The following is a 113090-nucleotide window of genomic DNA, read 5'->3' on the forward strand; positions in this document are numbered from 1 at the left end:
TGAACAAAACACCGCGTCGATCGAGGGCGCACTGGCCCGTCTGGCCGCCGTGATCGAAAGCCGCAAGGTCGCCAATGGTGGCGACCCTGAAAAAAGCTATGTCGCGCGCCTGCTGCACAAGGGGCCTGACGCCTTTCTGAAGAAGATCGGCGAAGAGGCCACCGAGGTCGTCATGGCCGCCAAGGATGTCGATCATGGTGCGGACAAGGGCAAGATCCTCTATGAAGTGGCGGATCTGTGGTTTCATTCCATGATTGCGCTGTCGCACTACGGGCTGACACCCGCAGAGGTGGTGGCCGAGCTGGAGCGCCGCGAGGGCACCAGCGGTCTGGAGGAAAAAGCCCTGCGCAAGGCCCAGGAACGCGCTGCTCAGGAAGGGGCGGCCAAGCAATAAGGAGGAAGCACATGAATGACGATCGCGACATCATCGATGTAGGCAGCAGCAGCTCTACCGAGGTCGAGGGCCTGAAGGCCTGGGGCTGGGTCAGCTATCTGCTGCACCTGGTCGTGGCCGTGGCCGCCGTGCTCCCGGGCGCGCAGGTCAGTGTGCTGCTGTTGCTGATTGCAGTTGTCATCGATCTGGTCAAGCGTGATGATGCGCGTGGCACCTGGCAGGAGAGTCATTTTTCCTGGCGGCTGCGCAGCGTGCTCTGGGCCATTGTGCTCTATGCGGTGACTTTCCCGTTCTTCCTGCTGGGCCTCTTGATCTTCAACCCTGCCTGGGTGCTGATCTCCATCTGGTTCCTCTACCGCATCGTCAGCGGCATGATCGCCATGAACAAGAATCGCGCGATCCAGCCCTGAACCGCACTTGCCAGACACCCAAGCCCCCGCTTTACGGCCGGGGCTTTTTTGTTTTTGCAAGCGGTTGTGCTGCGCTGCAACAGATTCGGGGTGGCAGGCTGACACGGGGCCCGGGCCTGTGCAATGCTCGCGGTGCTGGATAAGCTCCAGGACTTAAGCGGATTCGAATCGGGCATGGTGTTTTGTCCATGGATATGCCCGCTGTGCCTTCTTGCTTGCGTAAGTCCCAAGCCCCTTGCTTGGTTCCTCAACCCTCACAGGATCGTGCCATGGCTGCAGAGACTTCCCATACCCTCAACCTGGCCCTGCAAGGCGGGGGATCGCATGGTGCGCTGACCTGGGGCGTGCTGGATGCATTGCTGGACGATGACGGACTGATCTTCGAAGGCATCAGCGGCACCAGTGCCGGTGCCATGAACGCCGTGGCGCTGGCCCATGGTTTCGCGCAGGCGGCCGCGCAGGAAAAGAAAGTGGACGATGCCCGTTACCTGGGACGGCAACTGGCGCGCCAGTCTCTGCGCGAGCTGTGGGAGGGCGTGGGCACCATGGGCAGCGTGGGCAAGATGTTCTGGGCCGCACCGTTGCCGGGCAGCAAGCAGTTCATGGGCGTGCTCAACCAGTTTCTGTCGCCCTATCAGACCAATCCGCTCAATATCAACCCGCTGCGACAACTGCTCACCCGGGTGGTGGACTTCGAGATGCTGGCGCATCCCGAGCACCCCAGCGTGGTGCCCAAGCTCTTCATCTGCGCCACCAATGTGCGCACGGGCGGCGGCAAGATCTTCAAGGGCGAGCAGGTGACGGCAGACGCCATCATGGCCTCGGCCTGCCTGCCGCAACTGTTCAAGGCAGTGGAGATTGACGGGGAGTGCTACTGGGACGGCGGGTTCTCGGGCAATCCGGCCCTGTATCCGCTGATCTACGAGACCCGGAGCAGGGACATCCTGCTGGTGCAGATCAATCCCAAGGAGTCCGATGTCTCGCCCGACACGGCCCGCGAGATCATGGATCGCATGAACGAAATCACCTTCAACGCCAGCTTGCTGGCCGAGTTGAGGGCCATCGAGTTTGTGGTCAAGCTGCTGGAGCAAAAGCGCCTGGACCCCGAGCGCTACAAGCATGTGCTGATGCACCGCATCGATGGCGGCTCGGTGCTCAAGCCCTTTGGCGCCTCAAGCAAGGTGCGCGCAGACATGGGCATGGTGCGCAAGCTGTTCGAGCTGGGACGCGAGCGCGGCCAGCAATGGCTGCAGCTCAACCGCGAGCACCTTGGCGTCAAGCAGACGCTGCGATTCAACGAGAATAGGGGATAGCCCCGCAGGGGGCGACGCCATTGCCTGCTTCCTGGCCTCCTAGGCCATGGATAGCGCAGGGCGTCCAGAATACTGAACCGTAGAGATACCTGAGACCATGCACGACCACCACGACCCCCATTGCATTTTCTGCCGCATCGCCAAGGGCGAGATTCCTTCGCGAAAGGTCTATGAAGACGAGGAGCTGTTCGCCTTCCATGACATTCACCCGGGGGCGCCCGTGCACTTTCTGGTGATTCCCAAGAAGCACATCCCCTCCATGGCCCAGGTCGGCGCCGAGGATGCGCCCCTGCTGGGTCGCATGATGGCGCTGGCTCCCAAGCTGGCGATGGAGCAGGGCTGCAACCCTTATCCCGATGGCGGATTCCGTATCGTGGTCAACACCGGCAGCGAAGGCGGGCAGGAAGTGCACCATCTGCACCTGCACGTCATGGGCGGCCCGCGCCCCTGGCTCAAGGGCTGATCAGGCGGCGCACCGGGCCTGCACGCGGCGATAGAGCTGTGCGCTGCAGGCTTTTTGGGTGATTGATTCGTATCTGTCACAAGCCCCGTCTAAAATGGTTTGCAATTTCTAGGAGATTCTCATGGGCTCGTTTTCTATCTGGCACTGGGCGATCGTGCTGCTCATCGTGGTTCTGGTGTTCGGCACCAAGAAGCTCAAGAACATCGGCTCCGACCTGGGCGGCGCCGTCAAGGGCTTCAAGGACGGCATGAAGGACGGCGCGACTGACGCCGATGCCAATGCTGCGACCGGCCAAGTGGCCAACCAGCAGGCTGCCGAAAAGGCCACCATCGACGTGGAAGCCAAGCAAAAGAGCTGATCGCGGCAGGACTGACATTTAGATGTTTGATATTGGCCTGTCCAAAATGGCGCTGATCGGTGCCGTGGCCCTGGTGGTCATCGGTCCCGAGAAACTGCCGCGCGTGGCCCGCATGGTGGGCACCTTGCTTGGCAGGGCACAGCGCTATGTGTCCGACGTCAAGGCCGAGGTCAACCGCTCCATGGAGCTCGATGAGCTGCGCAAGATGAAGGACACGGTCGAGACCGCCGCGCGGGACGTGGAGTCCAGCATGCGCAATCAGGCCTCCGATCTTGAAAAGGACTGGAGCGATGCGACCAAGGACCTGCGCGACGACTCGAACATGACTTCGGCTTCGTCCTTCGGCTCCTATGACGCAGAAGGCGGCTACACCGGTCTGGATACGCACAGCAGCGTGGTGCCAAGCTATCGCCATCCGCGCAAGAACTGGCGCGTCAAGCGCGGTGCCGTGCCCCAGTGGTACAAGGCCCGCGCCGGGGTACGCAGCAAGGTCCAGTCGGGTGCGGCACGCGTGGCGCGCTTTCGCCCCAAGAAGTTCCATTGAACATGCAGCTCAGCAGCCTGCCGGCCGCAAGGTCGGCCATGGCCGGCCCCAGGGGCCAGGCCCTGCTGCCCGCATGTCGCTCTTTGCCCGTGATCCGCGGGCGTTGTTGTTTCTCAAGCGTGTGGAGCCGATCGGGCTCCGACGCGGTTTTGCACCATGTCCGAACCCTCTAAAGAAGACGAACTCGCCGGCACGGAGCAGCCGTTTGTCCAGCACCTGATGGAGCTGCGTGATCGCCTGCTCTACAGCCTGTATGGCGTTTTGATCGGCGTCGGGCTGTTGATGTTCTGGCCGGGCCCCGATGGCCTGATCGACTTCATCGCCCTGCCCATCAAGGAGCATATGCCGCCCGGCGCCAAGCTGATTGCGGTGGGCGTTTTCTCGCCCTTCTTCGTGCCGCTCAAGGTGTTGATGATGGTGGCCGTGCTGCTGGCGCTGCCCTGGATCATGTACCAGATCTGGGCCTTTGTGGCACCGGGCCTGTACAGCCACGAGAAGAAGTTCGCCCTGCCGCTGATCCTGTTCGGCAGCCTGCTGGCCTATGCCGGCATTGCCTTCGTACAGTTCTTTGTGCTGGGCAATATGTTCAAGTTCATCCAGCACTTCACGCCTGCCAGCGTGGCGGCCACGCCCGACATCGCCTCGTATGTGGAAGCGATTCTGTCGCTTTACATCGCTTTTGCGGCGGCTTTCCAGGTGCCCATCGTGGTGATGCTGCTGGTGCGCTTTGGTCTGGTGGAGATCGAAAAGCTCAAGGCCTTCCGCGGCTATTTCGTGGTGCTGGCCTTTGTGATTGCTGCCGTCATCACGCCGCCCGATGTGATCTCTCAGCTGGCCCTGGCCTTGCCCATGTGCCTGCTCTACGAGATCGGCATTCTGGGCGCCGGCTGGTTCAGCAGGGTATCGCGTGCGCCCGATGCCGAGGAAGGCACGGGCTCGGAAGTGGAGAAATCCTCGGACGGCCACTGATCTTCGCCCCGACCTCCTGCAAAGCCCTTGAAGCAATTCAAGGGCTTTTGTTTTGATGACTGTCTGCAATTTTTTCCATCAGTGCTTGAGTCATATCTCTTGATGAATCGTGTTGAAGAGGTTGTGGCTGGCCCGGCCGGAGCATGAAAAAAGCCAGCGGCTAGCGCTGGCTTTTCGGTTTGTTGGCGCTGCAATCAGCGGCGTGGGCGACCCTGTTGCTGCAGGGTGCTGGCTGCTGGGCGGGCTCCCGGAGTGATGTCCAGCACCACTTCGCTGTCGCCGCGGCGCACATCGAACTTGGCGGCTTCGCCGGGCTTGAGCGAGGCCACGGCCGTCAGCAGTTCGGAGACATTGCGGGTCGCGGTCTCGCCCACCTTGACGATTACGTCGCCGGGACGCATGCCGGCCTGGGCGGCGGGGCCGGCCTGCAGCACGCCGGTGATGATGACGCCGGCATCGGCCTTGACGCCAAAGGTTTCGGCCAACTCGGGCGAGAGCTCGTTGGGCTCCACGCCGATCCAGCCGCGCGTGACCTTGCCGTCCTTGACGATGCCGTCCAGCACCATCTTGGCTGTGGAGACGGGAATCGCGAAACCGATGCCCATGCTGCCGCCTGAGCGCGAGTAGATGGCCGTGTTGATACCCAGCAGATTGCCGTTGGCATCCACCAGCGCACCGCCGGAGTTGCCGGGGTTGATGGCAGCGTCGGTCTGGATGAAGTTCTCGAAGGTGTTGATGCCCAGCTGGCTGCGGCCCAGAGCGCTGATGATGCCGCTGGTCACTGTCTGGCCCACGCCGAAGGGATTGCCGATGGCCAGCACGCGGTCGCCCACAGCGACCTGATCGGAATTGCCCAGCACGATGACGGGCAGCTTGTCGAGCTCGATCTTGAGAATGGCCAGATCGGTCTCGGGGTCTGTTCCTATGATCTTGGCCTTGGCCTGACGGCTATCGGTCAGCGTGACCTCGATATCGTCGGCGCCTTCCACCACATGGTTGTTGGTGAGGATGTAGCCATCTTGACTGATGATGACGCCGCTACCCAAACCAGATTGCTCCTGCGGACCCTGATCGCCAAAGAAGAACTGGAACCAGGGGTCGTTGGCGCGCGGGTGGCGAACTGCCTTGCTGGTGTTGATGCTGACCACGGCGGGCGAGGCTTTGCGCGCGGCAGGCGCAAAGCTGCCGGGAGCGACTTCACCCGCTGGAGTGGATGGCGCCTGCAGCAGCGAAACACCGGCACTGCTACGGATATTTCCGCGCTGAAGCCAAGTGGGCTGTAGGGTAGCCACTACAAAATAGATAGCCACCAGCACGGTGACGACCTGCGAAAACAGCAACCAGGTGCGTTTCATGTAATGCGTATAGGTAGTGAGGGGAACAAGCCCACATTGTGAAGCATGGCTGCGCCAGGCGTCGAAGCGAACATTTGCTTGCAAGCAAATGCATAACGCAAAGCTTTGCAGAATGCAGGGCCCATGGCTATAGGACTGCAAGCACCTAAAGTTTTATGTGTCCAGGATATATGAGTGAAAACCCTAGAATGTTTTTTCGACTGCGCTTACGCCGCCGTTACTGAAGTGACTGCCCACAAGGTGCTCATATTTGGTCTGGTGTGGCTTTGCATCTGAAGCCCGCCGCAATCGGTCTGCCACTGCACGTTGACCCGTGATCAGCGGCCTTATCCGCGCTGTCCTGTTGTTCGATCTAGGAAACACCATGACTACGCTTGACCACGCTGCATCGGCTGACGCGCCGGCTGCAGCGACGAATCGTCTCCTGAACCGGGAGGACTACAAGACCCTGGGCTTATCGGCCCTGGGCGGAACGCTGGAGTTTTACGACTTCGTGGTGTTCGTCTTTTTTGCCAATGTGATTGGCAGCCTGTTCTTTCCAGCCTCGCTGCCGGAGTGGATGCGCCAGCTGCAGACGCTGGGCATTTTCGCGGCTGGCTATCTGGCGCGCCCCATCGGCGGCATTTTGATTGCCCACTTCGGCGACATCCTGGGCCGCAAGAAGATGTTCACGCTGTCGGTGTTCCTGATGGCCGTGCCCACGCTGGTCATCGGCCTGCTGCCGACCTATGAAACCATAGGCTTGGCCGCTCCCATCCTGCTGCTGCTGATGCGCGTGATGCAAGGGGCTGCCATCGGCGGTGAAATGCCCGGTGCCTGGGTGTTCGTGGCCGAGCATGCTCCCCAGAAGCGTTACGGCTTTGCGATCGGCGCACTGACCTCCGGCATTACCGGCGGCATTTTCCTGGGCTCCATCATCGGGGTCTGGCTCAACAGCACCTACAGCCAGGGCGAGATCCACGACTGGGCCTGGCGCATCCCCTTCATCCTGGGCGGTGTCTTCGGTCTGGTGTCGGTGTATCTGCGCAAGTTCCTGCACGAGACCCCCATCTTCCAGGAACTGCAGGCCCGCAAGGCCGCTGACCGCGAACTGCCGATAAAGACCATCTTGCGCGACCACCGGGAAGCCTGTGTCGTCGTGGCGCTGATGACCTGGGTGCTGTCCACGGCGATCGTGGTGGTGATTCTGTTCACACCAGCCTATCTGCAAAAGGTGTTCCACATCGAGCCTGCCATGGCCCTGAAGGCCAATGCCGTGGCGACCGTGACGCTGACCATAGGCTGCGTGTTCTGGGGCTGGCTGTCCGACAAGATCGGCACCAAGCTGACCATGCTCATCGGCTGGGGCGGCATGACGGCCACGGCCTATCTGTTCTACCTGAACCTGCCTGGCAACGAGGCATCGCTGATCTGCAACTATGCGACCGTGGGCTTCTTCGTGGGCTCCATCTCGCTGCTGCCCGTGGTGGGTGTGCGGGCCTTCCCGCCCGAGGTGCGCTTCACCGGCCTGTCCTTCTCCTACAACATGGCCTATGCCGTGTTCGGCGGCCTGACCCCAATGCTGGTGTCCGTGTGGCAGCAGGTGGATGTGATGGCTCCCGCCCACTATGTGGCGGCCATGGGCGTGCTGGGCATGGCCATGGGCTTCTGGCCTCTGGCCTGCAAGGGCTGGCAAGCCAAGAAGGCTTGAAGTCACTTGTTCTGATAAAAAGGAAAAGGGCAGCTCTGGGCTGCCCTTTTTACGTCTGTCAAAGCCTTGCTGGCCGGGTTTGCGTGCGGGCTTGGGCACAATCGAGTCATGAGCATTGAGCGAAACACCCTGTTATCCGTTTTCAACGGGCTGCTGCAGCCCGAACGCTTCAAGGACTACGGACCCAACGGCTTGCAGGTCGAAGGCAAGAGCGAGATTCGTCGCATCGTCAGCGGTGTGACGGCCAGTCGCGCCCTGATCGAGGCGGCGATCGAGGCCGAGGCCGATGCCATCTTCGTGCACCACGGTCTGTTCTGGCGCGGCATGGATGGTCGCATCACGGGCTGGCTCAAGGAGCGCATCCGTCTGCTGCTGGCGCATGACATCAATCTGTTTGCCTATCACCTGCCGCTGGATGCCCATGCCGAACTGGGCAATAACGCGCAACTGGGGGCCAGGCTCGGCGTGCGGGGCCAGGCGGCCTTTGGCGAGCAGAACCTGGGCTGGCTGGCCGATGTGGACTTTGCCGATGCCGCCGCTCTGGCAGGGCATGTGCAAAGCGTGCTGGGGCGAAAGGTGACGCTGGCCGGTGTGCAGGAGCACAAGCCGATCCGCAGGCTGGCCTGGTGCACCGGAGGGGCGCAGGGCTTTTTCGAGTCCGCGATTGCCGCCGGCGCCGATGCCTATATCACCGGCGAGATCTCCGAGCCCCAGATGCATCTGGCGCAAGAGATGGGCGTGAGCTTTATTGCTGCCGGCCATCATGCGACCGAGCGCTATGGTGCTCCGGCCGTGGCTGCCCATGTAGCCCGGGAGTGCGGGCTGGAGCACCGCTTCATCGATATCGACAACCCGGCCTGATCCGCTCCTGGACCTTCGTCTTTCACTTTTGATGGCTGCAAGCACTTTGGAACAGGAGGCTTGTGGCAACTCTGATGCCTATGTCCCTCATTGCTTCAACCCAAACCATCGCCATCACCCAGGGCGACTGCGCAGGCATAGGGCCTGAAATCATCGCCAAGGCTTTTCGGGCTGCGCCGCAGGCCATGCGCGGCTGCTTTGTAGTGGGCGAGTTGCAGACTCTGCGCCGGGCCACGGCGCTGGCCGCCAGGGCCGTCGACGGCGATCAGGCCATTGCCCAGCCCGTGGTGGTGATCGATGAGCCGGGCGAAGCCTGGTCTGTTCCGGAAGGTGCCGTCGCGCTGCTGAACTTGCCGGGGTTGGCGGGGCCTCAGCCCTATGGCCAGATTTGCGCGGCTGCCGGGCAGGCCGCGGCGCAATGCGTGGTCTGGGCTGCGCAAGCGGCTTTGCGTGGCGAGATTGCCGCTATGGTTACGGCGCCCTTGCATAAAGAGGCACTGCATCTGGCGGGCGTGACTTTCCCCGGGCACACGGAACTTCTGCAGGCCGAGGCGGCTGCCCATGCGGGCGTTTCGCTGGAGCAGATGCCGGTGCGCATGATGCTGGCCAATGACGAGTTGCGTACCGTGCTGGTCAGCATCCATGTGTCGCTGCGCGAGGCCATCGAGGCCGTGACCGGGCCGCAGATTCTGCAGACCTTGCGCATCACGCATCAGGCGCTGGGCAAGAGCCTGGGACGTACGCCTCGCATTGCCGTGGCAGGGCTCAATCCGCATGCGGGCGAGGGCGGCATCTTCGGATGTGAAGAAATCGAAATCATTGCTCCGGCGATCGCGGCAGCACAGGCCGAAGGCATGGATGTGCAGGGGCCGTTTGCGCCGGACACAGTCTTCATGCGGGCTCGAAATACGCCAGCCCACCCGGGTGAATTCGATGTGGTGTTGGCGATGTACCACGACCAAGGGTTGATCCCAGTCAAATATTTGGGTGTGGAAAAAGGCGTCAACGTGACCTTGGGCTTGCCGCTGGTACGCACCAGTCCCGACCATGGCACGGCCTTTGATATCGCCGGTCAGGGAGTGGCCGATGAGGCCAGCCTGCTTGAAGCCGTGCATATGGCCCGCAGCCTGGCGAGTTGATGGGGCTTCAACTGCTGGTTCACCAGTCGTCAATGCTTCAGGCATCCAAGCACTTGCCGGATGGATTCATGCAGTGTGCTGGGTCGCGCTGAATGCTCGATGCCATGAAAAAAGCCTGCTGGAGGTCAGCAGGCTTTTCATCACTGGGCTGAACGCTCTCAGGCCTTGCGATTGAGGCTGTCGCGGATCTCGCGCAGCAGCTGAATGTCTTCGGGCGTAGCGGGTGCTTGCTCCGGTGCAGGCGGAGCCTCGCGCTTGAGGCGGTTTATCTGTTTGACCATCATGAAAATGATGAAGGCCAGAATCACGAAGTTCACCGCAACCGTGATGAAGCTGCCATAGGCAAATACGGGAATGCCGGCTTTTTTCAGCGCATCCAGAGTGCGTGGAACTCCTTCGGGCATGGTGCCCAGAACGACGAACAGGTTGGAAAAGTCCAGCTTGCCGAAGAGCAGGCCCACCAGAGGCATGATGAGGTCGTTGACCACGGAATCAACGATTTTCCCGAACGCGCCGCCGATGATCACGCCCACGGCAAGATCCATGACGTTTCCCTTGATTGCGAACTCGCGGAATTCTTGCATCATGCCCATAAGCAGTTCCAGTCACTAAGAGTTTGAGATAGCGCAGTATTGCGTGACTTTGGCGGTTGTCAACGTCGGACTGGGGCTGGAATAACCATAACCCCACCGCTAGAATTTGCAGTTGACCCCAAATCAAGCGATGTACTTCGAGGAAATCCATGAGTGACTCTCCAGTCGACTCCAGCAAGCGCACGTGGATCATCACGTCAGCATGTGCTGGTGCCGTGGGCGGTGTGGCAACGGCCGTCCCTTTTGTGAGCTCCTTCCAGCCTTCTGAAAAAGCCAAAGCAGCAGGTGCTGCGGTAGAGGTGGATATCTCCAATCTCAAGGATGGTGAGAAGCTCACCGTCGAGTGGCGTGGCAAGCCGGTGTGGATCATCAAGCGCACACCCGAGCAGCTCAAGGACCTGCCAGGCCTCGATGGCGAACTGGCAGACCCGACCTCGGCGCGTCATCCCGAAGAGTTCACGCCGCCCTATGCGCAAAATGAAGCGCGCTCCATCAAGCCTGAAATCCTGGTGGTCGTGGGCATCTGCACCCACCTGGGCTGCTCTCCCACCGACAAGTTCGTCGCCGGGCCCCAGCCTTCGCTGCCTGCAGACTGGAAGGGCGGTTTCCTCTGCCCCTGCCATGGCTCCACCTTTGACATGGCCGGCCGGGTGTTCAAGAACAAGCCAGCGCCGGACAACCTGCAAGTGCCGCCACATATGTATCTGTCCGACACCAAGCTGCTGATTGGTGAAGACACCAAGGCAGCCTGAGGGAGACAAGAACAATGGCTCACGAATTCAAGCAAATCGACCCTAACTCCACAACCGGAGCGAAGGCCATGAACTGGCTGGAGAACCGGTTTCCGACGGCATTCGATGCGTACCGCGTCCATATGTCGGAGTACTACGCTCCCAAGAACTTCAACTTCTGGTACATCTTCGGCTCGCTGGCGCTGCTGGTGCTGGTGATCCAGATCGTCACCGGCATCTTCCTGGTGATGCACTACAAGCCCGATGCCGAAAAGGCGTTTGCTTCCGTGGAATACATCATGCGTGATGTGCCCTGGGGCTGGCTGATCCGCTACATGCACTCCACAGGCGCCTCGGCGTTCTTTGTGGTGGTCTATCTGCATATGTTTCGCGGTCTTCTGTACGGTTCTTACCGCAAACCGCGCGAACTGGTCTGGATCTTCGGTTGCGCCATCTTCCTGGTGCTGATGGCTGAAGCCTTTATGGGCTATCTGCTGCCCTGGGGTCAGATGTCGTACTGGGGCGCCCAGGTGATCGTGAACCTGTTCTCCGCCATCCCCTTTGTCGGTCCCGATCTGGCTCTGCTGATCCGTGGCGACTATGTGGTGGGCGATGCGACTCTGAACCGCTTCTTCAGCTTCCACGTGATCGCCGTGCCTCTGGTGCTGCTGGGTCTGGTCGTTGCGCATTTGCTGGCGCTGCACGACGTGGGCTCCAACAATCCCGACGGTATCGAGATCAAGGGCCCGAACGCGCCCAAGGATGAAAAGGGCCGCCCTCTGGATGGGGTGCCCTTCCACCCTTACTACACGGTGCATGACATCTTTGGCGTGACGGTGTTCCTGTTCCTGTTCTCGGCCGTGGTGTTCTTTGCGCCCGAGTTCGGCGGCTACTTCCTGGAGTACAACAACTTCATCCCCGCCGACCCGCTCAAGACGCCCAATCACATTGCCCCTGTCTGGTACTTCACGCCCTTCTATTCGATGCTGCGTGCCATCACCAGCGAGATGATGTATGTGCTGATCGCCTGCGTGGTGCTGGGTGCAGGCTACGGCATTCTCAAGTCGCGCCTGCCTGGTTTTGCCAAGGGCGCCGTCGCCATCGTGGCCCTGGGTGCCATCGCCATGATGCTGTCCATCGACGCCAAGTTCTGGGGCGTGGTTGTCATGGGTGGTGCGGTCATCATCCTGTTTGCCTTGCCCTGGCTCGATTGCAGCCCGGTCAAGTCGATCCGCTATCGTCCCAGCTGGCACAAATATGTGTATGCAGTGTTTGTGGTGAACTTCGTCGTCCTGGCTTATCTGGGGGTGCAGCCTCCGTCGCCGGTGGGCGAGAAGGTGTCGCAGGTCGGCACGCTGTTCTACTTCGGCTTCTTCCTGCTCATGCCCTGGTGGAGCCGCTTGGGTGAAACCAAGCCCGTGCCCGAGCGTGTCACCTTCAAGCCTCACTGAAGCAGGAGAGAACAAGAATGAAGAAACTGATTCTGACCCTGGTTGCAGCCCTGGGTATTGCCGGCGCTGCGCAAGCTTCTGAAGGCGGCATCCACTGGGACAAGGCGCCAGTCAACACCAGCGACACGGCATCCCTGCAAAATGGTGCCAAGATCTTTGTCAACTACTGCCTGAGCTGCCACTCCGCTGCCTTCATGCGTTTCAATCGCTTGAAGGACATCGGTCTGACCGATCAGGACATCAAGGACAATCTGTTGTTCACCACCGACAAGGTAGGTGAGACCATGAAGGCAGCCATCAATCCCAAGGAAGCCAAGGAGTGGTTCGGTGCCAACCCGCCCGACCTGACCGTGATCGCGCGCTCGCGTGCCGGCTCGGGCGGCTCGGGCGCTGATTACCTGTATACCTTCTTGCGTACTTTCTATAGGGATGACACCAAGGCCACGGGCTGGAATAATCTTGCCTTTCCCAGCGTAGGCATGCCGCATGCGCTGTGGGAGCTGCAGGGTGAGCGTCGCGCCATCTTCGAAGAGCATGACGACCATGGAACTAAGACCCAGGTCTTCAAGGGTTGGGAGCAGGTGTCTCCTGGCAAGATGAGCGCAGTGCAGTACGATCAGGCAGTTGGCGATCTGGTGAATTACCTGCAATGGATGGGGGAGCCGGCTCAGAACACCCGAACCCGTATCGGGGTGGGCGTGTTGATTTTCCTGGCCTTCTTCATCTTTATCGCTTGGCGCCTGAATGCCGCGTTCTGGAAAGACGTGAAATAGGCTTTGCCGCCGTGCAGAAGTTGTCTGCAGCCAAACCGTGTTAGTGCAGAGTGGGGTGCCGTGGGCAACCCACTCTTTTTGATTTTTAGGAGTCTCCACCATGATGGTGCTTTATTCGGGAACGACTTGCCCCTTCTCACACCGCTGCCGCTTTGTGCTGTTTGAAAAAGGCATGGATTTCGAGATCCGCGATGTGGACTTGTTCAGCAAGCCCGAAGAAATCGCCGTGATGAACCCCTATGGTCAAGTGCCAATCCTGGTCGAGCGCGACCTGATCCTGTACGAGTCCAACATCATCAACGAGTACATCGACGAGCGCTTTCCCCATCCCCAGCTGATGCCTGGCGACCCTGTGGACCGTGCCCGTGTGCGCCTGTTCCTGCTGAACTTCGAAAAGGAACTGTTCGTGCACGTGAGCGCTCTGGAAGAGCGCAACGTCAAGGGCAATGAAAAGGCTCTGGAGAAGGCTCGTGCCCATATCCGTGACCGTCTGACCCAGATGGCGCCCATCTTCCTGAAGAACAAGTACATCATGGGCGAGAACTTCTCCATGCTGGATGTGGCCATTGCTCCCCTGCTGTGGCGCCTGGACTATTACGGCATCGAGCTGTCCAAGAATGCTGCCCCTCTGCTCAAGTATGCCGAGCGCATTTTCTCGCGCCCCGCTTACATTGAAGCACTGACTCCCTCTGAAAAGGTCATGCGCAAGTAATTGCACATGAGCGCAGAGCGGGCATGTTGAAGGGCTCTCCTTCATCTGCCCGCTTTTTTGTCTTTGCAATCTTCTGGATTTGATTCGTCAGGAAATGAGATGACAGCCCCTGAAACGACTTCAACCCGTCCGTATCTGCTGCGGGCATTATTTGAATGGTGTACCGACAATGGTTTGACGCCGCATATTGCCGTGCGCGTGGACCGCAGCACCCAGGTGCCCATGGAGTTTGTGCGTGATGGTCAAATCGTGCTCAACATCAGCTATGACGCGACCAGCGGCCTGCTGATCGGCAATGAGTATGTTGAATTCAAGGCACGCTTTGGCGGCCAGCCACGGGAAATCATGGTGCCTGTGGCGAACGTCATGGCCATCTATGCCCGCGAGACCGGCCAGGGCATGGCCTTCCCGCCCGAGGAGGACGAAGTCCCCGAGGACGACGATGCGCCATCGATGGAGGATGCCGAGCCCGACATGGAGTCGGATGAGGAGTCCTCGGCCGAGCGTGTGGTGCAACTGGTTCCCGTCAAGGCGGAAGCAGAAGCTTCCGGCGAAGATGATGCTCCTCGTACGCCGCCACCCGCAGGTGGTCGTCCGGCGCTCAAGCGTGTGAAGTAGTCCGGCCAGTGTTTTTGCCGGCAGATCGGGAAATTTCAGGATTCTTCTTTTGGGGCTGAATTTCTACGTTAGAATTCAGTCTTCGCCGGTTTAGCTCAGTTGGTAGAGCACCCGCCTTGTAAGCGGTAGGTCGTCAGTTCGAATCCGACAACCGGCACCAAACAAATAGGTCTCTTCGGAGGCCTTTTTTGTTTTTCTGCCTCTAAAAAGGTCCTGTCAGGCCTGAACCTTGATGCGGATGCTGTTGACAGCCCAGCCTTTGGTGCGCAGATGAGCCGCCATGGCCGGCAGCAATTGGCGCACTTTGGCCGCAGCAGCGTTGTTTTTCACAATCAGGCACCAGCCGTCTTCATCAATGGGGCCGGCCTGCAAGCTGGCGCGCAGCATGGGCGGAACCAGGGGTAAAACGGCTTTGAGCCGGTTGCTGGAGTCCTGAGTCAGTGCTGCCAGGCGCGCCAATGTGGGAGAAGACTCCATGGCATTGATGGCAGTTACGGCGTGATGGCGGCGAACAATGGTCATGCGAGCGGCAAACAGTTGGGCAAGGGCAAGCCCGAGCTTAGCTCAGCCGAGAATGAATGCCGCAGTGCCGGCTATTTGCGCGCGCGGTGCAATCCCATACGTGCTCTGGAGTGGCGAAAAGCCAAGGCAGGCTTGCGCGGTTAGAATCATTTTTTGGTCCTGTCCCTGTTTGGGGTGCGTCAGGAGGTTTTTTCACCCATTTCGGGTGTGGCTCTTGACTGCCGCAGGGACGGCCCCATCTGAAGACCAACAATCAAGGGATTCTGGACACATTGCTTTGCGCAACAGGCAAAAAAGCAATGTGCCTTCGCACGCATGGCCACCAATTTCCTCACCAAACTGTTCGGCAGCCGCAATGACCGGTTGCTCAAGCAATACCGTAAAACAGTCGCTCGCATCAATGCGATGGAGCCTGAGTACGAAAAGCTCAGCGATGAGGCATTGCGCGCCAAGACGCAGGAGTTCAAGGACCGCGTTGCCAAGGGCGAGGCGCTGGACGAGTTGTTGCCCGAAGCCTTTGCCGTAGTGCGTGAAGGCTCCAAGCGCGTCATGAAGATGCGTCACTTCGACGTGCAGATGCTGGGCGCCATGGCGCTGCATTACGGCAAGATTGCCGAAATGCGCACCGGAGAAGGCAAGACGCTGACCGCGACGCTGCCCGTGTACCTCAATGCCCTGTCGGGCGAGGGCGTGCATGTCGTGACCGTCAACGATTACCTGGCCAATCGTGATGCCACGACCATGGCTCGCCTCTACAACTTCCTCGGCCTGTCGGTGGGCATCAACCTGCCCAATCTGTCGCGTGAACAGAAGCAGCAGGCCTACAACTCCGACATCACCTACGGCACGAACAACGAATACGGCTTCGACTACCTGCGTGACAACATGGTGTATGAGCCCGGCGACCGCGTGCAGCGCGTGCTGAACTACGCCATCGTCGACGAGGTGGACTCCATCCTGATCGACGAGGCGCGTACTCCGTTGATCATCTCCGGTCCGGCCGAAGATCACACGGCCATGTACGTGGCCATGAATCAGATCGTGCCGAATCTGGTGCGTCAGGAGGGTGAAGCCGATCCCCGCACGGGTGAAGGCGTGACCAAGCCCGGCGATTTCACGGTCGATGAGAAATCCCATCAGGTCTACCTGACCGATCAGGGCTATGAAGCGGCCGAGCGCCTGCTGGCCCATGCCGGCCTGATCGCCGAAGGCTCGTCCCTGTACGACCCCTCCAACATCTCTCTGGTGCATCATCTGTACGCCGCGCTGCGTGCCAACCAGTTGTATTTCCGCGACCAGCACTATGTGGTGCAGAACGACGAAATCGTGATCGTGGACGAGTTCACCGGCCGTCTGATGGCCGGCCGCCGCTGGAGCGATGGCCTGCACCAGGCCGTGGAAGCCAAGGAAGGTGTGGCCATCCAGGCCGAGAACCAGACCATGGCCTCGATCACCTTCCAGAACTACTTCCGTCTCTACAAGAAGCTGTCGGGCATGACCGGTACGGCCGACACCGAAGCCTACGAATTCCAGGAAATCTATGGCCTGGAAACCGTGGTGGTGCCGCCCAACAAGCCCAGCAAGCGCCAGGACCAGCTCGATCGCGTCTACAAGACCACCAAGGAAAAGTACGACGCGGCGATCAAGGACATCCGCGAGTGCTACGAGCGCGGCCAGCCTGTGCTGGTCGGCACGACCTCGATCGAGAACTCCGAAATCATCGACCAGCTGCTGACCCGCGAGAAGCTGCCCCATCAGGTGCTCAACGCCAAGCAGCATGAACGCGAGGCCGACATCATTGCCCAGGCGGGCAGCGAAGGCATGATCACCATCGCCACCAATATGGCCGGCCGTGGTACCGACATCGTGCTGGGCGGCAATATCGACAAGCAGCTCAAGGCCATCGAGAGCAACGAGGCACTCAGCGAGACCGAGCGCAACCAGCAGATCGAGCAGCTGCGTGCCGACTGGCAAGTGGCCCACGACAAGATCGTGGCACTGGGTGGTCTGCGCATCATCGCCACCGAGCGTCATGAATCGCGCCGTATCGACAACCAGCTGCGCGGCCGCTCGGGCCGCCAGGGCGACCCCGGCTCTTCGCGTTTCTATCTGAGCCTGGATGACCAGTTGATGCGCATCTTCGCGGGCGACCGTGTCAAGGCCATCATGGACCGCCTGAAGATGCCCGAAGGCGAAGCCATCGAGGCCGGCATCGTGACCCGCTCCATCGAGTCGGCGCAGCGCAAGGTCGAAGCACGCAACTTCGACATGCGCAAGCAACTGCTCGAATATGACGACGTTGCCAACGACCAGCGCAAGGTGATCTACCAGCAGCGCAACGACATTCTGGATTCCACAGACCTGAATGGCATGCTGGCCGCCATGCGCGAGGACGTGATCACCGACCTGGTGCGTCAGTACGTGCCGGCCGAGTCCATGGAGGAGCAGTGGGATGTGCCCGGCCTGGAGAAGGCGCTGGCCAGTGAATGGCAGATCGATCTTTCCTTGCAGCAGGACGTGGCGGGTTCCGAATCCATCACCGACGAAGACATTCTGGAGAAGGTCGTCAAGGCAGCCCACGATCTGTTCGACGCCAAGGTGTCCTTGATCGGCCAGGAGAACTTCACGCAATTCCAGCGCGCCGTGCTGCTGCAGAGCTTCGACACCAACTGGCGCGATCACCTGGCCGCGCTGGACTATCTGCGCCAGGGCATTCACCTGCGCGGCTATGCCCAGAAGCAGCCCAAGCAGGAATACAAGCGCGAGGCTTTCGAGCTGTTCCGCCAACTGATCGATCAGGTCAAGACCGAAGTCACCCGCGTGCTGATGACGGTCCAGGTCCGCTCGCGCGAAGAGATGGACGAAGCCGCCGTCGCCATGAACGAGCGCGGCGCGCAGAGCCTGGAGCACATGAGCTATGCCTCGCCCTCGGAAACCGAAGGCATGAGCATCGAGGACGACGTGATGCTGGCCGAGCCTCTTGCCATGCCCGAGGGCGTGCACGTGGGCCGCAACGACCCTTGCCCCTGCGGCAGCGGCAAGAAGTTCAAGCTTTGCCACGGCAAGCTGTCCTGACCCCCTGAGGCGCTTGGCGCCTTCCCCCTGAAGGGGACTCATTGCGGTGGCGCCCCTTGCTGGCCGTCTCTGGCTTGGAGCATGCGTTATCGAACAACACGGGCTGCGGCCCGTGTTTGCATTGGGGCGCAGCTTTTTGCGCAACAAAATCCGGCAAGTCCGTTCAGGCCTCTGTTTGTTCCGATAATGGGGAACGTTTTAACTTTCGACCCCTAGGCTGCTGCACGGGGCGCGCTCTTGGCCGGAGACATCGAGCAAGAGCCGCCTCGCGGCGAAGATGTCGTCCCCCTCAGGGGGAAGCCGCGCAGCGGCTCAGGGGGAGGCTTTTCTCAGGAACATACAGAAATGTCCGTGAATCTTTCCGCTCCCATCGCCGCTGATCTGCTGGCGATCAATGGCGTTCGCATTGGTGTTACCGAAGCCGGCGTGCGCAAGGCCAATCGCAAGGACCTGACGGTGTTCCTGCTCGACGAAGGCGCCTCGGTGGCCGGCGTGTTCACCCAGAACCGTTTCTGCGCCGCTCCCGTGCAGATCTGCCGCGAGCATCTGGCGGCCGGCACCGGCATCCGCGCCATGGTCATCAACACCGGCAATGCCAATGCCGGCACCGGCGCCGCTGGTCTGGCCAATGCCCGCGCCACCTGCGCGGCTCTGGCCAAGGAGCTGGACCTGGGCGCGGGCCAGATCCTGCCTTTCTCCACCGGCGTGATCATGGAAGAGCTGCCCGTTGACCGCATCGTGGCGGGCATGCCCAAGGCCATTGCTGCCGCCAAGGCTGATAACTGGGCCACGGCTGCCGAAGGCATCATGACCACCGACACCTTGCCCAAGGCCTTCAGCCGCAGCGTCAGCATTGGCGGCAAGACGGTTTCCATCACCGGCATCAGCAAGGGCGCGGGCATGATCCGCCCCAATATGGCGACCATGCTGGGCTTTCTGGCTACCGATGCGGCGATCGCGCCCGAGCTGCTGCAGCCCCTGGTCAAGGAACTGGCCGATGGCTCCTTCAACCGCGTGACCATTGATGGCGACACTTCCACCAATGACTCGTTCGTGCTGATCGCCACCCACAAGGCTGGCAACGCCCAGATCAAGGAGCTCTCCAGCACCGAAGGCGAGCAGCTCAAGGCAGCATTGCTGGAAGTGGCGCAAAAACTCGCGCAGGCCATTGTTCGCGATGGCGAGGGTGCCACCAAGTTCATCAGCGTCAAAGTCGAGGGTGGCAAGAATGAGGAGGAGTGCCGCCTGGTCGCTTACTCCATTGCCCACTCTCCCCTGGTCAAGACGGCCTTTTTTGCTTCTGACCCCAACCTGGGCCGCATCCTGGCCGCTGTAGGCTATGCCGGCATTGCCGATCTGGATCAGACCAAAATCGATCTGTACCTGGACGATGTGCATGTGGTGGTCGATGGCGGTCGCAATCCTTCCTACAAGGAAGAAGACGGTCAGCGCGTGATGAAGCAGCAGGAGATCCTGGTGCGCGTGCTGCTGGGTCGTGGCGATGCCGCGCAGACGGTGTGGACCTGCGATCTGAGTCACGAATATGTGACGATCAATGCGGATTACCGGTCGTAAATGATCACCCCCTGAGGCGCGTTGCCTAGGCGGTTCCGCCTGGGCAACGCGCCTTCCCCCTCTCTCGATGCGTTGCATCGGGAGGGGGACGATACCTTCGCTGCGAGGCGGCTCTTGCTCGGTATCTCTGGCTTGGGCCGCGCCAGCCTCATGCCTCGCGGGTGACTGCGTGTGCTTCAATTTCAGGAGCTTCTTGCGCTTGTCTATATTGAGCTTTGATTGCTTTTTATTCTGAAATCAAGATTAAGCAAGCGCAAGAAGCTATAAAAACATGGAGATCTGGTCGTGCAAGATGTGATGAACCCTTTGGAGCGCTTGGTCGAGCGGGCCGAGCAATTGATGCAGCGCATCGAGTCCGTGCTGCCCCAGCCCCTGCAGGCGCCCGCCGACTGGAATGCGGCGATTGCCTGGCGCTACCGCAAGCGCGCGAACGGCTGCGGCGTGCTGGAGCCGGTGCGCCATGTGGGCGCCATGCAGTTGTCCGATCTGCAGAACATCGATGTGCAAAAGGAAAAGATTGCGCGCAATACCGAGCAGTTCGTCAGCGGTCGCACGGCGAACAACGTGTTGCTGACGGGGGCGCGCGGCACGGGCAAGTCCTCGCTGATCCGCGCCTGTCTGCACAGCTTTGCGCCCCAGGGCCTGCGTCTGATCGAGGTGGACAAGGCCGATCTGACCGATCTGCCCGACATCGTCGACGTGGTCGCCGGCCGCAGCGAGAAGTTCATCATCTATTGCGACGATCTGAGCTTTGAAGAGGGCGAGCCAGGCTACAAGGCCATGAAGTCCATGCTGGATGGCTCGGTTTCCGCGGCCACGCCGAATGTGCTGGTTTATGCCACCAGCAATCGCCGCCATCTGCTGCCCGAGTACATGACGGACAACCTGGCACAGCAAAAAAGCGAGAACGGCGAGATCCATCCCGGCGAGGTGGTGGAGGAGAAAATATCGCTGTCCGAGCGCTTCGGCCTCTGGGTGAGCTTCTACCCCTTCAGCCAGGACGAGTATTTGCGCGTGGTAGCGCAGTGGCTGTCTGCGCTGGGCATGGACCAGGCCACCATCGAGGCGGCCAGGCCCGAAGCCCTGGTCTGGGCGCTGGAGCGCGGCTCGCGCAGCGGCCGTGTGGCCCACCAGTTCGCGCGCGATTACGCGGGCCGCAACGAGCGCCCTGTGACGGTCAAGAAGCGCATTGAAGATGTGGACGGTCTGGCTGAAGAAGCAGACCTGGAATGAAGAAAGAGTGTTGTGGAAGTGACTGCTGAAACACAGGCGCAGCGCAAGCACACGGAAGTGGCCGTGGGCGTGCTGTTGCGCGAATCCGATGGGGCGCTGCTGATTTCAAGCCGCCCTGCAGGCAAGCCGTATGCAGGCTACTGGGAGTTTCCTGGCGGCAAGCTGGAGGCAGGCGAGAGCGTGGAGCAGGCTTTGCGCCGCGAGCTGATCGAAGAGCTGGGCGTGACCATTGGCCAGGCCCATGCCTGGAAGGTGACCGAGCATGACTACCCGCATGCGCTGGTGCGTCTGCATTGGTGCAAGGTGACGGAATGGACGGGCGAGTTCGAGATGCGCGAGGGCCAGCAAATGGCCTGGCAGCAGTTGCCGCTCGATGTGCACCCCGTCCTGCCCGGTGCCTATCCCGTGCTGCAATGGCTGAGCGAGGAGCGCGGCCTGGTCTTTGATCAAAGCCATTACGAGGCGCAGCAGCCTCTGGTCTGAAGCGGTATGCTCTGAAATAAAGAGCGCCTTGCTCTGGTTGAATCTCGATTTTCTTGGTCAATCAAGCTGAAATCAAGACATTCCATGCGCAAGGCGCTCTTGTTTTTTGCTGCCTTGCTTAGTTTTCCGTGCGTGGATCACCAAACGGCGCATCTTCGGGAGGTGTCTGAGCCGGGACGCGGAACTCTTCATTGCCCCAGGCGCCCAGGTCGATATTGCGGCAACGCTCGCTGCAGAAGGGGCGGAATTTGTTGCTGGGCAAAAAAACGCTGGGGCCGCCGCAGGTCGGGCATTTCACCATGGTGGGGGATTGCTTGTCAGTGCTCATGGCGTAGATGTATCACAGCTGGAAAACACGGGTGGCCGACCCTGAAAGCCATTGAGCCGCAATGTGCGGCTCAATCGGGACGAGAAGACTGCCGGGGACTTATGCGCAGAGCGTGAGCTCGAAAGTGGCGTCGTCATTGCTGGGCTGGGGCTTGCTGCCATGGGCCAGCTTGAGCAGGCGCACCGACACCAGCAGGCGGTTGCCGCTGATTTCCGGCACCAGATTCAGATGCGGCTCTATGCGCAGGCGCAGCAGCTGGAAGCTGCGGCCGGCCGGCATGGCCTGCTGGAACACGCCTTGCTCGGCCACCACACGCTGGGGAATGCCGGTTTCGCGCAGCAGCTGCAGGATCAGCTCAAGCGCCTGACCCAGCGGGGTCAGCTCGCCGGCCCAGTCTTCGAGGTCGCGCTGGCGGTAGCGCGGATCGAGATTCTGCCAGGCGTGATAGGCCGGCAGGTCAAAGCTGCAGGTGCCGCCGGGTATGCCCACACGGCTGCGTATGGACATCAGCCATTCGTTTTCGGTCAGCGCCTGGCCGGTCTTGCCGGTCTGTGCATTGATGGTGGCAAAGCAGCTCTCCACCTGGCGCGCCACCTGGTGCAGCAGGTGCTGGGAAATATCGGGGTTGTCGCGCAACACGTCCAGCAGGTGCTTCTGGCGCTCCAGGTCCTTGATGACGTCGGCCCGCAGATCGCTGCGCGAGGCCACGTCCATGATCTCGAAGATGGTGATCAGGGCGAAATGATGATCGACCGAATGCGCGCGGGTCAGCAGCTCGCGCAGACGGCGATACAACTGCTCAAGACGCAGATAAGTTCTCAGACGCTCGTTAAAAGGATATTCGTACAGGATCACGTTTGCTGGGCTCCTCGGGGTGCACAGGAATCAGCGGTCAACGTGCACATGCGGCGATCACACGCACAGGCCAAGCCATGGTCTGCATCATAGCCCGAACCATGCAGCGATTTGATCGGTATATGCGTGGAGAGTTTCGATTGTGACCCCGTCATCGTTATAGATGACCCAGTCGGCCGTGGCCAGGCGCTGGGCACGCGTGGCCTGGGCGTCGATGATGGCCTGCACGGCCTCGCGTGTGAGAGCGCTGCGCGCCATGACGCGCTCTGTCTGCGTGCTTTCGCGGCAGTCCACGACCAGCACGCCATCCAGGCGTGTTCGCCAGTGGCCGGACTCGACCAGCAGCGGAATGTCGTGCACGATGAGTTTGCTGCCCGCAGCCACGGCTGCTTCATGCTGCTGCCGGGTCTGCTCGGCGATCAGGGGGTGGAGAATGGCTTCCAGGCGCTGGCGCGCGGACGGATCGGCGAAGACCAGCTCGCGCATGCGGGCGCGGTTGAGGGCGCCCTGTGCGTCGATCAGATCGGCACCAAAAGCCTGAGCGATGAGGGGCAGGGCCATGCCGCCGCTTGCCGTCAGGCTGCGCGAGATATGGTCGGCATCGATCAGCGTTGCGCCGCATGCCTGCAGCCTGGCAGCAACCGTGCTTTTGCCGCTGCCGATGCCGCCCGTCAGCCCCAGTCTGAATGGTGAGCGCTCAGGTGCGACTTTCATGGCTTACAGGCCTGCAAAGCTGAGCACCGCCTGCGGGCCCCAGATCAGGCTGACGAAACCGCCGCCGGCAAGAAAAGGGCCGAAGGGCACATAGCCGCCTTCTCGCAGCTTGCTGTTGATCTTGAGTGCAATGCCGATGACGGCGCCCACGACCGATGCCATGAGAATGATGGGTACCAGTGCCTGCCAGCCAAACCAGGCACCGAGTGCGGCAAACAGCTTGAAGTCGCCGTAGCCCATGCCTTCCTTGCCCGTTGCCAGCTTGAAGGCCCAGAAGATCAGCCATAGCGACATATAGCCTGCGACGGCGCCCCACAGCGATTGTTGCAGAGGCACGCTGGTCCACTGCAGTGCGGAGGCGATCAGGCCGGCCCAGAGCAGGGGCAGAGTGATGGAGTCCGGCAGGAATGTGGTGTCCCAGTCTATCAGTGCAAGCGCCAGCAGCGCCGCGCTGAAGCCGCACCAGGCAAAGCCGGTGGCGGTCAGGCCGTCGCGGCCCAGGCAGAAGGCAAACAGCGCGGCGCAGACCAACTCAACCAGAGGGTAGCGCAGGCTGATGGGCTTTTTGCACTCGGCGCAGCGTCCGCGCAGAAACAGGTAGCTCAGCACGGGAATGTTCTCGTACCAGGCGACCTGATGGCCGCAATGCGGGCAGCGCGAACGAGGCTGGCTCAGCGTGATGGCAGGCTTGGCCGGCGGCAGCTCGATTCTGGCGCCCTTGTCCTTTTGTTCCTCGGCCCATTGCGCACCTTCGGCATGCCATTCCTGCTCCATCATCAGAGGCAGGCGGTGGATCACCACATTCAGAAAGCTGCCGATCAGCAAGCCCAGCACGCCGCCGACAGCGGCATTCAACACCAGTTCGGAAATCATCAGACCACTTGACCCAGCTTGAAGATAGGCAGATACATGGACACCACGATGCCGCCGATCAAGGTGCCCAGGAAGACGATGATGATGGGCTCCATCAGGCTGGAGAGGCCCGCCACCATTTCGTCGACTTCGCTTTCATAGAAATCGGCTGCCTTGCCCAGCATATGGTCGATGGCGCCCGATTCCTCGCCGATGGCACACATCTGCAGCACCATGGAAGGGAAGATATTGGCATTGGCCATGGCAACCGTGAGGCTGGTGCCCGTGGAGACTTCCGACTGAATCCTGTCGGTGGCATTTCTGTAGAGGTAGTTGCCCGAGGCGCCTCCCACGGAGTCCAGCGCCTCGACCAGCGGCACGCCGGCGGCAAACATGGTGGACAGCGTACGCGTCCAGCGGGCCACGCAGGACTTCTCGATCAGCACGCCGAAGATGGGCAGCTTGAGTATGGTGCGGTCCATGAACTGCTGCACGCGCTCGTTGCGCTTCCAGGCCTGCATGAAGAAATAGATGCCGCCGCCCAGCACGCCGAAGATCAGCCACCAGTACTGAACAAAGTAATCGCTGATGCCCATCACCAGCAGCGTGGGCGCGGGCAGGTCGGCGCCAAAGGAGGTGAAGACCTCCTTGAAGGCAGGGATCACGAAGATCATGATCACGGTCACCACGACGAAGGCCACGATCATGACCGATGTGGGGTACATCAGCGCCGACTTGATCTTGGACTTGATGGCTTCCGTCTTTTCCATATAGGTGGCAAGACGGTCCAGCAACGATTCCAGAATACCTGCGGCCTCGCCGGCCTCCACCAGATTGCAGTAGAGGCTGTTGAAATAGAGCGGAAACTTGCGAAAGGCCGCACTCAGCGAGGTACCGGTTTCCACATCGGAGCGGATGTCGTTGAGCAGCTTGGTGACGTTAGGGTTGGTGTTGCCCCGACCCACAATGTCGAAAGACTGCAGCAGCGGCACGCCGGCCTTCATCATGGTGGCCAGCTGGCGAGTGAACAGCGCAATGTCCTTGGGCTTGATCTTCTTGCCGCCGCGGGTCCTGCGCTTCTTGATCTTGGACGGAGTCACGCCCTGGCGGCGCAGCATGGCCTGGATCTGGTTTTCTCCGCCGGCACGAGTTTCGCCGCGAACGATCTTGCCGTTGCGGTCCTTGCCTTCCCACTCGAAGAGAAATTCCTTGATTCCCTTGGACGCTGCGCTTGCCATGGCGTTCCCTCACTGATACTGGTTTTATTCGTTGGTGACCGCCAGCACTTCTTCGAGTGAGGTCAGACCCAGCTTGACTTTATGCAGGCCCGAGCCGCGCAGAGAGCGTACTCCCTCGGCCTTGGCCTGTGCGGCAATCTCCAGGGCGCTGCCGTCACGCAGGATGATGCGCTGAATTTCTTCGCTGATGGGCATCACCTGATAAATACCGACACGTCCCTTGTAGCCGTTGTTGCAGGCAGGGCAGCCGACAGGCTTGTAGCTGACCCAGCTGCCGTCGAGTTCGGCTTCGTCGTAGCCGGCATCGATCAGGGCGTCGTGCGGTATGTCGGCGGGTTCCTTGCACTGCGCGCACAGGCGTCGCGCCAGACGCTGGGCGGTGATCAGGATCACGCTGGAGGCAATATTGAAAGGGGCGATGCCCATATTGCGCATGCGCGTCAGCGTGGTCGGAGCGTCATTGGTGTGCAGCGTGGACAGCACCAGGTGCCCGGTCTGGGCGGCCTTGATCGAGATGTCGGCGGTTTCCAGGTCACGGATTTCACCGACCATGATGATGTCCGGGTCCTGGCGCAGAAAGGACTTGAGCGCAGCGGCAAAGGTCAGGCCGGCCTTCTCGTTCACATTCACCTGGTTGACGCCGGGCATGTTGATTTCGGAAGGGTCTTCGGCGGTGGCAATGTTCACGCCCGGCTGGTTGAGCAGGTTCAGGCAGGTGTAGAGCGACACGGTCTTGCCCGAGCCCGTGGGGCCGGTAACCAGAATCATGCCGTAGGGGCGGTTGATGGCCTTGAGCAGGCGCTCTTTTTCCTCGGGTTCGTAGCCGAGGGCATCGATGCCCATCTTGGCCGAGCTCGGGTCCAGAATACGGATCACGATCTTTTCGCCAAACAGCGTGGGCAAGGTGCTGACACGAAAGTCGATGACGCGATCAGGGCCGACCTTGAGCTTCATGCGGCCGTCTTGCGGAACGCGTTTCTCCGAGATGTCCAGGCGCGAGATCACCTTGATGCGCGAAGCCAGCTTGTCCTTGATCGCAATCGGTGGAGAGGCAATCTCGCGCAGCTCGCCGTCGATACGAAAGCGCACGCGGTAATTGTGTTCGTAGGGCTCGAAGTGCAAGTCGGACGCGCGCATATTGAAGGCGTCCAGCAGCATCTTGTGCAGAAACTTGACGACCGGCGCATCTTCGACCTCGGCGCCGACGGCATTGTCTTTTTCCTCGGGGGCATCCTCGATCTTGACGTCGTCAAAGTCAAAGTCCCCAGAACTGGAATAGGTGTCCAGAGATTCGCTGACGCTCTTGCCGGTCTGCTCGACGAGCTTTTGCAGCTTGTCGGCCTCGACAACCACCCAGTCCACCAGCAACTGAGTCGTGAATTTGATCTGTTCGGCAGCTTCCTGCTGAGTAGGGTCTGCCGTGGCGATGGTGAGCCGATTGCCGCGCTTGCTGAGTGCCAGCACGCGATAGGCGTTGCTGATTTTCGGGTCCAGCAGCTCGCGCGGAAGTTGCTGGACGTCGATGGCGTTGAGGTCCAGCAGCGGAGTGCTGAACATCATGGAAATGGTTTCGGCAATTTCCAGCGCGCTGATTTCACCAGACTGGCTGAGCTCGGTGATGAACGGGGTCTTGCCTGTGGCGGCTTTCTTGGCTGCGTTCTCGGCGGCTTGCTGCGAAACCTTTCCTGCGGAAATCAGGGCCCTGCCCAAACCTGGGATGGCAATGGGCGCAGGAGTGTTCTTTTGCAGAGTGTCGGCAGCAGCCATGTATCCAAGTCTGGGAGGGGAGTAGAGGATCTATCCTACCATTCTTGTTGTGGCAAACGGCAGGTCGCCAGGCGCGCATGCATGCGTCAATGCCGCGTCATTGAACATGGCGCAAGAAACTGCGACAAAAATGAGATTGGTCGGGGTGAGAGGATTCGAACCTCCGGCCTCTACGTCCCGAACGTAGCGCTCTACCAGGCTAAGCTACACCCCGCAGGCTTTGTTTGTCGAGCACCGTGGTGCACCTGGCGATTCAGGTGCGGCGCTCCAAAAGCTGAGAGGCCAATTGTAGCAAACTTGCGGTGTATGCATTGCTTGGCAGCGAGGCCAGTGCATCAATGGCGCGCTGGGCTTCCGCGTGCGCGGCGGCTCGGGCGACGTCAAGGGCACCGGTGCTGCGCACGATTTCCACCACGGCATCCAGTTGATCCGTAGAGCCTTGTTCGATGGCGTTGCGCACGATGGCGGCCTGCTCGGCGCTGCCGCGCTGCATGGCGGCGATCAGGGGCAGGGTGCATTTGCCTTCGCGCAGGTCATCGCCAAGGTTCTTGCCCATTTCCTGCGTGTTGCCGGTGTAGTCCAGCACATCGTCAATGATCTGGAACGCCGTTCCAAGTGCCTGGCCATAGGCGGCACAGGCCTGCTCCACTTCAGGCGTGGCACCCGCCAGCACGGCTGCCAGCTGGGCGCTGGCCTCGAAGAGCTGGGCGGTCTTGGAGCGGATGACGTGCAGATAGCCGGCTTCATTCAGCGAAGCATCATGGGTATTGATGAGCTGCTGGACTTCGCCTTCTGCGATCACGTTGGTGGCGTCGGACAGGATTTGCAGCACGCGCATGCTGCCCACTTCCACCATCATCTGGAAGGAGCGGGTGTGCAGAAAGTCTCCGACCAGAACACTGGCAGGGTTGCCAAAGGTCTCGTTGGCCGTGGCCCTGCCACGACGCAGCGTGGATTCGTCCACCACATCGTCGTGCAGCAAGGTCGCGGTGTGAATCAGCTCCACCACGGCGGCCAGAATGTATTTGTTCTTGCCCTGATGCCCCAGGGCACCGGCGATCAGCAGCAGCAGCGCCGGGCGCAGGCGCTTGCCGCCCGCTGCAATGATGTATTGGGAGATCTGTGCGATCAGGGGGACGCTGGTTGTCAGTCGCTGAGCAATGACGATATCCACTTCGCGCATGTCATCTGCGATCAAGGCAAGCGGATTGGATGTGGAAATTTCTGTAGTCAAGGTGATGAACCGCCAAGTGGACTCACGATTATAGGAAGATGCAACAGGGTTTTGCGTGGTGTCCTCAGAGCCCGTTCAAGTGAACAGAGGCTTTGCGGGCAGTCTGTGGCATTGCGGTCGCTTGCAAGGAGCAAGCCTTGCCACGCACCTGCGTGGCATCCCATTCCGCGCGGCCTCCGGAGATCCTGAATCGGTTCCTAGGGGTATGACAGCAGAAAAAATGCATGCGTGCTAGAATTGCCGGCTCCGTGGAAATCATTTCATGGAACTCTCAGACTTTAGAGGTTTTCAATGTACGCAGTCATAAAAACCGGCGGCAAGCAGTATCGCGTTGCAGCTGGCGAAAAGATCAAGGTAGAACAGATTGCTGCGGACGTAGGCCAGGAAATCGTGATCGACCAAGTTTTGGCCGTCGGCAACGGCGCTGAAATCAAGGTTGGTGCCCCCCTGGTGTCCGGTGCATCTGTAAAGGCAACTGTGGTTGCTCACGGCAAGCACGACAAGGTGCACATCTTCAAGATGCGCCGTCGTAAGCACTATCAAAAGCGCCAAGGCCATCGTCAGCAGTTCACCGAACTGCAAATCGTGGCAATCGCTGCTTAATTTTAGGAGCTAAGTCATGGCACAGAAAAAAGGCGGCGGCTCTACGCGTAACGGACGTGATTCCAAGCCAAAAATGCTGGGCGTGAAGGCCTTTGGTGGCGAGCTGGTGACAGCTGGTTCCATCATCGTGCGTCAGCGCGGCACCAAGTTCCACCCCGGTGAGAACGTTGGCGTGGGCAAGGATCACACCCTGTTTGCACTGGTTGACGGCCACGTGTCGTTCGGTGTGAAGGGCGCTCTGTCCAAGCAAACAGTCAACATCACGGCTGCATAAGTCGTCTTTGACTCAAACAAAGCCCCGACTTGTCGGGGCTTTGTTGTTTGAAAAGGCTCCAGGCAGCAGATTTCTGGCAGATGGGGCATGGTAATAGACCACTCAGGTGTGGCCCGGAGCTTCTGGTGCACACTGATTTTGTAGACTGGATGCCTCATGAAGTTCGTTGACGAAGCTTTTATCGACATTGCGGCCGGTGACGGCGGCAATGGTTGCGTGTCTTTCCGGCACGAGAAATACAAAGAATTTGGCGGCCCCGACGGTGGCGACGGCGGCCGTGGCGGTCATGTGTATGCCGTGGCCGATGTGAACCTGAACACACTGGTAGATTACCGCTATTCGCGTCGCCACGAGGCCAAGCGCGGCCAGCACGGCATGGGTTCCGACATGTTCGGCGCCGCCGGCGACGACATCACGCTGAACATGCCCGTGGGCACCATCATCAGCGATGCGGATACCGGCGAAGTGCTGTTCGAGCTGCTGGAGCCCGGCCAGGTCATCACCATCGCCAAGGGCGGTGACGGCGGTTTCGGCAATCTGCGTTTCAAGAGCGCCATCAATCGTGCGCCGCGCCAGAAGACTCCCGGCTATCCTGGCGAGCGCCGCAACCTCAAGCTGGAGCTCAAGGTGCTGGCCGATGTGGGCCTGCTGGGCATGCCCAATGCGGGCAAGTCCACCTTCATCACGGCCGTCTCCAACGCCCGTCCCAAGATCGCCGACTATCCCTTCACCACCTTGCATCCCAATCTGGGCGTGGTGCGCGTGGCCGCCGAGCAGAGCTTTGTGGTGGCCGACATCCCCGGTCTGATCGAAGGAGCTTCCGAAGGTGCGGGCCTGGGTCACCAGTTCCTGCGCCATCTGCAGCGCACGCGTCTGTTGCTGCATATCGTGGACATTGCACCGTTCGACGAGGGCGTGGACCCGGTCGAGCAGGCCAAGGCCATCGTGGCCGAGCTCAAGAAGTACGACGCCGAGCTCTACGACAAGCCGCGCTGGCTGGTGCTTAACAAGCTGGACATGGTTCCCGAGGAAGAGCGTGCTGCCAAGGTCAAGGACTTCGTCAAGCGCTTCAAGTGGAAGGGCCCGGTCTTCGAGATCTCGGCGCTGACCCGTGAAGGCTGCGAGCCGCTGATCCGCAAGATCTTCGAGCATGTGCACAACCAGCAACTCGCGGAGCAGGCACCCAAGGAGATTGATCCTCGCTTTGCGGGAGGTGAGGATTCTGGTCTGGATATGACCGATCCGCGTTTCGCCTCTTACGATCCGGAATAAGCTAGAGGGTATAACCCAGCAGCGCACTTGGTGCGCTGTTTTGCTTTGAATTTAATAGCTTGTTGCGCTTTACCCATAAGCGCCAGAGGCTTAAAACACTGTAAATTCTCATGTCTTCCAATGTGCTGCGTGATGCCCGTCGCATCGTCGTCAAAGTCGGCTCCAGCCTGGTTACGAATGAAGGTCGTGGTCTGGATGAGGCCGCCATTGAAGAGTGGAGCCGCCAGTTGGCGGCATTGGTGAATGGTGAAGACGGCGTCAAACGCGAAGTCATCATGGTCTCCAGTGGCGCCATTGCCGAAGGCATGAAGCGCCTGGGCTGGGCCACGCGTCCGACCGAGGTGCATGAGCTGCAGGCCGCAGCCGCCGTCGGCCAGATGGGCCTGGCCCAGATGTACGAGACCAAGCTGCGCGGCGAAGGCGTGCCCAGCGCCCAGGTGCTGCTGACCCATGCGGATCTGGCCGATCGCGAGCGCTATCTGAACGCCCGCACCACGCTGCTGACGCTGCTGCAACTGGGCGTGGTGCCCGTCATCAACGAGAACGACACGGTGGTGATCGACGAGATCCGTTTCGGCGACAACGACACCCTGGGCGCGCTGGTGGCCAACTTGGTCGAGGCCGATGCACTGGTCATCCTGACCGACCAGCGCGGTCTCTACAGCGCCGATCCACGCAAGAACCCCGATGCCAGGTTCATCGACGTGGCCGAAGCCGGCAACCCCGAACTTGAAGCCATGGCCGGTGGTGCGGGCCTGTCCATCGGTACGGGTGGCATGATCACCAAGATTCTGGCGGCCAAGCGTGCGGCGGGCTCCGGTGCCTCCACCGTGATCGCCTGGGGACGTGAGAAAGACGTGTTGCTGCGTCTGACGCGTGGCGAGTCCATAGGCACGCTGCTGGTTGCCAACACGCACAAGATGCAGGCGCGCAAGCAGTGGATTGCCGACCATCTGCAGCTGCGCGGTTCGGTGACCGTGGATGCGGGTGCCGTCTCCAAGCTGCGCGATGAAGGCAAGAGCCTGCTGCCCATAGGCATGATCACCGTGGAGGGCGATTTCTCGCGCGGCGAAGTGATTGCCGTGCGTGATGAGAGCGGTGTCGAGATCGCCCGTGGTCTGGCCAGCTATGCCAGCGCCGAGGCGCGGCTGCTGTGCCGCAAGAGTTCCTCGGAGATTGAATCGCTGTTGGGCTACTCGGCAGGTCCCGAAATAATGCACCGCGACAATATGGTGGTGGCAGGACACTGAGCCTCGGCTGTCAACAAAAAAAGCCGTAATGCTGCAAGGCATTACGGCTTTGTTCATTGCAGAGGCTTGTGATCGGGCGGATTGTCTATGCCGGTCTGCGGGTCCGGGTCAAAACTGGCACCAGGCGGCAGCTCTATGCCGGGGTTGATGCGAAAGCTCCCTGTACGGGCAGGGTACATGACCTGATGGTGCTGCCCAGGATGGGGAGTGCCGCCAGTGGTCTGGCCTGCCTCCTGATCGCGTGGCCGCATGCCGCTGCGCAGATAGCGGTTGCGCTGCTGCTCGCCGCGCGGCAGAAAGCGCGCCAGCTCGGTCAGCGCCATTTCATAGACGCCGCGTTTGAATTCGACCACTACATCCAGAGGAACCCAGTAGTCATTCCAGCGCCAGGCATCGAACTCAGGGTGGTCGGTGGCACGCAGGTTCAAATCCCAGTCATGCCCGACCAGTTGAAGCAAAAACCATATCTGCTTCTGGCCTTTGTAATGCCCGCGCGCGTCGCGGCGGATGTACCTGTCTGGCACCTCGTAGCGCAACCAGTCCCTGGTGCGGGCAACCACGCGAACGTGATTGGGCTTCAGCCCCACTTCCTCATGCAGCTCGCGGAACATGGCTTGCTCGGGTGTCTCACCCCGATCAATGCCACCTTGCGGAAACTGCCAGCTGTGGGTGCGAATGCGTTTTCCCCAGAACACCTGGTTTCTTTGGTTGAGCAGGATGATGCCGACGTTCGGGCGAAATCCGTCCCGGTCAAGCATAATCAAACCCCAAATTTTTGAATTGTGTTCATTATGCATGGCCCCTTGTGATCGACAAGCGGGCCATGCCTATTTCCACTGAATTGCCAGTTCCATGAAAGCCTCCCAATTTCTCATCTCCACCCTGAAAGAAGCTCCGGCCGACGCCGAAGTGGTCAGCCACAAGCTCATGATGCGGGCTGGCATGATCAAAAAGCTGGGTGCTGGCATTTACAACTACATGCCCATGGGCCTGCGCGTGATCCGCAAGGTCGAGGCCATCGTGCGCGAGGAAATGAACCGCGCCGGCGCCATTGAAACCACCATGCCCGTGGTCCAGCCTGCCGAGCTGTGGCAGGAAACCGGCCGTTTCGAGAAGATGGGCCCCGAGCTGCTGCGCATTCAGGATCGCCATGGCCGTGATTTCGTGATCCAGCCCACGTCCGAAGAGGTGGTCACCGATATCGCGCGCCAGGAGTTCAAGAGCTACAAGCAGCTGCCCAAGAACCTCTACCAGATCCAGACCAAGTTCCGCGACGAGCGCCGTCCCCGCTTCGGCCTGATGCGCGGTCGCGAGTTCATCATGAAGGACGCCTATTCCTTCGACAAGGATCGCGATGCGGCCCAGATCAGCTACCAGACCATGCGCGAAGCCTATAAGCGCATCTTCGACCGCTTCGGCCTGCAGTACCGCGCCGTGCGTGCCGATTCGGGCGCCATTGGCGGCGATCTGAGCGAAGAGTTCCAGGTCATCGCTTCCACGGGCGAGGACGCCATCGTCTACTGCCCGAACAGCGACTACGCGGCCAATATCGAGAAGGCCGAGAGCCTGGCGCCCACCCAGGCCCGTCCTGCCGCCACCCAGGCCATGCAAAAAGTCGCCACGCCCGGCAACAGCACCTGCGAAGCCGTGGCCGAGCAGCTGGGTCTGCCTCTGGCGCAGACCGTGAAGTCGCTGGTGCTGGCCACGGACGAGTTCGATGACAAGGGTCTGATCGTCAAGTCGCAAGTGTGGCTGCTGCTGCTGCGCGGCGATCACGAGATGAACGAGATCAAGGTCGGCAAGGTCGAGGGCCTGGCGGGCTTCCGTTTCGCGACCGTAGGCGAGATCGAGGAGCACTTCGGTGCCAAGCCCGGCTATCTGGGCCCCATCGGCCTCAAGAAGCCCGTGAACATCGTGGTGGACCGCGATGTGGCCGTGATGGCCGACTGGGTCTGCGGTGCCAACGAGGAAGACTTCCACATCACCGGCGTGAACTTCGGCCGAGACCTGCCCGAGCCCGCCGTGGTGGCGGATCTGCGCAATGTGGTGGCTGGCGACCGCTCGCCCGACGGCGCGGGCGAGCTGGCGATCGAGCGCGGCATCGAGATCGGCCATGTGTTCTACCTGGGCACCAAGTACTCCAAGGCCATGGAAGCCACTTTCCTGGGCGACAACGGCAAGCCACAGCACTTCGAGATGGGTTGCTACGGCATTGGCGTGACCCGCCTGCCCGCCGCTGCCGTGGAGCAGAACCACGACGAGCGCGGCATGATCTGGCCCGATGCGATTGCACCGTTCACCGTGGTGATCTGCCCCATCGGCATGGGTCGCAGCGAGGCCGTGAAGACCGAGGCCGAGAAGCTCTACGGCGAGCTGCTGGCATTGGGCGTGGACGTGATCCTCGACGACCGCGATGAGCGCCCCGGTGCCATGCTGGCGGACTGGGAGCTGATCGGCGTGCCCCACCGCGTGGTGCTGGGCGACCGCGGCCTGAAGGAAGGCGTGGTCGAGTACCAGCAGCGCCGTGACACAGAAGCCACAAAGCTGGCGACGAATGAGGTGCTGGGACACCTCAAGAGCCGCCTGGGCCTGTAAGCTGCTGTTTCCATGCCCGAAACCCTGCTGAGTCGACGCCATTGCCTGAGGACTGCCGCTGCGCTGGCCGCTCCGGCGGCCGGGTGGCTGTGGCCGAAGGCGGCCTGGGCCGGCGGGCAGCTCGAAGAGCCGCTGGCCGACTCCGTGCGTACGGCGCTCAGCGCGGCCGTGGCGGGCTCGGGCGCGCCGCCCGAGCTGGAGTTCGCCTCCACAGCGGCGCGCATGAGCTATCTGCGCTGGCTGGTCGCCAGCAGCGACAAGCTGGCCAAGCGCAAGCCCGATCCGCAGGCACGGCGCGAATTCCTGCAGACCGTCTGGTACGAGTCCAAGCGTGCCGGTCTCGATGTGTCCATGGTCATGGGCCTGATACAGGTGGAGAGCGGTTATCGCAAATACGCCATCTCCAGCGTGGGCGCGCGTGGCTATATGCAGATCATGCCGTTCTGGATGCGGCTGATCGGTGACGGCGATATCGGCAAGCTGTTCCACATGCAGACCAATCTGCGCTTCGGCTGCGTGATCCTGCGCCACTACATGGACCGCGAAAAAGGCGATGCCTATATGGCACTGGGCCGCTACAACGGAAGCCGGGGCCAGCCCCAGTATCCGAATGCCGTGTTCGGCGCCCAGCGGCGCTGGCTGGTGGAAGAGCCGCAGTCGGTCTGATGCCGTGGCGATATACAGAAAAAAAGAGAGCGCCTGGCGCTCTCTTTTCATTGGTTTCAGCAAAAAAAGAACCTGAAGTCCTTTTCGGATATGCGAAATAAGCTCCTGATTCAGGAGTGGCTGCTTTTGCCAGCCTGGGACTGGGCTGCGCTGCCCTGTACCTTGGCCGCAGCGGCCGCCGAAGGTGCGGCAGATTCGGCCGCGGGCTCGGGCAGATGGGTCACCATGACCTGGTCGATGCGATAGCTGTCCACGTCCAGCACCTCGAACTTGAAGCCGCCCCAGGTGACGGTATCGGTGCGGCGCGGCACGCGGCGCAGCATGACCATGAGAAAGCCGGCCAGCGTTTCGTACTCGTCGTCATGCGGCATATCGTCCAGATGCAGCACGCGCATCACGTCCTCGATGGGCGTGATGCCGTCGATCAGCCAGGAATGCTCGTCGCGGCGGATGATCTGCTCCTCGTCGGCCGGGCCGACCAGATCGCCCATCACCGTGCTCATCACGTCGTTGAGCGTCACCACGCCCACGACCAGGCTGTACTCATTGACGATGACGGCAAAGTCCTCGTGCACCATGCGGAACTGCTCCAGCACCTCGGCCAGCGTCAGGCGATCGGGCACGATGAGCACCTTGCGGATCAGGCTGTCGTCGCTGAGCGACAGCGGCTGGTTGTTGAGGGCGCGCTGGAACAGATCCTTGGCGTCCACATAGCCGATCACATGGTCGATATCGCCGTCGCAGACCGGGTAGGTGGAGAAGGGCTCCTCGGCAATGCGGGCGCGGATGATGGCGTCGCTGTCGTCGCGGTAGAAGAAGGCCACGCTGTCGCGCTGGGTCATGGCCGAGGCCACGGTGCGCGAGTCCAGCTCGAACACATTGGCAATCACCTGCTGCTCGCGGGCGGCCAGCACGCCGGCCTTGGTGCCCGCTTCGGTCATGGCCAGGATGTCGTCGCTGGTGATGCGCTCGTCGCGCGTGGCCGGCAGGCCCAGCAGGCGAAACAGGGTGTCGGTCGCCAGGTTGTAGAACCAGATGATGGGCTTGAAGATCACCACAAACCAGCGCATGGGCGCGAGCACGCGCACCACATAGCGCTCGGGCTCGTTCATGCTGATGCGGCGTGGCAACAGATCGGCCAGCAGGATGAAGGCCGAGGTGACTATGAAAAACGAGAGCAGGAAGCCGAGCGTCGTCGAGAGGCTGGACGAGAACCATATCGAAAAGAACTCGGTCAGCGCAGGGCTGAACGCACCCTCGCCGACGATGCCGCCGAGTATGGCGACGGCATTCTGTCCCACTTGCACCACGGTGAAATATTCGCCCGGCTGCTCCTGTACGCGCAGCGCATGCTCGGCTCCCTCGTTGCCGTCGTCGGCCATCTGGCGCAGGCGCAGGCGGCGCGAGGCGGCCAGAGAAATCTCCGCCACAGAGAAAAAGGCGCTGAGCAGAATCAGCAGAACAATCACCGCAAGGCTTTGGGACACACTCATAGGCAGGGCTGCTGCGGCACCTGGCAGTGCCTGCGGCCGGTTATCAAGGAGTCTCTATTCGACCACATAAAGCCTGCGGCAGGCAGCTGTACTGGCTTCAGGGCTGAAGCGCGGCGGCCGAATGGGCCAGGCGTGCCAGCGCATCGGCCTCGGTATTGCGGTGTCTGGGCACCCATTGCAGCACCAGCTCGTCAAAGTCCTGCATCTGTGCGCGGGCGGCCTCGAACAGCTGGCTGAGCCGGGCGATGGGCCGCGCCGGCTTGGCCGTGGGCGGGCCAAGCTGCTCCAGCAGGACCTGTGAGTCGGTACGCACGGTCAGGCTGCGCGCGCCGAGATCGCGTGCCAGCTTCAGGGCGGCCATCAGCGCGCGCAGTTCGGCTTCGTTGTTGCAGCCGCTGCGGTGCAGATCCTGCGACAGCGTATGGCGGCTGCCATCGGGCAGCTGCAGCAACACGCCCAGGCTCATGGGGCCGGGGTTGGGCAGGGCACTGCCATCGATATGGATGCAGCAGTGGTGAGGGGGAACAGGTTTGGGGGGCGGCATGAAAAAAGCCACCGGGGTGCCGGTGGCTTGCAGACGGGGTTGGGCTTACTTGGCGGCCAGCACTTGTTGCAGCTCGCCAGATTCGTACATCTCCATCATGATGTCCGAGCCACCGATGAATTCGCCCTTGATGTAGAGCTGGGGGATCGTGGGCCACTGGCTGTAGTCCTTGATGCCCTGGCGGATTTCCTGGTCTTCCAGCACGTTCACAGTGGCGATGGACTTTGCGTCCACGCCGCAGGCCTTGAGGATCTGGATGGCACGGCCGGAGAAGCCGCACTGGGGGAAGCTGGCGTTGCCCTTCATGAACAGCAGGATGTCGTTGTTCTTGACCAGGTCGTCGATGCGTTGTTGAGTGTTGCTCATAGTGGGCTCCGGATTTTGGAAATGGCGGTACCAGCCGCGATGTCTGCAATTATTTCACCGACCGCAAGGAATGCGATGCTGTGAGGAAATCTTGCTGACAGGATATTTTGGGGTGGAGGTCTGGAAATCAAGCCTTGCCGCTCCGGCAGCCGCCCGTGCAGCGCGCAATGCCGGCCAGGTCGTGGCGGTGCTGGACCTGTTCGAAGCCGGCCGCTTGCATGAGCCGCGCCACGTCTTCGGCCTGATCCCAGCCATGCTCGAAGAGCAGCCAGCCGCCGTCTTTCAGGCGGGCCGGAGCTTGGTCGATGATGCTGCGTATGTCCTCCAGCCCATCCGCGCCGCTAGCCAGGGCCGACAGCGGCTCGTGGGTCAGCGCCGCCAGGTGCGGGTCGTCGGCGCGAATATAGGGCGGGTTGCTGACGATCAGATCGACAGGTTCCAGCCCGTCCAGAGGCTCCAGCCAGCTGCCATGGGCGAACTGCACGGGCAGTTGGAGTCGGGCGGCATTGCTGCGGGCCACGGCCAGGGCATCGGCGCTGGCGTCCACGGCGATGACCCGCGCTGAGGGGCGCTGGCTTTGCAGGGCCAGGGCAATGGCACCGCTGCCGGTGCCCAGATCCACGACACGGTGGGCTGCGCCTTCGGGCAGCAGCTCCAGTGCCCAGTCCACCAGGGTTTCGGTATCGGGGCGCGGGTCCAGCACCCTGCTGTCCACGGCCAGATCCAGGCCGTAGAACTCCTTGCTGCCGGTCAGATAGGCCACGGGCGCGCCCTGCTGGCGCTGGGCGCAGAGCTGGGCCCAGCGAGTCTGCTGCTCGGCGCTCAGCCCATCGCCGTCATGGGTGATGAGCCAGGCGCGGGCATGCGCTGGCTGCTGCATCAGGTGCAGCAGCAGCATCTGTGCATCGACACGCGCCAGGCCTTGCTTGGCGGCTTGCTGCAGGGCTTGAGCGACGGAGAAAGTGGGGGGCGAGGGTTCGGTCATGGCTTGGCCGGCGGCCATCTTCTTCGGAAATTCAGTAGCGGTATATCTCGGGGTCGCCCGCCTTGTAGAGCGTGCCGTACAGCTGGGTCGACGACTGGCCGGGCTCCAGCATGGGGCGCGAGCGTATTCCCAGCAACAGATGCTCCAGCGCCTGCTGAAGATTCTCGCCCTCGAAGCTCATGCCTACAAAAGACCAGGAAAAGCAGCGTCCATCGCCCGCCATCAGCAGCTGGCCGTGCGCATGGTGAACTTCGGCAAGTGGTATCAGCCGGGTGTTCAGGCGCTGTTCCCAGGAGAGCAGGGCGTCGTCCGCATCTTCGCCGCTGAAATGCGCTTCAAGCCAGTCAAACTCTATATCGCTGCTGGCGCATTCCCGTCCCTTGCCCACCTGGCCTATGTGCAAGCCCGCCAGGTTCTGCAGCGCAGCCACGGCGGGGTGGCAGGCCAGAGCGGGCTGTTGGTCCAGAGCGCTCCGGACAAGCGCCGGTATGGCGACCTCTCGCTGCGGGGTCCAGCCCTGGGCTTGCAGCAGCTCAATGACGACAGGTGACTCGAAATTCAGCATGGCGGATTCTTAACGTCCGGGCGCCGAGATGAAGGGGCGCGATTGCAGGATGATGAGCTGATCGCCCTGCACGGCCCACTCGATGTCCTGGTCCTTGCCGCCAAAGCGTTGCTTGATGCCGGCTCCAGCACGCGCCAGTCGCTGCACCAGCGTATCGCTGAGCACGGCGCGGCCGGCAGTCACGGCCACTTCGCGCACGCCGCCCCTGGCATCCAGCTGCAGCGCCACATCGTCCTGGGAACGGTTGAGCACCTGCACGGCCTTGCTGCGGCTGGAGTAGAGGATTTGCTCCGCGACCTGCTTGCCCTCGACCACGCGGATGCCTATGCCGCGCTTGGCGGCGATATAGCTCATGTGGCGGTGCGAGGCATCGAAGGGGTCGCGGGTGATCATCACGCCAGAGGCGGAGGAGTCCACGGCTTTTTGCACAAACACCGACATCATCAGCTGCGCATCGTCGATGCCCGCTGCCTGTCTGGCTTCCCAGGCCTCGAAGTTGTAGATCGAGGCCCAGACCTTGCGCACGGCGGCGACCAGGTCCGTGTCGTTGCGTACATTGGGCACGGTGGTGTAGAGGCCTGCTCCGCTGAAGCTGGGCAGGTCCTCGGAGCTGGAAGAGCTGCGCACGAACACGCCCTGGCTGCCCAACTGGCCGGACCAGCGCCGGACCCAGGCATCGGCCACGGCCGGGCTGACGGGCCATTGCTCGATTTCGGCCTGCAGTGCGGACAGGGCCTGCCTTCGGATGCCTGCATCCGTCGCGAAGCCGGGCTGTTGGCGCATGCGGGCAATGCGCTCGGCCAGGCCGTTGGAGCGCATGAAGTCGGCATAGGCGGCAAACGGAATGCAAAAGCCATCGGGCACGCTGACGTCCGCGAGGCGGGCGGACTGGATCTCGCCCAGATTGGCTGCCTTGGCTCCGCAGCGGCGGCGATCCGCGCTGCGCAGGGCCGCCAGGGGCACCAGTTCGCTGCGACTCAGATCGGGCTGAAGCAAGACCTTGCGGCCCTTGGGCGGCGGTTGCTGGGCCTGCTTTTCGGCGCTCTGTTGTTCGGCAGCCGTGGCGGCGCGCAGCGCAAAGCCGGCGGGCTGTACGTCGATATGCACCCAGCGGCCGTTGAAGTCCGCGTATTGCTCGGCCGCTTTTTGCACATAGGCATTGGGTATGCCCCAGCCACGCGCCAGCAGATTGACATGGGATAGCACCGTGGAAGGGCGCTCCGTCACCACGCCGGCCACGGGCGGCAGGCTGATGGGTACTTCGCGCAACAGCACGATGTCCCTGGGCTGGAGGTCATTCACGGCTTCGGCCTGGTTCAGGATGCGCAGCCGGCCCACGGCCTGGCCCTGGTTCAGCGGCAGATAGGTCTGGGCTCCCAGCAACTGGGCCTGGGTGACCGCTGCAACACCGGCCTGCTGGGCCACGGCTTCCTGCTGCGTGGAGTTGGCCTTGAAGCGCACAGGGGCGAAGAAGCCGGTTTTCAGCGCGGCCGCCGTGGTCTGTAGCAGCTCGGGCGTGAGCTGGTCGCCTTCCCAGAACTCGTAGCTGTAGTCCTTGAGCACGGGCTGCCAGCTCAGCGTGCCGAGAATGAAGCGGCGGCCCGGCTCGCGGTAATTGCGGTTGAGCTCTGGCTTGCCGCCCCGCAGCAGGCTTTTGGCACGTAGAAAATCTTCGTGAAACGCGTAACGCGGCGTGTTGATGAAATGCAGCGGCGTGCTCTTGCTTTGGCGGTCGATCACAAACAGCACATGGGGCATGGCGCTGACCGGATCGAAGATGCGGGCCACGCGATCGAAATCGGCGCGGCTGGTCAGGGCCGGCAGGCTGGCAGGAGCGTTGCGGTTGCCGCTGGCGTCAACCGGGCGCCCCGCACCCGAGTCATAGGCCGATGGCTTGCGCAAGGCCTGAGCCTGGGCGGCGGTCGATGTGAACAACAGGCCGGATAGCAGGGCTGAAACCAGAACCGGCAAAAAGCGCTGTGTCATCTTGAAATTGTTCCCATTTCTGGCGAAGCGTTCGAACGGACCCGGCTCGAGCCGTCTGCAGTCTGCCGGTGCCTGCAGACTCAGGAAGCGGCCAGCTCTGCCAGCAACTCGGCCTCGCGTGCATGTTGCAGGGCCTGGATCACATCGCCCAGATCGCCTTCCATCACGGCCAGCAGCTTGTACAGCGTGAGGTTGATGCGGTGGTCGGTGAGGCGGCCCTGGGGGAAGTTGTAGGTGCGGATGCGGTCGCTGCGGTCGCCCGAGCCGATCAGGCCCTTGCGCATGGCCGCTTCCTTGGCGGCTCGCTCGCTGCGTTCCTTTTCCTGGATGCGGGCCTGCAGTACCTGCAGGGCCTTGGCCTTGTTGCTGTGCTGGCTGCGCCCGTCCTGGCATTCGGCCACGATGCCCGTGGGCAGGTGGACCACGCGCACGGCGGAGTCGGTCTTGTTGATGTGCTGGCCGCCGGCACCGCTGGCGCGAAAGGTGTCGATGCGCAGATCAGCGGGATTGAGCGTGATGGCCTCGGCCTCGTCGGGCTCGGGCATCACGGCCACGGTGCAGGCGCTAGTGTGGATGCGGCCCTGGGTTTCGGTGGCGGGCACACGCTGCACGCGGTGGCCGCCCGACTCAAAGCGCAGCGCGCCGTACACATTGTCGCCCTCGATGCGCAGCACCACTTCCTTGTAGCCGCCGATTTCGTTTTCGCTGGCGCTCATCACTTCCACCTTCCAGCCCACGTTGGCGGCGTAGCGGGTGTACATGCGGGTCAGGTCGCCGGCAAACAGGGCCGATTCGTCGCCACCCGTGCCGGCGCGGATTTCGACAAAGGCGGGGCGGGCATCGTCGGGGTCCTTGGGCAGCAGCAGGCGCTGCAGTTCGTCCTCGAGCTTGATCAGCTCGGCCTCGCCGCTGCCGATCTCTTCCTGAGCCATTTCGGCCATGTCGGGGTCGTCCAGCATTTCACGCGCGGCGGCTATGTCGGCTTCGGTCTGCAGGTAGCGGGTGTAGCGACTGGCAATGGCCGTCACATCGGCATGTTCGCGCGAGATGGTGCGGTACTGCTTCATGTCGCCCATGATGTCTTCGCGCGAGAGCAGAAAGTCCAGCTCCTGCAGGCGTTGGGCATAGCGTTCGAGCTGGTTGCGCAAAAAGTCTTGCATAGGGGGTACCGAGGGCTTGGGAAAGGTGAGGGGGCTCACCTTTGTGGAGTCAGGGAAGAGGGAGGACAGGCCACGGTCGGGCCTTGCGCTGCGCGAGGACGGCAGCGACCAAGCGGGCGAGCGTCGCTAAAGCTTGCTGGGGTTGCGGCTGGCGCGCAGGAACAGGCGGGAGACGGTGTCCGCCGTCTGGGCGCGCTCTTCGGCATCGCCCTTGTGCAGCTCGGCCATGGTGCCGTGGAGCATTTTCTGTGTGAGGCCGCGCGAGAGCGCTTCCAGCACGGTATCGATGTCTTCGCCCTTGGCCAGCAGCTTTTTGGCGCGGGCAATTTCCAGCGCACGCCATTCGTCGGCCTGGGCATTGACCTGCTGGATCAGCGAGACCGCGCCACCCACGGGGTTGCGCTGGTCCATCCACTGCATAAAGCTCTGTACGCCGGTGTCGATGATGACTTCGGCCTGTTGCACGGCGGCCTGGCGCTGGGCCTGACCGGTGCGCACGACGGTTGCCAGATCGTCCACGGTATAGAGATAGACGTCGTTGAGGTCTTTGACCTCGGATTCGATATCGCGGGGCACGGCCAGATCGACCATGAAGATGGGGCGGCGCTTGCGCTTCTTGAGGGCCGACTCCACGGCACCCAGGCCGATGATGGGCAGGGTGGATGCCGTGCAGCTGATGATGGCGTCGTACTCGTGCAGATGCTCGGGCAGGTCGGCCAGACGCATGGTGCCGGCGCCGAACTGGGCGGCGAGCTTCTCGCCGCGCTCCATGGTGCGGTTGGCGATGGTGATCTGCCTGGGGTTGCGGGCGGCGAAGTGGGTGGAGACCAGCTCGATCATCTCGCCCGCGCCCACGAAGAGCACGCGGATCTTGCTGAGGTCTTCGAAAAGCTGGCCGGCCAGGCGCACGGCAGCGGCAGCCATGGAGATGCTGTGTGCGCCGATCTCGGTGGAGCTGCGCACTTCCTTGGCCACGGCAAAGCTGCGCTGGAACAACTGGTTGAGCGTGGTGCCCAGGGCACCCGCAGTCTCGGCCGCGCGCACGGCGTTCTTCATCTGGCCGAGGATCTGCGCCTCGCCCAGCACCATGGAGTCCAGCCCCGAGGCCACGCGGAAGGCGTGGCGGGCGACCGAGCCATCCTGCAGCAGATACGAGTGCTGGCGCAGCAATTCAGGCGCCACGCCGCCGCTGTTGGCCAGCCAGTGCATGGTGTGATCCATGGCGGGGGCGTCGGCAGCGCAGTAGATCTCGGTGCGGTTGCAGGTGGAGAGGATGGCGGTTTCCACAGCGCTGTGAGCCCTGCCAGCGTGGGACAGAGATGCGCGCAGGCCTTGCAGCGTCGGCGCGATCTGATCGAGCGCGAACGCAAAACGGCCCCGCATATCGAGCGGAGCCGTGTGGTGATTGATACCTAAAGCCCAGACTGCCATAACAGGGGATTATAAAATTTAGTACCGAATTGGGCACCCCCCGGGCTCAAAGCCTTGGAATCGATTGTTGCCATGGATTTTGTTGCGAGCGTTAATCATTTACTCAACTTCCTCGCCCCTGCGTTTTTTCTCGCTCTGGGCCTGGCAATCTGTGCTCGCGTTTTAAAGCAAAACAAGGCTGGAGCCCAATCCTTCATTGCGCAGGTAGCTATTAATTTCATATTGGGTGGGGCGGTTTTGCTGCTCAGTCTCTGGCTGTTTTCACGCGACGGCAAGATGCTCGCTTATGCCGCACTGGTCTGCACAAGTGCCTGCTGCCAGTGGGTGCTTTCCAGAGCCTGGCGCTGATTGGCGTACCGGCCGGAAAGCTGTTTTGCGTGAAATCTTGATCTGACTCAAGAGTGCCTGTTGTATTCGCGCCAGTGTATGGCCAGGCCTCAGTCGCTGACGGCCCTGGGCCCGGCCTGCTCCAGTATCCAGCGGCGAAACTGCTTCAAGGTCTCCGTGGGGGGGCGGTTGCCTTGCTGGCACAGAAAGTAGCCGCGTTCGATATGCACCGGCGCATCCAGCGCCAGAGCCACGCGGCCCGAGGCCAGATCCTCCTCCACCAGGCAGCGCTGTACCATGGCCACACCCATACCCGCGGCCACGGCCTGCACCAGCAGGGCCACGGTCTCAAAGTCCGCGACCGGGGCGGGGCAGGGCTGGCTCAGGCCCCGGGCCTGCATCCAACTGGCCCAGTTGCCCGGGTAGTTGGTGTGGAATAGCAGAGGGCGGCTCAGCAGATCCTGCTCGCTGCGGATGGGGTTCGGCCCTTGCAGCTCGCGCGGGTGGCAGATGGGGATGAGGTCGCGGCCGATCACATACTCGGCCTCCACGCCCGCCGGCCATTGCTGGCTGCCGACGCGAATCCAGGCATCGATCTCAGGCGCATTGAGTGGATCGTCGCGCCGGTAGGGCGCGAAGGAAAGCATGATTTGCGGATGACGGCGGTTGAAGTCGGGCAGGCGCGGAATCAGCCAGTGGCTGAACAGCGTGGGAACGACCGACAGGCGCAACTGCGGCCCGTGGCGGCGCCTGCGGGCGGCGGCCGACGCGGCCTCTATCGCCATCACGGCAGGCTCTATCGCCTGCAGATAGTCCTGTCCTGCCGCAGTGAGCGCGTTGCGTCTGCCCAGGCGCTCGAACAGGGCAAAGCCCAGATGTTCCTCAAGCCTGGCGATGGCCCGGCTGATGCCGCCCTGCGTCACATACAGCTCCTGCGCAGCGAGCGAGTAACTGCCCAGGCGGGCGGCCGCGGCAAAGGCGTGAAGTTCGGAGAGGGACGGTGAGTGCATGCGCATGACGGTTTGGATTATGACGGTTGGTAATACTTGCGTGCCGTCTTGTCGCTTTTCGCCATGCGGTCTGGGGCACAGAATGAAACAAAGGTCGGAGCGTCCGGTGAAACGCTCTGAACCGGCCCATAACCAGTCTTTCAAGAGATCCAAGGAGAAGCCGCATGGCCATTCGTCGTACCGTTCTGTCGTCCATTGCCGCCTGCGCAGCGGCAGCCGCGCTGTCCCCCGCGTTCGCTGCCAATGCCGCAGCTGACTACCCCAATCGCCCCATCCGCCTGGTTGTGCCCTTTGGCGCCGGCGGGTCCACCGACATGGTGGCGCGTCTGCTGGCCGAGAAAATGAGCACGGTGCTCGGCAAGTCCGTGGTGGTGGACAACAAGGGCGGCGCGGGCGGCTCCATCGGGGCGACTGAAATCGCCAAGGCGGCACCCGACGGCTACACCATCGGCATGGCCACGGTGTCCACCCATGGCTCCAATCCGGCCATCTTCCGCAAGCTGCCTTATGACGCGATCAAGGACTTCGCTCCCATCACCAATGTGATGAGCGTGCCCAGCGTGTTCGTGGTGAACGCCAGCGTGCCTGCCAAGACCATGAAGGAATTCATTGCACTGGCCAAGGCCAACCCCGACAAGTACACCTTTGCATCGCCGGGCACGGGTTCCCTGGGTCATGCCAATATCGAGAACTTCATGAATCTGGCTGGTATCCAGTTGCTGCACATTCCCTACAAGGGTGCGGGCCAGGCCATTACCGATGCGCTGGGCGGGCAGGTCAATGCCATGACGGACAACCTGCCTTCGACCCTGCCGCATATCAAGGCCGGCCAGCTGCGTCCTCTGGCCGTGCTGGCACTCAAGCGCAGCGATGTGCTGCCCGATGTGCCCACCTATACCGAGCTGGGCTATCCCCAGATGGGTGACGGCGGCTGGTTCGGCCTGGTGGCGCCTGCGGGCACACCCAAAGCGATCATCGACAAGCTCAACGCTGCGGCGCACAAGGTCATGGCTTCGGCCGACTATCTGGAAAAGCAGAAGTCCATCTCCGGCGAGTCCATGGGCAACACGCCCGAGCAGTTTGCCAAGCAGATCAAGACCGCGATCGAGCGTTACACGGCCGTGGCCAAGCGCGCCAATATCAAGCTGGACTGATGAAGGTTTGAATGTCTGTGCCTGATTTTCTGCAAGCCAGACCGGCCGAGCCGGTGCTGGTGCACCCGGCCCGGGGCGAGGTTCTGCCCATAGTCTGCGACTCGCCGCACAGCGGCACGGCCTACCCCGAGGACTTCGGCACCGTCGTGCCCATGAGTCTGCTGCGTCGCGGCGAGGACACGCATGTGGCCGCGCTCTGGGACCGCTGGCCCGAGTTCGGCGCCACGCTGCTGGAAGCGACTTTTCCGCGTACCTATGTCGATCCCAATCGCAACGAGTCCGACCTGGACCCTGCGCAGATCGAGGGCGAGTGGCCGGTGCCGCTGTCGCCCAGCATCAAGACACAGCAGGGGCTGGGCCTGATCTGGCAGCGCATCAGCAAGGCCGGCGTGGCCACTTCTTTGTATGAGCGCAAGCGCACCGTGGCCGAAGTGCAGCACCGTATCGAGCGCTACTGGCGCCCCTATCACGCGGCGCTGGCGCAGGCCATCGACGACAGCGTGGCGCGCTTCGGGGCCGTGTGGCACCTGAATCTGCACTCCATGCCCAACGATGTGTACCAGCGACTGGGACGCAGCGATGCGCCGCCGCTGGCCGACTTCGTACTGGGCGACCGCGACGGCACGACCTGCGCGCCCGAGTTCATCCATCTGGTGGGCGATACGCTCAAGGGCTTCGGCTACAGCGTGGCCTACAACGAGCCCTACAAGGGTGTGGAGCTGATCGGGCGCATAGGCCAGCCGCAGCTCAATCGCCACTCGATGCAGATCGAGATCCGTCGCCCCGTCTATATGGATGAGGACACGCGCGAACCGAATGCCGGCTTCGAGCCGCTGCGCAGGCATTTTGCCGAGCTCATGCAGGTGCTGGCGGACTATGTGCGCCAGCAGATGACCAGAGGCTGAAACCAGTCCATCGCTCCAGGCCCGGCTTTGCCGGGCTTTTTCATGTCACGGTCAAATGTCAAAAAACTGTGGCTAGGATGCCGCGATTGAGGGATTCCTTATCGAAGCTGCTATCAGAATCAGTTACGCTCGCAGGTTGGTGTCATCGTATGTCTGATGTAACAACAAGCGTCTAGGAATCGTACCGGAATGAAGTTCACTCCCATCGCAGCGCTGGTCATGTCGAGTCTGGCGGCCTTTGCCCAGAGCGCATCCGCGCAAACCGGTGCGGAAGGTCGCATGAATTTTTTGCGCGATTCCAGAGCCGCCACATCGGGTCCCCAGTTTGAATTCAGCCGCCTGCAATACGGCCCGCTGCCGATTGCTGGCACACGCGTGGCCTCCACTGCCGGTCCGCTGCAGGCTGCCGAGCGCGGCGATGCCAAGGCGCAGAACCAGCTGGGCGAAATGTATGTGCATGGACAGGGCGTGCCCCAGAATGCCGCCACGGCCGCGCAATGGTTCCGCAAGGCCGCAGCCCAGGGGCATGCGGGTGCCCAGAACAGTCTGGGGGCGCTGTATGCCAACGGCCAGGGCCTGCCGCAGAACTATCGCGAGGCTGCCCAGTGGTACGGCCGCGCGGCGCAGCAGAACAATGCCGTGGCCCAGTACAACCTGTCCCACCTCTATCAGGAAGGTCTGGGCGTGCCCCAGAGCTTCAGCACCGCTGCCCAGTGGCTGGAAAAATCCGCTGCACAAGGCCATGTGACGGCCCAGTTCGAGCTGGGCCAGCGCTACCTCAAGGGCAATGGCGTGGCCGTGAACTACATGACGGCTGCAGACTGGTTCAAGAAAGCCGCCGATCAAGGCCATGCGGAAGCGCAGAACCAGCTGGGCTCCATGCTGTCCGACGGCGTGGGCGTGAAGCTGGACCCCGTGCAGGCTGCCCAGTGGCTGCAGCGCGCTGCCGAGCAGGGCGATGCCAGGGCCCAGAACAGCCTGGGCCGCATGTATATGGATGGCGTGGGTGTTCCGCGCGACTACAAGCTGGCGGCGTCCTGGTTCCAGAAGAGTGCCGAGCAGTGGAATGCCGACGGCCAGAACCATCTGGGCCGTCTGTATCTTTACGGTCTGGGTGTGGAGCAAAGCCCTGCCTATGCGGCGCAATGGTTCCAGCGCGCGGCCGACCAGAATCATGCCGATGCCCAGTACAACCTGGGGACCATCTATGCCGAAGGTCTGGGCACGCCCCAGAACTACGGCACGGCCCTGCAGTGGTATCAGAAGGCGGCCGAGCAAGGCCATGCCGCCGCCATCAACAACGTGGGCACCTTGTACGCCGAAGGCCGTGGTGTGCCGCAGAACTATGCGACGGCCATGCAGTGGTTCCGCCGCGCAGCCGACAAGGGCGATGCCTCGGCCCAGTTCAACCTGGCGCGTCTGTATGCCGATGGCCAGGGCGGTGCCGCCAGCCCTGCTCAGGCGATGAAGTGGTATGCCGCGGCAGCCGAGCAAGGTCATTCTGGTGCACAGAATCGCCTGGGCGTGATGTACGCCGAAGGCCAGGGCGCTGCGCGCGACTACGGCAAGGCCGTGCAGTGGTATCAGCGTGCGGCCGAGCAGGGCGATGCCGCTGCCCAGTACAACCTGGGCATGGTCTATGCACAGGGCCAGGGCGTGCCGCGTGACAATGCCAGGGCCTACTTCTGGTACAACCTGGCGGCCATGGAGCTGGGCGGCGATGCCGCCAAGCGCCGCGACGAAGCGGCCAACAAGCTCAGCATTGCCCAGGTGGCCGAGCAGCAGAACAAGGCGCTGGCCTGGCAGCCCAAGCGCTGATTGCCGCTTGGCACTCAGGCACCCAAGCGCTTCCATCGAGAAGCGCTTTTTTATGCCGGCCGGCTCCCGCCATGGCTCAAATCATGGCTCGAATGCTGCTATCCAGCGCAGGCTGGCTACCAGATCAGGCTGCCCGGACAGCGCTTTGTGCGGCCGATGATTTCTAAAACCAAGGAGACAACAATGAAGAAGACTTCAATGAACATACTGGCCGGCCTGATGGCTGGCGCAGGCCTGCTTTTGTCCGCGGGCGCACAGGCTCAGGACGCCTTCCCCACCAAGCCGATTCGCATCGTGCTGGGCTTTCCCGCCGGCGGCCCGCTGGACCAGCATGCCCGTTTGCTGACCGACAAGCTGCAGGGCGTGCTCGGTCAGCCGCTGGTGGTGGATTACAAGCCCGGAGCGGGCGGCTCGGTGGGGGCGCAGGACGTGATGCGCTCGCCCGCCGACGGCTACACGCTGATGCTGGCCAATACCGGCGTGATGGTCATCAACCCTGCGCTCTACAGCAAGTTGCCCTACAACACGCTCAAGGATTTCACGCCGATTGCCCGCACCGCCATGCAGCCGCTGGCGCTGCTGGTCAACAACAAGGTGCCGGCCAAGACGCTGACCGAGTTCACGACCTATGCCAAGGCCAACCCCGGCAAGATCAACTTCGGCTCGGCCGGCAACGGCGGCATCAGCCATCTGGTGCCCGAGATGTTCAAGAGCGCTGCAGGCGTGGACCTGGTGCACATTCCCTACAAGGGCAGCGCGCCTGCGTTCACCGATCTGATCGGTGGCCAGGTGCAGTTCATGGCCGAGAGCATTCCTCAGGCTGCGGCCTATCACAAGCAGGGCAAGGTGCGCGCCCTGGCCGTGACCAGCAAGGAACGCAATCCCGCGCTGCCCGAGGTGCCGACCGCCATAGAGTCCGGCCTCAAGGGCTTCGAGGTAGTGGGCTTCTATGGCTTTCTCGCTCCTGCCGGCCTGCCCAAGGAGGTGACGGCCAAGCTCAGCAATGCCTTCCAGCAGGTGATGAACCTGCCCGATGTGAAGAGCCGCATGGTGGAGCAGGGCGCCGATCCGGCCTTCCTCGGCTCCGAGGCCTTCGGCAAGTTCCTGGCCAGCGAGACTCCGCGCTGGGCGGCAGCCGTCAAGGCCTCGGGTACGAAACTGGATTGACACCCCCTGAGGCCCTTGCGCGGCTGCCCTGAATTGTCAGTGCCAGTATTGAAGGTGGTGAACGCAAAAAAGCCCGGTCACTTTGGGTGGCCGGGCTTTTGTTTTGCTATGGGTATCGAAGCTGCTTGCGCTTGATTAGAGAGAAATTCAGCATTGATTGATACTGAAATTCAAGGTGGATCTGCGTAAGCAGCTACTGATTTACAGCTGATCGCCTGTCTGTGCGGGGCTGAACATGTCCACACGATCGGTGATGATGCCGTCCGTGCCCAGGTCTATCAGGCGCTGTGCGGCCCATTGGTCGTTGACGGTGTAGCTGCTGCAGTAGAGGCCTGCGCCATGCACCTTGGCCACCAGCTCGGGCGTCCACAGCGCATGGTTGAGCACCATGGCGCTGCAGTCCAGCTCCAGGGCCAGTTTCAGGTCGGCGTCACCGTTGCCATCGGCCAGCTTGTCCACCAGCAGGCCGCGCGGAATATGGGCTGCGGTCTCGCGGGCGCCCTTGAGCGACTCGGACTTGAACGAGGTGAACAGCGGCTGTACCTCGGTTTGCGGCCAGATGCGCTGCATCAGCTCGCCGCAGGCACGACCGGTTTCCAGTTCCTGGCCCGGGGTCGGCTTGATTTCCACATTCAGGTGCAGATGGTTGGCCAGGCACCAGCGTGCCAGGGCTTCCAGCGTGGGCAGGGCCTCGCCCGCATAGGCGCGCGAGTGCCAGCTGCCGGCGTCGAGCTGGGCGATCTCGCCCATGCTCAGTTCGCCGCCAATGCCGTGGCCGTTGGTGGTGCGCTCCAGCGTGGCGTCATGCATCAGAAACAGCACGCCGTCCTGGCTGAGCTTGGCATCGCATTCAAAAAAGCGGTAGCCATGCTGCGCGCCCAGACGGAAGGCGCTCATGGTGTTCTCCGGTGCCAGCTTGCCGGCGCCGCGGTGGGCCACCCAACGAGGGTAGGGCCAGGGTTTCAAAGCAGTAGTCATAGTGGATTTGCGCCCATGTAGACGTGAAAAAAGCGCCGTCAGCGTGGGCTTGGGCGCTTGGAGAAGTTTATGGCAGAAGGAATTCTGCAGTCATGAGCGTATGCATGCGATGAGATTGAGTCGGTCATTGGCGTCCGTGGACTCGTTCTTGAGGGCTGCGCATTCACGGTGCCAGGGCACCGGGACAGGGCCGCCTCGCAGCGAAGTTGCCGTCCCCCTCGGGCGCCAGGCGCCCAGCAGGGGAAGCGGCCAAGCCGCTCAGGGGGTGTTTCGATTTATACGCGTTTGCCGGTTTCGGCGTTGAACCAGTGCAGGCGGTCTTCGCGCGCCGAGATGCGGGCCGTTTCACCGGGCTTGGGATAGGGCTTGCCTTCTTCCACGCGCACGGTGACGTCTTCGTCGCCCACCTTGCCATAGAGCAGGCGTTCGGCGCCCAGCAGTTCCACGGTCTGGACCTTGAACTCCACGCCGCCGGCTTCCACCAGGTCGATATGCTCGGGACGGATGCCCAGGATCATGCCGGGCTTGCCGTTGGGCGAGTGCTTGAGCAGGTTCATGGGAGGAGAGCCGATGAAGCCAGCCACAAAGGTGGAGGCGGGCGTGTGATAGACCTCTTCGGGCGTGCCGAACTGCTCCACATTGCCGCCGTTCATCACCACCATGCGCTGGGCCAGGGTCATGGCCTCGACCTGGTCGTGGGTCACGAACAGGCTGGTGATGCCCAGCTCGGCGTGCAGCTTCTGGATTTCCAGGCGGGTCTGGCCGCGCAGCTTGGCGTCCAGATTGGACAGGGGCTCGTCGAACAGAAAGACCTGGGGCTGGCGCACGATGGCGCGGCCCATGGCCACGCGCTGGCGCTGGCCGCCGGAGAGCTGGCGCGGCTTGCGGTCCAGCAGATGGCTCAGCTCCAGAATCTTGGCAGCCTTGTCCACGCGGCGCTTGATCTCGTCCTCGGGCACCTTGGCGAGCTTCAGGCCGTAGGCCATGTTCTCGTAGTTGCTCATGTGGGGGTAGAGCGCGTAGTTCTGGAACACCATGGCGATATTGCGCTTGGCGGGCTCCAGGTCGTTGACCTTGTTGCTGCCGATCAGCAGGTCGCCGTCGGTGATTTCTTCGAGGCCGGCGATCATGCGCAGCAGGGTGGACTTGCCGCAGCCCGAGGGGCCGACCAGCACGATGAATTCGCCGTCGTTGATTTCGACGTTGATGCCGTGGATGACGGGTACGGCGGACTTGCCGGAGCCGTAGCGCTTGACGATGTTCTTCAGGGAGATGGATGCCATGAGAGGTATTCCAGGTATTCGTTCAATGGGTCAAAAGAAGGTGGTGGAGGCAGTGGGGGCGAGCTTTATTTCTCGGTATCCACCAGGCCTTTGACAAACCACTTTTGCATCAGCATCACCACGGCTGTCGGGGGCAGCATGGCCAGAATGGCGGTCGCCATCACAATGTTCCAGTCCACAGCGGCTTCACCACCGGCCAGCATGCGCTTGATGCCGATCACCACGGGGTACATGTCTTCCGAGGTGGTCATCAGCAGCGGCCACAGGTACTGGTTCCAGCCGTAGATGAACTGGATCACGAACAGCGCGGCAATCGAGGTCTTGGACAAGGGCACCAGGATGTCCTTGAAAAAGCGCATGGCGCCGGCGCCGTCGATGCGGGCGGCCTCCACCAGCTCGTCCGGCACGGTCAGGAAGAACTGACGGAACAGGAAGGTGGCGGTTGCCGAAGCAATCAGGGGCAGGGTCAGGCCGGCGTAGCTGTTGAGCATGCCCAGCTCGGCCACGACCTTGTAGGTGGGCAGGATACGCACTTCCACGGGCAGCATCAGCGTCAGGAAAATCGCCCAGAAGCAGACCATCTTGAACGGGAAGCGGAAGTAGACGATGGCAAAGGCCGACAGCAGCGAGATGGCGATCTTGCCCACGGTGATGACCATGGCCACGACAAAGCTCACCCACATCATCTGCACGACATTGGTGTTGGAGCCGAGCTTGCCCGAACCGAGCAGGGCGTCGCGGTAGTTTTCCCACATATGCGAGCCGGGCAGCAGCGGCATGGGGGACTGCACGATGGCGTCCGCCGTATGGGTGGATGCGACCAGCGCCAGATACAGCGGAAAGGCCACGATGGCCACGCCCAGCAGCAGCACGGCGTGGGAGATGAAGGCAAGCCAGGGATTACGATCGACCATGATCAGTACTGCACTTTCTTTTCAACATAGCGGAACTGGATCACAGTCAGCACGACAACAATCAGCATCAGGATCACGGACTGGGCTGCGGAGCCGCCCAGGTCCAGCGCCTTGAAGCCGTCCTGGTAGACCTTGTAGACCAGAATCGATGTGGACTGGCCGGGGCCGCCCTGCGTGGCTGCATCAATGATGCCGAAGGTGTCGAAGAAGGCGTAGACGACGTTGATCACCAGCAGGAAGAAGGTGGTGGGCGAGAGCAGCGGCAGCTGGATGTTCCAGAAGCGTCGCCATGGGCCGGCACCGTCGATGGACGCGGCTTCGATCAGTGCCTTGGGAATGGACTGCAGTCCGGCGAGGAAGAACAGGAAGTTGTAGGAAATCTGTTTCCACACCGAGGTGATGACGATCAGGGCCATGGCCTGGTTTTCGTTCATCAGATGGTTCCATTCATAGCCCAGCTTGCCCATGTAATGGGTCACCACACCGATGGAGGGCGAGAACATGAAGACCCACAGCACGCCTGCGATCACGGGAGCCACTGCGTAGGGGATGATCAGCAAGGTCTTGTAGACCATGGCAAAGCGGATGATGCGATCCGCAAAGATGGCCAGAGCCAGCGAAACGGCAATGCCGACGCCGGCCACCAGCACCGAGAACAGTGCTGTGCGCTTGAAGGAATTCAGATAGGTGGGGTCGGCGAACAACTGGCGGAAGTTGTCCAGGCCAACCCATTCGGTACTCATGCCGAACGCGTCTTCCATCTGGAATGACTGGAGCACAGCCTGACCGGCGGGCCAGAAGAAGAAGATGCCGATGATCAGTAGCTGGGGGGTGATCAGCACCCAGGGAAGCCACTTGGATCGGAAAAGAACGCGTTTTTCCATGAGGAGTTACAAATAAAAAAACCGCCGGAGCCTGGGTGCAGTCAACGGGGTATTTGGGGGTGCAGAGCCTTGTTTGAAGGCCCCGCAGGCCTTGGCGGCACCCTTGCGGGTGCCTGGAGGGTTTACTGTTTGTAGGAGCGCTCGAAGCGAGCCAGCAGTTCGTTGCCACGGCTCACGATGGAGTCCAGCGCCTGCTTGCCGGTCTTCTTGCCAGCCCACACCTGTTCGAGTTCTTCGTCCTCGATGGTACGGATCTGCACGTAGTTGCCCAGACGGATGCCGCGCGAGTTGTCGGTCACCTTGCGGATCATCTGCGTCACGGCGGTGTCGGTGCCGGGGTGCTTGGCGTAGAAACCGGACTTTTCGGTCAGGTCATAGGCCGCCATGGTCACGGGCAGGTAGCCGGTGCGCTGGTGCGAAGCGGCCTGTACCTTGGTCTGCGACAGGAACTCGAAGAACTTGGCCACGCCCTTGTACTCTTCGGCCTTCTTGCCAGCCATGACCCACAGCGAAGCGCCGCCGATCACGGTGTTCTGGGGAGCGCCCTTGACATCGGGATAGTAGGGCAGGGGAGCCAGGGCGTAGTTGAACTTGGCGTTCTTGGCCACATCGCCGTAGAAGCCGGACGAAGTCTGGATCATGGCGCATTCACCGGCGGTGAACGAAGCCTGGGAAGTGGAGGCGCGACCCTTGTAGACAAACTCGCCAGCCTTGGCAGCTGCGGCCAGGTTGTCGATGTGCTTGACGTGCAGAGGCGAGTTGATCTTCATGCGCGCCTTGTAGCCGTTGGCGCTCAGACCGTTGTGCTCGGTGGCGAATTCCACGTTGTGCCAGGTGGAGAAGGACTCCAGCTGGGTCCAGCCTTGCCATGCCAGGGTCATGGGGCAGCTGTGGCCGCTTTCCTTGAGCTTCTTGGCGGCAGCAAAGACTTCGGGCCAGGTCTTGGGGGCGACGTCGGGGTTCAGGCCGGCCTTCTTGAAGGCGTCCTTGTTGTAGTAGAAGATGGTCGTCGAGCTGTTGAAGGGGAAGCTCAGCATCTGGCCGTTGGGGGCCGTGTAGTAACCGGCCACGGCGGGGATGTAGGTCTTGGGGTCGAAAGCGACGCCGGCGTCCTGCATCACCTTGCCCACGGGCACCGTCGCACCCTTGGAAGCCATCATGGTGGCGGTACCCACTTCAAACACCTGCAGGATGTGAGGGGCGTTGCCCGAGCGGAAGGCTGCAATCGCGGCCGTCATGGATTCGTCGTACACGCCCTTGAACGTGGGCACGACCTTGTAATCCTTCTGGCTTTCGTTGAACTGCTTGGCCAGGTCATTGACCCACTCGTTATTCACGGCAGTCATCGAGTGCCACCATTGGATTTCGGTGACGGCTTGTGCCGAGAAAGTAGTAGCGGCGACGGCGGCGGCCATGGCCAGTTGCTTGAATTGCATGAAGGCTCCTCTAACGATCGTTGACGAAATATGCGGTGATGCACACTAAGTCATCCGTATGACATATGGATGTCATTGTTTGCATGGGCAACGCGCCGCACCATGGGCAGAACCCGCAGTCACAAGCCTTTGTATGACGATCCGGTGACATCTGATGGTGCGCGAAGCTGCGCCATTCTAGGTCAACGGCATTTCGTTTGTTGTTGGTAGTCTTTCGTATTGAGTTGTTTTTGATTCGGAAATGTATGATTTTTGTCTAAATAGCCTATGAAAGATTCATCTACCCTTTGGCTGCGTGCAGCGGTGAACGGGTTCGCAGCGCCTTTGTGCATCGTCATGCAGCGGATCGCCTGCGAAATGCCGATGGGGCTTGCTGCTTTGGCGATAGCAGGGCTGGCCACTCAGAACCCATAGCAAAGCATGGCTGAGCCTCCGTCGCTTAAAATCGTCATCCCACTGGCTTAGGGGCGCCACACAGAGGGCGCCCGACACGGTCTACCCCCATGAATGTACCGATTGCGTTGGCTGCCGCCCTCCAGGCCCAGGCTGCCGAACCCGCACGACTGCGCGAGATTCCCTATAACTACACATCGTTCTCTGACCGTGAGATTGTGATTCGTCTGCTGGGCTCATCCATGTGGGATGTGCTCAATCAGCTGCGTCAGGAACGCCGTACCGGCCGATCCGCCCGCATGCTCTACGAAGTGCTGGGGGATATCTGGGTTGTGCAGCGCAATCCCTATCTTCAGGACGACCTGATCCACAACCCCGACCGCCGCAAGTCGCTGGTCGAGGCGCTGGAGCATCGCCTGGCCGAGATCGACAAGCGCCGCGAGCCCAACGAGGATGCGCTGCGCGATCAGCTGGTGGGTCAGCTGGTGGAAGCGGCCCACCGCGCCGTGCATGAATTCAACGCCACTTTTGTCGAGGCCGAGCAACTGCGCCGCCGCGCGCAGAAGACGCTGCGTCGCTATACCGCCAAGGACAATATCAAGTTCGACGGTCTGTCGCGCGTGGCCCATGTGACCGATGCGACCGACTGGCGCGTCGAATACCCGTTTGTCGTGCTGACGCCCGATACCGAAGCCGAGATGGCCGGCCTGGTCAAGGGCTGCATCGAACTCGGTCTGACCATCATTCCGCGAGGAGGCGGTACCGGATACACGGGTGGTGCCATACCTTTGACCTGGCGCTCGGTGGTCATCAACACCGAGAAGCTGGAAGCGCTGACCGAAGTCGAGATGCGCATGATTCCCGGCGTGGATCACGAAGTGCCCACCATCTACTCCGAAGCCGGTGTGGTGACCCAGCGTGTGGCCGATGCGGCCGAGCGCGGCGGCTTTGTGTTCGCCGTGGACCCGACCTCCATCGAGGCCTCCTGCATAGGCGGCAATATCGCCATGAACGCGGGCGGCAAAAAGGCCGTGCTCTGGGGTACTGCCCTGGACAATCTGGTGTCCTGGCGCATGGTCACGCCCGATGCGCAATGGCTGGAGGTCACACGCCTGGATCATAACCTCGGCAAGATCCATGATGCCGAGATGGCCTGTTTCGAGCTGAAGTACTTCGAGGCGGACGGCAAGACCCATGTGCGCACCGAGCGCCTGGACATCCCCGGTCACACCTTCCGCAAGGAAGGCCTGGGCAAGGACGTGACCGACAAATTTCTCTCGGGTCTGCCCGGCATCCAGAAGGAAGGCACGGACGGCCTGATCACCAGCGCGCGCTGGGTGGTGCACCGCATGCCGGCGCATACACGTACCGTTTGCATGGAATTCTTCGGCAATGCCAAGGATGCCGTGCCCTCCATCGTCGAGATCAAGGACTATATGTTCGCCGAGCAAAAGCGCTCGGGCGTGCTGCTGGCCGGCCTTGAACACCTGGACGACCGCTACCTCAAGGCCGTGGGCTACGCGACCAAGAGCAAGAAGGGCAACGGCCGTCTGCCCAAGATGGTGCTGCTGGGCGATATCGCCGGTGACGATGCCGACGAAGTGGCCCGCGTGGCGGCCGAGGTGGTGCGCATCGCCAATTCACGCAACGGCGAGGGCTTTACCGCCGTCAGCGCCGAGGCGCGCAAGAAGTTCTGGCTGGACCGCAAGCGCACGGCAGCGATCTCGCGCCATACCAACGCCTTCAAGATTAACGAAGACGTGGTGATTCCGCTGCCGCGCATGGCCGAGTACACCGATGGCATCGAGCGCATCAATATCGAGCTGTCGCTGCGCAACAAGCTCAAGCTCTGCGACGAGCTGAGCGGCTTTTTCAAGCACTCCGATCTGCCCCTGGGCAAGAGCGACGATGCCGGCGACATCCCCAGTGCCGAACTGCTGGAAGACCGCGTGCAGCAGGCCCTGGCGCTGGTGGCCGAGGTGCGCGAGCTCTGGCAGGGCTGGCTGGACGGCGTGGCCACGCTGTTCCCCGAGCTGCAGGATCACCGCCTGCGTGCGAGCTGGAAGACCCAGCTCAAGGAGCCGCTGTCCAAGATTTTCGCGGGCGCTGCCTTTCAGCCGCTGCGCGAGTCGGTCAACGAGATTCACCAGACCGTGCTCAAGGGCCGTGTCTGGGTGGCCCTGCACATGCACGCCGGCGACGGCAATGTGCACACCAACATCCCCGTCAACTCCGACGACTATGAAATGCTGCAGACCGCGCACGAAGCCGTGGCCCGCATCATGGAGCTGGCGCGCAGTCTGGACGGCGTGATCTCGGGCGAGCACGGCATCGGCATCACCAAGCTGGAATTCCTCTCGGATGCCGAGCTGGCACCGTTTGCCGATTACAAGAAGCGTGTGGACCCCGAAGGCCGCTTCAACAAGGGCAAGCTGATCCGCAACGAAGAGTGGGATGCCCTGGCGCACCAGAGTCATGACGGTCGCTCGCCGCGCGAGTCGCTGATGTTTGCCGATCTGACCAATGCCTACACGCCCAGCTTCGGCCTGATGGGTTATGAATCCATCATCATGCAGCAGTCGGACATCGGCGCCATCGCCAACTCCGTCAAGGACTGCCTGCGCTGCGGCAAGTGCAAGCCCGTGTGCGCCACCCATGTGCCGCGCGCCAATCTGCTGTACTCACCGCGCAACAAGATTCTGGCCACCTCGCTGCTGGTGGAGGCCTTCCTCTACGAAGAGCAGACACGCCGTGGCGTGTCCATCAAGCACTGGCAGGAATTCGAAGACGTGGCCGACCACTGCACGGTCTGCCACAAGTGCTTCAACCCCTGCCCGGTCAAGATCGACTTTGGCGACGTGACCATGAATATGCGCAATCTGCTGCGCAAGATGGACAAGAAGAGCTTCCGTCCCGGCAACAAGCTGGCCATGGCCATGCTCAATGCCACGAACCCCGACACCATCAAGTTCATGCGCACGGCCATGGTGGGCGTGGGCTTCAAGGCCCAGCGCCTGGCGGCCGACGTGCTGGGGGCTGTCGCCAAGAAGCAGACCGCGCATCCGCCCGCATCCGTGGGCACGGCTCCCATCAAGGAGCAGGTGATTCACTTCATCAACAAGAAGCTGCCCGGTGGTCTGCCCACCAAGACGGCGCGCGCCTTGCTGGATATCGAAGACAAGGATTACGTGCCCATCATCCGCGACCCGCAGGCCACCAAGTCGGACACCGAGGCGGTGTTCTACTTCCCCGGCTGCGGCTCGGAGCGCCTGTTCAGTCAGGTGGGTCTGGCCACGCAGGCCATGCTCTGGCATGCCGGCGTGCAGACCGTGCTGCCACCCGGTTATCTGTGCTGCGGCTATCCCCAGCGCGGTTCGGGCCAGTTCGACAAGGCCGAGAAGATGATCACGGACAACCGTGTGCTCTTCCACCGTGTGGCGACCACGCTCAACTATCTGGACATCAAGACCGTGGTGGTGAGCTGCGGTACCTGCTATGACCAGTTGCAGGGCTACCAGTTCGACAAGATCTTCCCCGGCTGCCGCATCATCGACATCCACGAATATCTGCTCGAAAAGGGCATCACGCTGCAGAACAAGGGTGCTTACCTGTACCACGACCCCTGCCATACGCCCATGAAGCAGCAGGACCCGATGAAGACCGTCAAGGCCTTGATGGGGGACAACGTGCTCAAGAGCGAGCGCTGCTGCGGCGAATCCGGCACGCTGGGGGTGACGCGTCCCGATATCTCCACGCAGATCCGTTTCCGCAAGACCGAGGAGATTCGCAAGGGCGAGGCCGCATTGCGTGACAACGGCCAGCTGGGTGCCCAGGACAACGTCAAGATCCTGACCAGCTGCCCCAGCTGCCTGCAGGGCCTGAGCCGCTATGGCAACGATCTGAACAACGGTCTGCTCGAAGCCGACTACATCGTGGTCGAGATGGCGCGCGACATTCTGGGCGAGAACTGGATGGCCGAGTATGTCAATCGCGCCAACCAGGGCGGTATCGAGCGTGTGCTGGTGTGATGCCCCCTGAGTCGCTCCGCTCCTTCCCCAAGGGAGGCCGGGGCGGACCTGCCTCGGTGTCTCCGGCCTTTGCTGGGGTCACATCGAGAAGCATTGCAATGGAGATTTCAGATGCTGGTTGAAAATTGTCCTCTGTGCATTGCCGATGGCGGTGCGCTGGTCTGGCGCGGCGACAAGCTGCGTGTGATTCGAGCTGTGGAGGCAGGCTTTCCGGCCTTCTATCGCGTGGTCTGGAATGAGCATGCGGCCGAGTTCTCGGATCTGAGCGCGGCGGATCGCATTGTCTGCATGGATGCCGTGGCTCTGGTCGAGCGCGTGCTGCGCGAGCAGCTGGCTCCGACCAAGATCAACCTGGCGGCGCTCGGTAATATGGTGGCACATCTGCACTGGCATGTGATTGCGCGCTATGACTGGGACAGCCACTTTCCCGCTTCCGTCTGGGCTGCGGCCCAGCGCGAGCGCGATGAAGAGCGCGAAGCTGCGATTGCCCGCCAGCTGCCGCAGGTGGATGAAGTGCTGCAAAAGGCGTTGGCCCTCTGGGCCGCGTGATGTTTTTCGTCTCCGACGGGAGATTCAAAGGGCAGCTTGAGGCTGCCCTTTTATGCATTGATTAGGAGAGAACCATGGCAGGACTGCAAGCCAATACTCCCACCCCCCAGTCATTGACCGTGCATGGCGCATCGCGCGTGCTGGAGGTCTCTTATTCGGACGGCAAGACTTTCCGCATCCCGTTCGAGTTGCTGCGCGTGTACTCGCCCTCGGCCGAGGTGCAAGGCCATGGCCCGGGCCAGGAAGTGCTGCAGACCGGCAAGCGCGATGTGGGCATCAACACCATAGAGCCGGTCGGCAACTACGCCATCAAGCCCTTCTTCAGCGATGGGCATGAAAGCGGTCTGTACACCTGGGAATACCTCTACCAGCTGGGCAGCCAGCAGGATGCTCTGTGGCAGCAATATCTGCAGCGCCTTGAAGAGGCCGGGATGGAGCGCGACACGCCCATGCCCGAGAAGGGCGCCGGCGGTCATGGCTGCAGCGTGCATTGAGCTTTGACTCCCAGGGGCTTGCATGTCGGCTCAAAAGCCGGCAGCAACGTCCCGTACACGCCACATAGCCCATGCATACGGTACAGGGTTATTGAGGCTGGTGCTATATTTCCAATAGCTGGCAGCGCATGTGAAATAAGCGCTCAAGGCGAATTCCTTCCAAAAACCATAGTGCTTCAAAGCCTGTAGCCATACGGGGTTGTCGCTGTACGCGCAAGCACTGCCTGCTTAGCATTCTTTGTTATGAGCTCCACACACTTCGGATTCCAGACTGTTGATGAAAGCGAGAAGGCATCGCGCGTACGCGGTGTGTTCGACTCCGTGGCTTCCAAGTACGACGTCATGAACGACGTGATGTCGGGCGGTCTGCACCGCGCCTGGAAGGCTTACACGCTGATGGTGGCCAACCTCAAGGAAGGCGACAAGGCGCTGGATATCGCGGGCGGCACAGGAGATCTGTCCCTGGCTTTTTCCAAGAAGGTGGGCGCCAGCGGTCAGGTGGTGCACACCGACATCAATGAAGCCATGTTGCGCGTGGGGCGTGACCGTTTGACCGACAAGGGCGTGATCCTGCCCACGCTGGTCTGCGATGCTGAAAAGCTGCCTTTCCCCGACAACTATTTCGATCTGGTCAGCGTGGCCTTCGGTCTGCGCAATATGACGCACAAGGATGCAGCGCTCAAGGAAATGAACCGCGTGCTGCGTCCCGGCGGCAAGCTGCTGGTGCTGGAGTTTTCCAAGGTGGCCAAACCGCTGGAGAAAGTCTATGACTGGTACTCGTTCAAGATTTTGCCGACCATGGGCAAGATGATTGCCGGCGACGCCGAAAGCTATCGCTATCTGGCTGAGTCCATTCGCATGCACCCAGGCCAGAAGGAGCTCAAGGCCCTGATGCAGCAATGCGGCTTTGGCCATGTGGACTATCACAACATGACAGGAGGCGTCTGTGCCTTGCATGTGGGAATCAAATGTTAAGTGCGCCCTGTGCGCAGATTTGTAGCGACTTTCTATAAGAAGGGAGATGAGATGAAGAAACTTTGGTCAATCGCCTTGGTGGCAATGCTGGTGGTGGCACATGGTCAGGCCGATGCAAAACGCATGGGCGGTGGCTCATCGTTCGGCAAACAGTCGGGCAACGTCACTCAACGCGAAGCGTCTCGTGCTCCCGCTCAGAATACCCAGCAGGCTCCGCAGCAGAGTGCGGCGCAGCAAAACCGTGCTGCTCCGCCTGCAGCGGCTCCGGCCGCTGCACCCAAGAAGCCATGGGGCGCCATGCTGGGCGGCCTGGCCGCAGGCCTGGGCCTGGCCTGGCTGGCCAACTCGCTGGGCATGGGCGAAGCCTTTGCCAATCTGCTGATGTTCGGTCTGCTGGCCATGGTGATCATGGTGGTGGTCGGCATGATCATGCGCCGTCGCAAGGCAGCGCCTGCCGTGCAGAGCACCAGCAGTCCATTCGCCTTTCAGGGCGCAGGCAATCTGGGCGGTGATGTGAATGCACCTCAGGCACGCCAGTACAACCCCGAAAAAGTGGGCAATGACGCGTCGGCTCGTCCTTGGGAACAGAACCATATTCCCGAAGCCGCAGCTGCAGCTGGCGGCTCCATGATCGGCTCTGCCCTGTCGGGTTCGCAGAACTGGGGCGTGCCTGCAGACTTCGATGCCGAAGGTTTTCTCACGGCAGCCAAGCGCAACTTCGTGACACTGCAGTCGGCCTGGGACAGGTCCGACATCACCACTCTGCGCTCCATGATGACCGACGAGATGCTCGCGGAAATCCGCAGCCAGCTGTCCGAGCGCGAGAGCCAGCGTGCCGGTGAACCCAACCACACCGACGTGTTGATGATCGATGCGCAACTGCTGGGCATCGAAGATCTGGGCAATGGCTATATGGCCAGCGTCGAGTTCTCCGGCATGATCCGCGAAGAGGCATCGGCAGGCCCCAGCCCCTTCCGTGAAGTCTGGAACATGACCAAGCCCAAGAGTGGTACCAGCGGCTGGCTGGTGGCAGGCGTGCAGGCGCTGCAATAAGCGCCGCCCCGCAGCGATGGTGCCGTCCCCCTTGGGGGGAAGGCGCAAAGCGCCACAGGGGGGAATCAATTTCATGAATAATCGGGGACTATGGCAACACAGTCCCCTTTTTCTTTTCTGGGCGGTCTCGTCGAACGCGTGATGGCCGGTCCCCAAGCTCCCGAATGGCTGGTGAGTGAAATGCACCAGCGTCTGGTGCTTTTCCTCAATCACGTGCTGATGCAGGAAAAAGAGGCCATGGACCGCCTCGTGCGCCAGAAGGGGCGTATTGCGCGCGTGCAATGGCGCCAGTATTCGGTCGCCTTGCTGGTCACTCCTGCTGGCCTGTTCGACGTGGCTCCTGCGGAGGCTGCACCCGATCTGATGCTGGAAGTCACCGAGACCTCTCCTCTGTCGCTGGCCCAGACGGCCTTGCGTGGCGACAAGCCCAGCATTCGCATCGAAGGCGATGTGCAGTTTGCCGCCGAGATCAATTGGCTGGTGGATAACGTCAAGTGGGATGTGGAGGAAGATCTGGCTCGCCTGATTGGCGATGTGCCGGCCCACACCATTGGCAAGGTGGCACGCACGGCCGCACAGGGGCTGCGTCAGTTCGTCGGCGCACGCATGGGCAGCAAGTCTGCCTCTGCTGCCGATGTCGCCAATCCTGCCGGCACGGCACCCGTGGCAGCCATGCCCGGGGCCGATTACACACAGCCATGAGCCGCTTTCTGCGGGGCTGGGCCATCCTCTGGGTGGTGTTTCGTTATGGACTCGATGAGCTGGTGCTCTCCGGGATTCCGCATCCGCGCCTGCGCAGCCTGCGCGGCGTGCTGACCTTTGGCCGCAAGCTGGACAAGCCACGTGGCGTGCGCCTGCGCGAAGCGCTGGAAGAGCTGGGACCCATCTTCGTGAAGTTCGGTCAGGTGCTTTCTACGCGCAGCGACCTGATGCCGCCCGATGTGGCCGAGGAACTGGCCAAGCTGCAGGACCGCGTGCCGCCGTTCGATTCCCAGATCGCGGTGGACACCATCGAGCGCTCCTTTCGCAAGCCGCTGGAGCAGATCTTCATCAGCTTCGAGCGTGAGCCCGTGGCCAGCGCGTCCATCGCCCAGGTGCACTTTGCCAGGGTTCGCGACAAGTCCGGCGTCGAGCACGACGTCGCCGTCAAGGTGCTGCGTCCGGGCATGAAGTCCGTGATCGACAAGGATCTGGCGCTGATGCACATGATGGCGAGCTGGCTGGAAAAGCTCTCCCATGATGGCAAGCGCCTCAAGCCCAAGGAAGTAGTTGCCGAGTTCGACAACTATCTGCATGACGAGCTGGACCTGATCCGCGAAGCCTCCAATGCCGCGCAACTGCGCCGCAATATGGAAGGGCTGGATCTGGTGCTGATCCCCGAGATCCACTGGGATTACTGCCACACCGACGTGATGGTGATGGAGCGCATGAAGGGCGTGCCCATCAGCCAGGTCGAGCGCCTGCGCGAAGCCGGCGTGGACATCCCCAAGTTGGCGCGCGATGGCGTGACCATCTTCTTTACCCAGGTGTTCCGCGACGGCTTCTTTCATGCCGACATGCACCCGGGCAACATCATGGTCAGCCTGGAGCCCGATACCTTCGGGCGCTATATTTCGCTGGACTTCGGCATCGTCGGCACGCTGACCGAGTTCGACAAGGAATACCTGGCGCAGAACTTCCTGGCCTTCTTCCGCCGCGACTACAAGCGTGTTGCCGCCTTGCATGTGGAAAGCGGCTGGGTGCCGGCCACGACGCGCGTCGAAGAGCTGGAGGCGGCCATCCGCGCCGTCTGCGAGCCTTATTTCGACCGGCCTCTGGCTGAAATCTCGCTGGGCATGGTGCTGATGCGCCTGTTCCAGACCTCGCGCCGTTTCCAGGTCGAGATTCAGCCCCAGCTGGTGCTGCTGCAAAAGACGCTGCTCAATATCGAGGGCCTGGGCCGTCAGCTCGACCCCAACCTTGACCTCTGGAGCACGGCCAAGCCATTCCTCGAGAAATGGATGCTGGACCAGATGGGGCCGCAGCGCCTATGGCATGAGCTGCAGGCGCAGGCGCCGCGTTACGCCAAGATCCTGCCCGACATTCCGCGTGTGCTGCACCAGTATCTGTCCAGGCATGGCGCTGGCAATGACAGCGAAGCCCTGCTCAAGGAGCTGCTGCAGCAGCAGAAAACGACAAACCGTTTGCTGCAGGCCATCCTTTGCGGCGGCATCGGTTTCGTCATCGGTCTGGTGGTGCTGCAGGTTCTGCTGCGCATCCGCTTCTGAGCTTTCCCTTTCTTTAGAGTTCGAGGAGTGCCAGCGTGCTGCTCTCATTGGTGATCGTCTACCTGTTAGTGACCATCGGCATCGGCCTGTGGGCCGCCAGACGCGTGAAGAACACGGCGGACTTCGCCATTGCCGGCCGTCATCTGCCGCTCTACATGATCATCACCACCACATTCGCGACCTGGTTCGGGTCCGAGCTGGTGCTGGGCGTGCCAGCCAAGTTCATCGAAGGCGGTCTGCATGCGCTGGTGGAAGATCCGTTTGGCGCGGGCATGTGCCTGATCCTGGTGGGCGTCTTTTTTGCGGCCAAGCTCTACCGCATGAATCTGCTGACCATCAGCGACTACTACCGCTCGCGCTATGGCCGAGCTATCGAGGTGGTCTGCTCGCTGATCATCATGCTCAGCTATCTGGGCTGGGTTTCGGCCCAGGTCACGGCGCTGGGCCTGGTATTCAACCTGCTCTCGGGCGGTGTCGTCAGCATTCCCATGGGCATGACGATAGGCGTGCTCTCGGTGCTGGTCTACACCCTGTTCGGCGGCATGTGGTCCGTGGCCGTGACGGATTTCGTGCAGATGATCATCCTGGTCGCCGGCCTGCTGATACTGGCCTTTTTTGCCGGTGACATGGCGGGCGGCGCGGGCAAGGTGGTCGATCTGGCCACCAGCCGGGATCTGTTCAAGTTTCTGCCCGAGCCCTCGCTGCATGAAATCGTTTTCTTCATCGGCGCTGCCGTGACCATGATGCTGGGCTCGATTCCGCAGCAGGACATCTTCCAGCGCGTGATGTCGGCAGACACCGAGAAGTCGGCCGTGCGCGGCACCATCATCGGCGGTGCCTGCTATGTGATCTTTGCCTTCGTACCCATGTTCCTGGTGGCCAGTGCGCTCATCATCATGCCCGCCGAAGCCACGGCCCTGCTGGCCGATGATCCGCAGAAGGTGCTGCCCACCCTGGTGATGGACAAGATGCCGTTTGCCATGCAGGTGCTGTTCTTCGGCGCGCTGCTCTCGGCCATCAAGTCCTGCGCGTCGGCCACCTTGCTGGCTCCCAGCGTGACCTTTACCGAGAACATCTGGCGCCAGTTCCGTCCCTACACCACGGACAAGGAAAACCTCAGGACCATGCGCATCAGCGTGCTGGTGTTTGCGGCCTGTGTACTGGCCTATTCGATAGCCATGGAGGGCACGCCCATCTATGAGCTGGTCGCCAGCGCCTATCAGGTGCCGCTGGTGGGGGCCTTCGTGCCGCTGGTGTTCGGCCTGTACTGGAAGCGAGCCACCACCCAGGGTGCCATCAGTGCCGTGGCGCTGGGCATAGGTGTGTGGCTGGTCTTTATGGTCACGCCCGCGCTCAACCAGGCTTTTCCACAGCAGCTGGCTGGTCTTTTGGCTGCGGTTGCCGGCATGCTTGCAGGCTCGCTGCTGCCCCAGTGGATCAGCAACCATCACCGTGAAATCGAGTCCTTGGCCGAGATCAAGGCTTGAGAGAGCAAACCGGCTGCACCGGGGCTTGCTTGCGCAGCGCAGCAAAACCAGGGGCGGCGCCTATAATTGAGGGTTTTTGCACTTTCTCCGTTTTTAGCGCTATGCCTATCTATGCATACAAGTGTGGCTCCTGCGGTCACGCCAAGGATGTGCTGCAGAAAATCTCGGACGCGCCGCTGACCGTGTGCCCAGCTTGCGGGGCCGAGGCCTTTTCCAAGCAGCTCACCGCTCCGGGCTTTCAGCTCAAGGGTTCTGGCTGGTATGCCACGGACTTCAAGAACAGCGGCAGCAAGCCGGCTGCAAGCACCTCTTCATCCAGTGACAGTGCCGCTGCACCTGCAGCAGCTGCCCCTGCCCCTGCGCCCGCCAATTCCTGAGGCTTACCCACACTATGTCTGCATTGCGCAAGTGGCTGATTGCCGGTTTGCTGGTCATCGTTCCCCTGGTGATCACGCTGGGCGTGCTCAACTGGATCATCGGAACGCTTGATCAGACGCTGGCCATTCTTCCCGAGGCCTGGCAGCCCGACAGATTGCTGGGCATGCATATTCCGGGCTTTGGCGTTATTCTGACCTTGCTGATTCTGCTGCTCGTGGGCGGCATTGCCAGCAATTTCATCGGCCGCAAGCTGGTGGGCTGGGGTGATGCGCTGGTGCGTCGCATTCCCGTGGTGCGCTCGATCTATTCCAGCGTCAAGCAGGTCTCGGACACCGTGTTCTCCGACAGCGGCAACGCTTTTCGCACGGCAGTGCTGGTGCAGTGGCCACGCGAGGGCGTATGGACCGTGGCTTTCGTCACAGGCCAGCCCAGCGGTGAAGTGGCGGCTTTGCTGCGCGATGAATATGTGAGCGTCTTCGTGCCCACCACGCCCAACCCCACAGGGGGTTACTTCGTGCTGGTGCGCAAGAGCGAGTGCATCGAGCTGGAAATGAGCGTGGATGCGGCGCTCAAATACATTGTTTCGATGGGCGTGGTGGCTCCGCCAGACCTCGCTCTGATCGAAGAATCCAAACAAACAACCTTGTCGCACCCCTAAGGTGCAGGAAGAATTTTCATGGCAATGCGTTCTCAATACTGCGGTCTGGTGACCGAAGCCCAAATGGGCGAAACCGTGACCCTGTGCGGCTGGGTGAATCGCCGCCGTGACCATGGTGGCGTGATCTTCATCGACCTGCGCGACCGTGAAGGCTATGTGCAGGTGGTCTGCGACCCCGACCGCGCCGAGATGTTCAAGGTGGCCGAAGACGTGCGCAACGAGTTCTGCGTGCAGGTCAAGGGCGTGGTGCGTGCGCGTCCCGCCGGCACCACCAACGACAAGCTCAAGAGCGGTCAGATCGAAGTGCTGTGCCATGAACTGAACGTGCTCAACGCTTCCGTCACGCCTCCTTTCCAGCTGGACGATGACAATCTGTCGGAAACCGTGCGCCTCACGAATCGCGTGATGGATCTGCGTCGTCCCGTGATGCAGCGCAATATGATGCTGCGTTACAAGACCGCCATCCAGGTGCGCAACTTCCTCGACAAGGAAGGCTTCATCGACATCGAGACCCCCATGCTGGGCAAGTCCACGCCTGAGGGCGCCCGTGACTACCTGGTGCCCTCGCGTGTGCATGACGGCGAATTCTTCGCGCTGCCCCAGTCGCCCCAGCTGTACAAGCAGATGCTGATGGTCTCGGGCTTCGACCGCTACTACCAGATCACCAAGTGCTTCCGCGACGAAGACCTGCGCGCTGATCGTCAGCCCGAATTCACGCAGATCGACTGCGAAACCTCTTTCCTGAACGAAGAGGAAATCCGCGCCATCTTCCAGCGCATGATCAAGGAAGTGTTCCAGACCCAGTTGAACGTGGATCTGGGCGAGTTCCCCATCATGACCTACCAGGACGCGGCCTTCCGCTTCGGTTCGGACAAGCCCGACCTGCGCGTCAAGCTGGAGTTCACCGAGCTGACCGACATCATGGGCGATGTGGACTTCAAGGTCTTCTCCACCCCCGCCACCACCAAGGGCGGCCGTGTCGTGGCCCTGCGCGTGCCCGGCGGCGCTGCCATCTCGCGTGGCGAGATCGACGGCTACACCGAGTTCGTCAAGATCTACGGTGCCAAGGGCCTGGCCTGGATCAAGGTCAACGAAGTGGCCAAGGGCCGTGAAGGCCTGCAGTCGCCCATCGTCAAGAACCTGCACGATGCAGCGCTGGCCGAAATCGTCAAGCGCACCGGTGCACAGGATGGCGACCTGCTGTTCTTTGGCGCCGACAAGGAAAAGATCGTCAACGACTCCATCGGCGCCCTGCGCCTGAAGGTCGGCCACAGCGAATTCGGCAAGAAGAGCGGCCTGTTCGAAGACAAGTGGGCGCCTCTGTGGGTGGTGGACTTCCCCATGTTCGAACATGACGAGGAATCCGGCCGCTGGGTGGCCGTGCACCACCCCTTCACCTCGCCCAAGGATGGTCACGAAGACCTGATGGACACCGATCCAGGCAAGTGCATTGCCAAGGCCTACGACATGGTTCTGAACGGCTGGGAACTGGGCGGTGGCTCGGTGCGTATCCACCGTGCCGACGTGCAGGCCAAGGTGTTCGAAGCCCTGAACATCACGCCCGAGCAGCAACGTGCCAAGTTCGGCTATCTGCTGGACGCGCTGCAGTACGGTGCGCCCCCCCACGGCGGTCTGGCCTTCGGCCTGGATCGTCTGATCACGCTGATGACCGGCTCCGACTCCATCCGCGACGTGATTGCCTTCCCCAAGACACAGCGCGCCCAGGATCTGCTGACCCAGGCTCCCTCGCCCGTGGACGAGAAGCAGCTGCGCGAGCTGCACATCAAGCTGCGCAACCCCATGGTGGTCACCACCGAGGCTTGATTGCCAAGCTCCCCGTGAACAGCGCCGGTCGCTGTTCACACCCGGGCGCCAGTTCGCGAAAGCGGCTGGCGCTTTTTTGTTGCTTTGAAATCGGGAGCTGCTTGCGCCTGTCAATCTTGAGACTCAGATGGTTTTCAGTCTGAATTCAATGATTGGAAAGCGGTTGAAGCTATGAATATTGATGGCTATCAAGCAGCAGGGCGACTCAGCCTGCTGTCATGCTGGCCGCGCTAATATGCTGCGATGGAAGTCAGGCCCTACAAGATTCCGCAGTCCGTGCTGGTCGTGATCTACCGCGAAGACGGGCAGGTGTTGCTGCTGCGCCGAAGCATCGATGCGCCCGAGGGCGAGCCTTTCTGGCAATCCGTCACGGGCAGCAAGGACAGCCTGGACGAGGATTGGCATGAAACCGCCGTGCGCGAGGTGTTCGAGGAAACCGGCATTAATGCGCTGGCGCCGGACTGTTGCCTGACCGACTGGAAACTCGAGAACGTCTACGCCATCTATCCGCAATGGCTGCATCGTTACGCGCCGGGCGTCAGCCATAACCAGGAGCGTGTCTTCGGCCTCCGTGTGCCACCTCACATGAGCGTGCACTTGAATCCCAGGGAGCACACCGCACATGATTGGCATGATTGGCGTGAGGCAGCCCAGCGCTGCTTTTCTTCTTCCAACGCAGAAGCTATTTTGCTGTTGCCGCGCTTCGAGCCGGCGCTGGTCGAGCGCCGCTGCAGGCAACAGCCTTGAAACCCACAGTGCCTATGTCTGAAGTTCAGTTGTTTACGCCGCCAGAGCCGCAGATCCTGCGCGTGGCCACCTACAACATTCACAAGGGTGTGCAGGGCCTGGGCCCTGCCAGGAGGCTGGAGATTCACAATCTGGGACTCGCGGTGGAGCAGCTCGATGCGGACATCGTCTGCCTTCAGGAGGTTCGCAAGATGAACCGCAAGGAGGAGCAGTATTTCGACCGCTGGCCCAATGTGCCTCAGGCCGAGTATCTGGCTCCCGAAGGCTACGAGTCCGTCTATCTGACCAATGCCTATACCCGGGACGGCGAGCACGGCAATGCGCTGCTCAGCCGCTGGCCGGTGATCGGCTACCAGCACGAGGACATCTCGGACCATCGCTTCGAGCAGCGCGGCCTGCTGCATGTGGAGCTGGACATCCACGGCAAGCGCGTGCATTCCATCGTCGTGCACCTGGGTCTGATTCCGGGCAGCCGCATTCGCCAGATCGCGTTGCTGCAGCGTTTCATCGAGCGCGAGGTGCCGCCCAATGCACCGCTGGTGGTGGCGGGCGACTTCAATGACTGGGGCAACCAGATCAAGCGCATGCTGGCGGGCTTCGGCCTGTTCGAGTACGAGGAAACGCAGGGCATTCTGACCTATCCTTCGCGGCTGCCGATTGCGCAGCTCGACCATATCTATGTGCGCGGCCTGACCCCGCTGGGGCTGCAGGTGCCCAAGGGGCGCATCTGGTGGCGCATGTCGGATCATCTGCCGCTGATCGCAGAGTTCAAGCTGTAGCGGCCCTGAGCCCGGCCCCGCGCCCGCTGCTCGGGTGGGCGCGACAGCCTCGCCGCGCGGCGGCGCTTGCTCGCTGTCTCTGGTCGGGTGCATGCTTATTTTGAGATTGCTCCTGAAACCATAGCTTCCAATGCCTTGTAAACATGCATCTGGACGGCAAATCCTTTGTGGCTTCGGGAAGTTGATTCACTGGTACCATTCTTGGATGTTCAGAGATCTCGCCGACATGAAAAAAGACAACTCAGCCGAAGGAACACCCGTTTCGGTCAAGATCCGCGAGCGGCTGCAGGCAGCTAAAAAACGTTTCCACGCCAACGACAACATTGCCGAATTCATCGAGCCCGGCGAGCTGGAGAAGCTGCTGGACGAGGTGCAGGAGAAGATGCAGGGCGTGCTCGACTCCATGGTCATCGACACCGTGCACGACCACAACACGCGCGCCACGGCCCGCCGTGTGGCCAAGATGTATGTGAATGAGGTGTTCCGCGGCCGTTATGTGCATCAGCCGGCCATCACCGAATTCCCCAACGCCGAACACTTGAACGAGCTGATGATCGTCGGCCCGATCACCGTGCGCAGCGCCTGCAGCCACCACCTGTGTCCCGTGATCGGCAAGATCTGGATCGGCGTGCTGCCCAACAAGAACACCAATGTGATCGGTCTGTCCAAGTACGCGCGTCTGGTGGACTGGATCATGGGTCGCCCGCAGATTCAGGAAGAGGCCATCATCCAGCTGGCCGACCTGATCATGGACAAGACCCGACCCGACGGGCTGGCCGTGGTCATGGAAGCCTCGCATTTCTGCATGTCCTGGCGCGGCGTGCGCGAGATGGATTCCAAGATGCTGAATTCCGTCATGCGCGGCGCTTTCCTCACCAACTCCGAACTGCGCCGCGAATTCCTCTCGCTCATAGCAGCCCGCAAGTAAATGATCCCCCTGTGGCGCTTCGCGCCTTCCCCCGAGGGGGGACGACGCCTTCGCTGCGGGGCGGCCCTTGCTTGGCGTCTCTCACATGTGCTGCGCCAGTTTCATCACGCACTGGCCATGTTCGGCCAGATGAAGCACTGAATTTTTCCTTTCAAAAGGCTGCGCATCGCGCGGCCTTTTGCATTTCCGGCTCTCATGTCCCTGCAAGCGTTCACTCTCATCATTCTGGCCGGCCTGATTCATTCGGGCTGGAATATCGTGGCCAAGAAGGCGGGCGGAGATGCCCGTTTTTCGCTCTACACCGCCATTTGCAATGCCGTTATCTGGCTGCCGCTGGGCTGGTGGCTGGGCAAGGATGTGGTGCCGGGCTGGGGCTGGATGGAGTGGGCCTTCGTCACCGCCAGTGCCGTGCTGCATGTGGCTTATTTCGTGGTGCTGCTGCGCGGCTACCGCGTGGCCGATCTCACCGTGGTCTATCCGCTGGCGCGCGGCAGCGGGCCACTGATCTCATCGCTGGTTGCGGTGATGTTTTTGGGGGAACAGATTTCAACGCTGGGGGCTGCCGGCATTGCGGGCGTGGTGCTGGGCGTGTTCCTGATCGCGGGCGGTCCGCGCATGATCGTGGCCATTCGCGACGGACAGGACCTGGAGGCGCGTCAGCGTGTGCTGGCGGGCCTCTACTACGGCCTGCTGACGGGCTTGTTCATTGCCAGCTACACCGTGGTGGACAGCTATGCCGTCAAGATGCTGCTGATGTCGCCGATTCTGGTGGACTATATGGGCAATCTGATCCGGCTGGTGATTCTGGCGCCGCTGGCCGCCCGGGACTGGCCCGAGACCAAGCGCCTGTGGCGTCTGCAGTGGCGCTATGCGGCCGTGGTGGCTTTCTTCAGCCCCATTGCCTATGTGCTGGTGCTCTATGCCGTGCAAAGCGCGCCCATCTCCCATGTCGCTCCGGCGCGCGAGGTGTCCATGTTGTTCGCAGCCCTGATCGGCGGCAGGTTGCTGGGCGAGGGCGACCGGGCCTTGCGCATTGCCGGGGCCGTGATGATTGCCCTGGGCGTGACGGCACTGGGGCTGGGTTGAAGTGAGTCGTTTGTCGAAAAGGCCTGTAGCCCTTGTCGATGAATCGCAAATAGCTATTGTTTTTGAAGAGAGCTGAAAATGCCGACCTGGGAAGTCCTGATCACATTCTTTGGCGTGGCCTTGCTGCTGGGCCTGAGCCCCGGCCCCGACAACCTGTTTGTGCTGGTGCAATCGGCACAGCGCGGCTGGCGCGTGGGGCTGTGCGTGGTGCTGGGCCTGTGTCTGGGCATTGTCGGACATACGGCCGCCGTGGCGCTGGGGCTGGCGGCCGTGGTGGCCACATCGCCCATGCTGTTCACGGCGCTCAAGCTCTGCGGCGCCGCCTATCTGGCCTATCTGGCCTGGGGCGCATGGCATGCGCCGGTCAGCGTCGAAGAAAGTGCCAGGGCGCAGGAGCAGCGCGATGTGCTGACTCTGCGCTCCGCCATGGGCTGGGTGGGCAGAGGCGTGGTCATGAACCTGACCAACCCCAAGGTGCTGATCTTCTTTCTGGCCTTTTTGCCTCAGTTTGCCGACCCCGCTCGCGGCAGCGTGCCAGTGCAGGTCATGGTGCTGGGCAGCGTCTTCATGGCAGCAGCTTGGCTGGTCTTTGGCTCTATCGCCTGTTTCTCGGGGCTCTTTGGCCAGATCCTGCAGCGCTCCGTGCGCGCCCAGCGCTGGCTGAACCGCATCGCTGCGACCGTTTTCGGTGCGCTCGCACTTCGTCTTGTGATGGTGCAACGCTAGAGGCAAACACTCTTAAAACTGGCGCGACTCAAAAGGCCAGGACAGCGAGGAAGGGCCTGTGCCGGCTGCAACGCCCCGCAGCGAGGCTGTCGCCCCCTCCCATGTAGAGAGAGGGGCGCCCGGCCAGGGGGAAGGCGCATGGCGCCTCAAGGGGGCTTGTCGTTCTTATCCCCAGGATAGAGCAGACAAGTCATTCACAAACACCGGCATGTCCTTCCACAGCCCGCGCAGCTTCTTGTTCGCCACGGTCACCCACTGCGGGGTGTAGAGAAAGCCGTGCACCGAATCATGCGCCAGCAGGCGCTGGGCATCGCCAAGCAGGCGTGCGCGGTCGGCGGGGCGCGGTGTGTGCTTGATCTTGTCGAAAAGCTCGTTGAATTCCTGGGATTGGTAGCCCCAGTAGTAATCGGGCTTGGCAAAGTTGCCCAGATCAAACGGCTCCACATGCGAAATGATGGTCAGGTCGTAGTTCTTGTTGGTGTAGGTGCCCGACAGCCACTGTGCCCATTCCACATTCTGCAGCTTGAGCTGGATTCCTATCTTGGCCAACTGGGCTGCAATCAGCTCGCCGCCTTGGCGCGCATAGGGCGCGGGCGGCAGCGTCATGGTCAGCGTCAGGGGGGTCTTGACGCCAGCTTCAGCCATCAAAGCCTTGGCTTTTTCCAGATCAAAGGGGTTTACACCTGTGGTGTCCACATAGCCAAAGGCCGTGGGCACATAGTAGCTGCCGATGGGCACGCCATAGCCATCGGCGGCACCGGCAATCACGGCCTTGCGATCGATGGCGGCGGCAATGGCACGGCGCACGCGGATATCGCTGAGCGGTTTTCGCGCATTGTTGATGGCCAGAATGGTCTTGGCGCGCGAGTTGCTCACCACCACCTGAAAGCGGGCGTTGGCTTTGAACTGGGGCACGCTGCGTGGCGAGACGCGCGGGAAGGCATCGACATCGCCGGCCAGCAGGGCTGCAACCTGTGCTGCAGGGTCGGGGATGAAGCGGAACACGGCGCGCTTTATGCGAATGCTCTGTGCCGAGCGATAGCCGGGCCAGGCGGTCAGCGTGACCGATGCGCCCTTGGCCCAGGCCGCCAGCTTGTAGGGGCCGGTGCCCACGGGCTTGCTGGCGTTGGTGGTGACGCTCTTGGGTTCGACAACGATGGAGGTTGCCTGACCCATCATGAACAGAAAGTCGGGATCGATTTCCTGGTTGGTCAGCACCACCGTATGCTCGTCGGCGACCTTGGTGCTCAGATTGGCAAAGGTGCGCTTGTCCTTGTTGGTGCTTTTGTCGGCGGCCGCGCGGTCGAACGAGAACTTGACGGCAGCAGCGTTGAAGGGCTCTCCGTTCTGGAACTTCACATCCTTGCGCAGGCGAAAGGTATAGGTCTTGAGATCGGACGAGACTTCCCAGCTTTCGGCCAGCAGAGGCGAGACGCTGCCGTCGGAGTTGATCTTGGTCAGCGTCTCAAACACGTTGTAGAGCACGACTTCGGCAATCGAGGAGGCAGCCCCGGCCGTGGGGTCCAGTCCTGGCGGCTCCAGCGTCATGGCCAGCGTGACACTGTCTTTCTTGGCCTGGGCCATGGCAGGCCAGGCAGCGAACAAGGGCAAGCTGGCAGCCGAGCTGGCCAGCAAGGAGCGGCGATTGAGCATCAACAAAGTCTCCGATGGGGGGGCTGGCCGCATGGGGCCATCAAAAGCGCTGCAAGTCATCGCGGGGAGCGGACTTGTTTCATATGCGTTTTTACACCAGTCGGAGCAGTCTTTGCAGTGGTCGCAGGCATATCGCTGCTGCGAGTGTGAACAACTGTTTGCCGGCCCGGTTCAGATGACTCGCGGTGCGGCCTTGACCAAGGCCTGGGTATAGGGGTGCTCGGGGGCGGAGAACAGCTTGCGCGGAGTGCCGCGCTCCACCACTTCACCCTGGTGGAGCACGATGACCTGATCGCAGACATGCTGGACCACGGCCAGGTCATGGCTGATGAACAGATAGGACAGGCCCAGCTCGCGCTGCAGGTCCTGCATGAGATTGAGCACCTGGGCCTGCACCGAGACATCGAGCGCGCTGACCGGCTCGTCGGCCACGATCAGGCGGGGGCGGGTTATCAGAGCGCGGGCAATGGCGATACGCTGGCGTTGGCCGCCGGAGAACTCGTGCGGATATTTGTCGGCGTCCTGCGCGCGCAGACCGACCTGGTCAAGCACGCTCAGCACCTGCTGGCGCCTGGCAGGGCGACTGAGCTTCTCATGAGTCGTTCCCAAAGGCTCGCTGACGATGGCTTCCACTGTCATGCGCGGGTCCAGCGACCCATAGGGGTCCTGAAACACCATCTGGAAGTCGCGCCGCGCGGCGCGCAGTTCCTGTTCGGACAGCAGGTGCAGATTGCGGCCCAGCAGTTCCACCCTGCCTTCGCTGGGGCGGTCCAGAGCCATGACCAGACGTGCCAGCGTGGACTTGCCGGAGCCCGATTCGCCGACCACGCCCAGGCTTTGTCCGCCCTGCAGCTCGAAGCTCACGCCGCGCAGCGCCTGCAGCGGCTCGGGCTTGCGCCACAGCGATGTGCGGGGGCGCGAATATGCGCGTTTCAGGCCGCTAACCCTCAGCAAGATTGCGCTGCTGGTTCCAGCTTCAGAGGTTTCGGCTGGCTCGTTCATGTCCTTGCTCCTGCCGTCAGCACCTGTTCATACAGGCAGCGTGCCACATGGGGCTGGCGCCAGGAAGCGAGAGAGGCCGGTGCCGCCATGCTGGGCTGGTGCAGCGTGCGAGGCTGGGGGCGCTCCACATAGCACTCGTCCTGAGTATGGGCGCAGCGGCCCGCAAACGGGCAGCCTGCGGGCAGGTCCACGAGCTCTGGCACGGCTCCGGCAATGGTGGGCAGACGGACTGTACCTTCTGCGGCGTGGAGTTGCGGGCGTGCAGCAAACAGGCCGCGCGTATAGGGGTGGGCGCGCCTGGCGAACACCGCTTCCGTCATGCCGGATTCGACCACGGTGCCGCCATACATGACCAGCAGCTGCTCCGCATTCTGGGCAATCACGCCCAGGTCATGGCTGATGAGTACCAGCGCCATGGAATGCTCGGCCACCAGCTCCTGCAGCAGATCCAGAATGCGCTGCTGAACCGTCACATCCAGGGCTGTGGTGGGCTCGTCGGCCACCAGCAGGTCGGGACCGCAGGCCAGAGCCATGGCAATCATGATGCGCTGGCGCTGGCCGCCGGAGAACTGGTGCGGATATTCATCGAGCCGCTGCGCAGCCTGCGCGATGCCCACCCTCTCCAGCAGCTCGGTGGCGCGGGCGCGAGCCTGGGCGCGGCTCATTCCCAGATGAAGCCGCAGCGGCTCTGCCACCTGGCGGCCGATGCTGTGCACCGGGTTGAGGGCGCTCATGGGTTCCTGAAACACCATGGCCATGCGGTTGCCACGCAGGGCGCAGAGCTGGCGCTCGCTCAGGCACAGCAGTTCCTGGCCGTCCAGCTGGATGCTGCCGTCCACTTGCGCGTGCTCGGGCAGCAGGCCCATCAGCGCCAATGCCGTCAGCGATTTTCCGCAGCCCGATTCGCCGATCAGGCCCAGCGTGGCACCGCGCTCCAGCGTAAAGCTCACATCGCGCACGGCCTGGGCCCGGCCGCGATGGGTCTGCAGATTGATGGTGAGGTTGGAGACTTCAAGCAAAGCCATGGTGATTCAACGCTCGCGTGTCAGTCGAGGGTCCAGCAGGTCGCGCAGACCGTCGCCCAGCAGGTTCAGACCCAGCACCGACAAGGCGATTGCCAGGCCGGGCCAGACGGCCAGCAGCGGCGCCTGGAACATCAGGGTCTGGGCTTCGCTGAGCATGCGTCCCCAGGATGGCTGGGGCGGCTGCGTGCCCAGGCCCAGATAGGATAGGGCGGCCTCGGCCAGAATGGCCAGCGCAAACTGAATGGTGGCCTGCACGACCAGCACGGCAGCAATATTGGGCAGCACATGCTGCAAAGTGATGGCACTGCGGCTTTTGCCGCAGGCGCGCGCGGCCAGCACGTAGTCGCGCGCCCAGATGGCGTTGGCCGAGGCGCGGGTGATGCGCGCAAAGGTGGGGATGTTGAAGATGCCGATGGCAATGATGGCATTGACCATGCCGGCTCCAAACACGGCCGTGAGCATGATGGCCGAGAGCAGGGCTGGAAAGGCGAAGGTGAAGTCCGCCAGCCGCATGATGATTTCCTCCACCCAGCCACGGCGTGCAGCGGCGACCAGGCCCAGCACCACGCCCAGCGTCAGACCTATGCCCACGGCGATCAGGCCCACGGCAATCGATGCACGTGCACCGACCAGAATCTGCGAGGCAATATCGCGCCCGAAGGCATCGGTGCCCAGCCAGTGCCGGCTGCTGCTGGCCTGCAGGGCTGCGTCCATATCCACTTCATAGGCTGAGCCGGGGGTCCAGGCAAAAGACAGCAGCGCGGCGGCAACCAGCAAGGTCGTGAGCAGGGCGCCGAGCACAAAGCTGCGGTGCTGCAAGGCGCGTCGGCCAAAGCTTTGGGGCTGTGTGTGCGTGAAGGCGCGTGTCGGGTAGTCGCTCACGCTGGCGCGGGTATCGGTCTGCCTGCTCATATATCGCTGGCCTTGATGCGGGGGTCGATGGCGGCATAAAGCACGTCGACGACAAAATTCACCACCACCACCATGGCGGCCAGCAGCAGCACGCAGTTGCGCACCACGATCACATCTCGGTTGGAAATGGATTGAAAGATCAGTCGGCCCAGGCCCGGCAGATAGAACACGTTCTCCACCACGATGGTGCCTGCCAGCAGATTGGCGAACTGCAGGCCCATGACGGTGACGACGGGAATCATGGCGTTGCGCAGCACATGACGCCAGAGCGCCGCGCCGCGTGACAGCCCCTTGGCGCGGGCCGTGCGCACAAAGTCCTCGCGCAGCACCTCCAGTACCGCAGAGCGGGTGATGCGCGCCAGGATGGCAGCCTGCACCACGGCCAGCGCAACGGCCGGCAGCAGCAGTGCCTGCAGCGCAGGCCAGAAGCCGCCGCCGGCCTCCTCGCTCCAGCCCGGAAAGCCGCCGGCCGAGAACCATTGCAGCTTCACCGAGAACAGCAGGATCAAAAGAATCGCAAACCAGAAGTTGGGGATGGCAATGCCGATCTGGGCCAGGCCCATGAGGCCCACATCGCCCCAGCGTTTGTGGTTGGCGGCCGCAAACACTCCCGCAGCAATGGCCAGCACGGCGGTGATGCACATGGCCATGATGGCCAGCGGCACGGTGACCGCAAGGCGTTCCCAGACCAGCTCGGTCACGGGCGAGCCATAGACATAGCTCTCGCCCATGTCGCCGTGCAGCAAGCCGGCTATCCACTGCCAGTAGCGTGTCAGCGCGGGCTGGTCCAGGCCCAGCTGCTGAACCATGGCCGTCACGGCCTCGGGCTCGGCATCGGGGCCCATGAGCATCTGGGCTGCATCGCCGGGCAGGACTTCCAGCACGGCAAAAACCACGATGGAGGCACCGATCAATGTGGCGACCAGCGTAAGCAGGCGTTTGAGCAAGAAGATGCTCATGGCGTGGGGCGTTGTTTCATCGTGAAGTGGGCTCAGACGCGGTGTTTGCGTGCTGCGCAGCATAGCGGCAATTGTGCCGCGTCCGAGAGGGGGCGGCTTTGTCCCGGGCGCTGCCATGTCTTGGGGAGCTTGGGATAATGTGGGCCGATACCGAGAACTGCACAGGAGCTGGCACATGGCATTGATGATTACCGATGAATGCATCAACTGTGATGTGTGCGAGCCCGAGTGTCCCAACGATGCCATCTATATGGGTGAGGAGTTCTACGAAATCGATCCGCACAAGTGCACCGAGTGCGTGGGCCACTTTGACGAGCCCCAGTGCGTGCAGATCTGCCCCGTGGCCTGCATACCGGTGAATCCGGAGTACATCGAAAGCCGTGAGGTTCTGTTCAAAAAATATGAGCAGCTTACGCAGGCCAAGAAAGAAAATTAAGGCTTTTTTAGCCTGAATTACTTGTATATCAAGCGCAAATAGCTCCTTATTCAGGAGCTATTTTTCATTCTGTCTCGGGTTCAGGCCTCGCCAGCTGCGGGCTGGGCGGCATCGGGCGCAGGCTTGCGGGGCGGTTTGGGGCGGGGTGCCTTGGTGGTGTGAATCGCGAGAGTCGCCTTGTCCATCTGGCCGGCCACCATATCGGGCCAGGCCTTGAGCGAATGTGCGATGGCGTCTTCGATCAGCTTGAGCTGGTCGGGGGCCGGCTTTTTGAGCACCCAGTTGGCGACCTCGCCCTTGTGGCCGGGGTGACCGATCCCCACGCGCAGACGCCAGTAATTGGGCGAGCCGAGCTGGGCATGGATATCTCGCAAGCCGTTGTGGCCGCCATGGCTGCCGCCGAGCTTGAGCTTGACCACGCCGGGCTCGAAGTCCAGCTCGTCATGCACGACCAGGATTTCCTCGGGCTGAATCTTGAAGAAGCGGGCCAGTGTGCCGACCGACTTGCCCGAGAGATTCATGAAGGTCTGCGGCTCCAGCAGCCAGATGCTCTGGCCATGGATGCTGGTGCGTGCCATCAATCCCCAGTAGCTGCGCTCTGGAACCAGGTTGACCTTGAGTTCGCGCGCCAGCGCATCAATCCACCAGAAGCCGGCATTGTGCCGGGTGTCTTCATATTCAGGGCCAGGATTGCCGAGGCCGACAAACAGTTTGATCATTGCTCGATTATCTTCTTGCCAGCAACGCTGGGCGGGCAGGGGCTGTTGTGCATGGGCCAAAGAAAAAGCCCACCGAGGTGGGCCTTTTCTTGGAGTACAGCGGCAGGCGCCGTACCGAAGTCACAAGAATTACTTCTTGCCCTTCTTGGCGGGAGCAGCTGCGGGAGCAGGTGCGGCGCCTTCGGCAGGAGCCACTTCGGGCAGCTTGATCGAGATCAGCGAAGGGTTCTTGTTGGCGCCACGCACCACAGCCTTCACGCCATTGGGCAGCTTCAGAGCTTGCAGGCCCAGCACGGACTTGGAAGTCAGGGCGCTCAGGTCCACCTTGATGAACTCGGGCAGGTTTGCGGGTTCGCAGATCACTTGCAGTTCGTGCATCAGAGGAGTCACGGTGCAGTTCTCGACCTTCACGGCGGGGGATTCAGCAGCGCCTTCGAAGTGCAGGGGCACGTTCATGTGCAGCTTGGTGTTGCCGTCCACGCGCTGGAAGTCGATGTGTTGCACCAGCTTCTTGTAGGGGTGGAACTGCACGTCGCGCAGCACGACCTTGGTCACTTGACCGTTGATTTCCATGTCCAGGATGCTGGAGTGGAAAGCTTCCTTGTGCACAGCGTGCCACAGGGCGTTGTGATCGATTTCGATCAGTTGGGCTTCACCAGCACCGTAGACGATACCGGGGGTCTTGCCCGACAGACGCAGACGGCGGCTCGCACCCGTACCTTGCTTGGCGCGCTCAGTAGCGACGAATTGCATAACTAACTCCTAGATGGACGGACCGCGACCAGTCTCGCCCGATTGATAAAAGAATCTGCACCTTGCAGCAAGGCCGTGGATTCTTGCGGTGGCCTCGAAACGCTCAAACCTCCCGAAGGAGGTTTGCTTGGGCTCGAAGCCGAAAAACCAGAGATTTTAAGCGGTAAACAGACTGCTCACCGAATCACCTGTGGAAATGCGGTGAATTGTCTCGGCAAACAGGCCGGCCACAGACAGCTGGCGAATCTTGCCGCACTGCTGGGCTGCGGGGCTCAGAGGAATGGTGTTGGTCACAACCACTTCGTCCAGAGCGCTGCCGTTGCCGATGCGTTCCAGGGCCGGGCCCGAGAAGATGGGGTGCGAGCAGTAGGCGTACACGTTCTTGGCGCCGCGCTGCTTGAGCACTTCGGCGGCCTTCACCAGCGTGCCGGCGGTGTCGATCATGTCGTCCATGATCACGCAGTTGCGGCCGTCGATATCGCCGATCACGTGCATGACTTCGGACACGTTCGCCTTGGGGCGACGCTTGTCGATGATGGCCAGATCGCAACCCAGTTCCTTGGCCAGGGCGCGAGCACGCACCACACCGCCAACGTCGGGGGAGACCACGATCAGGTCTTCGTAGTTCTTCTGACGCAGGTCACCCAGCAGCACAGGGGTGGCGTAGATGTTGTCCACGGGGATGTCGAAAAAGCCCTGAATCTGGTCGGCGTGCAGATCCATGGTCAGGACGCGCTCGACGCCAACTGCCTGCAGCATGTTGGCCACCACCTTGGCGGTGATGGGCACGCGGCTGGAGCGGGGGCGGCGGTCCTGACGGGCGTAGCCGAAATAAGGGATCACGGCGCAGATGCGCTCGGCCGATGCACGCTTGAGGGCATCGACCATGACCAGCAACTCCATCAGGTTGTCGTTGGTCGGAGCGCAGGTGGACTGAACCACGAAAACGTCGCGGGCGCGAACGTTCTGCTTGATCTCGACCGCGACTTCTCCATCGGAGAAACGGCCAACGTCAGCAGCACCAAGAGAGGTGCCGAGGTGCTTAACAATCTCTTCGGCCATGCCAGCATTGGCATTGCCTGTAAAGACCATGAAATCAGAGTGATGTGAATGCATTGTGCGTCCCAGTGCTGTGGGTTGCTATGACGCAAGAAGATGTTTGGCAGGGGAAGAAGGATTCGAACCTTCGCATGCCGGAATCAAAATCCGGTGCCTTAACCAACTTGGCGACTCCCCTACACAGGCCTTTTGTCGAAGACAAACAGCCTTATAACTTGTTCTCTGGAATCCAGCTATTAAGTGGGTGTTTTTCCAGATTTCTGCAAACCTTGATCTGCCATGTGCCAGGAGCACAGCTCAAATCAATGTTTTGCGCTATCGGTGCAAATACCGCACTTCCAGAGCCCGTCATTCTAGCATGCAATTTGAGTGATTCGAGCCAGCTTCTGACTTTCATCACCTCGGGCTGCAAACCTTCAGCGACCGGCTGCAGGTCGTTTCGGCCAAAGTCGAAGTGATTTGCAGCGAAGTCCGCAACTATAGCAGGCTTTGTGTCGCGTTTCAGGAGATCACTGGAAAAAATCTTGCCAGTTTCCAGGCCCTGTTCGGGTTTGACCACCAGGAACTGCTGCTCCGGCAAGGCATTGCGGCCTGTCAGCGGGGTGATGATTTCGCCGATGCCGCTGACCCAGGCCGAGTGACCGCAGAGGAAAAAGGGAACATCGGCGCCGAGCTTCAAGCCTATGCTTTGCAGTTCCTGGCGCGATAGGTTCAGATTCCAGAGGCGGTTCAGCGCCATCAGCGTGCTGGCCGCATCGGATGAGCCGCCCCCCATGCCGGCCTGGGCGGGCAGGTGCTTTTCAACCCCTATGCGCACGCCTTGCGTGCAGCCTGTGGCTTGCTGCAGGGCGCGGGCCGCGCGTGTGATCAGATCATCGGCAGGCAGGTCAACGCCATTGAGGTCTTCACGGCTGATCTGGCTGCTGACCGTGCGCTCGATATGCAGCACATCATGCCAGTCGATGAGCATGAAGACGGATTCCAGCAGGTGATAGCCGTCAGGCTTGCGGCCGGTAATGTGCAAAAAAAGGTTGAGCTTGGCCGGGGCCGGCACGTCATAGAGCGAGTGCATGGCGTGTATGTGTCAGTAAGAAAAACGGTGCAACGATAGCACCGGGTTGCCGGCCAGTCAGCGAGCGTCCTGATCGAGAACGATGCGCAAGGAGGCCTCGGGTGGCGGGCTGATGCGGTCGGCACGCAGGCGGCCATCGCTGATGCGCGAAAGATCTGTCTGCCAGCCGGTCACAGCCGTGTTCTTGCCTTGCAGCCAGTCGAACAGCGCGGTGACGGGAATCTCGCTGCCTGTCATGCGGGTGATGAGTTCAGGCAGGGAGTCTGACTGGGTGATCTGATCGCCCTGCTGCAAGGTGGCTCCGGCACGCGTCCATTGCAGGCGGGCCATGATGGATCCCAGCGGGTTGAAGACCAGCAAGGTGCCGCTCTCGGGCTGGCCTTGCAGCTCAAAACCGGCGCTGAAGGATTGCTGCTGGGCATCCTGGACCTGTAGTGCCATGCGGCCGGACCAGTGGTGACTGGCCGTCACATCGAGCTGCAGCTGCCGTGCCGGTTGGGCGCAGCCGCCGAGCATGGCCGCTCCCAGGGCCAGCCCGAGGGCTGGAAGAATTTTCAAGAAAGTCGGCCTGCGCTTCATGGCGTCACTTTGTGGCGTTTGAGTGTTTCCAGCAGAGTGTCATTGCTGCTGTCTGCCTTCATGCCCTGGCGCCAGATGAGTTGGGCGCGGTCTTGCTTGCCCTGGGCCCATAGAACTTCCCCCAGGTGGGCGGCAATTTCCGCATCCTGACGCGTGGCATAGGCCTGCTCCAGCAGTTTTTCGGCTTCGTCCAGATTGCCGCGGCGGAAATGCACCCAGGCCAGACTGTCGGTGATGAATGGATCGCCGGGCTGCATGTCCAGAGCGGTCTGGATCAAGGTCTGCGCTTCTTCAAGCTTGATGCCGCGATCAGCGTAGGAATATCCCAGTGCGTTGTACGCATGCTTGAAATCGGGTTTGCGCTTGATGATGTCGCGCAGCAGGCGCTCCATCTCGCTGAAATTTCCGGCTCTTTCCGCGAGCAAGGCGGTGTCGTAGGCCAGCTCCACATCATCGGGTGCCTGGCTCAGCAGCTGAGCTTGCAGCGCATAGGCTTCCTTGTTCAGGCCTGCATCGCGCAGCAGCTGAACCTCGGCAATCTGCTTGAGGCGCTTCTGGTTGGGGCCGTTTGCCGGAATGGCCTGGATCAGGGCACGAGCTTCCTTCACCTTGCCCTGGCGAGCCAGCAGATCGGCGCGCCGGGCCTGCACGCTGAGCAGGTTGGCGGCATCGGGAATGCGCTGCAGATAGATGTCGGCTTCGTCGTAGCGTTGGCGCTTCTCGGCCAGCTCGGCCCTGAGCAGATAGAGCTGGGATTCGCCAGCAGCGCGACCCACACCCTCAGGCAGCTTGGGCAGCAGAGCGCTGAACTGTGTCAGGGAAACGTCGGCAGCATCCAGCTCGCCATCCTGCAATTGCAAATTGGCGAGCATGACCCAGGCTTCCGGAAATTCGGGCGCCTCGCGCGTTATGAGCTGCAACTGGGTCTTGGCATCGGCGTTGCGTTTTTGTCCCAGCAGCACGCGGGCATAGGTCAGGCGCAGTTGTGGCGAATGATTCTTTTCAAGATAGCGCTTGACCAGCGGCTCCACTTCGGCGGAACCCGATTCCAGCAGTTCCATGGCCAGCAAGGCGACGGCACCCGATTCAGGACCCAGCTTGGCGCCGTTCTGCAGCGCCTGCAGGGCGGCAGGCTTTTGACCGGCGATCAGGCGCATATGGCCTATGGCGGCCCAGGCCATGGGGCCGTTCTTCGGGTCCTTTAAATCGATTTCCAGCGCTTGCTCGACCACATCGGCGGCCAGAGGCTTGTCCGAGGCATTGTTGTAGAGCTGGGTGATGGCCAGAAAAGTGGCGCTGCGATTGGCTTGAGGGGTCAGCTCGACCTCTCGACGCAGATAGCTGGCCGAGTCTGCAATGCGGTTCATCACCACCAGAATGCGCAGCACTGCGCGGTTGGCATCGCGTGATTCGGGGTAGGCCTCCAGCCAGGCGCGGGCATTGCGCAGTGCGCGGTCGCCCGAGCGGGACTGAATGGCAAGTTCGGTGGCGCGGCGATAGAGCTTTTCGTTGTTGCTGCTGCGCGCGGCCTCCATCATCAGGGCTTGGGCGTCCGTCAGGGCGCCTTCCTGAGCGGCCATCTCTCCCACCAGGATTTCGTAGAACAGCTCGGCAGAGAGGGCCGCTTGCTCATTCTCACGCTCCGCGGCCTGCTCTAGATCGGTGCTTTGCTCGATCTTGTCCTGCTGGGATGGCGGGTCAGCGGTCTGGGCGGATGCGATTGCCGATCCCATGGCCAGAACGGCGGCCACGGCGAGTCCCTGAAAACGTAGAGGATGAACCATCGGCTCATAATAATCCAAGCTTGTTGAACACTTGGCGAAGATGAGATTGCATGCCTGAGTTGCCCGAAGTCGAGGTTACGCGCCGCTCTTTTGCTGACCGCATTGCGGGTGCGCAGATTGAGAAAGCCACCTTGGGAAAGCCCCTGCGCTGGCCTCTGGGGCTGTTGCCGCAGGCATTGGTCGGCAGAGTCGTGCTGGGCGTGCGCAGACGCGGCAAGTATCTGCTGCTGGACCTGAGCGAGGGTCTGCTGCTCATGCACCTGGGCATGTCTGGCAGTCTGCGCTTTGTGGGCCGCGACGAGGAGTCGCTGGGAACTGGCGGAGTGCATGATCACTTCGACCTGCAGACATCGCGCGGCTTGCTGCGTCTGCATGATCCGCGCCGCTTCGGAGCCGTGATCTATGTTCCGGATGAAGGCGATGCCCTGGCGCGCAAGCTGCTTGACCATCTGGGTATGGAGCCGCTGAGCGACGGATTCACGCTGGACGCCTTTCAAGCCGGGCTGGCGGCCAGTCGCTCGCCCATCAAGCAACTGCTGCTCAGCGGCAGCGTGGTCGTCGGTGTCGGCAATATCTATGCTTCCGAGGTGTTGTTTCTCTCGCGGATTCACCCGACAACACCGGCGCGCGATGTGGGCAGGCGCAAGGTCAAGGTTTTGTATGAGGCCATTCGAACCGTGCTGGCCTTGGCGGTGGAGAAAGGCGGCACGACCTTGCGCGATTTTTCCGCGGCCAACGGCATGGAAGGGCACTTTCAGTTGGAGGCCCAGGTCTATGGCCGCGATGGCCTGCCTTGCTCGCATTGCGGAGCCGCCATCCAGCTCATGCGCCAGGGGCAGCGCAGCACCTATTACTGCGCCCGCTGCCAGAAGGCCGCAAAAACTCTCTGAATTTGATAGCTAATACCGCAGTTTGAGTATGCGTTCAGGCATGTTTTGACGTCACAATTTCATTTTGATGCTTGATATGCCTCAGAGGCGTCGCCAGTGCCCAGGCATTGGCGCTGTTCTGCGCCGTTGCGCGAAGATACTTGGCGGCTGGAGATATCAGGCCAGCCTCTGGAAGAGCCGTAGATGCTGTCAAGGGGCAATGCTATATATTGATCAGGCGGTCAGCCTTGGCTGACCCGGCGACTCAGACAAACAAGAGGGGTAGATGTGTCAGCTTCATTCAACGAGCAGTTTGGTCAGTATGGCGCATGGCGACGGGGCTTTGCCACCCAACTGCAGGAGCTGCGTGAATGGTTGATTGCCCAGGATCTGTTGGATGCCTCGGTGCAGGAGCGCTTGCAGAGACTGGAAGAGCAGATGCGCACCGACAAGGTCATGGTTGCCTTCGTGGCCGAGTTCTCGCGCGGCAAATCCGAGCTGATCAACGCTGTCTTCTTTGCCCATTACGGCCGCCGGCTGATGCCGGCCAGTGCAGGCCGCACCACCATGTGTCCGGCGGAGCTGGGCTGGGAGCCGGAGCTGCCGCCTTGTCTGCGTCTGCTGCCCATTGATACCAGAGAGTCGCCGGAGAGCCTCGGCCAGTGGCGCATGCGTCCCGACGCCTGGGTGCAGCAGCCGCTGGATATCGCCGATGCGCAGCAGATATCCGACACGCTGGCCAAGGTGGCGGAGGTGCGCAAGGTCTCCATCGATCAGGCCAGGGCCTGGGGCTTTTGGCATGACGACGAGGCTGCCGACAACCCCATGGTCGATGCCGACGGCTGGGTCGAAGTGCCGATGTGGCGCCATGCCTTGATCAATATGCCCCATCCTCTGCTCAAGCAGGGACTGGTGATTCTCGACACGCCTGGTCTGAATGCCGTGGGGGCCGAGCCGGAGCTGACCGTCAATCTGATACCCCAGGCACATGCCGTGGTCTTTGTGCTGGGCGCCGATACCGGCGTGACCAAGTCCGACCTTGCCATCTGGCGCGACCATGTGCTGCCGGCAGGAGCCGGCAAGGCGGGGGGCGATGACGCCCTGGCTGCATCGCGTCTGGTGGTACTCAACAAGGTGGATACGCTGTGGGACAGTCTGAGTTCCGGCGCGCAGGTGCAGGCCCAGTTGCGCCGTCAGCAGCAGGACTCGGCCCAGTTGCTGGGGGTGGCGCTGGAGCGCGTGCTGCCCATCTCCGCCCAGAAGGGGCTGGTCGCCAAGGTGGGGCGTAACGACAGCCTGCTTCAGGTCAGCGGTCTGCCCGCTTTTGAAGACCTTCTGGCCAATGGCATCATGGGGCAGCGCCAGAAAGTGCTGCAGGCCGCTGTGCGCACCAATGTGCAACAACTGCAGTCGCAGGTGGAGCGCGTCATCAATATGCGCCGCGGCGATCTCGACGACCAGCTGGCCGAGCTCTGTGGCCTGCGCGGCAAGAATGCGACGGTGATTGCCAGCATGCGTGCCCGTATCGAGGCCGAGCACAAGGAATTCGACCAGAGTGCCAGCCGCATCCAGGCCATGCGCAATATCCACATGCGCATGCTCAAGGAGCTTTTCCTTCTTCTGAGCTCGAGCACTTTGAAGGCCGAATTGGCCGAGCTGAAAGAAGCGCTGGATCAGCGTGGGCTCAAACTTGGCCTGCGCAAGGTCTATGAGCAGACTTTCGAGCGCCTGCATGCCGTGGCTGCAAAGGCGCAGGACCAGGCCGATGAGATCCAGGCAATGATGAGTTCCTCGTTCAAGGAGCTCAATGCGGAGTTTGGCTTCTCCCTGCAGACACCGCCGCAGCTGGTGCTGTCCGAGCTCAAGGACGACTTGCGCAGCATCGAAGGCAGTTACACCCAGTATCTGGGGCTAAGCAGTGTCATCAGGCTCGGCAGTGCCGACTTTTCGCAGCGCCTGATCAAAGCTCTGGCGCTGCGTCTGCGCACGGTGTTTGAAGCGGCATCGAACGACGTGGATATGTGGAGCAAATCACTGACTGCACCAGTCGATGCACAATTGCGCGAACGTAAACGCAGTTACACGCGCCGCCTGGAGGCTGTGGACCGGATCAGCGGTGCAGCCACTGAACTGGAGGAGCGCATTGCAGACATGGAAAATGCGCAAGCCCGCCTGGGCATGCTGCAGACGCAGCTGATCAGCGCATCGGCGCAATTGCTGGATCCGATTGCGGCCGAGCGGCCGCAGGCCGCGTCCATGCCGTTGGACATCAACCTGGTAGCTTGAAATCTTGACTCTCCCTTCGATTGCCGCAGCCGTAGTGCAGTGGCAGGCCAGCCATGGCCGCAATCATCTGCCCTGGCAGCAAACTCGTGACCCTTACCGCGTCTGGCTGTCTGAAATCATGCTGCAGCAGACCCAGGTCAGCACCGTGCTGGGCTACTACCAGCGCTTCCTGGACGCTTTCCCGGATGTGGCCAGCCTGGCGGCTGCACCGCAGGATGCCGTGCTGGCGCTGTGGAGCGGCCTGGGCTACTACAGCCGCGCGCGCAATCTGCATAAATGCGCGCAGACCGTGATGGAGCAATGGGGCGGGGCTTTTCCGCAAACGGCCGAAGAATTGGCGACCTTGCCAGGCATTGGCCGTTCCACGGCCGGTGCCATTTCATCGTTCTGCTTTTCCGAGCGGGTGCCGATTCTGGATGCCAATGTGCGACGTGTTCTCACAAGGGTGCTGGCGTTCGATGCGGATCTGGCTCAGTCCAGAAATGAAAAGCAGCTGTGGGAACACGCCCAGCAACTGTGTCCCACCGAGAATCTGCACGAAGCCATGCCGCGCTACACCCAGGGCATGATGGATCTGGGCGCCAGCGTCTGCACATCGCGCAAGCCCACCTGCCTGGTGTGCCCTCTGCACTCCGAATGCCGGGCGGCCCGCGCCGGCAACCCGGAGAACTATCCCGTGCGCACGCGCAAGATCAAGCGCAGCGCCGAGTCCTGGTGGCTGCTGCTGGCGGTGGACGCGCAGCGCCGCGTATGGCTGCAAAAGCGCCCGCAAGCCGGTATCTGGGCCGGGCTTTACAGCCCGCCGGTCTTTGAAGACTATGCGGCACTGCAAAGCCATGCGCGGGCCGCATGGCCTCAGGACGGAACCCGGAGCTGGCAGGACCTTCCCGGTTTTCTGCATGTGCTGACCCACAAGGATCTGCACCTGCATCCGGTTCTGGTGCCCGTCGATCAGGCGCACGCCGCCTTGGTCTCAGAGGCCGATGAATCCTGCTGGGCGGATGCCGCGGCCTGGGCGGAGCTGGGTCTGCCGGCCCCGATCCGCAAGCTGCTCGATGCCGAGCTGGCCTGAACGCCTGCCGCATGAATGAAAAAAGGTGACGGCAGGCGTCACCTTTTTTGATAGCTGAAGATTTCAGAAGCGCAATCTGGGCATCAGCATGGAGCAGCGCAGTCCCATCAAGGCCAGCCACAGGGCCCTGGCCTGAGGGTTGCCACGCTGTGTCTGCAATTGCCGGCCCGCGGCCACCACCTGCTGGCGCAGGACTTGCTGCGCCTTGCGGTCGCCTTGGCTTTGTGCGCTCAGCCAGAGTTGCTGGTACTGCTGCACGCTGAGCTGGCAAGGCTCGCCAAGCAGATGGCGCGACGAAGTGTTCAGCAAGGCCTGAGCCTGCGGGGTGTGTCGTGACTGGTTCATGCGGCCTCCTCTTGTTTCGAAGACTTGCTTGGCGCTTCGCTCTCGCTGCGTCCAAAGGCGTACCAGTCCACATGACGGGTACAGATCATGACCAGGGCCAGCACGCCGAACAGGGCGATGGAGCCGACGACCAGAGCGGTCTGCTCCAGCTGCAGCAGCACATACAGCAGGCCGTACAGGGCCGAGATGGCAATTGCGAACGGCAGGCCGCGTCTGATGCTGCCCAGAATATGGCTGGCATAGAAGGCCAGCAGAGCCACGCAGGAGCTGGCCGCAATCGCATAGGCAGTGGCAAAGCCCAGGTGTTCGGACAGGCTGATCAGCAACAGGAAGAAGCTGCACAAGGCCGAGCCGACCAGCAGGTACTGCACGGGGTGAACGCGCAGCTTTTTCATGACTTCGAACAGGCCGACCGCGACAAAGGTCAGGATCACAAAAAGAATGCCGTACTTGGTGGCGCGCTCGCTCAGCGAGTAGACATTGACGGGGTTGACGAACTCCGTGTCCATGGTTTCGAGGCAGGGGCCGCTGTCGTCATGGCCGCGGGCTGCAGAGGCGGCATAGGTTTCCGAGCTGCCCCAGTAGCCAGGGCTGCAAAGACGTTGCTGGCGGGTAAAGGCCGTGCTGGCAGAGGTGGCCAGCGAGGACAGCTCCCAGCTGGCGGTGAAGCCGCTGTCCGTCACTTCACGTCGGCTGGGTAGAAAGCTGCCGCCAAACGAGGGATGAGGCCAGTCGGCCGTCAGCGTGACCTTGCTTTCCGTGGCGATGGGGCTGAAGGCGAGCTGCTCCGTGCCCAGCAACTGCAGCTTGAGTTCCAGATTCAGGGCTTCGCCTTTTTTCAGCAGGCTGGAGTCAATTTCCGCCTGGATGCCCTTGCCGTAGCGCTCCAGCGGAGTGCCGGATTCCACTGCCAGATCCTGGCCGTTGGCCTGCAGCGTCGCACTGCGGATGCCGCGGGGGTCGCTGAGCGCGAATGCCGCAAAGACTTTCTTGCAGCGCACCACGGCGTTGGGCTCGCTGGGTTTGGGCAGCTCCGCATACTGCGCGGCATTGGCAAAACCGGCCGAGATCTGGTCGTGCAGCACATAGGTGTTGATGTGGTGCAGGCCGCGTGAGCGCTCTTCCATTTTGGCGTTGGCATCGTGGTTGAGTGTGTCGGGCAGCAGCATGCGCTGGAATTCGCGGGTGCTGTACTCGATTTTCTTGCCATTGGTCGTGCTGGTGGTTTCGGTGCAGTTCTGCACCAGGGCCGGGCCGATCAGCGTCTGCGTGCCGGCCAGGCTGGAGACCACGCTTTGCACGGCGTAGTCGCGATTGCGTATGCGATCTTTCACCACATCCTGAATCATGGACAGGCCGGCCATGAGCAAGGCCAGAACGATCAGCAGTGAGACTGTCTTGAACAGCAGTCGGTTTTTCATGCGTGCTCCTGAATGAAGGGTTTCAGGACGCAGTGTCGGCAGCGACTGTGTGGGCGCAATGAAGTCTGTGAAGCGGGTGTGAAGTCCTGCTCGCAAGCCTTGGCTGCTCAGCTTTGGGGAGCGAAATCCAGTGTCACGGCGAGGCCGGGGTGGCGATTTCGGACCTGCATGCTGCCGCCATGAAGATGCATGATGCGAGTGACGATGGACAGGCCCAGCCCGGTGCCGCTGCGCTCTCCGTTAGGTCTGGGGGTCGTGAAGAAGCGCTCGCCCAGGCGGGCCAGCAAGGGCTCGGCCACGCCCGGACCCTGATCGCTGACGGTGATGCGGTGCGGGGCCAGCTCAAGCTCGATCACGCTGTTCTCTGCAGAGAAATCCAGGGCGTTCTGCAGCAGATTGCTGATGGCCAGAGTGACCAGGCCGGCCTCCCAGGGGCCGCTGCTGTCCACACCGCTCAGGTGCAGGGCCATGCCGCGTTGCTCGGCATGGCTTTGCAGCGCAGCCATGGCTTGCCGGGCACATTCCATCAGGCTGCAGCCATGGCTGGTGTCCAGTTGCTGGCGCTGCTCGAGGCGGCTGAGCTGGAGCAGCTGGTCGATCAGATTCTGCAGACGCAGGCTCTGGTCCACCACTTGTCTGGCAAACATGGCCCGGTCCTGGGGCGGCAGCTCTTCCTGCAGCAACTCGCCCGCGCCGCGTATGGCGGCAACCGGGCTTTTGAGTTCGTGGGTCAGGGCGCGTACATAGCCCTCGATATAGTCGCGCCCCTCCAGGCGCTTGCGCATATTGTCCATGGCCTGTGCCAGCTCGCCTAGCTCGCCGGGCATGTCGGGTATGGAAGCAGGGGCAGAGGTCTGAGTGGGGTGGGCAGACTCGTTGAGCGTGGGGGCCTGCACCTGTTGTGCATAGTTGCGCAGCCGGCGCACGTGAAGCACAAACCACCAGGTGACCGCACAGCCCACGGCGGCGGACAGCAGCACAAACAGTAGGCCGCCGCGCAGAATCTTCTGCTCCGCGCCGTCGACGATTTTCTGTACCGAGCTGGAAGGCTTGGAGGTGGTCAGCACCCCGGCAATCTGGCCGTCCACCATGATGGGCGCGGAGACATACATGACGCTGCTGGATTCATCCTCCTTGACGGCTCGCGTGGTGCGTGCGCCATATTCACCGCGCAGCGTCAGATAGACATCGCGCCAGCGCGAGTAGTCGGCGCCCTGGTCCCTGCCCTGGGAGTCGAACAGCACCATGCCCTGGGCGTCGGTGACGGTGATGCGCAGATCCAGCGTGGTCTTGCGCGTGTCCCAGATCCATGCCTGTATCGGCTTTTGTGTGTAGCCCTGCAGCTGAGCGGCAAACGTGCTGTCCGCACCGGCTTGCAGCCGGCCTTTTTCCATGTCGGCACTGGCCAGCGTGGCAAGCGCATAGGCGGTCTCCACCAGCGTGTCCTCGGTCACCTTGCGCACGCTGGGCTTGATCTCCACCATGAAGACGCGCAGTACGAAAAAGGCGGCCAGACCGTTGATCAGGAAGAAGGCGAAGAAGAGACGCAGGCCCAGACGCATACCAGCTATCCGGGCTGGTTCAGGCTATAGCCCAGACCGCGGTGGGTGACAATGAGCTCCTGATCGGGCAAACGCTCGCGCAGTTTGGCGCGCAGGGTCTTGATGTGGGTATCCACCGTGCGGTCGGTGCTCTCGCTGTCCAGCCCCCAGATTTGCTCCAGCAAGGCGTCGCGGCTCAGGATGCGGCCTGCCGCGTTGACCAGACTCTGCAGCAGCTGATATTCGCGCCTGGTCAGATCCAGCGCCTTGCTGTGGATCAGGGCACGCTGCCCTTGCTCATCTATTTGAAGTGCTCTTGCAAGCTGGGCGGGCGCTACAGGCTGGAATTGCCTGGAGCGGCGCAGCAGGGCGCGGGTGCGCGCCAGCAGCTCGCGCGGGCTGAAGGGCTTGGTCAGGTAGTCGTCTGCGCCCAGCTCCAGGCCCAGAACCTTGTCCATCTCCTCGCCTCTGGCACTGAGCACCAGCACCGGAACAATGGAGCCGGCAGAGCGCAGCTCGCGGCACCAGTCCAGGCCGTTGCCGTCGGGCAGGCCAACGTCCATGAGCAGCACATCAAATGCTGTCCTGCTCCATTGCTGACGCGCATCGGCGATCAGCAGACTGTGGGTGACGGCAATGCCCTCGCGCTCCAGAGCGTAGCAAATCGTTCTTGCAATGGCTGGGTCGTCTTCGAGCAGCAGCACCTGCATGGCTGACGTCTGAGGGCTGAGCATGCGGGTCAGCTGATCGGGTGGATGGCGTCCGGGGCCAGAAACTGCTGAGAGACCTGGATGAATTTGTCGCGAAAATCCAGTGAGCGGTGGCGGCGTACGGTGGGCCACTGCTTCTCGAAGTGCCTGGCGAGGGCTTCGACGAGAAAGACCGAGCGGTGCTGCCCGCCCGTGCAGCCTATGCCCACGGTGACATAGCTGCGGTGGTCTCTGGCCAGCAGCGGCAGCCAGCGTTCGAGGAACTGCTGTATATCCAGCTGCATCTGCTGCACCTCGGGCAAGGCGCCCAGATAGTCGGCAACCGGCTTGTCCAGGCCCGTCAAGGCACGCAGTTCCTTGTCGTAGAAGGGATTGGGCAGCATACGCACATCAAACACATAGTCAGAGTCTGTAGGCATGCTGTGCTTGAACCCAAAGGACTGGAACATCAGCGTCATCTGCCCTGTGGGTGCTTCGATGATCTGCTTGATATAGCTTTGCAGCTGCGCCGACTTGAGGTCGCCGGTGTCGATGACGATGGAGCGGTCGCGTAGCAGGCCCAGCAGCTCGCGCTCCTTTTCGATATCGAGCTCCAGTGCCTGGCGCTCGTTCGTCAGGGAGCCGGGGGACAGAGGATGGCGCCGGCGGGTTTCCGAAAAGCGCCTGATCAGGGTGCTGCTGTCGGCATCGAGAAAAATCATGCGCGGCATCAGCCCCTGCTTTTTGAGGCGATGCAGCTGATCAGGCAGCTGAGGCAGGCCCTTGGCGCTGCGTGCATCCATGGCAATGGCCACTTTCTCGTCCTGATGATTGAGCTTGAGCTCCACAAAGGACTGCAGCAGTTCCGGGGGCAGGTTGTCGACGCAGTAGTAGCCAGCATCCTCCAGCGCATGCAGCGCAACGGATTTGCCCGATCCGGACATGCCGCTGATCAGAACAATCTCCATGGACATGATTTCAAACTCCTCTGACTTTGCTGCTTTTGCGTGCTGTAGTGCTGGCCTTGGCACTTCGGGCCTGGGTGCCCGATGAACGCTGGGCGCTGTTTGCGGCCTGCTTTGCAGGCAATCTTGCCATGGCCAGCATTTCTCTGGCATGAGCCATGGTTGCTTCGGACAGGTGCTCGCCGCCCAGCATGCGGGCCATTTCCATCTCGCGCTCCTCGCCAGTCAGCGGATCCACGCTGCTGATGGTGGTGTTGGACTTGGGGCGCTTGGTCACCCGGTAGTGCTGGTCTGCATAGGCAGCGACCTGGGGCAGGTGAGTGACGGCCAGCACCTGGCGTGAATCGCCGAGCGAGTGCATGAGGCGGCCCACGGTTTCGGCCACGGCTCCACCCACGCCGGAGTCCACCTCGTCAAAAATCAGGGTCCCGGCCTGGCCCAGTTCGCTGGTGGTCACGGCAATGGCCAGCGAGATGCGCGACAACTCGCCGCCCGATGCCACCTTGGCAACGGGTTTGGGCGTGGCGCCGGTATGGCCTGCAACCAGAAAAGTGATGCTGTCCGTGCCCGCAGGACTGGCGGCATCGGCATGTTCCAACTGCACTTCGAAACGGCCGCCCTTCATGCCCAGACTTTGCATGGACTGGGTGATGGCGCGTGACAGGCGTGGTGCTGCCAGGGTGCGCTGCTGCGAGATTTTGCGCGCCTCGGCCTGATACCTGAGGTGGGCGGCTTGCTCTTTGGCGCGCAGCCCCTCCACATCGACGGCAGCATCCAGCTGGTGCAGCTCCTGTTTCCAGCCTTCGAGCAGGGCGGGCAAGTCCTCGGGTGTGCGCTTGTAGCGGCGCGCCAGCTGCATCCACAGCGACAGGCGTTCATCGAGATCGGCCAGCAACTCGGGATCCAGATCGGCGCGGCGCAGATAGGCCTGCAGCGAGTGACGGGCATCGTGCAACTGGGCCACACAGGAGCCCAGTACGTCGGCAATGCTCTGAAACTCAGGCTCAAGATGCTCCTGGTCCTGCAGCAGGTGGTGGGCCCTGCCCAATGGGGTGGCCGCTCCCGCATCGTCATCCTCCAGCAGTTGCAGGCAGGACTGGGCCGAGTCCATCAAGGTCTGCGCGTGTGACAGACGTGTGTGCTGGGCATTGAGCTCATCCCACTCTTCGGCGCGCGGCGACAGCTTGTCCAGCTCGGAAATCTGCCATTGCAGGCGCTCCCGTTCGCGTTGCAGATTGTCCTGGGCCGATAGCGCCTGCTCCAGTGCCTGATGGTTCTGGCGCCAGTCCAGCCAAAGCGATTTGAGCTGGGCCGTTTCAATGCCACCGTAGGTATCCAGCATGGCGCGTGCTGCGTCCGGGCGGGTCAGGCTTTGCCAGGCATGCTGGCCGTGAATGTCGATCAGCTGATCGCCCAGATGGCGCAGCTGCGTGGCCGTGGCGGGAGAGCCGTTGATCCAGGCGCGGCTGCGGCCCAGACTGTCGATGACGCGGCGCAGCAGCAAATCCTGCTCCTGCGCAAAACCCGACTCTTCCAGCCATTCATGAAGATGGGGTGGGCAATCGAACTCTGCGCAAATATCGGCCTGAGAGCAGCCTTCGCGCACCACCTGTGCATCGGCTCGTGCGCCCAGCACCAGTTGCAGAGCGTCGAGCATGATGGATTTGCCGGCCCCGGTTTCGCCGGTAAGCACAGTGAAGCCGGTCTGCCAGTCCAGATCGAGTGACTGGACAATCACAAAGTCCCGCAGGACGATGCGCTTCAAGGCCATGGTCAGACGCCTCCCTCGTTCCAGCCCAGTTTTTTGCGCAGGGTGTCGAAGTAATTCCAGCCCTTGGGGTGCAGAAAGTGCACGCTGTGATCGGCGCGCGTCACCAGGATGCGGTCACCATGCTGCAGCGATTTCAGTGACTGCATGTCGAAGTTCGCGCTGGCGTCGCCTCGGCCGCCTACCACCTCGATAGTCACTTCCTGAGCGTCGGAGAGCACAATGGGGCGGTTGGAGAGGTTGTGCGGCGCGATGGGCACCATCACCCAGGCAGGAATCGAAGGGTGCAGCATGGGGCCGCCGGCCGAGAGCGCATAGGCGGTGGAGCCCGTGGGGGTGGCCACGATCAAGCCGTCCGCGCGCTGGTTGGAGACAAAGCTGCCGCCGACCTCGATGCGCAGCTCCACCATGCCCGAGGTCGAGCCACGGTTGACCACCACATCATTCATGGCCTGGGCTTCAAACACGCACTGGCCGTCGCGCATGACGCGAGCATTCATCAGGGTGCGTTCGTCTTCCTCGTACTCGCCCTGCAATATGGGTGTGATGGAGGCTTCGAATTCATCCAGGGCGATATCGGTGACAAACCCCAGGCGTCCCTGGTTGATGCCGACCAGCGGCGTGCCATAGCGCGCCAGATGGCGACACACGCCCAGCATGGTGCCGTCGCCGCCCACCACCAGGCCGAGGTCGCAATGCCTGCCCAGACCGTCCACGTCCATGCTCGGGTAATCGGGCAGGCCCGCATAGATGGCGGACTGGGTATCCAGAATCACCTCACAACCCAGGCTGCGCACGTAACCGGCAATCCGTTGCAGTGCTTCGCTGGCTGCATCGGACGGAACGCCTGCTGCGGGTGTGTGGTACTTGCCGATCAGGGCAATATGGTGGAACGTGGATGTCATCTGGGAAATTACATCATTAAAATGAAATCATGCTCGACGAACGTGCCAAGTTATTGCTCAAAGCGCTGATCGAGCGTTACATCGCTGACGGTCAACCAGTCGGCTCGCGCACTCTTTCACGTGCATCCGGGCTTGAATTGTCGCCTGCCACCATACGCAATGTGATGGCCGACCTGGAAGAGATGGGTCTGATCATCAGCCCTCACACATCGGCAGGCCGCGTACCGACAGCCAGGGGATACCGCCTGTTTGTCGACACCATGCTGACTGTGGACCGCTGCGATCTTGTAACGCCCGGCCTGATGCCTGAACAGCCGCAGAAGGTGATTGCCAATGCGGCCAATCTGCTGTCCAACCTCTCCCAGTTCGTGGGTGTGGTCATGGTGCCGCGTCGCAGCTCCGTCTTCAAGCATATCGAGTTCGTGCGCCTGTCGGAGCGGCGCTTTCTGGTCATCATCGTCTCGCCCGAAGGCGATGTGCAAAACCGCGTGATCTTCACGGATGTGGATTACGAGTCCTCGCAACTGATAGAAGCCTCGAATTTCCTCAATCACCATTACGCCGGTTTGACAATGGAGGAGGTGCGCACGCGGCTGCAGACCGAGGTGGAGCAATTGCGGGGCCAGGTTGCCAGCCTCATGCAGGCAGCGGTGAATGTAGGCACTGAGGTCATGAGCAACCATGATCGCGAGGATGTGGTGATCGCCGGCGAGCGCAATCTGCTGTCCGTGAGCGATTTTTCCAGCGATATGGGCAATCTGCGCCGCGCTTTCGACCTGTTCGAGCAGAAAACGCAAATCCTTAGGTTGCTGGACTTCTCCAATCAGGCTGATGGCGTGCGCATTTACATCGGCGGCGAGAGCCAGACCGTGCCGTTTGAAGATTTGTCTGTAGTGAGTGCTCCCTATGAACTCGACGGCAAGGTGGTCGGCACCTTGGGGGTGATCGGCCCCACGCGCATGCACTACGACAAGATGATCCAGATTGTCGATATCACATCCAAACTGGTGAGCAATGCTCTGAGTCACAAGCGTTAGGCCCTACAATGGCGAAGTTTTTCTGGTGGCAGCCACGGCTGTTGTCAGTGTTGGGGCGTTAGCTCAGTTGGTTAGAGCAGAGGACTCATAATCCTTTGGTCGTCGGTTCAAGTCCGCCACGCCCTACCATTTCTTTTAATGGAAACAACAGCTTAGGCTTGCGCTGTTGTCGCGAAGGCTATTCACCATAGCCCCTGAGGTAACAGTTTCGGTACATTGAACCGAAGGCACCTCATGGCAAGCATCATCAAGACCCCCTCTGGCACCTGGAAGGCCATCATCCGCAAGCGCGGCTTTCCCACCACTATCAAGACTTTCCGCGTCAAACGAGATGCCGACGACTGGGCTCGTACGACTGAGGATGAAATGGTGCGCGGGTTGTATATTCGTCGACAGTCCGCCGATCGCATGACATTAGCCCAGGCGCTGGAGCGTTATGCAGCTGAAGTTACTCCCACCAAAAAGCATTACACCCAGCTCGGTGAGCGATCGCATCTTGCTGCCTTGACTAAGTTCTTTGGGGCGTACTCCATGAGCGCGGTGACGCCCGAGCTGGTGGCTAAATTTCGTGATCAGCGTTTGGCTGATGGCAAGGCTGCCAACACAGTGCGGCTTGACTTGGCGTTGTTAGGCCATCTGTACGCTGTGGCTATGCGTGAATGGGGCGTAGGGCTCGTCTACAACCCAGTGCGCTTGATTCGGAAGCCTACGCCGGGTGCTGCCCGTGATCGACGCTTGGATGCTGGTGAAGAAGCGCGGTTATTTGCCGCAGTGGCAGCACACAGCAATCCCATGTTGAAGTGGATCGTGGAGTTGGCCATTGAGACCGGCATGCGCCGATCCGAAATAACTTCATTAAAGCTAGAGCACGGTATCCGTCCGGCCACCCCATCTACCCCGAATGAGCAATTGCAAGCACCATCGTGTCCACGTAAACCATCGTGCACACCATGTCTCAAGAGATCCCCAACTCGCGCTCCCGTGTCCCCCGCACACGCCGGGTCTACAGCGCGCAATTCAAGGTTGAACTGATCGCCGCGTGCCAGCAGCCCGGCGCATCAATTGCCGCCACAGCACGTGAACATGGCATGAATGCCAATGTGCTGCATCGCTGGCTCAAGGAGCATCGTCTGGGCCTTCACCAGCCCACCTGCGATACCGCGCATGCTGTGGCGTCCGGCATCGCCCCGCACTGCGACGATGCAGCGGCTGAGCCAATGGCCAATGCACAGCCTGTTCGTGCCCCGGCGCATCTGCCTCATGCCAGCACCGTGCCCGCCTTCATCGCGATGACGCTGGGCTCGCCGGCGATGGGGCCTCAGCCAGCGGGTGCGCAAGCTGCCCCAAGTGCTGCATCGGCAACTCCCTCATCAGACATCCGCATCGAGTGCTGTCATCACGGCACCCTCGTGACGGTCAATTGGCCGGTGGCCGCTGCTGGCGAGTGTTCCCGCGCATTGCAGGGTTTGCTCCAGGTGCTGCGGCAATGATCCGTATCGACGCTGCCTGGCTTGCCACGGCCCCGCTGGACATGCGCGCCGGCACCGACACGGCGCTGGCCCGGGTGGTCAGCGTGTTCGGTGCTGCCCACCCTCATCACGCCTACCTGTTCGCCAACAGACGCGCCAACCGCATCAAGGTGCTGGTGCACGACGGCATCGGCATCTGGCTGGCCGCTCGCCGCCTGCACCAGGGGAAGTTCGTCTGGCCGGCGCCAGGCAATGAGCAGTGGCAGTTGGAGCCTGTCCAGCTTGACGCCCTGGTGCTGGGCCTGCCCTGGCAACGCATGGGAAACGCCGGCATTATCACCATGGTCTGAAGCCGGCGCGCAATCGGTGGATCTGCGCATGGCAGCGCAGGGCCTTCCTTGGCACACTGGCTGCCATGGTGGTGCAGCAACAATCCCTGAACAATCTCAGCGCAGAGCAACTGCGCGAGATGGTTGCCAGCCTCATGGGCCACGTGAGCGACAAGGACGCGCAAATCGCCCGCCACCAAACCGAACTCAAGCACAGCCAGGCGCTCAACGCCAAGCTCACCCACGAGAACGCGCTCTTGAAGCGCATGAAGTTCGCGGCCCAGTCCGAGCGCTTCAACGCCGAGCAGCGCAGCCTGCTTGAAGACGAGATCGAGGCCGACCTGGCAGCGGTCGCCGTCGAGATCGAGCAACTGCAGCCGCCTGCGCCAGCGCCCCAAGCCAAACAACAACCCAAGCGCCAGCCGCTGCCGGCCAACCTGCCGCGGCGCGAGATCCGCCACGAGCCTGAGTTGACTACCTGCGCCTGTGGTTGTGCGATGAAGCGCATCGGTGAAGACGTGGCCGAAAAGCTGGACTATGTGCCCGGCGTGTTCACGGTGGAGCGCCACATCCGTGGCAAGTGGGCCTGCGCCAAGTGCGAGACCATCACCCAGGTGCCGGTCGAGGCGCATGTGATCGACAAGGGCATCCCGACTGCGGGCCTGCTGGCCCAGGTGCTGGTGGCCAAGTACGCCGACCACCTGCCCCTGTACCGTCAGGAAGCCATCTTTGCTCGCGCAGGCTTGGGCCTGCCTCGCTCCACCCTGGCGCAGTGGGTGGGCACCTGTGGCGTGCGACTGCAACCGCTGGTCGATGCGCTCAAGGCGGAGATACTCAGCCGCAGCGTGCTGCACGCCGACGAGACGCCGGTGCAAATGCTCAAGCCTGGCAAAGGCAGCACCCACCGGGCTTACCTGTGGGCTTACGCACCAGGCGCCTTCGAAGACATGAAGGCCGTGGTGTACGACTTCTGCGAGTCAAGAGCGGGCGAGCATGCGCGCCACTTCCTGGGCGATTGGAAGGGGGCACTGGTCTGCGGCGTCTGTCAATGTAGTTGGAACATGAGTCATGCTGCTTCTAGTTCACTATGCACATGGATAACGGTCGTTTCCTTCTCTGGATTCAGCCAAACGCTGCCTACGGGTTGCCAGTTTCGAGTATTGCCCGACCAGCGTGCAGGATGCTGAGCGCGAGCGATCTGATAAAGGGCATGGCGCCGGGCAAGAATGGCGTGATCCTGGCCGGCGTGGCGCTGAGCGGGCGTGACGTAACGGATCTCGCTATGGCGATGCTGTTCGTTGTACCAATACACGAATTGCCCCACCCACTTGCGGGCGTCGGTCAGGTCGGCAAAGCCAGCCACAGGGAAGGCGGGATGGTATTTGCAGGTACGGAACAAGGATTCAGAGTAGGCGTTATCGTTCGAGACGCGGGCACGGCTGTGCGACGGTGTGACGCCGAGTTCTTCAAGCTTGGCATGGATGGTCGAACCCTTCATCGCCGAGCCGTTATCGCCGTGCAGGACCAGCGGCCGGTGACCACATTGCTCACGCAGTACCGCTCGTTGAACGACCTGCGCGCTGTTGGCCATGTTCTCGGCTTCAAAGACTTCGTGGCCCACGATCTTGCGGCTGTAGATGTCGACGATCAGGTACAGATAAAAGAACTGGCCGCGAACCCGGGTCGGCAGATAAGTCACATCCCAGCTCCACACGGCGTTGGCGTGGTCGGCACGATGGCGCCGTGGCGGGCCCTTGCGCTGGGGCGCGGCTTGGCGACCACGACGGCGCTGTTCTCCCGCCGCATGCAGGATGCGATAGAAGGTCGACTCCGAGGCAAGATACCGTTGCTCATCATCCAGCAGCCGCGCAACAATCTGCGCCGGAGGCAAGCTGGCAAACTGCGGTCGGTGGCAGACATCCAGCACCGCCTGGCGTTCTTTGTGCGTCAGGGCATGAGCCGGCCTTGGCCGTGTCGCGTGAGGCCGCTGGTCTTCACCACCTGCCGACCAACGCCGGTAGGTGTTCTGCCCGATTCCCAGCTCGCCACAGGCATGACGCAGGCGCGCACCGGCCGCTCTGGCTTGGTTGACCAACTCTACAATCCGACGGCGATCTGTGGCATTGGTCATTTTTCCTCGTCCCCCCAGATCGCCTGGACTTTTTTTCGCAGCGCCAGCAATGCTGCCGTTTCAGCCAAGGCGGCGTCCTTGCGACGCAACTCCCGCTCTAGCTCCCGTATGCGTTTGCGCTCGGCCTTGGTCGCTTCTGATTGCCGTGCGGCGGCTTGGTCAGACCGATCATTGGCCTGTTCACAACTGGCGCGCCAGCGACGAATCTGCTCAGGATATAGACCACGGCGACGGCAGTACTCGGACAGCTCTTCTTCGGTCAACGCAGCGGTTTCCAGTACCGCATTGAACTTCTGCGCCGAGGTCCAGCCTTCCGTGGTGGGGGAGGCGTTTGGAAGCAATCGGCCCGTGCTACGGGCTTGCTTTCGCCAGTTGTATATCGTGGCAGCTGAGATACCTTCCTCGCCAGCCAGATCATTGACGGTACGGTTATACGGCGCTTCCAGCTTGGCCAAGATGGCTTCGCGCCGCTCGGGGGAATACTTCATGGGAACCTTCTCTCTGCCCCAGGTTGGATATTCAAACTCTAACATCTGTAGAGGTTCCAACTATTCTGACAGCGGGGGTCTGCGACGACTTTGCTGGTTACAAAGCCACGATCGCCAACGGTGTGACCGAGGTGGGCTGCCTGGCGCACGCCCGGCGCAAATTCTTTGACTTGCATGCGGCGAACAAAAGCCAGCTTGCCGGGTTCGCGCTGGAGCAGTTCGCCAAGGTTTACGACATCGAGCGCGAGGTCAAGGAGCTGAACGCCGATCAACGCAAAGCCATTCGTCAGCAGCACACCAAGCCGATCCTGGATGCGTTACACCAGTGGATGACATTGCAGCGGCAAAAGCTGCCAGACAGCTCGGCGACTGCCAGGGCCCTGGATTACAGCCTGCGGCGCTGGACTGCACTGACGCGCTTCGTTGATGACGGGCAACTGCCCGTGGACAACAACTGGATCGAAAACCAGATCCGGCCGATTGCCATTGGACGCAACAACTGGCTGTTCGCCGGCAGCCTGCGCGCGGGCCAGCGTGCGGCGGCGGTGATGAGTCTGGTGCAGTCGGCACGCATGAACGGGCATGACCCCTATGCCTACCTACAGGACGTGCTCACCAGGCTGCCCACGCACAAGGCCAGCCGTATCGACGAGCTCTTGCCGCACCGCTGGCAGCCCACCGACATCTGATCGTCAGCCATGGTAGCCATCTGCGGTCAACATGGGTTTGCCGTGCGCTTACAGAGCACGTGGACATGGAGCGTCGCATTGTCAGGCTGCTTGACACAAAAAATGGTGAGTCACGAACGGTACCTCTCAGTCGACGGGCTACCGAAGTGATGCGAGAGGCTATTTCTAACCCTGTTCGTCCTGACGATACCCGTCTTATATTTTTCGGAGAGCCTGGCAGGGATGGTCAGAGAAGACCGTGGCAGTACGATCGCGTTTGGCGTCAAATTTTGGCAAAGGAAGGATTCCGTGACCTTCACTTTCACGATCTTCGCCATGAGGCTGTAAGTCGCCTAGTTGAGCAAGGTTTTAGCGATCAAGAGGTGTCTGCCATCAGCGGGCACAAGTCCATGCAGATGCTGAAACGCTATACCCACTTGAGAGCAGAAGATTTGGTTGTAAAGCTAGATCGGATAAATGTATCGGATTCGTTAGGATGAGTAGGTTTTGGTGAAAGCGTTTAGTCGATTAGACGCATTTTCGGCTGCATATTTCACCTGCGTAAAGTCAATTGAATAAACGGGCGGTATTCTCCTAAAGCGCTTTCCACACCGCACTTTGGGAATTTATTCCTCGACAAGGAGCATCGCATAACAGACAGCCTCATTTTTAAAGCTGTCTGTTAAGGAGTTCTAGTTATGCACTACATATCACAGAAAAAGGAACTTCATAAGTATCTGAGAGAAAGCGCTCTGTAACAGCTAAGAGCCGGAGCTGGGTTGCAGATGCTTTTGCTTTTGATAAACCTGGCTGTACTACATATGCCTTTAACTTCAGTTCCAAGATACGGCTTTTCTCTCGGATTTCATGAAGAAGATTCTCATTACCTCTCTCGAAGCGGCTTGGCCGATTTCCGTTAATACGCGTTTGCTCCCGCCTCAATAGATGAGTAAAGAGTTCTGTCTTTCGGTTGTCATTTGCCAGCCAGATAACACTTCTCTGGGCCTGTCCACACACTACGTAGAGATCATCGACGCGAGCCCCTGGCTCATCATCTGTGTATTTAAGGTGATAAAGCTCCACCTCAATCCATTCACGCATTCCATCGCCCGATAGTGCAATGGTCACCACATCAGCAGCTTCTCCAGAGCCGTCATCATCAAAGATGATAGAGTATTTTGGCTCTTTAAGGAGTTCCCTAATGACTGCGAATTGAATGCTGTCGGGGCGTTTTTCCAACTTTTGTGATTCTTTCTTTAGGTCAACGCCGGTCCAATCAAACACTTTTAGAGATTCAACTGGGTAAGGTTGCTCTAGGATTGGTAGTCGTGTGTGCATGCAGCCTTCCAGTGATGATCCGTCCGAGAACCACACTATCGGCGGGCTCTTCGTGAAGTATTCGTCTAGCGGCTTGGGCTTTGTGCCAATTTGAATGTTTAACTTCGGACCAGAGTGATGCACGAACCGGAAATCAAAGCTCTGCTTCAGCGGGAAAAGTTCCAAACGATACTCCGCAGGGGCACTCCACACATCGCAGTCAGCACTTACGATAAGTTCTCCGGTAGGGATTTTTTTAACGAGTAAATCTACATCTGTTGATGAAATCTGAGCGGTTCCTCCTCCATGGAAGGTGACAAGGTGCTCAGCCTTTTCATAAATATCCTGCGGCCAGTCGACCGCAATTGGAGTTTCTCCTGGAACTACTCCGATCGGAATAGGTTTCAGGGTCCCCGCGAGTACTTCGTCAGGACTAATATTTACATCAGAAATTTTTTCTCCGATTTCTTTTGCCCATACTGAAAATTCATCAACTCGCAAACGAAGATTGGCCCAAACTCTGCCTCGCCGGGACGCTCCTACTGATGTTCTTTGGCCATTCTCAAACCCCTTGCCAGCCAAAACTGCACGGGTGGCTCCTTCGCGAACTGCAGTCCCCAGTCGGGACTCTACATCGGAGCCCATGCGACCTGTATAGCGCACCTGTCGACCAAGGTGTTCATTTAAGCCAACGTTATTCATCACTAGTCGTTTCACACCACTGAAAACACGCCAGACCTCAGGTTCCTTAACTAATTCGACCTTGCCATCGCACAAGGCTTTTGCTAGCTCGTGATATTCGCTGCTGTTGTTAGAACCGTGCAAATATAGCAATGATTTATCGCGGTCCCAAACTGCAACAAAAAGTTCCCATACGTACTCGCTAACAGATTTAACATCGCTCCACCTGACTTGCTGCTCAATTGCAGAAATCAGAACTAAGGAGTTTTTTACTTCGTTCAATGAGTGGTAAAGCTTATCGTTCGAGGAAAGTCCTGAAAAAGCCTTCTTGAATTTTTTCGGTGTCCAGTTAGCGCACTCGGTGCGATAGACGACCATACTCGCCGCTGGACGAATATCCTTTAGTGGAACGTCACTTAAGAATTTTGTGAAGTCTTTGAAGAATTCCTGAGACAGTTGCTCGCCAGCTATAGCCTCTTGGGAGAGAGCTGGCAGAAGCGAATTCCAATCACTGTCTTGCGAGTAGAGCTTTTGTAACTCCTCCCGAACATCAATTAGAGCAATGTTCGCAATAAATACTGGATCGCCTAAATCAGGCCTGGCTCGCGTGAAACGACCTGCTAACTGAAGCGTGACAGCAAGGCTTTTTCGGATGTCGTGGAAGGCTGCGATCTTCAACTCTGGAAGGTCAAAGCCTTCACCGAGCATGTCGACACACACGACAACTCGGATTGCACCGCTCATCAGTTTTTGCTTGGCTTCAGCCCGTTCCGTGGCTTTTAACTGAGAATGAATTAGAACGGCCTCGTAACGACCGATTTCGGTATATAACTTGTGTACATGCTCCGCGCGCCGAATATTTGCAACTCGGGCCATAACAATGTGCTTCTTCGTTGTGTCACGATCCAGTTCATCAAGTGCGGCTAATGCAATTTTTTTATCGGCGACACCTATATTGAACTCACGCACTCTGTGAAAAAGGATAGGCTTAAAGTAGCCGTCTTCTTGCGCTTGCTTTAGTGGATAGGCAAAAATTAATTTGCCATCTACCTTCTTTCCGTCTTCACGGAAAGGAGTAGCTGTGAACTGAAGAATATGTCTAGTGCGGAAAATTTCTCTGAAAGCGCGCCAAGTAGCTGCTTCTGCATGGTGTGCCTCATCAATAAAAAGATGTGTACACAGCTTTGCCATCTCTTGCTGTATCTCTGTATCGCAAGTCCCCGCTAGATGACTGGTCGTCACAATAACATTGCAGCGCTCAAATAGTTCCTGCACTTCCTTTGGTGTCTTAGGCTTCGAGAATATTGTGCCTACAACTGGCCTAAGAGCTTTCTCATCGAGAACTTTATGACCTTTGATTTTTAGGACACCTAACGTCTCGAATTTTCCCGCTAACTGCTCGCGTAATGCATCGGTCGGAACGATAACTAAGACACGCTCACAACGTGCAGAGATAAGGGTGGAGAGCATAGTCTCAGTTTTACCCGTACCCGTTGGCATAACGATTGTGGCCGTCTCGGAGCTAGTCGCCCAGTGAGCATGAATTGCATGCAGGGCTCCAATCTGAGGCTTTCGCAGTCCCATTATTCCCCGTGATTCATCCTCTTGAACGAAGTTGAATGCTCCACGCCAAGATTCATGTGCCTCTTTAGCAAGCTCTTTTGGGTCATTCTTCTCTGTGATTGCGTTTTTGATCCATTCCCCACTGGAAAGGTCAGCTTCAGAGTTTGAGCAAGAGAAGCCTTTGAAGACTATCGCTGGTGCATCTTTTGGTAGTAGCTGGCTCTGAGGACGGTTGTCGCAGACGTAGGCCAAAGTTTCACCTTGGTCATTTTCAATCCTCGCATTTGTGACCTTGCCGCAGACGAATGCAGATGCATTTACAGAAATGGAAATCTCTGGGTGAAGAATTTGACGTACAACCCCGGAATGATACTTTTCCTGCAGCGACCACATCACTGGTAACTTAACTTGCATTTTCGTCCCTCTCCATTTTTTAAATCAATAACACAAAGTAGAAAAATTTGAGGTTTATAGCGAAGCATGTATAAAATGCATTCGCATAAATAAAAGACTCAATAATATGCGAAATTTTGTATTAACATTAATTAAATTATTTTATAAAGATATAATTTTAATTATGTGTTGTAGGTAATAAATTAATAATTAACATTTATCTTTATAATAAGAGGAGCTTGCACTTTTTCATATTTTTTTTGATATAAGAGTTATTTATATAAAAATTCTTCCTATTTTTTGCTAGTCAATACCATATGTTGCCCTAAATTTATTGGAAGGTGATTTAATCGCGACGCATGCCTTGTTGTAAAAATGAAACAAAATAAAAAATCAAGTAATGATAGAGGGTTAGGTGACTTTTTCCCTGTATTCACCATATGCGCCATACTTCCGCGCATCGTTCCGTTTACTCAAACTTCGCTCATACCCGATGTGTTTCGGTTGTTTTCGGAGCAAGAGCATGACGAAAGAACAAGCCCTCATCAACAAGTACGGCACCTTGATGACATTGGTGCATTTGGCTCAAGAACTTCATCGTTCGCCTGATGGCCTGCGTATCAGTTTGCGTAGCAATGCTGGATGGGCAAGTCAGGTCAATGCCGCACGCAAAAAATTCGGGCGCCGCGTTTATTTCGACACTGCGAAGATCGCCGCCATCATCGATGAGATGAACTGAACTGGGTTTCGGCATGTTGATGTCAGAACTCGTTGGCACGCCGCAAATTGAGACGTGGCTGCGGTAGACGCGTATGGAGGATTCATTAGCGCGAATCAAGCAGCGCGCAGACGAAGCACAGGCTTATGCAAAGCTGCAACAAGCAGCTCGTAAGCCCGTGGAATTGTTTCTTCGTGGAATGGGCGATCTCAAGCGTGCAATGCCGAACCAGATAGCAAGATCGTCACTCTTTGCACCTATAAAAAGAGGGCCACGAGAGCAGCTCACCGAGGCACTGCTTGTGACGCGCGCAGATGCTGTCATGAGCTATTCGGGAGAGCAGCTTGATGAAGCTGATGCGGATATTGTGTTGCAACTATTCTTCGAGGCCAAAAGCCGCCCGTTGGGTTTGCCAGTGAGGTTTAAGCGTGCAGCTTTTCTGCGTGCGATGGGCAGGCAAACAAGCGTGAGTCAGTACCAGTGGCTCATGAGGCGCATGACAGTGCTTACAAAGGCAACCCTCATCGTTGAAGCACTGCGCTCGGACGGCAACAGGAAGTACCGTGTGGGAAAAGCTGATGCGTTTCACATTGTCCAGAGCTTTTGCTATGACCCCGTCATAAAGAGCTATACCTTCATCCTGGATTCGCGGTGGACAGTGCTTTTTGGGAACGATGAGTATGCCCTTTTGGACTGGGAGAAACGAATGCAAATAGCCAGGGGGCAAGATATGGCCAAGTCTCTTCAGCGGCTTGTAGCAACGTCTAGTGACCCCATACAACGCTATTCTCTGGAGTGGCTCAAGGAAAAAATGCAGTACCGAGGACGGATGCGAGATTTTAAGAAAGCATTGGTGCGTGCATGCGAGGAGCTTGAGCGTTTGAGCATCGTTGCCAATAGCAAAGTCGAGATGAGTACTAAAGGTAAGCAACAGCTATCGCTTTGGATGGCTGTATCCGCATAGCATCGCGCTGCGTATTCCGGCTGAGTTGACCGCCTGTGCCGGTTACAGCTTGGTCGCGACCCACTGAGTTCAGCTAGCAGCAGCCGACCTCAATCCTTTCAGGATGACTGCTCTGGACTGTGCCGCGGAAATTGAGCGCATACCACCCCAGGGGGCCTTAACCATGGAGATGCTTACTCCTCTCTTATGGCTTTATCTAGTCCCGATCCCGGTCTGCTGCATAGCGCCCTGAGCAGTAATAGCAGCGGTACTCCATGCCGTGTTCGCCACTCCAATTTTCTAGGTCGCCGGACGTCATGTGCGCACCGCAGATTGTGCAGCTGGCAGGCAATTCATCCCCGTACTCGTTTTCGCAGAATGTACAGCGATAGCCCGTTCTAGATTCTTTATTGACAACCATCGTGTGGTTGCCGCACTCTTCGCAATCCATGCGGACAGGATCTTCTTCAGGATCCATTGGGTCGATAGGGTTCGCCTTCTCGACGTCATCGGCCATCTTGAGGGCATCGTGCAGCTTGAACTGGTACTCATCAGAGAGAACCGAGAAGATTGCTTTGGTCTCTTCCGGTATTCGCTTCTCAACGTCTACAACCCCGTAGTAGTCGAGGAATTCCAGGACAGAGCGGAAAAGACGACCGATGGCGATCCGAGCGGTAGGCACGTCCATCTCGAACTTGTGGTGCTCGATGTCATTCCGCAATTTCTTAAGCCACTCCAAATCCTTTCTGAAATCTCCTGCAACGGCGTCCTTCTCTTCGTTATTGATGAAGTTGACTGCCTCCCAAAGGCCGATGGTCTTAGCAGTCGCTGGGTCGATCTTTGCCGCGAAAGGGTTGGCGTAAATCAGCAGCGGGTGCTTCTCGGTGATGTGGTGCTTAAAGATCAGCTCAATGAAGTGCGCCATATGGAGCACGCAGAACTTGTAGGCTTTATGGTCACCTTCGTCTCCTTCTTGGAACTTCTTCAGCGCCTCTTCCAGACTGTCCATCGCGTTGCCGAGCAAATCCAGCTTGTGGCTCATGTGACCCCTTCCCGTGGTTGTCCTTCGATAGTGCGTGCATGCCTTAGACAGACGCCCGCTTTTGCCACAATTGTCGCCGCTTCGACCAACCGCTAGGCATATTGATGCTCCTGCAACTGACAAACGGATTCATCACGAAGAGACCCAACTCCAGGTGACTTCAGATGACCGCTGGGCAATTCATTCAAAACGCTGGACTGCAGAACTCAGCTTGGGTACTAAGGTTGCTCAGAACATCCGCATAGCGTCGCGCCTCTTTCCGCATAGCATCGCTCTTCATCCGCATAGCGTCGCGCTTTATCCGCATAGCATCGCGCATGTGACCTACAAGGTGTTGTCGCCATTGGATTTTTTGGTGCTTTTTTGCCCTTTACCTTCTTATTACCTTTTTCTTACCTAACGTGACCTGTGGATAGGCAGTTGTTCATGGGCTTCATTGAGCAACGGCTAACTGCTGGTGCAGGCCTTCCGCCCACGCTCCGCTTGGAAAAATTGGCCTCTGCTGTTTGAGCGCTTCCGTTACTTTGATTTTTTCCAGGCCTTAGCCGGTGCGGGTCTGCCAAATGGATAACCAGAGGGCACGAAAGTGGAAGTTCGTGTGCTTAGGCGCATCCTGAGGTCAACTCTTTGAGGCTTGCTGATGTTTTGCTGATCTTTTGCTGATACCGACTGCATTGCGGCACATGGTCGGTGTTCGATGAGGCTCTTTGACACAGTAGCAACTCAAGTGAACGAACTTCGCTGCTTAGTGCAAGTGAACGAACTTCGCTGCTTAGTGGAACATAAAGAACGTGTCACGTTGTAGCTTGTTTTTAACGATTTTTTCTTTGTAAATCATTGAGTTAATGAGTGGCACACGCAAGCCGCAATGTGCTCCATTTCGAGCACATGTCATGGCGTCCTGTTGGGGCAGTGAATTTGCAGTGAGACTGCAGTGGCGATGCAGTGGCGATGCAGTGAACTTGCGGTGTAAGTGCAGTGATAAGGCCGTGAATCTGCAGTTCCAGTGCAGTAGTCGCCGAGAGGCTATGTAAAGACAGGGCCGCGTGCTTTGCTCGCTAGGAACGCTTCCCAAGCGTCTGTAACCGTCCCGCTCCCGCCTGAGAGGGCTATCCAGTGCTTGCGGTTGGCATCATCAAGTTGGCTCCACCAATCTTCACGTGCCCTCTCGTAGGCGGTGGGCAGGTTTTCTGCCCAATCCGGTAATGGCAGATGTTGACCTGGTTGGAGGTACGCTCTAAAACAAGGGGTCGGTTCGCGCTTCATGCGTGTGGATCCTAGAGTTGTTGGACGATGTGAAAAGGGGCAAATTCTTAGCTTCTTCCGGCAATTCAAACCCTCTTGTGAAGAGCTTGTTTGGCTTTTAGCCTGGGATTTCTCGGTACACCAGCGGTACACCCACCAGTTCTATCGAACTCCATCAAATTTCGCTAACTTACTGTCACTAAAATACTTTTAGCTTCTGCAGGTTTCGGTGCACTTCGGTACACTTCCCTAGGCAAGCACGAACCTGCCGAAACTCATAATCCTTTGGTCGTCGGTTCAAGTCCGCCACGCCCTACCAAGCTGCATGAAAGCCTGCCGTCTTCATCGATGGCAGGCTTTTTCTTTGCATGAACGCGAAAAAGTTGTCGATTTGGTTCGAGAGCCGTTTTTGCACTGCTAGAATACAACCCTGTTGCGGCTGTAGCTCAGCTGGATAGAGTACTTGGCTACGAACCAAGGGGTCGTGGGTTCGATTCCTGCCAGCCGCACCACAAAACGTCAAGCCTCAGAACTGAAAAGTTCTGAGGCTTTTTCGTTTCTGGGCTCAGGCTTTGGGTATCAGCAAGGTGAAGCTGCTGCCTTGGCCCAGCTGGCTGCTTATCTGCAGGCTGCCGCCATGACGCTGTGCCACGGTGCGCGTGAAGGCCAGGCCCAGGCCCACGCCATCCATGCGCTGGTGTTGCTGCAGGCGCTCGAAGGGCTGGCTGAGTCTGGCCAGCGATGCCTCGTCCATGCCTGAGCCGTGATCGCGCACGGCGATGCCCCATTGGCTGTCTTGCTCGACAACGGCGATTTCCACTTGGGCACCGCCATCCCCAGTCTGTGGCTTGCCGTATTTGATGGCATTGCTCAACAGGTTGATGACGGCGCGGTGCAGCAGGCCGGGGTCGCCATGCACGCAGGCTTCGGCATCCGGCAGCTCGAACACCAGTTGCATGTTCTGCTGTTGGGCAAGGGTCCAGCAATCCGAGACGGCCTGGTCCGCCAGCAGGCCCAGATCCAGGACTTCGCTGCGGTATTGCTGCTGCTGGGCTCTGGCCAGATGCACAAAATCGTCTGCCAGCTGAAGAGACGACTGGGCATAGCCCTCAATGCGGTCAAACAGTGCATCTTGCGAATCGATGCGCTTGCCTGTGCGCTGCATCTCCAGCAAGGTGATGATGGAGCCTATCGGTGCACGGATATCGTGGGAGATGAACTGCATGGCTTGGTCGCGCTGGGCCTGTGCGCTGCGCAGGTCGCTGATATCGACCAGGGTGATGAGCCAGCCCGAGGTGGGCGGTGCCTCGAAGCTCTGGCTCAGCAGCATCAGATGGCGGCCCTGGGTGTCGCGCCCTTCGCTCTGGCGTGACAGAGTGGCTTGCTGCAACGCACTGTGCGTGAGCAGTGGCGTGCTGCTGGCAGCGCGGCCGCCGTCGCTGCTGGCGCTGTTCAGGCCGTGGAGCAGGGCGACCAGATCGTCACCTTGCTGGAGTTTGTGCTCCAGGCTTTCGATGTAGCGGTGCGCGGCTGTGTTGGCAAGCAGCAGCAGCCCTTCGCGGTC

At 60.7% G+C, this 113090-nt stretch carries 103 protein-coding genes, 5 tRNA genes and 5 pseudogenes (2 of these 113 running past the window's edge); 63 read left to right on the top strand and 50 right to left on the bottom strand.

What is annotated here, in order from left to right; genetic code table 11:
• From MPZ60_RS03880 to tatC, 7 genes are all read left to right on the top strand, one after another.
• Window positions 1-394: the 3' portion of a phosphoribosyl-ATP diphosphatase gene (locus tag MPZ60_RS03880; RefSeq protein ID WP_034357492.1), read on the top strand. Its footprint begins 5 nt before the window's first position; only the last 394 of its 399 coding nucleotides appear in the window; the start codon falls outside the window, past its left edge; it ends in the stop codon at window positions 392-394.
• A gap of 11 nt (window positions 395-405) precedes the next feature.
• On the top strand, window positions 406-804 hold the full coding sequence (locus MPZ60_RS03885; protein WP_034357493.1) for a membrane protein: 399 nt from the start codon (window positions 406-408) through the stop codon (window positions 802-804).
• Between the two features lie 269 nt (window positions 805-1073).
• Window positions 1074-2117, top strand: a complete 1044-nt coding sequence (locus tag MPZ60_RS03890) for a patatin-like phospholipase family protein (RefSeq protein ID WP_034357495.1) — start codon at window positions 1074-1076, stop codon at window positions 2115-2117.
• 97 nt (window positions 2118-2214) lie between these two features.
• Window positions 2215-2580, top strand: coding sequence for a histidine triad nucleotide-binding protein (locus tag MPZ60_RS03895; RefSeq protein ID WP_034357497.1), 366 nt, complete (start codon window positions 2215-2217; stop codon window positions 2578-2580).
• Between the two features lie 121 nt (window positions 2581-2701).
• The gene (gene tatA / locus MPZ60_RS03900) at window positions 2702-2938 is read left to right on the top strand and encodes a Sec-independent protein translocase subunit TatA (RefSeq protein WP_003058595.1); all 237 of its coding nucleotides are present in this window, start codon (window positions 2702-2704) and stop codon (window positions 2936-2938) included.
• Window positions 2939-2960: 22 nt separating this feature from the next.
• On the top strand, window positions 2961-3482 hold the full coding sequence (gene tatB / locus MPZ60_RS03905) for a Sec-independent protein translocase protein TatB (RefSeq protein ID WP_003062149.1): 522 nt from the start codon (window positions 2961-2963) through the stop codon (window positions 3480-3482).
• 156 nt (window positions 3483-3638) lie between these two features.
• Window positions 3639-4451: a twin-arginine translocase subunit TatC gene (tatC, locus tag MPZ60_RS03910; RefSeq protein ID WP_034357499.1), complete on the top strand. Its 813-nt coding sequence runs from the start codon at window positions 3639-3641 to the stop codon at window positions 4449-4451.
• A 194-nt stretch (window positions 4452-4645) separates the two neighbouring features.
• Here tatC and MPZ60_RS03915 read toward each other — a convergent pair whose 3' ends face one another.
• Window positions 4646-5806, bottom strand: coding sequence for a trypsin-like peptidase domain-containing protein (locus MPZ60_RS03915; protein ID WP_034357502.1), 1161 nt, complete (start codon window positions 5804-5806; stop codon window positions 4646-4648).
• 364 nt (window positions 5807-6170) lie between these two features.
• Between MPZ60_RS03915 and MPZ60_RS03920 the strand changes: the two genes are divergently transcribed.
• The 3 genes from MPZ60_RS03920 (at window position 6171) to pdxA (ending at window position 9496) form a co-directional block, all read left to right on the top strand.
• Window positions 6171-7496 carry an MFS transporter gene (locus MPZ60_RS03920; protein ID WP_034357504.1) on the top strand — a complete coding sequence of 442 codons (1326 nt, stop codon included), beginning with the start codon at window positions 6171-6173 and terminating at the stop codon, window positions 7494-7496.
• A 108-nt stretch (window positions 7497-7604) separates the two neighbouring features.
• On the top strand, window positions 7605-8357 hold the full coding sequence (locus tag MPZ60_RS03925) for a Nif3-like dinuclear metal center hexameric protein (protein WP_080746188.1): 753 nt from the start codon (window positions 7605-7607) through the stop codon (window positions 8355-8357).
• Window positions 8358-8437: 80 nt separating this feature from the next.
• Window positions 8438-9496, top strand: a complete 1059-nt coding sequence (pdxA, locus tag MPZ60_RS03930; RefSeq protein WP_080746189.1) for a 4-hydroxythreonine-4-phosphate dehydrogenase PdxA — start codon at window positions 8438-8440, stop codon at window positions 9494-9496.
• 158 nt (window positions 9497-9654) lie between these two features.
• Here the strand turns inward: pdxA and mscL are convergent, their stop codons facing one another.
• Window positions 9655-10089 (bottom strand): large conductance mechanosensitive channel protein MscL, encoded by a 435-nt coding sequence (mscL, locus tag MPZ60_RS03935; protein ID WP_034357508.1) that lies wholly within the window; start codon window positions 10087-10089, stop codon window positions 9655-9657.
• Window positions 10090-10238: 149 nt separating this feature from the next.
• Between mscL and petA the strand changes: the two genes are divergently transcribed.
• The 6 genes from petA to MPZ60_RS03965 all read left to right on the top strand — a co-directional run bounded on the left by petA (window position 10239) and on the right by MPZ60_RS03965 (window position 14534).
• Complete coding sequence (petA, locus tag MPZ60_RS03940) at window positions 10239-10841, top strand: ubiquinol-cytochrome c reductase iron-sulfur subunit (protein ID WP_034357510.1); 603 nt, start codon at window positions 10239-10241, stop codon at window positions 10839-10841.
• A 14-nt stretch (window positions 10842-10855) separates the two neighbouring features.
• Window positions 10856-12271 carry a cytochrome bc complex cytochrome b subunit gene (locus tag MPZ60_RS03945; protein ID WP_003062172.1) on the top strand — a complete coding sequence of 472 codons (1416 nt, stop codon included), beginning with the start codon at window positions 10856-10858 and terminating at the stop codon, window positions 12269-12271.
• A gap of 17 nt (window positions 12272-12288) precedes the next feature.
• Complete coding sequence (locus tag MPZ60_RS03950) at window positions 12289-13044, top strand: cytochrome c1 (RefSeq protein WP_003062174.1); 756 nt, start codon at window positions 12289-12291, stop codon at window positions 13042-13044.
• Window positions 13045-13144: 100 nt separating this feature from the next.
• A complete protein-coding gene (locus MPZ60_RS03955; RefSeq protein ID WP_003058564.1) occupies window positions 13145-13756 on the top strand; it encodes a glutathione S-transferase N-terminal domain-containing protein in 612 nt (203 codons plus the stop codon).
• Between the two features lie 99 nt (window positions 13757-13855).
• Window positions 13856-14374 (top strand): ClpXP protease specificity-enhancing factor, encoded by a 519-nt coding sequence (locus MPZ60_RS03960; RefSeq protein ID WP_034357512.1) that lies wholly within the window; start codon window positions 13856-13858, stop codon window positions 14372-14374.
• 84 nt (window positions 14375-14458) lie between these two features.
• A tRNA-Thr gene (locus MPZ60_RS03965) sits at window positions 14459-14534 on the top strand.
• 56 nt (window positions 14535-14590) lie between these two features.
• On the opposite strand, the gene MPZ60_RS03970 is transcribed toward MPZ60_RS03965, so the two are convergent.
• Window positions 14591-14896, bottom strand: a complete 306-nt coding sequence (locus MPZ60_RS03970; protein WP_003062178.1) for a hypothetical protein — start codon at window positions 14894-14896, stop codon at window positions 14591-14593.
• Between the two features lie 315 nt (window positions 14897-15211).
• On the opposite strand from MPZ60_RS03970, the gene secA reads away from it, so the two are divergent.
• The 4 genes from secA to MPZ60_RS03990 all read left to right on the top strand — a co-directional run bounded on the left by secA (window position 15212) and on the right by MPZ60_RS03990 (window position 21262).
• A complete protein-coding gene (gene secA, locus MPZ60_RS03975) occupies window positions 15212-17971 on the top strand; it encodes a preprotein translocase subunit SecA (protein WP_034357514.1) in 2760 nt (919 codons plus the stop codon).
• 345 nt (window positions 17972-18316) lie between these two features.
• Window positions 18317-19546, top strand: a complete 1230-nt coding sequence (gene argJ / locus MPZ60_RS03980; protein WP_034357516.1) for a bifunctional glutamate N-acetyltransferase/amino-acid acetyltransferase ArgJ — start codon at window positions 18317-18319, stop codon at window positions 19544-19546.
• A 297-nt stretch (window positions 19547-19843) separates the two neighbouring features.
• On the top strand, window positions 19844-20779 hold the full coding sequence (locus MPZ60_RS03985) for an ATP-binding protein (protein WP_034357518.1): 936 nt from the start codon (window positions 19844-19846) through the stop codon (window positions 20777-20779).
• 12 nt (window positions 20780-20791) lie between these two features.
• Window positions 20792-21262 carry an NUDIX domain-containing protein gene (locus tag MPZ60_RS03990; protein WP_003062186.1) on the top strand — a complete coding sequence of 157 codons (471 nt, stop codon included), beginning with the start codon at window positions 20792-20794 and terminating at the stop codon, window positions 21260-21262.
• A gap of 118 nt (window positions 21263-21380) precedes the next feature.
• Here MPZ60_RS03990 and MPZ60_RS03995 read toward each other — a convergent pair whose 3' ends face one another.
• The 8 genes from MPZ60_RS03995 to MPZ60_RS04030 all read right to left on the bottom strand — a co-directional run bounded on the left by MPZ60_RS03995 (window position 21381) and on the right by MPZ60_RS04030 (window position 28199).
• Window positions 21381-21590: a DNA gyrase inhibitor YacG gene (locus MPZ60_RS03995; RefSeq protein ID WP_034357520.1), complete on the bottom strand. Its 210-nt coding sequence runs from the start codon at window positions 21588-21590 to the stop codon at window positions 21381-21383.
• Window positions 21591-21689: 99 nt separating this feature from the next.
• Window positions 21690-22445 carry a cell division protein ZapD gene (gene zapD / locus MPZ60_RS04000; RefSeq protein ID WP_034357522.1) on the bottom strand — a complete coding sequence of 252 codons (756 nt, stop codon included), beginning with the start codon at window positions 22443-22445 and terminating at the stop codon, window positions 21690-21692.
• An 87-nt stretch (window positions 22446-22532) separates the two neighbouring features.
• Window positions 22533-23159: a dephospho-CoA kinase gene (coaE, locus tag MPZ60_RS04005; RefSeq protein WP_034357524.1), complete on the bottom strand. Its 627-nt coding sequence runs from the start codon at window positions 23157-23159 to the stop codon at window positions 22533-22535.
• A gap of 3 nt (window positions 23160-23162) precedes the next feature.
• Window positions 23163-24032, bottom strand: a complete 870-nt coding sequence (locus tag MPZ60_RS04010) for an A24 family peptidase (protein ID WP_034357526.1) — start codon at window positions 24030-24032, stop codon at window positions 23163-23165.
• Window positions 24032-25249, bottom strand: coding sequence for a type II secretion system F family protein (locus tag MPZ60_RS04015; protein ID WP_012837103.1), 1218 nt, complete (start codon window positions 25247-25249; stop codon window positions 24032-24034). Before MPZ60_RS04015 ends, MPZ60_RS04010 begins: the two co-directional genes overlap by 1 nt.
• 24 nt (window positions 25250-25273) lie before the next feature.
• Window positions 25274-27016, bottom strand: coding sequence for a type IV-A pilus assembly ATPase PilB (pilB, locus tag MPZ60_RS04020; RefSeq protein ID WP_003062195.1), 1743 nt, complete (start codon window positions 27014-27016; stop codon window positions 25274-25276).
• Window positions 27017-27153: 137 nt separating this feature from the next.
• Window positions 27154-27230: transfer RNA gene (locus MPZ60_RS04025), tRNA-Pro, on the bottom strand.
• A gap of 39 nt (window positions 27231-27269) precedes the next feature.
• Window positions 27270-28199 (bottom strand): polyprenyl synthetase family protein, encoded by a 930-nt coding sequence (locus tag MPZ60_RS04030; protein ID WP_003062198.1) that lies wholly within the window; start codon window positions 28197-28199, stop codon window positions 27270-27272.
• Window positions 28200-28541: 342 nt separating this feature from the next.
• Between MPZ60_RS04030 and rplU the strand changes: the two genes are divergently transcribed.
• From rplU to proB, 4 genes are all read left to right on the top strand, one after another.
• Entirely contained in the window at window positions 28542-28853 is a 312-nt protein-coding gene (rplU, locus tag MPZ60_RS04035; protein ID WP_003058536.1) for a 50S ribosomal protein L21, read from the top strand.
• A gap of 16 nt (window positions 28854-28869) precedes the next feature.
• Window positions 28870-29127, top strand: a complete 258-nt coding sequence (rpmA, locus tag MPZ60_RS04040) for a 50S ribosomal protein L27 (RefSeq protein WP_003058534.1) — start codon at window positions 28870-28872, stop codon at window positions 29125-29127.
• 156 nt (window positions 29128-29283) lie between these two features.
• Complete coding sequence (gene cgtA / locus MPZ60_RS04045) at window positions 29284-30399, top strand: Obg family GTPase CgtA (protein ID WP_034357529.1); 1116 nt, start codon at window positions 29284-29286, stop codon at window positions 30397-30399.
• 110 nt (window positions 30400-30509) lie between these two features.
• Window positions 30510-31649, top strand: a complete 1140-nt coding sequence (gene proB, locus MPZ60_RS04050; RefSeq protein WP_034357531.1) for a glutamate 5-kinase — start codon at window positions 30510-30512, stop codon at window positions 31647-31649.
• 53 nt (window positions 31650-31702) lie between these two features.
• Here the strand turns inward: proB and MPZ60_RS04055 are convergent, their stop codons facing one another.
• Window positions 31703-32407: an RNA pyrophosphohydrolase gene (locus MPZ60_RS04055; protein ID WP_034357533.1), complete on the bottom strand. Its 705-nt coding sequence runs from the start codon at window positions 32405-32407 to the stop codon at window positions 31703-31705.
• A 94-nt stretch (window positions 32408-32501) separates the two neighbouring features.
• Between MPZ60_RS04055 and MPZ60_RS04060 the strand changes: the two genes are divergently transcribed.
• Both MPZ60_RS04060 and MPZ60_RS04065 read left to right on the top strand, forming a co-directional pair.
• On the top strand, window positions 32502-34244 hold the full coding sequence (locus tag MPZ60_RS04060; RefSeq protein ID WP_034357535.1) for a proline--tRNA ligase: 1743 nt from the start codon (window positions 32502-32504) through the stop codon (window positions 34242-34244).
• Window positions 34245-34256: 12 nt separating this feature from the next.
• Entirely contained in the window at window positions 34257-34910 is a 654-nt protein-coding gene (locus MPZ60_RS04065) for a lytic transglycosylase domain-containing protein (protein ID WP_034357537.1), read from the top strand.
• 110 nt (window positions 34911-35020) lie between these two features.
• On the opposite strand, the gene MPZ60_RS04070 is transcribed toward MPZ60_RS04065, so the two are convergent.
• From MPZ60_RS04070 to hemA, 8 genes are all read right to left on the bottom strand, one after another.
• Window positions 35021-36403 carry a hemolysin family protein gene (locus MPZ60_RS04070; protein WP_034357539.1) on the bottom strand — a complete coding sequence of 461 codons (1383 nt, stop codon included), beginning with the start codon at window positions 36401-36403 and terminating at the stop codon, window positions 35021-35023.
• Window positions 36404-36500: 97 nt separating this feature from the next.
• Complete coding sequence (locus MPZ60_RS04075) at window positions 36501-36959, bottom strand: ribonuclease HI family protein (protein ID WP_034357541.1); 459 nt, start codon at window positions 36957-36959, stop codon at window positions 36501-36503.
• A 33-nt stretch (window positions 36960-36992) separates the two neighbouring features.
• Window positions 36993-37313, bottom strand: a complete 321-nt coding sequence (grxD, locus tag MPZ60_RS04080) for a Grx4 family monothiol glutaredoxin (protein ID WP_003058519.1) — start codon at window positions 37311-37313, stop codon at window positions 36993-36995.
• Window positions 37314-37440: 127 nt separating this feature from the next.
• Window positions 37441-38316 (bottom strand): peptide chain release factor N(5)-glutamine methyltransferase, encoded by an 876-nt coding sequence (gene prmC / locus MPZ60_RS04085; RefSeq protein ID WP_052057638.1) that lies wholly within the window; start codon window positions 38314-38316, stop codon window positions 37441-37443.
• A 13-nt stretch (window positions 38317-38329) separates the two neighbouring features.
• Window positions 38330-38863 (bottom strand): SUKH-3 domain-containing protein, encoded by a 534-nt coding sequence (locus MPZ60_RS04090; protein WP_034357543.1) that lies wholly within the window; start codon window positions 38861-38863, stop codon window positions 38330-38332.
• A gap of 9 nt (window positions 38864-38872) precedes the next feature.
• Window positions 38873-40849 (bottom strand): PEP/pyruvate-binding domain-containing protein, encoded by a 1977-nt coding sequence (locus MPZ60_RS04095; RefSeq protein ID WP_034357545.1) that lies wholly within the window; start codon window positions 40847-40849, stop codon window positions 38873-38875.
• An 80-nt stretch (window positions 40850-40929) separates the two neighbouring features.
• On the bottom strand, window positions 40930-42009 hold the full coding sequence (gene prfA, locus MPZ60_RS04100) for a peptide chain release factor 1 (protein WP_003058512.1): 1080 nt from the start codon (window positions 42007-42009) through the stop codon (window positions 40930-40932).
• Between the two features lie 126 nt (window positions 42010-42135).
• Window positions 42136-43440 carry a glutamyl-tRNA reductase gene (gene hemA / locus MPZ60_RS04105; RefSeq protein WP_012837115.1) on the bottom strand — a complete coding sequence of 435 codons (1305 nt, stop codon included), beginning with the start codon at window positions 43438-43440 and terminating at the stop codon, window positions 42136-42138.
• A 72-nt stretch (window positions 43441-43512) separates the two neighbouring features.
• Here hemA and MPZ60_RS04110 point away from each other — a divergent pair, with 72 nt between their 5' ends.
• Window positions 43513-43788 (top strand): hypothetical protein, encoded by a 276-nt coding sequence (locus MPZ60_RS04110; RefSeq protein WP_034357547.1) that lies wholly within the window; start codon window positions 43513-43515, stop codon window positions 43786-43788.
• Window positions 43789-43877: 89 nt separating this feature from the next.
• Here the strand turns inward: MPZ60_RS04110 and MPZ60_RS04115 are convergent, their stop codons facing one another.
• Window positions 43878-44783: a LysR substrate-binding domain-containing protein gene (locus MPZ60_RS04115; RefSeq protein WP_034357549.1), complete on the bottom strand. Its 906-nt coding sequence runs from the start codon at window positions 44781-44783 to the stop codon at window positions 43878-43880.
• Between the two features lie 158 nt (window positions 44784-44941).
• On the opposite strand from MPZ60_RS04115, the gene MPZ60_RS04120 reads away from it, so the two are divergent.
• The 4 genes from MPZ60_RS04120 to MPZ60_RS04135 all read left to right on the top strand — a co-directional run bounded on the left by MPZ60_RS04120 (window position 44942) and on the right by MPZ60_RS04135 (window position 49821).
• Window positions 44942-45931, top strand: coding sequence for a tripartite tricarboxylate transporter substrate binding protein BugE (locus MPZ60_RS04120; protein WP_034357551.1), 990 nt, complete (start codon window positions 44942-44944; stop codon window positions 45929-45931).
• Window positions 45932-45942: 11 nt separating this feature from the next.
• Window positions 45943-46836 (top strand): N-formylglutamate amidohydrolase, encoded by an 894-nt coding sequence (locus tag MPZ60_RS04125; RefSeq protein ID WP_034357553.1) that lies wholly within the window; start codon window positions 45943-45945, stop codon window positions 46834-46836.
• Between the two features lie 189 nt (window positions 46837-47025).
• Window positions 47026-48654 (top strand): SEL1-like repeat protein, encoded by a 1629-nt coding sequence (locus MPZ60_RS04130; RefSeq protein ID WP_034357555.1) that lies wholly within the window; start codon window positions 47026-47028, stop codon window positions 48652-48654.
• A 183-nt stretch (window positions 48655-48837) separates the two neighbouring features.
• Entirely contained in the window at window positions 48838-49821 is a 984-nt protein-coding gene (locus tag MPZ60_RS04135) for a tripartite tricarboxylate transporter substrate binding protein (protein WP_233425097.1), read from the top strand.
• Window positions 49822-50022: 201 nt separating this feature from the next.
• Here the strand turns inward: MPZ60_RS04135 and ugpQ are convergent, their stop codons facing one another.
• The 6 genes from ugpQ to MPZ60_RS04165 all read right to left on the bottom strand — a co-directional run bounded on the left by ugpQ (window position 50023) and on the right by MPZ60_RS04165 (window position 55717).
• Window positions 50023-50799: a glycerophosphodiester phosphodiesterase gene (ugpQ, locus tag MPZ60_RS04140; protein ID WP_034357558.1), complete on the bottom strand. Its 777-nt coding sequence runs from the start codon at window positions 50797-50799 to the stop codon at window positions 50023-50025.
• A 275-nt stretch (window positions 50800-51074) separates the two neighbouring features.
• Entirely contained in the window at window positions 51075-52082 is a 1008-nt protein-coding gene (locus MPZ60_RS04145; RefSeq protein ID WP_003065985.1) for a sn-glycerol-3-phosphate import ATP-binding protein UgpC, read from the bottom strand.
• A gap of 65 nt (window positions 52083-52147) precedes the next feature.
• The gene (gene ugpE, locus MPZ60_RS04150) at window positions 52148-52996 is read right to left on the bottom strand and encodes a sn-glycerol-3-phosphate ABC transporter permease UgpE (RefSeq protein WP_034357561.1); all 849 of its coding nucleotides are present in this window, start codon (window positions 52994-52996) and stop codon (window positions 52148-52150) included.
• A 2-nt stretch (window positions 52997-52998) separates the two neighbouring features.
• Complete coding sequence (ugpA, locus tag MPZ60_RS04155) at window positions 52999-53880, bottom strand: sn-glycerol-3-phosphate ABC transporter permease UgpA (protein ID WP_034357563.1); 882 nt, start codon at window positions 53878-53880, stop codon at window positions 52999-53001.
• A gap of 122 nt (window positions 53881-54002) precedes the next feature.
• Window positions 54003-55316 (bottom strand): sn-glycerol-3-phosphate ABC transporter substrate-binding protein UgpB, encoded by a 1314-nt coding sequence (gene ugpB, locus MPZ60_RS04160; protein ID WP_034357566.1) that lies wholly within the window; start codon window positions 55314-55316, stop codon window positions 54003-54005.
• A gap of 182 nt (window positions 55317-55498) precedes the next feature.
• On the bottom strand, window positions 55499-55717 hold the full coding sequence (locus MPZ60_RS04165; protein WP_131324692.1) for a hypothetical protein: 219 nt from the start codon (window positions 55715-55717) through the stop codon (window positions 55499-55501).
• A gap of 102 nt (window positions 55718-55819) precedes the next feature.
• Here MPZ60_RS04165 and MPZ60_RS04170 point away from each other — a divergent pair, with 102 nt between their 5' ends.
• The 16 genes from MPZ60_RS04170 to MPZ60_RS04245 all read left to right on the top strand — a co-directional run bounded on the left by MPZ60_RS04170 (window position 55820) and on the right by MPZ60_RS04245 (window position 73688).
• Window positions 55820-59737 carry an FAD/FMN-binding oxidoreductase gene (locus MPZ60_RS04170; protein ID WP_034357568.1) on the top strand — a complete coding sequence of 1306 codons (3918 nt, stop codon included), beginning with the start codon at window positions 55820-55822 and terminating at the stop codon, window positions 59735-59737.
• A gap of 111 nt (window positions 59738-59848) precedes the next feature.
• Window positions 59849-60286 carry an HIT family protein gene (locus MPZ60_RS04175; RefSeq protein ID WP_034357570.1) on the top strand — a complete coding sequence of 146 codons (438 nt, stop codon included), beginning with the start codon at window positions 59849-59851 and terminating at the stop codon, window positions 60284-60286.
• Window positions 60287-60360: 74 nt separating this feature from the next.
• Window positions 60361-60780: a gamma-butyrobetaine hydroxylase-like domain-containing protein gene (locus tag MPZ60_RS04180; RefSeq protein ID WP_003065996.1), complete on the top strand. Its 420-nt coding sequence runs from the start codon at window positions 60361-60363 to the stop codon at window positions 60778-60780.
• A gap of 243 nt (window positions 60781-61023) precedes the next feature.
• A complete protein-coding gene (gene ubiE, locus MPZ60_RS04185) occupies window positions 61024-61755 on the top strand; it encodes a bifunctional demethylmenaquinone methyltransferase/2-methoxy-6-polyprenyl-1,4-benzoquinol methylase UbiE (RefSeq protein ID WP_003065997.1) in 732 nt (243 codons plus the stop codon).
• Between the two features lie 51 nt (window positions 61756-61806).
• Complete coding sequence (locus MPZ60_RS04190; protein ID WP_034357573.1) at window positions 61807-62808, top strand: Tim44 domain-containing protein; 1002 nt, start codon at window positions 61807-61809, stop codon at window positions 62806-62808.
• Window positions 62809-62898: 90 nt separating this feature from the next.
• A complete protein-coding gene (locus MPZ60_RS04195; protein WP_003065999.1) occupies window positions 62899-63510 on the top strand; it encodes a hypothetical protein in 612 nt (203 codons plus the stop codon).
• Entirely contained in the window at window positions 63507-65075 is a 1569-nt protein-coding gene (gene ubiB, locus MPZ60_RS04200) for a ubiquinone biosynthesis regulatory protein kinase UbiB (RefSeq protein ID WP_034357575.1), read from the top strand. The genes MPZ60_RS04195 and ubiB overlap by 4 nt, the downstream gene beginning before the upstream one ends.
• Window positions 65076-65110: 35 nt before the next feature.
• On the top strand, window positions 65111-66562 hold the full coding sequence (locus tag MPZ60_RS04205; protein ID WP_034357577.1) for a sodium:solute symporter family protein: 1452 nt from the start codon (window positions 65111-65113) through the stop codon (window positions 66560-66562).
• A gap of 101 nt (window positions 66563-66663) precedes the next feature.
• On the top strand, window positions 66664-66939 hold the full coding sequence (locus tag MPZ60_RS04210) for an FmdB family zinc ribbon protein (protein WP_012837126.1): 276 nt from the start codon (window positions 66664-66666) through the stop codon (window positions 66937-66939).
• 14 nt (window positions 66940-66953) lie between these two features.
• Window positions 66954-67598 (top strand): DUF502 domain-containing protein, encoded by a 645-nt coding sequence (locus MPZ60_RS04215; RefSeq protein ID WP_003058473.1) that lies wholly within the window; start codon window positions 66954-66956, stop codon window positions 67596-67598.
• Between the two features lie 18 nt (window positions 67599-67616).
• Window positions 67617-69422 carry an aspartate--tRNA ligase gene (gene aspS, locus MPZ60_RS04220; protein WP_034357580.1) on the top strand — a complete coding sequence of 602 codons (1806 nt, stop codon included), beginning with the start codon at window positions 67617-67619 and terminating at the stop codon, window positions 69420-69422.
• A gap of 243 nt (window positions 69423-69665) precedes the next feature.
• Window positions 69666-70169, top strand: a complete 504-nt coding sequence (gene nudB, locus MPZ60_RS04225) for a dihydroneopterin triphosphate diphosphatase (RefSeq protein ID WP_034357582.1) — start codon at window positions 69666-69668, stop codon at window positions 70167-70169.
• 14 nt (window positions 70170-70183) lie between these two features.
• Window positions 70184-70948 carry an endonuclease/exonuclease/phosphatase family protein gene (locus MPZ60_RS04230; protein ID WP_003066010.1) on the top strand — a complete coding sequence of 255 codons (765 nt, stop codon included), beginning with the start codon at window positions 70184-70186 and terminating at the stop codon, window positions 70946-70948.
• A gap of 205 nt (window positions 70949-71153) precedes the next feature.
• A complete protein-coding gene (folE, locus tag MPZ60_RS04235; RefSeq protein ID WP_003073932.1) occupies window positions 71154-71876 on the top strand; it encodes a GTP cyclohydrolase I in 723 nt (240 codons plus the stop codon).
• Between the two features lie 195 nt (window positions 71877-72071).
• Window positions 72072-72962: a DMT family transporter gene (locus MPZ60_RS04240; protein ID WP_003066016.1), complete on the top strand. Its 891-nt coding sequence runs from the start codon at window positions 72072-72074 to the stop codon at window positions 72960-72962.
• Window positions 72963-73040: 78 nt separating this feature from the next.
• The gene (locus MPZ60_RS04245) at window positions 73041-73688 is read left to right on the top strand and encodes a LysE family translocator (protein ID WP_034357584.1); all 648 of its coding nucleotides are present in this window, start codon (window positions 73041-73043) and stop codon (window positions 73686-73688) included.
• A 165-nt stretch (window positions 73689-73853) separates the two neighbouring features.
• Here the strand turns inward: MPZ60_RS04245 and MPZ60_RS04250 are convergent, their stop codons facing one another.
• From MPZ60_RS04250 to MPZ60_RS04270, 5 genes are all read right to left on the bottom strand, one after another.
• Entirely contained in the window at window positions 73854-75341 is a 1488-nt protein-coding gene (locus tag MPZ60_RS04250) for an ABC transporter substrate-binding protein (protein WP_034357586.1), read from the bottom strand.
• A gap of 171 nt (window positions 75342-75512) precedes the next feature.
• A complete protein-coding gene (locus tag MPZ60_RS04255; RefSeq protein WP_034357588.1) occupies window positions 75513-76343 on the bottom strand; it encodes an ATP-binding cassette domain-containing protein in 831 nt (276 codons plus the stop codon).
• A complete protein-coding gene (locus tag MPZ60_RS04260) occupies window positions 76340-77368 on the bottom strand; it encodes an ABC transporter ATP-binding protein (protein ID WP_034357590.1) in 1029 nt (342 codons plus the stop codon). Before MPZ60_RS04260 ends, MPZ60_RS04255 begins: the two co-directional genes overlap by 4 nt.
• Window positions 77369-77374: 6 nt before the next feature.
• Complete coding sequence (locus MPZ60_RS04265; RefSeq protein WP_034357592.1) at window positions 77375-78280, bottom strand: ABC transporter permease; 906 nt, start codon at window positions 78278-78280, stop codon at window positions 77375-77377.
• The gene (locus MPZ60_RS04270) at window positions 78277-79239 is read right to left on the bottom strand and encodes an ABC transporter permease (protein WP_034357594.1); all 963 of its coding nucleotides are present in this window, start codon (window positions 79237-79239) and stop codon (window positions 78277-78279) included. The genes MPZ60_RS04265 and MPZ60_RS04270 overlap by 4 nt, the downstream gene beginning before the upstream one ends.
• Before the next feature lie 175 nt (window positions 79240-79414).
• Here MPZ60_RS04270 and MPZ60_RS04275 point away from each other — a divergent pair, with 175 nt between their 5' ends.
• Window positions 79415-79675 carry a YfhL family 4Fe-4S dicluster ferredoxin gene (locus MPZ60_RS04275; RefSeq protein WP_034357596.1) on the top strand — a complete coding sequence of 87 codons (261 nt, stop codon included), beginning with the start codon at window positions 79415-79417 and terminating at the stop codon, window positions 79673-79675.
• Window positions 79676-79755: 80 nt separating this feature from the next.
• Here MPZ60_RS04275 and pth read toward each other — a convergent pair whose 3' ends face one another.
• The 7 genes from pth to MPZ60_RS04310 all read right to left on the bottom strand — a co-directional run bounded on the left by pth (window position 79756) and on the right by MPZ60_RS04310 (window position 85641).
• Window positions 79756-80394 (bottom strand): aminoacyl-tRNA hydrolase, encoded by a 639-nt coding sequence (pth, locus tag MPZ60_RS04280; protein WP_034357598.1) that lies wholly within the window; start codon window positions 80392-80394, stop codon window positions 79756-79758.
• 129 nt (window positions 80395-80523) lie between these two features.
• Window positions 80524-81147, bottom strand: a complete 624-nt coding sequence (locus tag MPZ60_RS04285) for a 50S ribosomal protein L25/general stress protein Ctc (RefSeq protein ID WP_003066033.1) — start codon at window positions 81145-81147, stop codon at window positions 80524-80526.
• Window positions 81148-81303: 156 nt separating this feature from the next.
• Entirely contained in the window at window positions 81304-82263 is a 960-nt protein-coding gene (locus MPZ60_RS04290) for a ribose-phosphate pyrophosphokinase (protein ID WP_003066035.1), read from the bottom strand.
• Window positions 82264-82307: 44 nt separating this feature from the next.
• Window positions 82308-82384, bottom strand: a tRNA-Gln gene (locus MPZ60_RS04295).
• A gap of 30 nt (window positions 82385-82414) precedes the next feature.
• Entirely contained in the window at window positions 82415-83278 is an 864-nt protein-coding gene (gene ispE / locus MPZ60_RS04300; protein WP_034357601.1) for a 4-(cytidine 5'-diphospho)-2-C-methyl-D-erythritol kinase, read from the bottom strand.
• Between the two features lie 57 nt (window positions 83279-83335).
• Window positions 83336-83857 carry an outer membrane lipoprotein LolB gene (locus tag MPZ60_RS04305; RefSeq protein WP_034357603.1) on the bottom strand — a complete coding sequence of 174 codons (522 nt, stop codon included), beginning with the start codon at window positions 83855-83857 and terminating at the stop codon, window positions 83336-83338.
• On the bottom strand, window positions 83854-85641 hold the full coding sequence (locus MPZ60_RS04310; protein ID WP_034357604.1) for a tetratricopeptide repeat protein: 1788 nt from the start codon (window positions 85639-85641) through the stop codon (window positions 83854-83856). Before MPZ60_RS04310 ends, MPZ60_RS04305 begins: the two co-directional genes overlap by 4 nt.
• 50 nt (window positions 85642-85691) lie before the next feature.
• Here MPZ60_RS04310 and mutM point away from each other — a divergent pair, with 50 nt between their 5' ends.
• From mutM to mutY, 3 genes are all read left to right on the top strand, one after another.
• Complete coding sequence (mutM, locus tag MPZ60_RS04315) at window positions 85692-86531, top strand: bifunctional DNA-formamidopyrimidine glycosylase/DNA-(apurinic or apyrimidinic site) lyase (protein WP_034357606.1); 840 nt, start codon at window positions 85692-85694, stop codon at window positions 86529-86531.
• Between the two features lie 267 nt (window positions 86532-86798).
• On the top strand, window positions 86799-88796 hold the full coding sequence (locus MPZ60_RS04320) for a dynamin family protein (RefSeq protein WP_034357608.1): 1998 nt from the start codon (window positions 86799-86801) through the stop codon (window positions 88794-88796).
• A gap of 4 nt (window positions 88797-88800) precedes the next feature.
• On the top strand, window positions 88801-89868 hold the full coding sequence (mutY, locus tag MPZ60_RS04325) for an A/G-specific adenine glycosylase (protein ID WP_034357610.1): 1068 nt from the start codon (window positions 88801-88803) through the stop codon (window positions 89866-89868).
• A gap of 63 nt (window positions 89869-89931) precedes the next feature.
• Here mutY and MPZ60_RS04330 read toward each other — a convergent pair whose 3' ends face one another.
• From MPZ60_RS04330 to MPZ60_RS04360, 7 genes are all read right to left on the bottom strand, one after another.
• Window positions 89932-90213 (bottom strand): hypothetical protein, encoded by a 282-nt coding sequence (locus MPZ60_RS04330; RefSeq protein WP_012837143.1) that lies wholly within the window; start codon window positions 90211-90213, stop codon window positions 89932-89934.
• Complete coding sequence (gene creD, locus MPZ60_RS04335) at window positions 90210-91634, bottom strand: cell envelope integrity protein CreD (protein ID WP_034357612.1); 1425 nt, start codon at window positions 91632-91634, stop codon at window positions 90210-90212. Before creD ends, MPZ60_RS04330 begins: the two co-directional genes overlap by 4 nt.
• 107 nt (window positions 91635-91741) lie before the next feature.
• A complete protein-coding gene (gene creC, locus MPZ60_RS04340) occupies window positions 91742-93196 on the bottom strand; it encodes a two-component system sensor histidine kinase CreC (RefSeq protein WP_034357613.1) in 1455 nt (484 codons plus the stop codon).
• 5 nt (window positions 93197-93201) lie between these two features.
• A complete protein-coding gene (locus tag MPZ60_RS04345; RefSeq protein ID WP_034357615.1) occupies window positions 93202-93885 on the bottom strand; it encodes a winged helix-turn-helix domain-containing protein in 684 nt (227 codons plus the stop codon).
• A 29-nt stretch (window positions 93886-93914) separates the two neighbouring features.
• Window positions 93915-94838, bottom strand: coding sequence for an RNase adapter RapZ (rapZ, locus tag MPZ60_RS04350; RefSeq protein WP_034357618.1), 924 nt, complete (start codon window positions 94836-94838; stop codon window positions 93915-93917).
• A gap of 4 nt (window positions 94839-94842) precedes the next feature.
• Window positions 94843-96600, bottom strand: coding sequence for a DNA repair protein RecN (recN, locus tag MPZ60_RS04355; RefSeq protein WP_034357620.1), 1758 nt, complete (start codon window positions 96598-96600; stop codon window positions 94843-94845).
• Between the two features lie 2 nt (window positions 96601-96602).
• Window positions 96603-97502, bottom strand: coding sequence for an NAD kinase (locus MPZ60_RS04360; protein WP_003066061.1), 900 nt, complete (start codon window positions 97500-97502; stop codon window positions 96603-96605).
• Window positions 97503-97531: 29 nt separating this feature from the next.
• Here MPZ60_RS04360 and hrcA point away from each other — a divergent pair, with 29 nt between their 5' ends.
• The 7 genes and pseudogenes from hrcA to MPZ60_RS04395 all read left to right on the top strand — a co-directional run.
• Window positions 97532-98539 (top strand): heat-inducible transcriptional repressor HrcA, encoded by a 1008-nt coding sequence (gene hrcA, locus MPZ60_RS04365; RefSeq protein ID WP_003066063.1) that lies wholly within the window; start codon window positions 97532-97534, stop codon window positions 98537-98539.
• A 52-nt stretch (window positions 98540-98591) separates the two neighbouring features.
• Window positions 98592-98668, top strand: a tRNA-Ile gene (locus MPZ60_RS04370).
• 105 nt (window positions 98669-98773) lie between these two features.
• Window positions 98774-99400: pseudogene (locus MPZ60_RS04375) on the top strand (tyrosine-type recombinase/integrase); the annotation flags it as partial.
• A gap of 89 nt (window positions 99401-99489) precedes the next feature.
• Window positions 99490-99624, top strand: a pseudogene (locus MPZ60_RS04380) (transposase); the annotation flags it as partial.
• A 3-nt stretch (window positions 99625-99627) separates the two neighbouring features.
• Entirely contained in the window at window positions 99628-100029 is a 402-nt protein-coding gene (locus MPZ60_RS04385) for a hypothetical protein (protein WP_242882098.1), read from the top strand.
• Window positions 100026-100358 (top strand): IS66 family insertion sequence element accessory protein TnpB, encoded by a 333-nt coding sequence (gene tnpB / locus MPZ60_RS04390; protein ID WP_157667094.1) that lies wholly within the window; start codon window positions 100026-100028, stop codon window positions 100356-100358. The genes MPZ60_RS04385 and tnpB overlap by 4 nt, the downstream gene beginning before the upstream one ends.
• Before the next feature lie 68 nt (window positions 100359-100426).
• A pseudogene (locus tag MPZ60_RS04395) lies at window positions 100427-101374 on the top strand (IS66 family transposase); the annotation flags it as partial.
• Window positions 101375-101403: 29 nt separating this feature from the next.
• Here the strand turns inward: MPZ60_RS04395 and MPZ60_RS04400 are convergent.
• Window positions 101404-102956, bottom strand: a protein-coding gene (locus tag MPZ60_RS04400) for an IS3 family transposase (RefSeq protein ID WP_228412727.1) whose coding sequence is annotated in 2 segments (ribosomal slippage) — window positions 101404-102506 and window positions 102506-102956 — 1554 coding nt in all. Because the reading frame shifts where the segments join, the coding sequence is not laid out codon by codon here.
• A 77-nt stretch (window positions 102957-103033) separates the two neighbouring features.
• Between MPZ60_RS04400 and MPZ60_RS04405 the strand changes: the two are divergent.
• Window positions 103034-103645: pseudogene (locus MPZ60_RS04405) on the top strand (IS66 family transposase); the annotation flags it as partial.
• A gap of 20 nt (window positions 103646-103665) precedes the next feature.
• Window positions 103666-104124 (top strand): annotated as a pseudogene (locus MPZ60_RS04410) (site-specific integrase); the annotation flags it as partial.
• A 196-nt stretch (window positions 104125-104320) separates the two neighbouring features.
• On the opposite strand, the gene MPZ60_RS04415 reads toward MPZ60_RS04410, so the two are convergent.
• Window positions 104321-107599 (bottom strand): DEAD/DEAH box helicase, encoded by a 3279-nt coding sequence (locus MPZ60_RS04415; protein ID WP_034357636.1) that lies wholly within the window; start codon window positions 107597-107599, stop codon window positions 104321-104323.
• Window positions 107600-108101: 502 nt separating this feature from the next.
• Between MPZ60_RS04415 and MPZ60_RS04420 the strand changes: the two genes are divergently transcribed.
• Window positions 108102-108317: a hypothetical protein gene (locus MPZ60_RS04420; protein ID WP_034357638.1), complete on the top strand. Its 216-nt coding sequence runs from the start codon at window positions 108102-108104 to the stop codon at window positions 108315-108317.
• A 73-nt stretch (window positions 108318-108390) separates the two neighbouring features.
• Window positions 108391-109260, top strand: coding sequence for a plasmid replication initiator TrfA (gene trfA / locus MPZ60_RS04425; protein ID WP_034357640.1), 870 nt, complete (start codon window positions 108391-108393; stop codon window positions 109258-109260).
• A gap of 196 nt (window positions 109261-109456) precedes the next feature.
• On the opposite strand, the gene MPZ60_RS04430 is transcribed toward trfA, so the two are convergent.
• On the bottom strand, window positions 109457-110281 hold the full coding sequence (locus tag MPZ60_RS04430) for a hypothetical protein (RefSeq protein WP_034357642.1): 825 nt from the start codon (window positions 110279-110281) through the stop codon (window positions 109457-109459).
• 1680 nt (window positions 110282-111961) lie between these two features.
• On the opposite strand from MPZ60_RS04430, the gene MPZ60_RS04435 reads away from it, so the two are divergent.
• A tRNA-Arg gene (locus MPZ60_RS04435) sits at window positions 111962-112038 on the top strand.
• Window positions 112039-112091: 53 nt separating this feature from the next.
• Here the strand turns inward: MPZ60_RS04435 and MPZ60_RS04440 are convergent.
• Window positions 112092-113090, bottom strand: partial view of a CHASE2 domain-containing protein gene (locus tag MPZ60_RS04440; protein ID WP_034357645.1) — the 3' portion only. 1347 nt of this gene lie beyond the right edge of the window; the window shows 999 of its 2346 coding nt (coding positions 1348-2346); the start codon falls outside the window, past its right edge — the gene reads right to left on this strand; its stop codon occupies window positions 112092-112094.

This window comes from Comamonas sp. 7D-2 (assembly GCF_022749555.1).
GTDB classification, from domain to species: domain Bacteria; phylum Pseudomonadota; class Gammaproteobacteria; order Burkholderiales; family Burkholderiaceae_C; genus Comamonas; species Comamonas thiooxydans.

What these genes read in the sequence shown, in the direction of transcription:
- MPZ60_RS03885 (WP_034357493.1), top strand. Translation starts at nt 406, where the DNA reads ATGAATGACGATCGCGACATCATCGATGTAGGCAGCAGCAGCTCTACC.
- MPZ60_RS03890 (WP_034357495.1), top strand. Translation starts at nt 1,074, where the DNA reads ATGGCTGCAGAGACTTCCCATACCCTCAACCTGGCCCTGCAAGGCGGG.
- MPZ60_RS03895 (WP_034357497.1), top strand. Translation starts at nt 2,215, where the DNA reads ATGCACGACCACCACGACCCCCATTGCATTTTCTGCCGCATCGCCAAG.
- tatA (WP_003058595.1), top strand. Translation starts at nt 2,702, where the DNA reads ATGGGCTCGTTTTCTATCTGGCACTGGGCGATCGTGCTGCTCATCGTG.
- tatB (WP_003062149.1), top strand. Translation starts at nt 2,961, where the DNA reads ATGTTTGATATTGGCCTGTCCAAAATGGCGCTGATCGGTGCCGTGGCC.
- tatC (WP_034357499.1), top strand. Translation starts at nt 3,639, where the DNA reads ATGTCCGAACCCTCTAAAGAAGACGAACTCGCCGGCACGGAGCAGCCG.
- MPZ60_RS03915 (WP_034357502.1), bottom strand. Translation starts at nt 5,806, where the DNA reads ATGAAACGCACCTGGTTGCTGTTTTCGCAGGTCGTCACCGTGCTGGTG.
- MPZ60_RS03920 (WP_034357504.1), top strand. Translation starts at nt 6,171, where the DNA reads ATGACTACGCTTGACCACGCTGCATCGGCTGACGCGCCGGCTGCAGCG.
- MPZ60_RS03925 (WP_080746188.1), top strand. Translation starts at nt 7,605, where the DNA reads ATGAGCATTGAGCGAAACACCCTGTTATCCGTTTTCAACGGGCTGCTG.
- pdxA (WP_080746189.1), top strand. Translation starts at nt 8,438, where the DNA reads ATGTCCCTCATTGCTTCAACCCAAACCATCGCCATCACCCAGGGCGAC.
- mscL (WP_034357508.1), bottom strand. Translation starts at nt 10,089, where the DNA reads ATGGGCATGATGCAAGAATTCCGCGAGTTCGCAATCAAGGGAAACGTC.
- petA (WP_034357510.1), top strand. Translation starts at nt 10,239, where the DNA reads ATGAGTGACTCTCCAGTCGACTCCAGCAAGCGCACGTGGATCATCACG.
- MPZ60_RS03945 (WP_003062172.1), top strand. Translation starts at nt 10,856, where the DNA reads ATGGCTCACGAATTCAAGCAAATCGACCCTAACTCCACAACCGGAGCG.
- MPZ60_RS03950 (WP_003062174.1), top strand. Translation starts at nt 12,289, where the DNA reads ATGAAGAAACTGATTCTGACCCTGGTTGCAGCCCTGGGTATTGCCGGC.
- MPZ60_RS03955 (WP_003058564.1), top strand. Translation starts at nt 13,145, where the DNA reads ATGATGGTGCTTTATTCGGGAACGACTTGCCCCTTCTCACACCGCTGC.
- MPZ60_RS03960 (WP_034357512.1), top strand. Translation starts at nt 13,856, where the DNA reads ATGACAGCCCCTGAAACGACTTCAACCCGTCCGTATCTGCTGCGGGCA.
- MPZ60_RS03970 (WP_003062178.1), bottom strand. Translation starts at nt 14,896, where the DNA reads ATGACCATTGTTCGCCGCCATCACGCCGTAACTGCCATCAATGCCATG.
- secA (WP_034357514.1), top strand. Translation starts at nt 15,212, where the DNA reads ATGGCCACCAATTTCCTCACCAAACTGTTCGGCAGCCGCAATGACCGG.
- argJ (WP_034357516.1), top strand. Translation starts at nt 18,317, where the DNA reads ATGTCCGTGAATCTTTCCGCTCCCATCGCCGCTGATCTGCTGGCGATC.
- MPZ60_RS03985 (WP_034357518.1), top strand. Translation starts at nt 19,844, where the DNA reads ATGAACCCTTTGGAGCGCTTGGTCGAGCGGGCCGAGCAATTGATGCAG.
- MPZ60_RS03995 (WP_034357520.1), bottom strand. Translation starts at nt 21,590, where the DNA reads ATGAGCACTGACAAGCAATCCCCCACCATGGTGAAATGCCCGACCTGC.
- coaE (WP_034357524.1), bottom strand. Translation starts at nt 23,159, where the DNA reads ATGAAAGTCGCACCTGAGCGCTCACCATTCAGACTGGGGCTGACGGGC.
- MPZ60_RS04010 (WP_034357526.1), bottom strand. Translation starts at nt 24,032, where the DNA reads ATGATTTCCGAACTGGTGTTGAATGCCGCTGTCGGCGGCGTGCTGGGC.
- MPZ60_RS04015 (WP_012837103.1), bottom strand. Translation starts at nt 25,249, where the DNA reads ATGGCAAGCGCAGCGTCCAAGGGAATCAAGGAATTTCTCTTCGAGTGG.
- pilB (WP_003062195.1), bottom strand. Translation starts at nt 27,016, where the DNA reads ATGGCTGCTGCCGACACTCTGCAAAAGAACACTCCTGCGCCCATTGCC.
- MPZ60_RS04030 (WP_003062198.1), bottom strand. Translation starts at nt 28,199, where the DNA reads ATGCGCGAAGTGGATATCGTCATTGCTCAGCGACTGACAACCAGCGTC.
- rplU (WP_003058536.1), top strand. Translation starts at nt 28,542, where the DNA reads ATGTACGCAGTCATAAAAACCGGCGGCAAGCAGTATCGCGTTGCAGCT.
- rpmA (WP_003058534.1), top strand. Translation starts at nt 28,870, where the DNA reads ATGGCACAGAAAAAAGGCGGCGGCTCTACGCGTAACGGACGTGATTCC.
- cgtA (WP_034357529.1), top strand. Translation starts at nt 29,284, where the DNA reads ATGAAGTTCGTTGACGAAGCTTTTATCGACATTGCGGCCGGTGACGGC.
- proB (WP_034357531.1), top strand. Translation starts at nt 30,510, where the DNA reads ATGTCTTCCAATGTGCTGCGTGATGCCCGTCGCATCGTCGTCAAAGTC.
- MPZ60_RS04055 (WP_034357533.1), bottom strand. Translation starts at nt 32,407, where the DNA reads ATGCTTGACCGGGACGGATTTCGCCCGAACGTCGGCATCATCCTGCTC.
- MPZ60_RS04060 (WP_034357535.1), top strand. Translation starts at nt 32,502, where the DNA reads ATGAAAGCCTCCCAATTTCTCATCTCCACCCTGAAAGAAGCTCCGGCC.
- MPZ60_RS04065 (WP_034357537.1), top strand. Translation starts at nt 34,257, where the DNA reads ATGCCCGAAACCCTGCTGAGTCGACGCCATTGCCTGAGGACTGCCGCT.
- MPZ60_RS04070 (WP_034357539.1), bottom strand. Translation starts at nt 36,403, where the DNA reads ATGAGTGTGTCCCAAAGCCTTGCGGTGATTGTTCTGCTGATTCTGCTC.
- grxD (WP_003058519.1), bottom strand. Translation starts at nt 37,313, where the DNA reads ATGAGCAACACTCAACAACGCATCGACGACCTGGTCAAGAACAACGAC.
- prmC (WP_052057638.1), bottom strand. Translation starts at nt 38,316, where the DNA reads ATGGCCGCCGGCCAAGCCATGACCGAACCCTCGCCCCCCACTTTCTCC.
- MPZ60_RS04090 (WP_034357543.1), bottom strand. Translation starts at nt 38,863, where the DNA reads ATGCTGAATTTCGAGTCACCTGTCGTCATTGAGCTGCTGCAAGCCCAG.
- MPZ60_RS04095 (WP_034357545.1), bottom strand. Translation starts at nt 40,849, where the DNA reads ATGACACAGCGCTTTTTGCCGGTTCTGGTTTCAGCCCTGCTATCCGGC.
- prfA (WP_003058512.1), bottom strand. Translation starts at nt 42,009, where the DNA reads ATGCAAGACTTTTTGCGCAACCAGCTCGAACGCTATGCCCAACGCCTG.
- hemA (WP_012837115.1), bottom strand. Translation starts at nt 43,440, where the DNA reads ATGGCAGTCTGGGCTTTAGGTATCAATCACCACACGGCTCCGCTCGAT.
- MPZ60_RS04110 (WP_034357547.1), top strand. Translation starts at nt 43,513, where the DNA reads ATGGATTTTGTTGCGAGCGTTAATCATTTACTCAACTTCCTCGCCCCT.
- MPZ60_RS04115 (WP_034357549.1), bottom strand. Translation starts at nt 44,783, where the DNA reads ATGCGCATGCACTCACCGTCCCTCTCCGAACTTCACGCCTTTGCCGCG.
- MPZ60_RS04120 (WP_034357551.1), top strand. Translation starts at nt 44,942, where the DNA reads ATGGCCATTCGTCGTACCGTTCTGTCGTCCATTGCCGCCTGCGCAGCG.
- MPZ60_RS04125 (WP_034357553.1), top strand. Translation starts at nt 45,943, where the DNA reads ATGTCTGTGCCTGATTTTCTGCAAGCCAGACCGGCCGAGCCGGTGCTG.
- MPZ60_RS04130 (WP_034357555.1), top strand. Translation starts at nt 47,026, where the DNA reads ATGAAGTTCACTCCCATCGCAGCGCTGGTCATGTCGAGTCTGGCGGCC.
- MPZ60_RS04135 (WP_233425097.1), top strand. Translation starts at nt 48,838, where the DNA reads ATGAAGAAGACTTCAATGAACATACTGGCCGGCCTGATGGCTGGCGCA.
- ugpQ (WP_034357558.1), bottom strand. Translation starts at nt 50,799, where the DNA reads ATGACTACTGCTTTGAAACCCTGGCCCTACCCTCGTTGGGTGGCCCAC.
- MPZ60_RS04145 (WP_003065985.1), bottom strand. Translation starts at nt 52,082, where the DNA reads ATGGCATCCATCTCCCTGAAGAACATCGTCAAGCGCTACGGCTCCGGC.
- ugpE (WP_034357561.1), bottom strand. Translation starts at nt 52,996, where the DNA reads ATGGTCGATCGTAATCCCTGGCTTGCCTTCATCTCCCACGCCGTGCTG.
- ugpA (WP_034357563.1), bottom strand. Translation starts at nt 53,880, where the DNA reads ATGGAAAAACGCGTTCTTTTCCGATCCAAGTGGCTTCCCTGGGTGCTG.
- ugpB (WP_034357566.1), bottom strand. Translation starts at nt 55,316, where the DNA reads ATGCAATTCAAGCAACTGGCCATGGCCGCCGCCGTCGCCGCTACTACT.
- MPZ60_RS04170 (WP_034357568.1), top strand. Translation starts at nt 55,820, where the DNA reads ATGAATGTACCGATTGCGTTGGCTGCCGCCCTCCAGGCCCAGGCTGCC.
- MPZ60_RS04175 (WP_034357570.1), top strand. Translation starts at nt 59,849, where the DNA reads ATGCTGGTTGAAAATTGTCCTCTGTGCATTGCCGATGGCGGTGCGCTG.
- MPZ60_RS04180 (WP_003065996.1), top strand. Translation starts at nt 60,361, where the DNA reads ATGGCAGGACTGCAAGCCAATACTCCCACCCCCCAGTCATTGACCGTG.
- ubiE (WP_003065997.1), top strand. Translation starts at nt 61,024, where the DNA reads ATGAGCTCCACACACTTCGGATTCCAGACTGTTGATGAAAGCGAGAAG.
- MPZ60_RS04190 (WP_034357573.1), top strand. Translation starts at nt 61,807, where the DNA reads ATGAAGAAACTTTGGTCAATCGCCTTGGTGGCAATGCTGGTGGTGGCA.
- MPZ60_RS04195 (WP_003065999.1), top strand. Translation starts at nt 62,899, where the DNA reads ATGGCAACACAGTCCCCTTTTTCTTTTCTGGGCGGTCTCGTCGAACGC.
- ubiB (WP_034357575.1), top strand. Translation starts at nt 63,507, where the DNA reads ATGAGCCGCTTTCTGCGGGGCTGGGCCATCCTCTGGGTGGTGTTTCGT.
- MPZ60_RS04210 (WP_012837126.1), top strand. Translation starts at nt 66,664, where the DNA reads ATGCCTATCTATGCATACAAGTGTGGCTCCTGCGGTCACGCCAAGGAT.
- MPZ60_RS04215 (WP_003058473.1), top strand. Translation starts at nt 66,954, where the DNA reads ATGTCTGCATTGCGCAAGTGGCTGATTGCCGGTTTGCTGGTCATCGTT.
- aspS (WP_034357580.1), top strand. Translation starts at nt 67,617, where the DNA reads ATGGCAATGCGTTCTCAATACTGCGGTCTGGTGACCGAAGCCCAAATG.
- nudB (WP_034357582.1), top strand. Translation starts at nt 69,666, where the DNA reads ATGGAAGTCAGGCCCTACAAGATTCCGCAGTCCGTGCTGGTCGTGATC.
- MPZ60_RS04230 (WP_003066010.1), top strand. Translation starts at nt 70,184, where the DNA reads ATGTCTGAAGTTCAGTTGTTTACGCCGCCAGAGCCGCAGATCCTGCGC.
- folE (WP_003073932.1), top strand. Translation starts at nt 71,154, where the DNA reads ATGTTCAGAGATCTCGCCGACATGAAAAAAGACAACTCAGCCGAAGGA.
- MPZ60_RS04240 (WP_003066016.1), top strand. Translation starts at nt 72,072, where the DNA reads ATGTCCCTGCAAGCGTTCACTCTCATCATTCTGGCCGGCCTGATTCAT.
- MPZ60_RS04245 (WP_034357584.1), top strand. Translation starts at nt 73,041, where the DNA reads ATGCCGACCTGGGAAGTCCTGATCACATTCTTTGGCGTGGCCTTGCTG.
- MPZ60_RS04250 (WP_034357586.1), bottom strand. Translation starts at nt 75,341, where the DNA reads ATGCTCAATCGCCGCTCCTTGCTGGCCAGCTCGGCTGCCAGCTTGCCC.
- MPZ60_RS04255 (WP_034357588.1), bottom strand. Translation starts at nt 76,343, where the DNA reads ATGAACGAGCCAGCCGAAACCTCTGAAGCTGGAACCAGCAGCGCAATC.
- MPZ60_RS04260 (WP_034357590.1), bottom strand. Translation starts at nt 77,368, where the DNA reads ATGGCTTTGCTTGAAGTCTCCAACCTCACCATCAATCTGCAGACCCAT.
- MPZ60_RS04265 (WP_034357592.1), bottom strand. Translation starts at nt 78,280, where the DNA reads ATGAGCAGGCAGACCGATACCCGCGCCAGCGTGAGCGACTACCCGACA.
- MPZ60_RS04270 (WP_034357594.1), bottom strand. Translation starts at nt 79,239, where the DNA reads ATGAGCATCTTCTTGCTCAAACGCCTGCTTACGCTGGTCGCCACATTG.
- MPZ60_RS04275 (WP_034357596.1), top strand. Translation starts at nt 79,415, where the DNA reads ATGGCATTGATGATTACCGATGAATGCATCAACTGTGATGTGTGCGAG.
- pth (WP_034357598.1), bottom strand. Translation starts at nt 80,394, where the DNA reads ATGATCAAACTGTTTGTCGGCCTCGGCAATCCTGGCCCTGAATATGAA.
- MPZ60_RS04285 (WP_003066033.1), bottom strand. Translation starts at nt 81,147, where the DNA reads ATGCAATTCGTCGCTACTGAGCGCGCCAAGCAAGGTACGGGTGCGAGC.
- MPZ60_RS04290 (WP_003066035.1), bottom strand. Translation starts at nt 82,263, where the DNA reads ATGCATTCACATCACTCTGATTTCATGGTCTTTACAGGCAATGCCAAT.
- ispE (WP_034357601.1), bottom strand. Translation starts at nt 83,278, where the DNA reads ATGCACTCGCTCTATGACGTGCCGGCCCCGGCCAAGCTCAACCTTTTT.
- MPZ60_RS04305 (WP_034357603.1), bottom strand. Translation starts at nt 83,857, where the DNA reads ATGAAGCGCAGGCCGACTTTCTTGAAAATTCTTCCAGCCCTCGGGCTG.
- MPZ60_RS04310 (WP_034357604.1), bottom strand. Translation starts at nt 85,641, where the DNA reads ATGGTTCATCCTCTACGTTTTCAGGGACTCGCCGTGGCCGCCGTTCTG.
- mutM (WP_034357606.1), top strand. Translation starts at nt 85,692, where the DNA reads ATGCCTGAGTTGCCCGAAGTCGAGGTTACGCGCCGCTCTTTTGCTGAC.
- MPZ60_RS04330 (WP_012837143.1), bottom strand. Translation starts at nt 90,213, where the DNA reads ATGAACCAGTCACGACACACCCCGCAGGCTCAGGCCTTGCTGAACACT.
- creD (WP_034357612.1), bottom strand. Translation starts at nt 91,634, where the DNA reads ATGAAAAACCGACTGCTGTTCAAGACAGTCTCACTGCTGATCGTTCTG.
- creC (WP_034357613.1), bottom strand. Translation starts at nt 93,196, where the DNA reads ATGCGTCTGGGCCTGCGTCTCTTCTTCGCCTTCTTCCTGATCAACGGT.
- MPZ60_RS04345 (WP_034357615.1), bottom strand. Translation starts at nt 93,885, where the DNA reads ATGCAGGTGCTGCTGCTCGAAGACGACCCAGCCATTGCAAGAACGATT.
- rapZ (WP_034357618.1), bottom strand. Translation starts at nt 94,838, where the DNA reads ATGTCCATGGAGATTGTTCTGATCAGCGGCATGTCCGGATCGGGCAAA.
- recN (WP_034357620.1), bottom strand. Translation starts at nt 96,600, where the DNA reads ATGGCCTTGAAGCGCATCGTCCTGCGGGACTTTGTGATTGTCCAGTCA.
- MPZ60_RS04360 (WP_003066061.1), bottom strand. Translation starts at nt 97,502, where the DNA reads ATGACATCCACGTTCCACCATATTGCCCTGATCGGCAAGTACCACACA.
- hrcA (WP_003066063.1), top strand. Translation starts at nt 97,532, where the DNA reads ATGCTCGACGAACGTGCCAAGTTATTGCTCAAAGCGCTGATCGAGCGT.
- MPZ60_RS04385 (WP_242882098.1), top strand. Translation starts at nt 99,628, where the DNA reads ATGAATGCCAATGTGCTGCATCGCTGGCTCAAGGAGCATCGTCTGGGC.
- tnpB (WP_157667094.1), top strand. Translation starts at nt 100,026, where the DNA reads ATGATCCGTATCGACGCTGCCTGGCTTGCCACGGCCCCGCTGGACATG.
- MPZ60_RS04415 (WP_034357636.1), bottom strand. Translation starts at nt 107,599, where the DNA reads ATGCAAGTTAAGTTACCAGTGATGTGGTCGCTGCAGGAAAAGTATCAT.
- MPZ60_RS04420 (WP_034357638.1), top strand. Translation starts at nt 108,102, where the DNA reads ATGACGAAAGAACAAGCCCTCATCAACAAGTACGGCACCTTGATGACA.
- trfA (WP_034357640.1), top strand. Translation starts at nt 108,391, where the DNA reads ATGGAGGATTCATTAGCGCGAATCAAGCAGCGCGCAGACGAAGCACAG.
- MPZ60_RS04430 (WP_034357642.1), bottom strand. Translation starts at nt 110,281, where the DNA reads ATGAGCCACAAGCTGGATTTGCTCGGCAACGCGATGGACAGTCTGGAA.